The organism is Mycobacterium sp. NGS41 (assembly GCF_059812725.1).
In genome coordinates this window covers 113,419-227,128 of the sequence record NZ_JCALDF010000004.1, presented here as the reverse complement: position 1 = coordinate 227,128, position 113,710 = coordinate 113,419, and the positions used below count along the sequence as shown (strand labels likewise).

Genomic DNA, 113,710 nt, shown 5'->3' with positions numbered 1-113,710 from the left:
CGCCACGATCCCGCAGCCCGAAGGTTCATTGGCGCTGTCTGCCTGGTGGCCAATGCCTTTCGCCCACACAGCCCGCGTCACCCTAGTCAATACCACCGGCGATCCCGTCTCCGGGATCGAGACCGATGTGGTGACCACACCGGAACCCCAATGGGCGCCGGCGCTGGCCAGCGGACAGGCCGGCTACTTCACCGCACGTTCGCACGCCGGGCCAACCGTCGCCGGACAGGACTGGTTGTTCGCTGATGAGCAAGGCCACGGCAAGTTCGTCGGCGTCAGCCACACCATCAGGGGTTCGCGCATCAAGACGCGGTTCAGTGACGACGCCGCTTACTTTCTCGAGGGCGCCGAACGCGTCTACACCGACGGTTCGGAGTCGCCGCAGTGGTACGGCACCGGCACCGAGGACTTTTACGAGGGCGGCTGGTATTTCAACGGCGGCAAGCACTTTAGCGATCCGCTCACCGGTCAGCCAGATCAACGTACGGCAACCGGCGGATGCGCGGACTACTGCGTGGCTATGTATCGACTCATGCTCGCCGACGCCATCGGCTATCACTCCGCAATCCGGTTCGGCATTGAGCATGGCAAACGCAACATGGTCCAACCCGACTACAGCTCAACGGCTTTCCTCTACACACAACCAAACGAAACCATCACAGCGGGCGACGAAGTCGGCTCCGCCGACCCGGTGAGTCGGCTCATCCACGGCTATACAGACGCCGACGCCACGGACCAATTGCTGGTCAGCTCGTACGAGGGTAGCGACGACACGCGTCCCGTCGTCGGGCCGGTCCGCAGCACCCACGCTGCGATCACCTTCCATGTCCAGATCCCTGCTGACAACCACGGTGTCCTGTTGCGCCGCACCTCAGACCAGGAAACCGGCTATCAGACAGCTGACGTTGCGGTTGACGGCGTGCCCGTCGGCAACTGGATACAACCGCGCAGCAACACCTTTCACCGCTGGCTTGACGACACTTATCTGGTGCCGGTGTCTCTCACAGCCGGCAAGTCGTCCGTAACGTTCACGCTGACGCCTGTCGCCACCGCGCCTCCCTGGACCGCGAGCCGCTACCGAGCAGACGCCCTGACGGAGCCGTAGAGCGGTTAACCACGACGCGATCCCATCACACGCAGCACCCCAGCTAAGACCACAATCAGCCACGCCGCCAACGCGTCCCAGAAGAAGACCAGCGCGACAGTGACAAGCGAACGCCGGTCGATCTCGACCGACATGGCGTAGCTGGCCGCGGAGTACATGCCCAGCGGAAACACGAACGCCCACCACACGCCGGCGAAGTGCAACATCTCCGGTCGCCGGCTGATGCGGTGCAGGCCAAAGTAAACCAGCGGCGGTATCCATAACGTGGCCACCACCCAAGTCACTACGGTAACGACGCGGACCGTCGGAGCCAGCCAGGTAGGAGCCAGACCGTGGATGGTGTCACCGGCCAGCGTCGCGATCGCCAGGCCGCCCATCAAAATCCATGTGTCGGGCTCGAATCCATCGAGGTCCTGTCGCTCGGCACCGGCGCGCCACAGGATCAGCCACGTCATAAGGGCGTAGATGCAAAGAGCCAGCACCCAAACCGGGACCGCCATCCACAGCCACCAATGCACATGCCGGGCGACCGTCGCGGCCACGATCGAAAGTCCCGACGTACCAACGCTGGCCAGTTCCCACGCGCCATGTGCACCATCCCGTAACGCAGTCCACGACCGTGCCGACATATTGCGCACCGTAAGCACGGTCAGCACCAGCCAAGACGACAGCGCCACCACACCGAGAACCTCTAATACCGTGCGGTGCGATGCCAGCCTGCTGTCCAGCACTGCACATGCGGCGACGAAGGTGAACATGCGAATTATCACGTCGGGATCGCTGAGATCCCAGAAAGTGCGCTTGACGACTCCGACGAGGATTACCAGAACCACCAAGAGCACCAGACCGACGGTGGCCAAGGCACCCAGCGTGTCACTGATCGCCAAATAGTGATGCTGGCGTGCGCTAATCGACAAGATTCCCGTCGCCATCACCGCGGCGAACACGTCGGGCGAAGGTTCGACATCGGCGAGTCGGATAGCGGCCACTCGCCGTTACATCGCCGAGAACGTCACATCGAGAATCTGCCTGGCGCCGCTGGTGACATGGACGCCCGAGTCGTTCACGCTGATTGAGTCGGCCGTGAACGAGATTTTCACCGGGTCGACCGCGTGGTCGCTGTTGGGATCCACAGTGACGTTGGTAATCGGTGGCGCGCCCGTGAACTTGTACACGGGCCCGTTAAACGTCCCCACGCCCAAGCCCGATGTCGTCAGGAGCGTCTCGGTCACTGTGGTATCCGTGACGTCGAAGCTGGCCAGGACTTGCACCATTTGGTTCCGTGTGGAATGCAGCGTTCCCTTGGGCCAACTGACCGGAACCGTTCCGGTGACGGTGTTGGTGAAGATGTCATTGACCGTGGGGTAGTTGGCGGACAGCGTGACCGTCGCTCCGTTCAGGGTGCGGGGTGCCGAGGGTGCGGAGCTCGGTGGCTGAGACGCTGCGCTTACCGTCGCGGTACTGGTGCTCGAGCTGGGGGCCGACTGGTTATGGCTTGCGCACCCGGCGACGAGCACCGCAGCCGTTAAGACCGACGCGAGTTTACTCATGGAGAATTCTCCTTTCGAGCCTGCCCGATGTCCGGATTGAAGCTTAAGCCTCGAGTAGCTCCACCACCAGATGCCGAATGCCGGTGTGCCGGTTGCTGCGTGTCCATTCGACCGGCGCGACGACCCGCACCGAAACGAACCGCGACAGCAGTTCCTCGTAAAGCACCCGCAACTCCAGCCGGGCCAGGTTGGTACCCAGACAGTAGTGCACGCCCTGACCAAAGCCCAAGTGTGGATTAGGCTTTCGGGCGATGTCGAACTCGTCTGCGCGGTCGAACGCATCGGCATCGCGGTTGGCAGAGCCTTCCCAGATCTGCACTTTCTGTCCCGCTTCGATCGACTGCCCACCGAGTGCGACGTCGCGGGTGGCGGTGCGCCGCTTCGACGGTGACGGCGACGTCCACCGAACGATCTCTTCGATCGCCGTCGGCAACAACTCGAGATCGCCACGCAGAACGCCCAATTGCTCCGGATGCTGGGCCAGCGCCAACAACCCTCCCGCGACCGCATTGCGCGTCGTCTCCGCACCTGCGCTGAACAGCAGGCTGAAAAACAGGTACACCTCGAGATCCGAAAGCGCCGGCTCATCCGCGTCGTCGACCATCGCGTTCGCGACCACCGACAGCATGTCGTCGGTCGGCTCCGCACGCTTCGCCGCGATCAGCTCCTGACCGTAGGCGTACATTCGCGACCCGGCCTCCTCGACCGACAATTGCGATAATGCGGCCTTCCGCGAGCCGCCGAAGTCGAATTGCGGCTCGATGGCCTCGAACAGCCAATGCCGTTCGGACTCAGGCACTCCCAACAAGATGCAGATCATCTGCATCGGCAGTTCGGCGGCGACGTCAACCACGAAGTCAAACGGTTCGCCCGGCGCCACCGCATCCAGCAGCCGTCGCGCCCGTCCCCGCAGATCGTCCTCGACGCGACGGATCATCCGCGGCGTCAGCCCGGAGCTGACCAGCCGACGAATCTGTGCATGCCGCGGGTCGTCCATCATGTTGAGCACCTGGCCGGCGATGGCCAGGTCCTGTAACAGCGTGCCGCCGAACGGCCGTGACCCTCCGGACACCGACGAGTACGTCACCGGATCCTTCAGCACCTCAAGGGTTTCCGCGTACGTAGCGACAGACCAGAAGCCCTCTGCATCGGGGGTGTTGTCGGTCGGCTCGTGCCAGTACACCGGCGCCTCGCGGCGATGGATGGCGAACAACTCGTGCGGAAATCCGTTGGCGAAGTTGTCCAGATCGGTGAAATCGATTCCCGCGAGGGCGCCGGCGAGCGTCACAGGATCGCGCCCGGCGTGTACTTGGCCGCGTCCGGGTAGCGGCCGACCAGGGTGTCCACCATCGCGGCCACCTCGTCGACCTGATCGCCGGCGGCACCGGTGAATGCCTTCTTGTCGGCCAGCGCGGCGTCCAGCGCATCGCGGCCCAGCGGCAGCCGCGGGTCGGCGGCCAGCCGGTCCAGCAGGTTCGGCTCGGCACCTTGTTCTCGCATGGCCAGCGCGGTCGCCACCGCGTGTTCGCGAATCACGTGGTGCGCTGACTCACGTCCCATGCCCGCGCGCACCGCCGCCATTAGCACCTTTGTGGTGGCCAGGAACGGCAGATACCGATCCAGCTCGCGCTGGATCACCGCGGGGTAAGCGCCGAACTCGTCGAGCACCGTCAGGAATGTCTCGATCTGGCCGTCGATCGCAAAGAAGCTGTCCGGCAACGCAACCCGGCGCACCACCGAGCAGAACACGTCGCCTTCATTCCATTGCGCGCCGGCCAGCTCAGCGGCCATCGAGGCATAGCCGCGGAGCACCACCTGCAGCCCGTTGACGCGTTCGCAGCTGCGAGTGTTCATCTTGTGCGGCATTGCCGACGAGCCGACCTGGCCCGCTGCGAAACCCTCGGTGACCAGCTCGTGCCCCGCCATCAACCGGATGGTGTGCGCCAGCGACGACGGGCCCGCGCCCAGCTGCACCAGTGCCGAGAGCACGTCATGGTCCAGCGAACGCGGATACACCTGCCCAACGCTGCTCAAAACCGCTGAGAAACCTAAGAAGTCGGCAACACGCTGTTCGAGCAACGTCAGCTTCGCGGCCCCGTCATCTTGACCGCCCAGCAGGTCGAGCATGTCCTGGGCGGTGCCCATCGGACCCTTGATGCCGCGCAGCGGGTAGCGGTCGATCAACTCCCGCAGCCTGGTCAACGCGAGCAGTGTCTCCTGCGCCGCGGATGCAAAGCGCTTGCCCAAAGTGGTTGCCTGCGCGGCGACATTATGGCTGCGCCCGGTCATCACCAGATCGCGATAGGACACCGCTCGCTCGGCAAGCCGCGCCACCACCGCCACCGCATGGGAGAAGACCAATTCCAGCGACCGCCGGATCTGCAGTTGCTCTACGTTCTCGGTCAGGTCGCGGCTGGTCATCCCCTTGTGCACGTGCTCGTGGCCGGCGAGGGCGTTGAATTCCTCAATGCGGGCCTTGACGTCGTGGCGCAGCACCCGTTCCCGTGCGGCGATCGAGTCCAGGTCGACGTCTTCGAGCACCCGCTCGTAGTCGGCGATCGCTCCCTCCGGCACGGGGACGCCGAGTTCGGCTTGCGCCTGCAGCACGGCAAGCCACAGCCGCCGCTCGGCAGCAACCTTGGTCTCCGGCGACCAGATCGCGACCATCTCTGCGCTCGCGTACCGGCTGGCCAGCACATTCGGAATGCTCACAGACAGACAGCTTACGGTCGGCGCCTCGGCTAGGGCCGCGAAAGTGCGACTGGCAACCGATTCCCCGAACAGCGCCGTCGGTGATTGCACCCTCGCGGCCATACTGTTAGCCGATGTACTTCGCCGGCGTGGACCTCGCCTGGGGCGTCCGCAATCCGACCGGTGTCGCCGTGGTCGACGCCGCCGGCCGGTTGGTCGAAGCCGTCGCTGTCCGCGCCGACGCCGACGTGCTGGCCGCCTTGCAGCCGTACGTCCAGGGTGCGTGCGTCGTAGGCTTCGACGCGCCGCTGGTGGTGACCAACCCAACGGGCCAGCGGCCGGCCGAGACGGCGCTCAACCTTGACTTCCGCAGGTTCGAAGCAGGCGCCCACCCAGCCAACACCGGCAAAGCGGAGTTCGCCGACGGCCCGCGGGCGGCACGGTTGGCGCGGGCGCTCGAGCTCGACATAGACCCCCGATCGCCACACACACGGCGCGCCATCGAGGTCTACCCGCACGCCGCGACGGTGGCCCTGTTCCGGCGGTCCCGCACATTCAAATACAAGGCCAAACCCGGCCGCGATCTCGACCAGCTCAAGTCGGAGCTGCTACTGCTCATGGATGGCCTGGAAGGCCTCGCACAGGCTGCTGTGCCGTTGCATGTCGCCGCTCACCAGGGTTGGGTCGAGCTACGCCGACAAGTCAAAGCTGCGCAGCGGAAGAGCGAGTTGCGCCGCGCCGAAGACCCGATCGACGCGGTTGTCTGCGCCTATGTCGCGTTGTACACCGAGCGCTGCCCAACCGGAATCACCCTCTACGGGGACCTCGCGACCGGCTACATCGTGACGCCGTCGCTGCCGCCGGACCTGGTTCCGGCGCCACGCCGTAAAAGGATCAGATCCGCACCGGTCGCTGATCGACGGGCGCCAGCACGTCGATGAGGTCAACCACCGTCGAAAGTGCCGCATCCCGTGGGTCTCGCCCCTCGACCAGCGCGGAGACCACCGAACCGTCGACCGCGCAGATCAGTGTGCACACCAGCTCGATGCGAACGGAGCGACCCGAGCGCTCGATTGCCTCGGCCACCGCCTCAGCGCGCTGCCGCAGGCTGCGACGCATGCTTTCCTGCAGCGCGGGCAGGCGGGTACAGGCGATATGGCGCTCATATCGCGATATCAGCTGATCGGCGAGGCCAGGACCGGACACGTCTCCGACGAGCAGTTCAACCAGCACTTCAGCGGTGGTCTCCGGTCCCCGACGCCGCCGCGACAACGCATTGACCCGAGCGCGTAACTGCGCCACCTCGAGCATTCCGACATGTTCGACCGCGCGGGCGATCAAATCGTCCAGGGAGGAGAAGTAATAAGTGGTCGACGCCAACGGCAGACCGGCCCGCCGGGCAACCGCCCGGTGGCGTACCGCTTCGAACCCACCTTCGCCAAGCAGCTCGGCGGCCGCGCTCACGAGTGCGTACCGCCGACGTTCTCCTTTCGGAGTAACTGCTGCAGTCACGCCTAGTCAGTGTGCCAGTGAAAATGGTACCGCATTGCCATTTCGGCCAAACGCACATGGCATGATGTGCGGCATGCCCGACTTGAGCCGCCGCGCGGTGCTCGGTCTCGGCGCCAGCGCCGCCGTCGGCGCGGTGAGTGCGTATGCGCTGAACGTACTGGTCCAGCCACGGCCGTCACACGCCGCGCCGGTGTCGTGGACCGCACCCCAAGTACCGTTGGCGCCGCCTCCACCGCCACTCGAGCCGGCTCCGGCGACTCAGGCCGCGCCGACCATGACGACGGGCTCGTTCGTGTCCGCCGCGCGTGGCGGGGTTTCGACCAACTGGGCGATCGCGCGTCCGCCGGGCCAGACCAAGCCGTTGCGACCCGTGATCGCGCTGCACGGAAAGGGCAGTGACGCGTCCACCGTGATGGCCGGCGGCGTGGAGCAGGGCTTGGCGCAGGCGGTCAATGCGGGGCTACCGCCGTTCGCGGTGGTAGCCGTCGACGGTGGCGGAAGTTACTGGCACAAGAGGGCTTCTGGCGAGGATTCCGGAGCCATGGTGCTCGACGAGCTCATCCCGATGCTGAGTACGCAGAACCTGGACACGTCACGGGTGGCGTTCTTGGGCTGGTCGATGGGCGGCTACGGCGCGCTGCTGCTGGGCGGCCGGCTGGGCCCGGCCCGCACCGCAGCGATTTGCGCGGTGAGCCCGGCACTATGGCTATCCCCCGGGGCGGCCGCACCGGGCGCGTTTGACGGCGCCGGCGATTGGTCGGCGAACAACGTATTCGGCATGCCCGCGCTGTCGTCCATCCCCATCCGGGTGGATTGCGGCGAAAGCGACCCATTCTACGCCGCGACCAAGCAGTTCGTGGCGCAGCTGCCCAACCCGCCCGCGGGTGGCTTCTCGCCCGGCGGGCACAACCCGGGCTTCTGGAGCTCGCAGCTATCCGCCGAGTTGGACTGGATGGCGCCGCTACTAACGGCCTGAGTCTTATGCCGAGCAGACGCAAAAGCACCGACACACCCGGCGTGTCGGGTGCTTTTGCGTCTGCTCGCGCCACGCCGTTCGACTGGAATCTGCCCTACGCGTGGCCACGCAAACCCGTACTGGCGGGCAACGTTGTGTGCACGTCGCAACCCCTTGCCGCTCAGGCGGGGCTTCGCATGCTCGCCGAGGGTGGCAGCGCCGTGGACGCGGCCATCGCGACCGCCATCACGCTGACGCTCGTCGAACCGGTGTCCAACGGAATCGGCTCCGATGCCTTCGCTATCGTATGGGATGGCCGCCAACTGCACGGTTTGAACGCATCCGGGCGATCCCCCGCCGCCTGGACGCCAGAGTACTTTGGCGGCAACGCTGTTCCCGCGCTCGGCTGGAACTCGGTCACCGTGCCCGGAGCGGTGTCGGCATGGGTGGAAATGCACGCCAGGTTCGGCAGACTTCCATTTGAAAAGCTCTTCGAGCCGGCAATCTCCTATGGCCGCAACGGCTTTCTCGTCTCACTGACCGTCGCGTCGCAGTGGGCGGCTCAGGTGCCGCTGTTCGAGGCACAACCGGGGTTCGCCGAAGCGTTCATGCCGGGTGGACGAGCACCGAAACCCGGTGAGCTGTTCAGGTTTCCCGACCACGCGGCGACGCTGGAGAAGATCGCCGCCACCAACGGCGAGGCGTTCTACCGTGGGGAACTCGCCGCGAAACTCGAATCCCACGCGAGTGCCAACAGCGGCGTCATGCGCGCCAGCGACCTGGCCGCTCATCGCGCCGACTGGGTCGGCACCATCAGCGGAAGCTACCGCGGCTACACCGTCCATCAGATACCGCCCAACGGCCAGGGAATCGTGGCCCTGATCGCCCTCGGACTCCTCGAGCAGTTCGACATGTCTTCGTATCCAGTCGATTCCGCCGACAGCGTGCACCTCCAGATCGAAGCGCTTAAGCTCGGCTTCGCCGATGCGCAGGCATTTGTGGCCGATATCGATCACATGCCGCTGCACCCGGAGCGCTTGCTGGACAAGGACTACCTGAAACGGCGGGCCGCCCTGATCGATCGAAGCCAGGCGAAGCCGGCCGAAGCCGGCACCCCGAACGGGGGGACCGTCTATTTGACCGCCGCCGACGCGTCGGGGGTGATGGTGTCGATGATCCAGTCGAACTACATGGGATTCGGCTCGGGTGTGGTAGTTCCGGGCACCGGCATCGCCCTACAGAACCGAGGAACGGATTTCGCTGCGGCCCAAGGGCATCCGAATCAGGTCGGGCCGAGTAAGCGTCCATACCATACGATCATCCCGGGCTTTGTGACCAAGGACGGCGCACCGGTGATGAGCTTCGGGGTGATGGGCGGACCGATGCAACCCCAGGGTCACGTGCAGGTGCTGACCCGCATCGCCGACTACGGTCAGAACCCACAGGCAGCCTGCGACGGCCCTCGGTTTCGCTGGATACAGGGTTTGCAGGTGAGCTACGAGAAAGGTTTTCCCGACTCAACTCTGGACGAGCTGCGCCGGCGCGGGCACGACCTGGTCGCCGTGGACGACTACAACCAGTTCGGCAGCTGCCAGGCGATCTGGCGGCTCGATGACGGGTACTTCGCCGCGAGTGATCCGCGCCGAGACGGCCAAGCCGCAGCATTTTGAGGCCTGCTAGACGCCGATCGTACCCTCGGTGGCCTTGAGGCCGATATCACTGCGGAAGTGACTGCCCGGCAGCCGGATTGAACCGAGAATGTCGTAAGCCTGTGCGCGCGCCGCGGGCAGATCGGCGCCGGTACCCACCACCGATAGCACCCGGCCACCCGAGGAGACGATCGCGCCGTCGTCGCGTCGCGCCGTTCCCGCGTGCAGCACCCCGTCGGCCTCGGAGCCGGCAACGACGTCTCCGACGCGCGGGCGTCCGGGATAGTTTTCGGCCGCCAACACTACCGTCACGGCCGACCCGTCGCGCCAGCGCAGCTGCTCGAAGTCGGCCAGCGTGGCGCTGGCCGCCGCATGCAGCAGCTGCCCGAGCGGCGTCTCCAGCAAGGCCAACACTGCCTGCGTCTCGGGATCGCCGAAGCGGCAGTTGAATTCGACCACAGCAGGCCCGTCTGCGGTTATCGCGAGACCAATATAGAGCAAGCCGTTGAACGGACTGCCACGCCGAACCATCTCGGCCGCAACGGGTTCGGCGATTCCGGCCACCATCTCGCGGTAGGAGTCGTCGGCAAGCCACGGCAGCGGCGCGTAAGCGCCCATGCCTCCGGTGTTGGGTCCGGTGTCCCCCTCACCAACCCGCTTGAAATCCTGAGCCGGCAACAACGGCACTACGGTTTCGCCGTCGACGACACAGAACAGCGATACCTCCGGGCCGTCGAGGTAGGACTCCAAAAGTACGGGGTGGCCGGCCTCGAGCAGTCCGGCGGCGTGGGCGCGGGCGGCGTCGCGGTCGGGCGTCACCACGACACCCTTGCCCGCGGCCAGATGGTCGTCCTTCACCACCCACGCCTGGTCACCGGCAGCAGGTCCGAACCGATCCAGGGCGGCGTCCAAATGTGCCGGGGTGTCCACTATTTCGCTGGTCGCGGTGCGCACACCGGCGGCCGCCATGACTTCCTTGGCGAACGCCTTGGAACCTTCGATGCGGGCAGCGTCCTTGCTAGGTCCGAAGCAGACGATGCCGGCAGCGCGCACGGCGTCAGCTACCCCGAGCACCAACGGCACCTCGGGGCCGATGACCACCATGTCGGCGCGGACCTTGCGCGCCAACGCGACGACGTCCTCGGCGGAGGTGACGTCGACGTCGTGCTGCTCGGCCACCCGCGCGGTGCCGGCGTTACCCGGCGCGATGACCAGCCCCGTAACCTGCGGATCTTTGGCGAGCGCCAGCAGCAGGGCATGTTCACGGGCACCGGAGCCGATCACCAGAACGCGCACGACACGTCACTCTATCGGGGCTGCCCGCCTTCCTGAACCCGCCAGGCGCTTCGGCGGGCCGCCCCCTCTCGGCCCGCCGGAGCACGACTCGCTAAATCTACCGGCTAGCCGTTCGGTAGCACAGTCCAAGCAGATCGCGCCTGAACGCTCAGTGCGGCTTGGTACCCGAGTGCATTTTCAATGCGTTGCCGACGTTGGCCTTCTTGTCCTCGCCGGCGCCCTTCGCAGCGGCCTTCTTGCGCTTTGCCACGACGGTGTCGACAGCGCCATTGAGGCCCGAACCCCGCGGAAACCCGAGGTAGTGGGTGAGGAAGACGGCCATCTCCTTCAGTTCGGCCTCGCTGAGTTCCCCGTTGAGCAGGGCGGCGTTGATCTGGATCTCGGCCAGGTCGCGATTTCCGGCCGCGGTCACCGCCGTCAGCGTCATGATGCGCTTGTCGCGCATCGACAACCCCGGTCGGGTCCAGATGCTGCCGAACAGGTGATCGACGGTCAGGTCGAAGTACGCGTCGCCCTCGATATTGGGCATCTCCCAGCCGTAGACCTCGTTCATCTTCTCCAGGCCCTTGCGGCGCAGCTCGTCCATCACGTCTCTTTCTCTGTGTGCGGTACCCCAAGAGCGGGTCCCAGCCGCTCGAGCGCCAGCCTAGCCAGCGGCAGGTCGACCGAGACCTCGTCGGCCAACGCCAGCGCCAGGCTGAGGTCCTTCTCGCCCAGGCCCCGGGTGTGCATGAACCCGTCGTAGAGGAAGTGGCCCGGCTCAAGGTCTTTCGTGTCTTCACGGAACATGATCGCGCCGGCGCCACCGGTCAGCTTGTCGGTATGACGCACCACGTTTCCGAGGTCCTGCAGGTTCAGGCCGGCGGCCTCGGCCAGCTTCCACGCCTCTCCCACCGCCGCCCACGTGGTGTAGGTGAGCATGTTGCGCGCCAGCTTCATTCGGGTGCCAGCGCCGGGTGGGCCGGCGTGCACCACCAACTCCGCCCAATGCGAGAAGGGCTCTTTGACACGGGCGAAGATCTCGTCGCTGGCGCCCACCATGGTGGCCAGCTGACCAAAACGCGCGGCCCGCCCGCCACCGCTGATCGGCGCATCGATGACGTGAATGCCCTGCGGTTCCAGCTCGCGCGCGAGCTCCTCGGCGGTGGTGTCGCTGATCGTGGAGTGAATCGCAATGATGGTGCCGGGCTTGGCGTTGCCCGCCAGCTCACCGACCACGTTGCGCACCTGCTCGTCATTGAGCACGGTAACGCTGATGATGTCAGCATTGGCGACATCGGCAACGCTGTCAGCCAGGCTTGCTCCTCGTTCCGCCAACGGCGTCATAGCCTCGGGCCGGATGTCGTAAACCGTTAGACCGCCCGGCCATTCGACCATTTTCTTGGCCATCGGCGTGCCCATATTGCCCAGGCCGATGTAACCCAACTTCAGCTCAGTGCTCATGACCGGATTATCTGTCCGCCGTCAACATTGAAGATCTGCCCGGTGATCCAGGAGGCCTGGTCGCTGAGCAGGAACAAACACATGCCCACCAGATCGTCCGGTGTCCCCATCCGGCTCAGCGGGATCTGCTGCACCATCGTCTTGACCAGCTCGCCCGGAGTGACGGTCCTGGTGGCTTCGGTGTCGATCGGCCCGGGTGCGATGGCGTTGATCCTGATCTTCATTCCGCCCAGCTCCCGAGAGAGCTGCTGGGTCAGCCCATTAACGCCGACTTTGGCCAGACCGTAAAAACCTGAGTATAGCCACGCCGCGGTGGACGACTGGTTGACGATCGCGCCGCCGCCCCGCTTGGCCATGTGCTGGTACACCGCGCGAGTACAGATCAGTACCCCGTCGTGGTTGACGCTCATGAATTTCTTGTAGTAGTCGATCGGCACGGTCATCAGCAGGTCGAGTTTCATGCCGCCGTAGATCGCCGCGTTGTTGACCAGGTAGTCGATCCCGCCGAACTCACTGACCGTGCGATCGGCCATGGCCTTCGCCGACTCCTCGTCGGAAACGTCAACCGGAACATGGATCGCCGTGCCGCCGTCGGCGACGATCTGCTTGGCCGCACTTTCGGCGGCATCGGCGTTGATGTCGGCGACGACCACTGAGGCACCCTCGCGGGCCAGGGCCTGGGCGTATGCCTGCCCGATGCCCTGCGCAGCTCCGGTGACGATGGCCACCTTGTTTTCAAACATGGCTTCCTTCCTGCCCAATATGGGGTTATGGCCTTTGTCCTTGCGTCGAACGTGCACTGGCTGCGATATTTTCGCGAAGTTTTCGCCGTGAGTACACGCTCGGCGAGCAAGACAAAGCGCTAACTCGCAGCGGTCGCGATGAGTTTGGCTTCCAGGTACTCCTCGAAACCAAGCAGTCCCATCTCGCGGCCGTTGCCGGACTGCTTGTAACCGCCGAACGGCGCATCCGCGGAGTACCAGACGCCGCCGTTGACGTTGACGGTACCGACCCGCAGCCGCGCCGCGACCCCTGCGGCACGAGCAGGGTCAGCGCTGAACACGGTGCCCGACAGGCCATATGGCGAGTCGTTGGCAATGCGCACCGCATCGTCGTCGCCGTCATGGGCGATCACCGTGAGCACCGGGCCGAAGATCTCCTCCTGCGCGACCCGCGCGTCGTTGCCCAGGCCTGCGATGACGGTCGGCTCGATGAAGAACCCGACGTCCCGGCCGGCCGGCCGGCCGCCACCGCACGCAAATGTACCGCCCTCGGCGATCGCCGAGTCCAAGTAGCCCTGTACCCGGTCGCGCTGTCGAGCCGAAATCAAAGGCCCACAAACCGTTTTGGAATCATTGGGATCGCCGGGCTTGATCGAGCCCATGGTGCCCGCCGCGATCGCGACAGCCTCGTCATAGCGCGCCCTGGGCACCACCAGCCGCGTCGTGATCGCGCAGCCCTGCCCGGCGTGCATGGATGCGGTGAATGCCGAAACCGCGCACGCCCCGGCCAGATCGGCGTCGTCAAGCACGAGAAATGCCGACTTGCCACCCAGCTCCAGAAACACCTTCTTGATGCCGGCGGCGGCGTCGGCCATCACGCTGCGGCCGGTGGCCGTCGAGCCGGTGAACGAAACCATGTCTACCCGGGGGTCTTTCGCCAACAGCGCTCCTACGCTGTGGTCGCTGGACGTGACGATGTTGACCACCCCCGGCGGAAAGTCGGTGTGCCCGGCGATGAGCTCGCCGAGCACCGCCGCACACCAAGGTGTATCGGGCGCCGGCTTCAGGACGATGGTGTTGCCCGCGGCCAGTGCGGGACCCAGCTTGGCGAGATTGATCTGGTGCGGGAAGTTCCACGGGGTGATCGCGCCGACGACGCCGACGGCTTCCCGGGCGATGGTGCGCCGAGTGGGGATTCCCATCGGCGACGCCTCACCGAGATCCTGATTCCACACATACGATTCGGCCGTGTCCGCTGAGAACGCCAGGTCGTTCACCGGGCCTTCCAACTGGGCTGCGGCGGTAAGCATTCGGGGCGCACCGACTTCTGCGATGGTGATCTCCCGCAACTCTTCCGCGTGTTGCTGCATCGCATCACGCAACTGGCGCACGCACCGCACGCGTAATTCGGTGTTGCGCGACCAGTCAGTCTCGTCGAAGGCACGCCGTGCGGCATCGATGGCGCGGCTCATGTCTTCGGCGTCGGCGTCAGCGGCGACGCCCAGCACCTCCTCGGTGGCCGGGTTGACCGTGGGGAAGGTGCCCGCACTGCCCGGACACGGTTTGCCGCCGATGAACAGTGCACTAACGCCGTCGGCGATCAACGCCATATCTCGCTCCAATCGAATGGACACTTGTCCGATATTGCCCCCTCGAACCATAGCCTTCGGGCTATCTACGGTGCAAGGGCTCATCTCGGCGTCAGTGAGCGGGGCATACCGATATCCATCTGAGCAGGATAATTAGTGGCTGGAGTTGCTTCACTACGTGTCCATCCTCTAGCTTGGACATGTGTCCAGCGACGCACTGGTTACCACTCAACCCGAGGCCGGCGGGGCACCACGCAACCGCCGCCAAGAGGAAACCTTCCGCAAGGTGCTGACCGCAGGCATGGAGACGCTGCGGGAGAACTCCTACGCCGACCTGACCGTGCGCATGGTGGCGGCCCGCGCCAAGGTGGCCCCTGCTACCGCCTACACCTACTTCTCGTCGAAGAACCACCTGATCGCCGAGGTCTACCTCGACCTGGTGCGTCAGGTTCCCTACTTCACCGACGTCAACGACCCCATGCCCACCCGCGTACATCAAGCGCTGCGCCACCTGGCCCTGGTGGTCGCTGACGAACCCGAGGTCGGCGCGGCGTGTACCGCGGCGTTGCTCGGCGGCGGTACTGACCCGGCGGTCCGCGACGCCCGCGATCGGATCGGATCGGAGATCCACCGCCGCATTACGTCTGCCATCGGGCCCGGGGCGGACCCCGGCACCGTGTCGGCGCTGGAGATGGCCTTCTTCGGCGCACTGGTGCAGGCCGGCAGCGGGGAATCCACCTATCACAAGACCGCTGACCGGCTGGCCGACGTAGTCAGGCTCATCCTGGCCGGAGCAGAAACATCAAACGGGAGCGAGCAATGACGATTCATGTTGGCGGTCCCGAGCTGATCCTCGATCCCTACGACTACGACTTCCACGAAGACCCGTATCCGTACTACAAGCGGCTGCGCGACGAGGCCCCGCTGTACCACAACGAGAAGCTGGGATTCTGGGCGTTGTCGCGGCATCACGATGTGCTGCACGGCTTCCGTAACAGCACCACGCTTTCCAACCGCGACGGCGTCTCCCTGGATCCGGTGTCACGCGGACCCCACGCGTCGAAGACGATGTCCTTCCTGGCCATGGACGACCCGGATCATCTGCGGCTGCGCACACTGGTGTCAAAAGGCTTCACACCGCGCCGGATTCGCGAACTCGAGCCGCGGGTGACGGAGCTGGCCCACCAGCACCTAGACACGATGCTGGAGAAGGCCGGCAATTGCGAAACCGTGGACTATGTCGCGGAGTTCGCCGGCAAGCTGCCGATGGACGTGATCTCCGAACTGATGGGCGTGCCGGTGGCAGACCGCGACCGCATCCGTGCCATGGCCGATGGCGTGATGCATCGCGAGGACGGTGTCAACGATGTGCCGGCTTCGGCGATCGAGGCGTCGATCGGCCTGATCGTCTACTACCAGGCGATGATCGCCGAGCGCCGCAAGAAGCCGACCGACGATCTCACCTCGGCACTGCTGGCGGCCGAGATCGACGGCGACCGGCTCACCGACGAGGAAGTTCTCGGGTTCATGTTCTTGATGGTGATCGCCGGCAACGAGACGACGACCAAACTCCTTGCCAATGCCGCGTTCTGGGGTTACAAGAATCCCGATCAGCTGACGCCGATCTACGCCGACCTGGCCAGGGTGCCGCTGTGGGTTGAGGAAACCCTGCGCTATGACACGTCAAGCCAAATCCTGGCCCGCACCGTCTCCGGAGAACTCAACCTCTACGACACGACGATCCCCGACGGGGACGTTCTGCTGCTGCTCCCCGGTTCAGCCCACCGCGACGAGCGGGTGTTCGACAATCCAGACGACTATCTGATCGGGCGCGAAATCGGGTCCAAACTCATGAGTTTCGGCAGCGGCGCGCACTTCTGCCTGGGCGCCCATCTGGCCCGGATGGAAGCCAGGGTCGCGCTCACCGAGCTCTTCAAGCGAATCCGCGGGTACCAGGTCGACGAGGCCAACGCCGTCCGCGTCCACTCCAGCAATGTCCGCGGATTCGCCCACCTACCAATCACCGTGGAGGTTTCCTGAGATGCCGCGCTTCGAACCACATCCGGACCGCCGGCCGGCGATCGTCGCCGGCGCCTCGTCGGGAATCGGAGCGGCCACGGCGGTTGAGCTTGCCGCCCACGGCTTTCCGGTGGCACTGGGCGCTAGGCGGCTGGACAAGTGCCAGGAACTCGCCGAAAAGATTCGCGCGGACGGCGGTGAGGCCGTCGCGTTGCCGCTCGACGTCACCGACCCGGACTCGGTCAAAGGATTCGTGCACCGTGCCACCGAGCAGCTCGGAGACATCGAGGTACTTGTCACCGGCGCCGGCGACACCTACTTCGGCAGACTGCACGAAATCGACACCGAGACTTTCGAATCGCAGGTCCAGATCCACCTCATCGGGGCGAACCGGTTGGCCACCGCCGTGCTTCCGGGCATGATCGAGCGTCGGCGCGGCGACCTCATCTTCGTGGGTTCCGATGTTGCGCTGCGCCAGCGTCCGCACATGGGCGCCTACGGTGCGGCGAAAGCCGCACTGGTCGCGATGGTTACCAATCTGCAGATGGAGCTCGAGGGAACCGGGGTTCGCGCGTCGATCGTGCACCCCGGGCCGACGAAGACCGGGATGGGCTGGAGTCTGCCCCTCGAGTCGATCGGCCCTGCGCTGGAGGACTGGGCCAAGTGGGGTCAGGCCCGCCACAACTACTTCCTGCGGGCCGCTGATCTCGCCCGCGCGATCACGTTCGTCGCGGAGACCCCCCGGGGCGGCTTCGTGGTCAACATGGAACTTCAGCCGGAAGCACCGTTGGCCGAAACCAAAGAACGGCAACAACTCAGGGTCGATGAGAAAGACTTGAACTCATGACTTCGCGAAATGACGATGCGGCGCGAGGCACGAGCGCCGAAAAGGAGTGAGCAAAATGACAACTGCTGTCGTGCCACGGGTTTCGGGTGGCGAGGAAGAGCACGGGCATCTCGAAGAATTCCGCACCGATCCGATCGGCCTGATGAAGCGAACCCGCGAAGAGTGCGGGGACGTGGGCTGGTTCCAGCTGGCGGACAAGCACGTCATCCTGCTTTCCGGCGCCAACGCCAACGAGTTCTTCTTCCGTTCCGCCGACGAGGATCTCGACCAGGCCGAGGCGTATCCCTTCATGACACCCATCTTCGGCAAGGGTGTGGTGTTCGATGCCAGCCCGGAGCGCCGCAAGGAGATGCTGCACAACTCGGCATTGCGTGGTGAGCAGATGAAGGGTCACGCCACCACCATCGAGGGCGAAGTAAAGAAGATGATCGCCGACTGGGGCGACGAAGGCGAGATCGAATTGCTCGACTTCTTCGCCGAGTTGACCATCTACACCTCGACGGCCTGCCTGATCGGGCTGAAATTTCGCAACCAGCTCGACGGCCGGTTCGCGCACTACTACCACGAGCTGGAGCGTGGAACCGATCCCCTGTGTTACGTCGACCCCTACCTACCGATCGAAAGTTTCCGGCGCCGCGACGAAGCGCGAGTAGGGCTGGTGGCACTGGTCCAGGAGATCATGGACCAGCGAATCGCCAACCCGCCCAAGGACAAAGGCGATCGCGACATGCTGGACGTGCTGGTGTCCATCAAGGACGAAGAAGGCAACCTTCGGTTCTCCGCCGACGAGATCACCGGCATGTTCATCTCGCTGATGTTCGCCGGGCATCACACCAGTTCGGGCACATCCGCATGGACGTTGATCGAGCTGATCCGCCACCCCGACGTCTACGTGGAGGTGGCCAAGGAGCTCGACGAGCTCTACGCCGACGGCCAGGAGGTGAGTTTCCATGCACTGCGCCAGATTCCGAAGCTGGAGAACGTACTCAAGGAGACGCTGCGGCTACACCCGCCGCTGATCATCCTGATGCGGGTGGCCAAGGGCGAGTTCGAGGTCGAGGGCTTCCCGATCCACGACGGTGACTACGTGGCCGCATCTCCGGCAATCTCCAATCGGATTCCCGAGGATTTCCCCGACCCCGACTCGTTCGACCCGGACCGGTATGAGAAACCGCGCCAGGAAGATCTGGTGAATCGGTGGACCTGGATCCCGTTCGGGGCGGGCCGGCATCGTTGCGTCGGGGCCGCGTTCGCCCAGATGCAGATCAAAGCCATCTTCTCGGTGCTGTTGCGCGAGTACGAGTTTGAGATGGCCCAGCCCGCCGACAGCTACCACAACGACCACTCCAAGATGGTCGTCCAGCTGGCCAAGCCGGCCAAGGTCCGCTACCGCAAGCGCGGAGCGTAAGGACTACGGCTCATGGGCGCTGAAGTATCCAAAGGCTTCCGGATCAAGGCGGATCTGGATCTGTGCCAAGGCCACGCCATGTGCGAGCTGGAGGCACCGGACTTCTTCCGCGTACCCAAGCGGGGCAAGGTCGAGATCATCGACCCCGAGCCGCCGGACGACGCCCGCGACGAGGTCGAGCGGGCGGTCGAATCATGCCCTACCCAAGCACTATTCATCCAAGACATCAGGAAGGCTGACTAATGTCATCTCAAGCGTCACACTCACGCGAGGCACTCGAGGACTGGGTCGAACGCTGGCTTGAGGCCAACCGGGCGGCGGAGCGGGCAGGCGACTGGACGCCGCTGGCGGATTTCTACGCCCCCGACGCCACCTACGGATGGAACATCGGCCCGAAGGAAGACGTGATGTGCGTCGGCATCGACGAGATCCGCGACGTCGCGTTAGGCCTTGAGATGGAGGGCCTGGAGAACTGGCAGTACCCGTATCAGAGGGTCATCATCGACGAGAAGCAGGGCGAGATCGTCGGCTTCTGGAAGCAGGTCGCCACCGACTCCGACGGCTCTCAGTCCGAGATCTACGGCATCGGCGGCAGCTGGTTTCGGCTCAACGCCGACGGCAAGATCGAATGGCAACGAGACTTCTTCGACTTTGGCCACGTCCAGGCTCTGTATTTGGAACTGATGAAGGCGGGGAAGCTCTCCAAGGGCATGCAGAAGCGGATCGAGCGCAGCCTGGCGGGTGAAAAACTGCCTGGCTACTACCCGCTCGGCCGGGCCCCGGTGCCCATCTGGTAGCTCCCGGCGGACTGATTTGGCAACTAACCTACACTCAACCAAGCGGTTGCTTCGACGGAGCTTCAGGCCGTGCGTAACCGACGTTCAACGATGAAAGCAGGTTTACGGTGAAGACCAAGGGCGCACTGATCTGGGAGTTCAACCAGCCGTGGTCCATCGAGGAAATCGAGATCGGTGACCCCGTCAAAGACGAGGTAAAGATCCAGATGGAAGCCGCGGGCATGTGCCACTCCGACCACCATCTGGTCACCGGCGGCATCCCGATGGCGGGCTTCCCGGTGCTCGGCGGACACGAGGGCGCCGGCATCGTCACCGAGGTTGGACCCGGCGTCGAGGACCTGGCACCTGGCGACCACGTGGTCCTCTCATTCATCCCCTCCTGTGGGAGCTGTCCGACGTGTCAGTCGGGTATGCGCAACCTGTGTGATCTCGGTGCTGGGCTGCTGGCCGGCGCGGCGGTCAGCGACGGCACGTTCCGCATCCAGGCCCGCGGCCAGAACGTATTCCCCATGACGCTGCTGGGGACGTTCTCCCCGTACATGGTCGTGCACCGCAGCTCGGTGGTGAAGATCGATCCGTCCATCCCGTTCGAGGTGGCCGCGCTGGTCGGCTGCGGTGTCACCACCGGCTACGGTTCGGCGGTCCGCACGGCCGACATCCGCCCGGGCCAGGACGTCGCCATCGTAGGCGTCGGTGGGGTCGGCATGGCAGCGCTGCAGGGTGCCGTCGCCGCCGGTGCCCGCTATATCTTTGCGATCGACCCGGTGGAATGGAAGCGCGATCAGGCGCTGAAGTTCGGCGCCACCCACGTCTACCCCGACATCAACGCCGCGCTGATGGGCATGGCTGAGGTCACCTACGGCCTGATGGCTCACAAGGTGATCGTGACCGTCGGTGAACTGCATGGCGCCGACATCGACAACTACCTCAACATCACCGCCAAGGGCGGCACGTGTGTGGCGACCGCAATCGGCAGCCTGCTGGACACCAGCGTGACCCTGAACCTGGCGATGTTGACGCTGATGCAGAAGAACCTGCAGGGCACGATCTTCGGCGGCGGCAACCCGCAGTACGACATCCCCCAACTGTTGGCGATGTATAAGGCCGGCAAGCTGAACCTGGACGACATGGTCACCACCCAGTACCGGCTGGAGCAGATCAACGAGGGTTACCAGGACATGCTGGACGGCAAGAACATTCGCGGTGTCATCCGGTACACGGACGCCGACCGGTAGCCTCACCGGCGCCAAGGGAGGCACCATGACCCAAACCGCCCAGTCCCCGGCGCTGACCGCATCGCAGTCCTCGTGGCGGTGCGTGCAGACCCACGATCGGGAGGGCTGGCTGGCGCTGATGGCCGACGACGTCGTCATCGAGGACCCGATCGGCAAGTCCGTCACCAATCCCGATGGCAGCGGTGTCCGCGGGAAAGAGGCCGTCGCCGGCTTCTACGACAACAACATCGCCGCCAACCAGCTCACGATCACCTGCGAAGAGACGTTCCCGTCGAGTTCGCCCGACGAGATCGCCCATATCCTGGTGCTGCACAGCAAGTTTGACGGCGGCTTCACCAGCGAGGTGCGTGGGGTATTCACCTACCGCGTCAACGACGCCGGGCTGATCGCCAACATGCGCGGGTACTGGAACCTCGAGATGATGAAGTTCGGCAAGGACGAATCACCGGCCTGAGACGGCGCACCTATGCTTGAGCGCATGCCGTCGATCTTCACCAAGATCATCAACCGTGAACTGCCCGGCCGCTTCGTGTACGAGGTCGACGACATCGTCGCCTTCTTGACGATTGAACCCATGACGCAGGGGCACACGCTGGTGGTGCCCCGCGCCGAGATCGATCAGTGGCAAGACGTCGACGGCGCAGCCTTTAGCCGCGTCATGGAGGTGAGCCAACTGATCGGGAAGGCCGTGTGCCGGGCATTCGGAGCTCAGCGCGCCGGCGTGATCATCGCCGGGCTCGAGGTGCCTCATCTGCATGTTCACGTGTTTCCGACCCGCAGCCTGAGCGACTTCGGTTTCGCCAACGTCGACCGCAATCCGTCGCCGGAATCGCTGGACGAGGCGCAGGCCAAGATCAAGGCGGCGCTGGCTCAACTGAGCTAAACAAGCTCGGAGTGGGCGGCGACATCGCTGACGCGCGGCAGGCTGACGCGGAAGCAGCAACCTTCCCCCACCGCGGTCTTCACGGTGACGACGCCGCCGTGTGCGCGCACCAACGAGTCGACTATCGACAGGCCCAGCCCGGTGCCGCCGCTGGTCCGTGCCCGTGACGAGTCGGTGCGGTAGAACCTCTCGAACACCCGGCCCGCATCCTCTTCGCTCATGCCGGGACCTTTGTCGGCGACCTCGAGCACGGCGTCGTCGCCATCGGTGCCCACCCGCACGGTGATGTCGGCAGTGTCCGGCGTGTGTTGTATGGCGTTGGCAATGAGGTTGCTCAGCACCTGGCGCAACCGCGGCTCGTCGCCGAGTACTTCGGGTGTCCCCGGGCCATCCAGGACCTGCATGGTGATACGGCGCTTGGGGTCCATCGCCTCCGCGTCGTGCACGGCGTCGCTGGCCAGCGCCAGCAGATCCACCCGATGGTGTTCGAGCGGCCGCTGCACATCCAGCCGGGCCAGCAGCAGTAAGTCGTCGACCAGCAGGCCCATCCGGCTGGCTTCGCTTTCGATGCGCGACAGCAGCATGGCCACGTCGCGGGCGGCGCCCTGCCGGTATAGCTCCGCGAACCCGCGAATGGTCGTCAGCGGGGTGCGAAGCTCGTGGCTGGCGTCGGTGATGAACCGTCGCATCCGCTCCTCGGAGCCGCGGGCCGTTTCCGCCGATGACTCTGAGGACGCCAGCGCTTGCTGAATCTGAGCGAGCATCCCGTTGAGCGCCAACGAAAGCCGGCCCACCTCGGTCCGGGGATCACGTTCCGGAACCCGGCGATCCAACTGGCCAGCCGCGATCGCCGCCGCGGTTTTCTCGACTTCGGCCAGCGGCCGCAGACTTCGGTACACCACCGCGTAGCCGGCCAGCCCCACGACGATCAGCACCGCCACCCCAATGCCGAATTGCAGGTAGACCAATGACCGGACGGTGTGCTGGACATCGGACAGATCGATCGCCACCGTGGTCAGGCCGTGTGGACCACGCACCGACACCGCGCGCCACTGGATGTCCGAGCCGTTGACCGACGGCAGCGTCGTCGGAGAGGGGCCGACGTCATTACTGGGCGGCAGGGCCGGTTCGGCGTTGCGATCGTTGATGGCCGTGAAGGTGGTGCCGTCGACGCTGATGCCGCGCACGTAGAACTTCGACGGCGGCCGGCCGGGGTCGGGACCCTCATAGGGCGGCGCTGCCTGCCGCCGCGGGGCCTGCGCCCAGCTCCGGGAAGCCTCGAGCAATGTCGAGTCGATCCTGCTGACCAGGCTGTGACGCAGTATCGAGGTGACTGCGATCCCCGAGGCCGCCAGCCCGCAGGCCACCAAGACCAGGGTGCCGGCCACCAAGCCCACCCGCAGCGGCAATCCGCGTCGACGCTGTTTGGCCATTTCCATCTATCTCGCCGGGTGAGTGTTCGGTTGTTCAGCGCGGCTCGCGCAGTACATAACCGACCCCGCGCAGCGTATGCAGCAGCCGTTTCTCGCCGGTATCGATCTTGCGGCGCAGGTATGAGACGTAGGACTCCACGACGTTGACGTCACCTCCGAAGTCGTAACGCCACACATGGTCGAGGATTTTGGGTTTGCTCAGGACGGTGCCCGCATTGATCACGAAGTAACGCAGCAACGTGAACTCGGTGGGTGACAACGAGACGGGTTCGCCGGCCTTCCATACCTCGTGGGTCTCCTCGTCGAGTTCGATATCGGCGAACGTCAGCCGGGCATTGTGCGGTTCTGAGTTGCCCTTGCCGGACCGTCGAAGGATGACTCGCAGCCGAGCTACGACCTCCTCCAGGCTGAACGGCTTGGTGACATAGTCGTCGCCGCCCAGGGTCAGTCCGGCGATCTTGTCCTGCAAGGAGTCGCGGGCTGTCAGGAACAACGCCGGGGCGTCGATACCGTCGGCACGCATTCGGCGCAGCACCCCGAACCCGTCCATTCCGGGCATCATCACGTCGAGAATCACCGCGTCGGGGCGGGCCTCGCGAGCCCGATCCAGGGCCTGGGCTCCGTTGGACGCCGTGTAGACCTCGAACCCCTGGAACTTGAGGCTCACAGAGAGGAGCTCGACGATGTTGGCCTCGTCGTCGACGACGAGGACACGAGCCTCCGGTGTCGATTCGCGTTGGGTTGCTGCTGTCATGAGGTCAGTTCTCTCGCACTTAGTTGAACGGTACCTTGACAATCATTGTGTAATTCCTGGCAACTCGGTACCAATGGTCTGAAAGTATTCTGCCAGCGCTCATTGTGTCTGTTCGTCGTGCCCGGCGTTAGTCAGGGCACACCGCGAATACACTCGTTGGATGAATCTCGGCAAAAGCATCGTCGCTATTGCGACCGCTCCCGCGCGAATCGGGCTCGCTGCCACAGACGCGAGCTTGAAGCTCGCGGCCACAGGCCTGAGCCTGGCGAAACAGGTGCTCGGCGATGACGGCGGCAGCGGCTCTAACGCCATGACCAACATGCTGGGGATCGACGACGCGCTGGCGCGTGCCAATCGGCTGGCCAGACTGCTGGACGACGATATGCCGCTAGGACGCGCGATAGCGCCCGACGGGCCGATGGACCGCCTGCTGCGGCCGGGCGGGTTGGTCGACCTGGTGACGTCGCCCGGTGGTCTGCTCGATCGCCTGACCGCGGAGGGCGGCAGCCTGCAGCGCGCGCTGCAACCCGGCGGGCTGGCCGATCGGCTGCTGGCCGAGGACGGGATGATCGAACGCTTGATGGCCGAGGATGGGGTGGCCGAGCGGCTGCTGGCCGAGGGCGGACTGATCGACCAGATCACGTCGAAAGACGGACCGCTGGAACAGCTCACCGACCTCGCCGACACCCTCGCGCGGCTGGCGCCCGGAATGGAGGCGCTGGAGCCCGCCATCGCCACCCTGCAAGACGCCGTCACAGCACTCACCCTGGTGGTCAACCCGCTGAGCAATATCGCCGAACGCATCCCGCTGCCGCGGCGCACACCCCGGCGTTCTCCGTCGCGGCCGGTGCGCTCGCAACGCATCATCGACAGTGACTAGTGACGACCGGTTAGGCTTGCACCCGGTTTTTGCCTCCTTAGCTCAGTGGTAGAGCACTCGCCTTGTAAGCGAGCGGTCGTCAGTTCAATCCTGACAGGAGGCTCTCATTGTTTGCGTTGGTGCAGTCGCGGTGACCAGTCAGATTAGGGTCGACCCGGGATGCCTTGCAGACCATCCCGGACGCCTTGCAGATCCCCTTGGATGCCTTTCAGATCATTTTCGATCCGTTGCAGATCAGAAAGGGCATTCTGGAGGCCCGGCTGCATCTCGACCTGGGTGCCAGGTCGGTACTGAGGACAGTACGAGAAGACAGCACCGGCGGTGAAGTCGACGCTTTGACTGGCGTCCCAGATCGACGATCCCTGCACGAAACGGACGGCCTCATCGAAGTTGGGTTGATGCGCAAGAAAATCGCAGACCGCATGCCCGTGGCTCGTCACGTATTCCTGGCTGGGAACTGGCACGCCAACGTGTTTCAGCGTGTCGACCAACGCCCTGTCGGCAATGTCGAGCTGCGGAGCGGCGGGTTTCGGGGGCACGAAGGTTTTGGACGGCGCGGCCGACGGCGGGTCTTCGGCGGGCTGCGCCGTCTGCTGTGGGTGGCGGGCCACGAACATCACCACTAACACGGCGGCGACGGCTATCAATGACAGCGGCAACGCCGCAAGGGGAACGACGCGGCGCAGCAGACTCTTACGCCGGCGAGGCTTGCGTTCGCTTTTGGCAAACTGCTCCCAGATGTCGTCGACACCCTCGGTCTCAGACGCTTCAGCAGCCTCGGATTGTGACGCCTCCGGGTGGTGTCCTAGGCGCTCGTCGAGCAGTTCGTCAAGCTGTCGGCTCGAAAGCTGACCGCCCTGCTCACGACTCGACAGGCGGGCAAGAGCGATGCGCCGCAATTCTGAGTCGATCGTCTCGCGGTCGCGCATATCAGTGATTCTGAGCGTGTCACGACATTGTTACAAGTCCCTGTAAAACACCGGGCACTCCAGCGAGCGCTCCCGAACTCGCCTCTTCCGTCAAATAGCACGCGCTGCGTTATGGCTCGGCGTAGCCTCCGCGGCAGGGGCACACTCCTCTGCGCCCAGAAGGAACACATGATCATGGGCAACAAGCTGACCCCGCACTTCGCCGATGTGCAGGCACACTACGACCTGTCGGACGACTTCTTCCGCCTATTTCTGGACCCGACCCAGACCTACAGCTGCGCGTACTTCGAGCGCGAAGACATGACGCTCGAAGAGGCGCAGATCGCCAAGATCGACCTGGCGCTGGGCAAGCTGGGTCTGCAGCCGGGCATGACGCTGCTCGACGTCGGCTGCGGCTGGGGCGCCACCATGCGGCGAGCCATCGAGAAGTACGACGTGAACGTCGTGGGCCTGACGTTGTCGAAAAATCAGGCGGTCCACGTGCAGAAGTCGTTCGATGAGATGGACAGTCCGCGCAGTAGACGAGTGCTGCTGAACGGCTGGGAAGAGTTCGCCGAGCCCGTCGACCGCATTGTGTCGATCGGCGCGTTCGAGCACTTCGGCCCTGACCGCTACGACGACTTCTTCAACATGGCCCACAACATCCTGCCGCCTAACGGTGTGCTGCTGCTGCACACCATCACCAGCTTGACGAAACAGCAAATCATCGACCGCGACTTGCCGATTACCGAAGAGCTCGTCCAATTCTTCAAGTTCATCCTTACCGAGATCTTCCCAGGAGGCTGGACGCCGACGATCGAGATGGTGGGAGAACACTCGGCGAAAGCGGGTTTCACGCTGACCCGCCGCCAGCCGCTGCAACGCCACTACGCCAGGACGCTTGACCTGTGGGCAGAGAACCTGGAGAAACATGAAAGTGAAGCCATAGAAATTCAGTCCCGAGAGGTCTACGAGCGCTATGCGAAGTACCTGACCGGTTGCGCGAGGCTGTTCCGGGTCGGCTACATCAACGTCAACCAGTTCACCCTGGTGAAGTAGTGATCGAGTCCCCCGCCGGAAAAGAGGTCATCCATAGCGGCAACCAACAGGTGAGTGAAATCCAATGACTGACTTGCGTGTTGGCGTGATCGGCCTAGGCGAAATCGGCGGCGGTGTCGCGGTCAGCATGGCTCGACGCGGAAGGCTACCGTGTGTGTTCGACGTGCGTCCAGACGCCGCCGCAAGCCTGGAAGGGGTTCCCGCACAGCTCGATTCGATCGCCAGCGTGACGACTAACTCGGATGTCGTGCTGATCACGGTGGTCAATGCGGAGCAGGCGCGCGACGTCCTGGTCGGCTCGGGTGGACTTCTGGCCGCCGCGAAGCCGGGTTTGATCGTTGTGTTGCTGTCCACGGTGTCGATTACAGAGTTGCACGAACTCGCGGCCCTCTGTGGTGATGCAGGCGTCACGCTGCTCGACTGCGGAGTCACCAACGGCGACAAGGCCGCCAAGCACGGAATCGTCGCAATGATCGGCGGCCCCGAGGAGGAAGTCGCAAGAGCACGCCCAGTGCTCGACGACTTTGCCAAAGCAGTCCTGCATTGCGGGCCTGTTGGATCCGGCATGACGACGAAGATCGCGCGCAACCTTATTCAGTACGGCTGTTGGGCCGTGGTTGACGAGGCCGCGAATCTGGCTGCGGCAAATGGCGTTTCGCTACAGACCCTGCTATCGGTGATGCGAGAAGCCGACTCCGACGGTAAACAGACTTTGCGCCTACTAGATGTCCGCGCAGCCGGCTTCACGGTGCCCCCCGAATACGCCGACCGGTCGGCGGCATTGGCCGATAAAGATCTCGACGCCGCAGCCGACCTGGGCACGACGCTGGGTGTCTCCACACCGCTGGCACAGGCGGCCAAGCCGATGATGCGTGATGTGTACACCGGCCACCGCGGCTGACCTAGTCACACCTGCTGGAAGCGCTTGTCACGGAGCGCATTAACTCACCGAGATGTCTGAGCGCGGTGGTGTACTCATGGTCCAGTGGTGTCCCGTAGCCGATTACGATCCCTTCTGCACCGAGACGTGTTCCGTGCCAGAAGAGGCTTAGACCGGTAAGGGCAACTTTGCGCTGCCGCGCGGCGGTCAGCACATCGGGCTCCGCCACGTCATCGGGAAGCGAGACCACCGCATGGAGCCCGGCAGCGATTCCATGGACCGACACTGTCGGCGCGGAACGGTCCAGGGTCGCGACGAGCGCATCGCGGCGATTTCGGTAACGACGCCGCATCCGCCGGATGTGCCGATCGAGAATTCCCGACTCGATCAACTCTGCAAATGCCAACTGCGCCAAGACATCAGTGCCGCGATCCGCGCGCCGCTTGGCTTCGATCACCGGCTCGACCAGTTCGGTCGGTAACGCCAGCCAGCCCAGGCGGAGACCCGGAGCCAGGCTCTTGCTGGCGCTGCCGGCATAGATGACATGCTCGGGCGCGAGTCCCTGCAGCGCACCGACGGGATGGCGGTCGTAGCGGAATTCCCCGTCGTAGTCGTCTTCGATCAGATAAACCCCACGTGTGGCCGCAATCCGGGTGAACTCGGTACGCCTCTCTGCGTCGAGCGTCGCACCCAACGGCGCCTGGTGCGCTGGCGTGAGGACCGCGGCGGCAGCAGATTTGGTGAATCCTTCTGGCCGTGCACCGCCGTCGTCGACATCCAGCGGGACGGCGGCCAATCCGCTGGCCTCTGCGATTGCCCGGTGGTCGGGAAGACAGGGGTTTTCCAGGGCGATCCATCGGGCGCCGTCAGCGGCTAGTGCGTCGCAGACCAATCGCAACCCCTGCGTGAAACCGCTGCAGATCACGACGTGCTCGCTGGTGGTGAGCACACCGCGCACCCGGCCCAGGTAGTTTGCCAAGACGGCACGCAAGCGCGGCGATCCGCGCGGATCTGCCGGCCCGAGTTCGGCATGCGCGGTGACCTGAAAAGCACGCCGCAGCGCGCGCAGCCATTCCGCGCGGGGAAACATGCTCAAATCGGGTCGGCCCAGGCGGAAATCGGCGACCAGCCGCGTCGTAGCAGGTTCTGGGCGGACCCGCGTCTGGACATGCGGACCATGAGCCACTTCGGTCGCCGCGCCGGGCCGACTACGCAGGTAACCTTCGGCCGCCAGTTGTGAATAGACCTCGACGACGGTTCCGCGCGCGAGCCCGAGTTGCGCAGCCAGCGCACGAGACGACGGCAACGATTCGCCGGCGGCGAGCCGCCCGTCCCGGATGGCTTGTCGCAGAGCATCTTCGAGCGCCGAGCGTCGACCCCGGCCAGGTGGTAAGTCGAGGTGCAGATCGATACCGCCGGCCGCACTGGTCCACGAATACACCATGAAATTGGACCTTACCGATGAACCGGTCTTCCCGTAGCGTCGACGGCATGGTTGATCTAGCCGACCGACGTCTTGACCGCACGGCGAGTTTGACCGCCCAGATCAACGCGGCCCAACGCGCCGCGGAGACGATGCGACCACCCGAGCGTCGCCTCATTGAGGACCCGCAGTCACGGCATTTCGTGCAACACCCGCTGTTGCAGGCCGTCCTGAGCCATCCGCGTTCAGCTGATGCCGCACTTCGCGTGTTCGACCGCGTGTGGGGTGGACTGCACGCCCATGTCACGCTGCGGGTGCGTTATGCCGACGATGCCTGCGAGGCGGCCATCGGAGATGGCATCGATCAACTCGTGCTGCTCGGTGCCGGCTTCGACACCACCAGCCTGCGACGGGCCGATGCGCCGATAAGGATCTTCGAAGTCGACGCACCAACCACCCAAGCCCGCAAACGCCCCGTGATCGAGCCACTCTTACCATCCGATCACCAAACAGTCTGGGTGCCATGTGATTTCGAAAAAGATGCATTGCGCGACCGGCTAGTCGCGGGCGGGTTAGACTCCACACGCGCCAGCCTGGTCATCTGGCTGGGGGTCACGCCGTACCTCACCCACCGCGCCATCGACGCAACGCTTGGCGACCTAGCTGAGATCTGCGCGCCGGGCAGCCGTCTGATCGTCGACTACATATGCGACGGTGTCGTAGCCGCACGCACACCGTGGCGAAGCGCGGACCGCATTGCCCGCTTGGTGGCCCGCCGCGGCGAACCGTACCGCAGCGACTTCACCGAGGCCGCACTGAACGCGATGCTCATCGCCCACGATTTCGAGCCTCGCGAACACCTGGTTGTCTCAGCACTGCTGAAGCGCCACGACCCGGCGAACAAGAGTCGATTGGCCGCCGAGGACTGGCTCGCAGTCGCCACCGCCCAACGCAGGTGAGTCCGACTAACGTACGCATACGTGACGACCGCGCCCTACGGATCTTGGCCCACGCCGTTCACTTCCGCATTGGTGGTGGCGGACGCCGCGCGGCTGGGCGAGCTGGTCGTCGACGGCTCCGATGTCCTCTGGGCCGAGGGACGGCCCGCGGAGGGCGGCCGCACCCAGCTCGTGCGGCGCGGCCAAGACGGCAGCTGCACCGATCTGCTCCCTGAGGGCTACAACGCGCGCACGGCCGTCCACGAGTACGGCGGCGGCGCGTGGTGGGCCCGCGGCGGGGTCGTCTGGTTCGCCAACTGGGCCGACCAGCGGCTGTACCGGCTCGCACCCGGCGTCGACCCGGTGCCGCTCACCCCTGAGCCGGCCACCCCCCGGACCGACCGGTTCGCCGACGGTGGCCTCGCCCCGGACGGCGGCTCGATCGTCTGCGTGCGCGAGCGTCACCGAGGGCCGTCGGCCACCGACGTCGACAATGAGATCGTCAGGCTCGACGCGCACGCTCCTGCTGAGCCGGAGGTGCTGGTCACCGGTTCCGACTTCGTTGCGGAGCCGCGTCTTTCGCCGGACGGCACCATGTTGGCGTGGCTGCGCTGGAACCACCCGTCGATGCCGTGGGATTCGACCGAGCTCGTCATCCGCAATCTGGAAAGCGGTGCGGAAGCGGTGATCGCCGGCGGGCCTCACGAGTCGGTGCTGGAGCCGCGATGGGGCGCCGACAATGCACTGTGGTTCGTGTCCGACCGCACCAACTGGTGGAACTTGTACCGCTACACGCCCGGTGCCGATGTCGCGACCGTCGTGCGTATCGATGCCGAAATCGGCGTTCCGCCATGGCAGTTCGGCTCGGCGCGCTACGCCATGCTCGCCGATGGGTCGGTTGTTTTCGCGCGGACGCACCACGGGTACGACGGCTTAGCTCGCTGCGCACCCGACGGCACGGTAATTGAATTGGACACGCCGTTCTCGCGGTTCACGACGCTGCACGTGGCCGCCGATGACACGCTGCTCGTCGTCGCGGGGTCGCCGACCCAGGAGGCAGGCGTGTATCGGGTCAACGCCGATGGCGGCGTGGTCGAGACGCTGCGGGCACCCCGCGACCTTGGCGTCGACCCGAGGTTCGTCTCGGTGCCCGAACACATCTCGTTCCCCACCGACGACGGCCGCACCGCGCACGCGCTGTTTTACCCGCCCGCGCATCCGGAGCTCGCCGGACCAGACGGCGAGCTGCCGCCGCTGATAGTGGCGATTCACGGTGGTCCGACGGGCTCGGCGGCGCCGGTGTTCTCGACCTCCGTGCAGTATTGGACGAGCCGCGGTTTCGCCCTCGTCGACGTCAACTACCGCGGCTCCACGGGGTATGGTCGCGCCTTCCGCAAGGAGCTCGCCGGGCAGTGGGGGATCGCGGACGTCGCCGACTGCCTTGCCGCGTCCCGGTACCTTGCTCGCACGCGGCGCGTCGACGCGAAACGGCTGACCATCCGTGGCGGCTCGGCGGGCGGATTCACCACCCTCGCGGCGCTGGCCCGTGAGGATACGCCGTTCGCGGCGGGCGCCGACCATTTCGGCGTCGCGGACCTAGAGGCGCTAGCTCGAGACAGCCATAAGTTCGAAAGCCGGTACCTCGACGGGCTCGTCGGTCCCTACCCCGCGGCCCGCGAACGCTACGTCGAGCGGTCACCGATCCACCATGTCGACCGGCTCACCCGCCCGCTGATCGTGTTGCAGGGCAGCGAGGACGCGGTTGTGCCCCCCGCGCAGAGCGAGGCGATCGTCGACGCCCTGCGCAACCGGAAGGTCCCCGTCGCCTACCTGCTCTTCGACGGCGAACAGCACGGCTTCCGGCGCGCGGAGAACATCCGCAGGGCGCTCGACGCCGAGCTTTCCTTCTATGCCCAGGTGCTGGGCTTCGCCCTGCCTGACGGCGAGGACATCGAGCCGGTGCCGGTCGAGAACCTCGCACGTCCCACCGGCTCAGCCGGTGAAGACCGGTAACCGCGCCCACCCGCGCACGCTCGAGGTATGCGCCCGTTCGGCATTGGCGTAGTCGACTTCCCATTCAGGCCAGCGTTTGAGGACCTCTTCGAAGGCCACCCGAGCTTCCATCCGGGCCAGCGCCGAGCCGAGGCAGAAATGCAGACCCTGCCCGAAGCTGAGGTGGCTGCCTTCACGATGGATGTCGAAGCGATCGGGATCGGGGAACCGGCGATGGTCTCGATTGGCGGAACCGTTGAGCAGCAACATAAAAGAACCTTCCGGAACGACGCGCCCGTAGTGCTCGGCGTCGTGGGCGACGTAGCGTGCCTGCACCGGTGAGGGCGGCTCGTAGCGCAACGTTTCCTCGACCGCGCCCGGAATCAGGGATGCGTCGGCGACGAGTTCACGCCGTTGATCCGGATGATCCGACAGCAGCTGCCCCATGAAACCGATCAGGCGGGCGGTGGTCTCGTTCCCGGCGCCGGCGATCATCGCGGTGTAGGCCAGCACCTCGGTACGGGAGAGGGCTCGTCGCGTACCGTCAGGCTCCTCGATCTCAGCCTGGAGCAGATCGGTCATCAGATCATCGGAAGGATGATTGGCCCGCCATTCGATGTATTCGGCGAACATAACAATGCTGTCCTGGAACGCATTTGGGTTGACCTCACCGGGCTTGCGGTTCTTGTCCATCTCGATGAAGGCGCCACCGCGGTCTCGGATGCTCGCTTGATCCGCTTCAGGGATCCCCAGCAGGTAGCCGATGGTGCGCATCGGCATCATCGCCCCCAGATCCGCGATGAAATCGAAACCCCCGGCACCGATCAACGGATCCAATTCCCGGACACAGAATCCGCGCACCAAAGACTCGACGGCTAGCATGCGCCGCGGTGTGAAGACACGGGACAGCAGGCGGCGGTGCAGGTCGTGCAGCGGGGGGTCCTCGAACAGCAGAATGCCCGGTGGCACTTCCATGTTGTTGAACAAGATGTCGGCCGTGGTCCCACGACCGGATCGGTAGGTCTCCCAGTTCGGCAGTTCGCGCGCCACGTCCTCGTACCGGCTCAGCGCATAGAAGTTGAACTTCTCGTTGTAGTACAGCGGCGCTTCTTCGCGCATTCGCTTCCACACCGGGTACGGGTTGTCGTCGATGTCGAAATCGAATGGGTCGTAATACAACTCGACTGCGCTGATGCCTGTCATGTCATATCTCCATCACTCATTGCGGTGCAGGAAGCCGTGCAGGGTTGCCTGGATGAGTTCATCGACAATCACCTCTCTCGCCGGTTGCCTGGGCCCGAAGAAGGTGGAGCGCAATGCGGCCATGCCGGCGATCATCGCCACGGTGGAGTGGGCCGGCAGGTCGGGATGACCCGACTGCATCCCGCGTAACTGCATACCTTCTACGCTGATCTGGCCGAGCACGGTCAGCGCGCGCCCGATGTCGGCAATGCCGGCCTCAGCCTTTTCCTCCTCGCTCAGTGCATCCGAGGCCAAGAGGGTCAGCAGCAGTCCTTGGTGTTCCACAAACAGGTCGTAAAGCTGTCCGACGAAGTGCCCTGTCAGCTCCTCCTCGCCGGTTTCTTCGGGGACGACCGACTGCCACGTCCGGCCGAATTCGTCGACGAAGGTGGTGAACGGTTGGACGAGGGCCTCGCGGAACAGCGCCGCCTTCGAGCCGAAGTGGCGGAACAGCAGATGTTCGGTGACGCCTGCGGCCTGGGCGATTTCACGCGTCGTAGTGCTGCGGTAGTCCTGGCGGGCGAACAGCCTTCGGGCGGCGTCGAGCAGAAGTCTGCGCGGCGCGCCACGGGGCCGTCGCGCGGCAGGCAGCTCGGCCGTGCTGTGCGTTCGTGCGGAAGTTCGCTGGGGCACCGTTGCTAACTCCTCGAACCGCGCTCGCCGGTTGACGGTCTTTAAGATAGTATGCACTATCCTAAACTAAAGCCCGTACCGGAAGGGGTGCGACTGTGGGCGCTGTCATCATGCTTGGCACGCTGTTCGGACTGATCGCCCTGGTTTGCGGCCTCGTCCTGCGTTACGACCCCGAGGCACGTCGGGCACCGAGCCAGGAGCACGACGGATGACGCCCTTGCTGATAGCGGGCGTTGCCTTCGCCTACGTCGGCGGCATTTCGTTCGTCGTAATCGGTGTGTACCTGAGCTATCGGCAGCGCCGCCTACACCCGTTGCTACTTCTCTGCATCTCCGCGATCTCGTTCTCGTGGATCGAAGCGCCGTACGACTGGGCGATGTACGCGCAGTTCCCGCCCGCGCTGCCGCGCATGCCGTCGTGGTGGCCGTTGAACATGACGTGGGGCGGGCTGCCCTCGTCCGTGCCCATCGGCTACATCTCCTACTTCGTGTTGCCCGCCATCATCGGCGCCGCTCTTGGGCGATGGCTGACCGCGAAGTTCCACTGGCGCAGGCCGATCACCCTGCTCAGCGTCGGGCTGGTGGTGGGTTTCTGCTGGGCCCTGTTCTTCAACGCGGTCCTGGGGGCACGGCTCGGAATTTTCCACTACGGCTACGTGATCCCCGGCCTTGCGATATTCGAGGGGACGCCGCATCAATATCCCCTCTACGACTCGCTCGCGATGGGCGTGCAGATGATGGTCTTCACCTACCTGCTGGGCCGGACGGATTCGCAGGGCCGCAACGTCATCGAGATGTGGGCCGACAAGAGATCAAACAGCCGTCTGCAATCGTCGGTCCTGTCCATCGTCGCTGTCGTCGTCATCGGAAACGTGCTCTATGGCGCGGTTTTCGCGCCGCATCTCGCGACGAAGCTGGGTGGTTGGGTGACCTCAGGCCCCACGACGCAGCACTTCCCAGGCGTACCGAACCAGCCGCTGTAGGTATCAGGCGGCTGTCTATGGCGGTCAGCGCAGCCCTAGTACAGCGGCACCCAGACACCGAAGAACCAGTAGCCCCAGCCTCCGTACTGCCAGTTGAAGACCGGAAGGACGGTAAAGTCGTTGTAGTTGAACGGCGTGAAATAGCGTCTGCCGTAATCCACCTCGCGCGGCGGCCCGGTCCATGGGCGGTTCCAGCCACCGGGAGGCGGCGGACCGTTCCACCCACCTTGAGGCGGAGGGCCTTCCCAATTGCGCGGCGGATGGCCGGGCGCCTGACCGTCGTTCCAGCCGAAGCCCCGCTGCGGCGGTGGAGGCGGTGCTCCCCTGCCAACGATGTTGAAGGTGACGTTCAGCGGTCCGCCGACTTGCGTACTGGCCGTTAGCGTTCCGCGCGGAATGAAGGGTTGGTGGGGAGGTTGGGTGCTCGGCGGATTGAGGACCACGGTTACGCCGGGCCGGGTGGATGTTGACGTGCCCGCCGGCGTGGTTTGTCCGCTGGACGGCGTAGTGCTTGGGCTGCTGCCCGCGGGCGTGGTTCCGGACGACGGCGACGAGGATGGTGTGCTCGAGGGTGTCGAAGCCGGCGTGCTCGACGGCGACGAGGCCGGGGTGGACGACGGCGACGACGACGCCGGCTTACTCGATGGCGAGGAAGCCGGTGTAGAGGCCGGCGCGCTCGACGGCGAGGAGGCCGGCTGGCTTGACGGTGTCGACGCCGGTGCCTGCGAGGGTGTGGAGGCGGGCCCTTGCGACGGCGTTGGCCGGTGGGGTTGGGGCCTCGTTGGTTGTTGCGGAGTCGGCGTCGGCGTCGGGTCGGAATAGGCCAACCCGGCGTCGAGCATCACGGCGGAGAAACCGAGGCCCACCGCCACCGCCGCCGCACCAACGACACGTTTCCTTGACATGAGCTGCGTCTCCTCTGGTTGGCCCGCGCTACGGGCAGGTCACGGTCAATTCGAATGGCTTGGATACCGGCTTCGGCTGCTGCGGATCAGTCATGTCGCTACCGCTCGCGGTGCCCTTGATCGCGTATGTCTTGCCCTTGTGTTCGGCTCCGGCATTGCTCTCCTGACCGGGTGCGGCGTCCGAGTAACCGAGCGTGACGCCGCCGACACTGCCCAGCCCGACGGCATGGACAATCGGCGGATCGGCGTTGCTGACCACGGCGCCGATTCCGTTGGCCGCATCACCGATACCAATTTTGATGTTGTTGCCGTCCGGGGTGCAGGTGATCGCACCGGAGATGTCCTGGCGCTGACCGTCGATCGTGAGCTGCGGGCCGGCCGGCGGCGCCGCCGAGCTCGTTTGACTTCCCGTTTCCGACTTCTTGCTCGAACAGCCGACGCAACCCGCAACTACGACGGCCGCGGCGGTTACCCCGACGACAATGCCACGCTTCACCATTGCTCTCCTCCGTGTCGCTGGTGTCGTTACTCTATTTGGTTATCGGCTCCAGCAAAATAGGCGGATTCTCAACCTACCGCGCGCGGCCAGTGTGGATGTAGCTGCCATCGAGGCAACCAGCTGCGCTGCAAGGATCGCATCCGGTTTGCGAACGGCCTATAGTCAGCAAATCTAGTGCTGGTTGCAGGAGGCAAAACGATGACGTTAGCCACTGATCATCAGGTACCGCTACGGCGTACCGACCGTTTCTTCATCAACGGCGACTGGGTCAAACCGAGTTCGGCCGCCGCGATTCAAGTCTTCGACTCAAGCACCGAGGAACTGTACTTCCGGGTCCCCGAAGCTCAGCCCGCCGATATGGATGCGGCCATCGCGGCCGCCCGACACGCCTTCGATCGCGGGCCATGGCCACGGATGACTCACGCGGAGCGCGCCGAGTACCTGCGTTCGATCGCGGCGCAGCTCGAAGCCCGCACGGCCGACCACGGCCAGATGTGGCCACGGGAATCCGGCACCCTGTTTTCGCTCGCGCAGTATTCTGCCGTGGGCGACGCCGGGGTGTTCCGCTTCTACGCCGATCTCGCCGAGGACTATCCGTTCGAAGAGCCGTACCAGCCGAGTCCAATGGGTCTGGCGCGCGGCGGATTCGGTCTGCTGGTCCGTGAGGCCGTCGGAGTCGTGGGTGCGATCGTTCCGTGGAACGCGCCGCTGACACTCATCGTCAACAAAGCCGCCCCCGCACTGTTGGCCGGATGCACCCTGATCGTCAAGGTCTCTCCCGAAGCGCCCGGCGCGGGCTACCTGATGGCCGAAATCGCCGACGACATAGGCCTACCTCCCGGAGTGCTGAATGTCGTGACCGCCGACCGCGAAGTTTCCGAGCTGCTGGTTCGCGACCCACGGGTCGACAAGATCGCCTTCACCGGATCGACGGCAGCGGGACGCCGGATCGGTTCAATCTGCGGCGAGCGCGTCGCGCGGTGCACCCTTGAGCTCGGTGGCAAGTCAGCGGCCGTGATCCTCGACGACGCTGACATCACCGCTGCGGCAGCGACGCTCGCACGCGCGGAGTGCCTGATGTCCGGTCAGGTGTGCTCGTCGCTGACCAGGATTGTGGTGCCCCGCAGCCGGCACGACGAATTCGCCGACGCACTGGCCGCCTCATTCTCGGCGGTCCAAGTGGGCGACCCATTTGACGCCGCAACCCAAATGGGTCCGCTCGCGATGGAACGTCAGCGTGACCGGGTCGAGGGCTACATCGCCAAGGGCATCCAGGAGGGTGCCACCCTTGTCACCGGCGGTGGCCGGCCCAAGCATCTGAAGCGCGGCTATTACATTGAGCCGACGGTGTTCTCGAACGTCGACAACAAACAAGTCATCGCGCAAGAGGAGATATTCGGCCCGGTGCTGAGTGTGATCCCGGCTGACAGCGATGAACACGCGGTCGATATCGCCAATGACACCGTCTACGGGCTCAACGCCGCGGTGTTCACTCCCGATGTCTCACGGGCCCGCGAGATCGCCGGGCAACTGCGGTCAGGCACCGTAGGCCACAACAACATGCGCATGGACATGGGCACTGCGTTCGGCGGGTTCAAGCAGTCGGGAATCGGACGTGAGGGCGGCCGCGAGGGACTGCTGCCGTATCTCGAAACCAAAACCCTGCTGCTTGACGAAGCCCCCGCGCCATATCAGGGGTGACTCGCTCAGTCTCCGGTGCGGTTGAAGGCCTGCTCGAAATCGCTTGTCGTGCAGGGGCTTCCGGATTGCTCTTTATGACCGTGCCCGGATAGCTGCATGATCGGGTCTTGGGGTGGGCTCGGAAGCGGGTACACGCCACTGATCTTGACGTGGGACATGCCTCCTGCTGGGCACTCGGTGTCGAACTCCGAGTTTCGGGTCCACGCGCCGTTCGCGAATATGAACAGCTCAAAGCGGCCACTGCCGTCGGCTCGCAAGAAGCGGCTGAGGCACCGGTCCCCGGCGCGTAGGCAGATCGTTTCGACGGTGTTGTCACTCTCCTGCGGCTTATACCGGGTAACGCCACCGGTATAGGTAATCTTCGCGTGATACGCACCCCGTAGCCCCAGTGCCGGCGACGCCACTCTGGCCGCCTGGCTTGCCGGGTCGACCAAGCGAGCGATGTCGGTGTCGCCGGTTCGGGTGAAAGTCACAGCGCGCTTGCTATAGCAGTCAATGGCATCCGATATCCATTCGCCTTCCATGGCGCCGTCCGCACGCGGCTTCAGCCACACGAAGTTCCACTCTTCGGTGTCTTTGTCGTTGCACTTGGTAGTTCCCAGGGCGACGCCTATCCAGCGTCCGCCGAAGTCGTCGAGGACCACCTTCGTCGCGTGGCCGAACGGGCCGCTGATTCTGGATGCGGTGGCCACGCATCCGCGAGATCCGCACGCCGAGCGCAAATCCCAACTCTCCGTGGCGGGCGGCTTCGAGCCCGTCACCGCCTGGCCGGTCAAATTGAGACGTGGACCGAAGGCCGCGTTGTAGGTGCCGGTGAATGGTCCGGTGTTGGGCTGTGCCGTGGTCGTCTGGCCGGCGGCGGGGCGGCGGGAGTCATCCGCGCCGTGGTGGTTCAAAGCGATGGCGGCGACGATGCCGGTGACCACCACCAGCACCCCCAGGCTGGCCAGGGCGATACGACGGCTTTTCCGATTCGATTCGGGGCGGGTATTCATTGGCGGTGCCGGCGGCCCGACATCGGCCGCGTAATTGCCTGCCGGCCGGTATCGCGTTGGGTCGGTGGCTGATACGCCTGCGCCGGCAGTCGGTGGATAGTAGTTCTGTGGCACCGGTGGCCGGACCGCCCATTGGGTCTCGGGTTGGGGTGGCGCGGTTCTTTGGACGGGACCCGGCAGCGTCGGGGGCGTGGAGATTGCCGCCCGCGCCGCCGCAGCCATCGCCGTCACAGGCGAATAGCGCTGGTCGGGCCTCTTCGCCATCCCGGTCGCGATGACCGTGTCGAGCTGGGCGGGCAGGCCACTGCGAAGAGTCGACGGCCGCGGCGGCGGCATGCTCAGGTGGCCTCCAATTTGTCGTTCGAGGCTGTCCCCCGGGAACGGCTGCCTGCCGGTCAGGCACTCGTGCAACACGCACGTGAGGGCGTATGTGTCGGCGCGAGGGTCGGCTTCGTTGGTGCTCAACCGTTCCGGCGCCATGTAGGCCCAGGTCCCGATCACATTGCCGGTGCTTGTCATCCGGCTTTCCCCAGCCGTCCGGGCGATACCGAAATCGATCAGGTAGGCGAAGTCGTTTTCGGTGACCAGAATGTTCGACGGCTTGACGTCGCGGTGCACCAACCCGATCCGATGCGCGTCGTTGAGCGCCGAGGCGACCTGCTCGATGATCTTCACCGCTCGTTCGGGCGCCAAGGGCCCCGCCGCGAGGATGGCTTGCAGGTCGTTGCCCTGGATGAGCCGCATGTCGACGTAAAGTCGGCCCTCGATTTCGCCGAAGTTGTGGATCGGTACCACATGCGGGTCCGTCAGGCCGGCCGCTGCCAAGGCCTCCCGGCGGAATCGCTGTTCGAACATCGGATCGCTGGCCAGGTTCTCCGGCAGCACCTTCACGGCGACGACGCGTTGCGTTTCGGTGTCGAAGGCGCGCCACACCTCACCCATGCCGCCACGGCCCAGCAACGCGATCAGCCGGTAGCGGCCGAACGGCGTCCCCTCCACTTAGCCCCCTTGCTGATTGGCCATCCTCAACAAGCACAGTAGTGCCGCGCGCGACGAGTTGCGCGAGCCAACCCCAGCCCAGCGCCCTAAGACTGGCCGGGCAACCAGACACCGCGGCGGCGCCAACGAGGTGCTCTCCGCGGATTGCGCGGTGCCGTCTGCGGCGTTTCAACGTGGACCTAGCCGGGATCGTGGCAATCTAGGCCGAGGGCCCGGCCCCGGGCGGCGGACCCCGTTACATCAAGGGAGCGCAATGGCATTCGAGCCGCTACCGGTGACGGAGTTGACGCAGGAACTTCGTCTGGCGACGACGATGACGGGCGGCGTCAGCCTGGCGATCTGGATGGCCGGCGTTGCGCGTGAGATCAACCTGCTGGCGCAGGCGTCCCAATGGCGCAGGCAGCGGGGAACATTCCCGGCCGACAGCCAACTCCCCGAAAACGCGGCCGAGTCGTTGCGGCTCTACGCCGAACTCATCGACCTGCTGGACACGGTCGTGGACGTCGACGTCTTGTCGGGTACGAGTGCGGGCGGCATCGGTGCGGCTCTGCTCGCTTCGTCCCGAGTCACGGGCGCCGACCTGGGCGGGCTCCGTGACCTGTGGCTCGATCTCGGAGCTTTGACCGACCTGCTGCGCGACCCGACAGAAAAGAACACGCCATCCCTCTTGTACGGCGACGAGCGCATGTTCGCCGAACTCGCGACGGAGATTCCAGAGCTCGCGACCGGGCCGTTCCCGCCGCTGGCGGGTGCACTGCCCTCGACGACCCTGTACGTCACCACGACACTGCTGACCGGAGAGACGAGCAGGTTCACCGACTCCTACGGCACGCTGGTCCAGGACGTGGACCGGCGAGGGGTATTCACCTTCACCGAAGGTGATCTCGCGAAGAACGGCAGCGCAACCGCGCTGGCGCTGGCGGCACGTAGCTCGGCGTCGTTCCCGCTGGCGTTCGAGCCGTCCTTTCTTCCCTTCACGAAAGGCACCCCGGGGAAAGGGGCCGTGCCGGCTCGGCCACCGATGGCGCCCTACGCCAACATCACCCGCCCGCACTGGGCCGCCGACGGCGGCCTGCTCGACAACCAGCCCATCGACGTGCTGCTCAAGCGCATCTTCGACCGTCCCGCCCAACGGGCGGTTCGCCGGGTGCTGCTGTTCGTCGTTCCGTCCGCCGGACCGGCTCCCGACCTGGTGCAACAGGCTCCGCCGGATGACGTCAACGAGCCACTCGGGCTCCTCGACGGGCTGCTCAAGGACCTGTCCGCGGTCACGACACAGTCAATCGCGTCGGACCTGCGGGCAATCCGAACTCATCAGGACCGGATGGACGCACGGACAGACACCAAACTGCGTCTTGCAGAGCTGGCGGCGACCAGAGGGTCTCGGCTACTGAACACGTCGCTGCTGGCCGACTACGGGAAGCGGGAGGCGGACAGGCATGCTCACGCCCTCACCGGCGCGCTGCTGCGTCAGCTGAGCACCTGGCCACCCACGTCGGGCGGGTCGAGCGAAGGCATTCCGAAGCACTGGCAATCCGAACTGGCCATCGGGGGCGATGCCGAGCGGGTGTGCCGTCGACGGATCACGGCGTCGATCCTGCGTCGCTGGCCGCAACGACCACTTCCGGAGAGTACGGCTCAGCTTGCTCAATATGGCCAACCCGCGTACGACCTGGCGAAGGGATGCGCGATCGCCGTCGCCCGGGCGGCATATCAGCTCGCCACGTCCGCAGATGACATCAGGGCATTGGCGAAACTCACCGAAGATATCCATGGCGCTTGTGCGCCGTCCGTACCAGTCGATCCGGCCGCGCTGGTCTACCAGGCATGCACCGAGGATGAGGTAAGGAGCGGGTCACTCGAGGATGCTGCCGACACGCTGGCTGAACGCTATCTCGCCAAGTCCGCGGTACAAGAGAACGCATGGGAAGGACTTGGCAGGGCCCTGGTGAGCTGTGGCGAGACGTTGACGACGCTGGCCGGCAAGGAGCCGTGTCCGCTGTTGACGTATCTCAATTACCTTGCTCCGCTTGGCGATTCGCTGGCCGTAGCCCGAAAATTGTTCGACCTGGCCACTACACAGCGGGCAATGCTTCCGGCCGAGGCAGACATCGAACAGTCGCTGGAGCTCGTCCAGGTCAGCGCCGATACACGAAGCGCGCTTGCCCCGGACTGGCAGACGGCACAGGACAAGCTCACCGGCATGCAGTTCCACCACTTCGGCGCCTTCTACAAGCGATCGTGGCGAGCCAACGACTGGATGTGGGGCCGGCTCGATGGAGCAGGCTGGCTGGTCCATCTGGTGTTGGACCCGCGTCGCGTGCAGTGGATCGTCCGGGCGCGCGCCGCCGAATACGAGAAGGACGCCAACGGAACCCAGCCCGCGGCGCGGTGGCTCCTCGGCAAGCTCAAAGCTCTCGGAAAGCTTGATCTTCCGAGCCCGGGCAGCGATCTGACCGAAGAAGTGCTGCTGAATGAGCTTGGTTTCCTGGATGATTCGGCACCGGTGGTACCACCCAGCATTCCGCTGACAGCGCTGTGGCTGGCGCAGGCATGGCAGCGACGCGTCCTCGACGACGAACTGGACGAACTGGCCAAGGCGGTCATCGATCCCCAGCCGGGAAAGAAGCCCGACTGGAGTCCGACGAAATCTCGAAGCTGGGCCGAGCAGGTGTTGGCCACACCCCCGGGAGCTGCGAAGTACAAGCTGTTGAACTCCAATCCCGTCGCGCGGGAAACATTTGCGAGCGACAAGGGCTCGCCGTTGATGGCGCGCACCGTCACAAAAACCGCCGCGTCCGCATCGGCGGCGGCCGGCTCCATCCGGCAGCTGCCCGGCGTCCTCAAGCCCCCACTGCTTACCTTGCGGACACTGACGCTCGGCGGATATCGCGTGGTGTCGTTGACCAAGGGCCTGGCCAGGTCGACGATCATCGCCGGCGCGGTGCTCCTGGTCCTGGGCACGGCGGCCGCGATTCAATCCTCAACACAGATCGGGGCGGGCGGCCTGATCGCAGCCGGAATCGGTGGCTATCTGATCGTCCTGGGAACCTGGCAACGTTCCAGCAGAACGCTTTTCGCACTGCTGTGTTTCACCCTTGTCGGCGCGATACTCGCGCTCGCGACATACTGCGTACGACACTGGCTGTTCGGCACCGACAAAGATCATCCCGGTCTGGTCGGCACCCATATCTATTGGCTGGGCACTCAGTGGTGGCATCCGCTGGTGGTCGTGGGTGTGATCGCGCTGGCGGTGGCTTTGACCGCGGCCGCCAATCCACGCCGAAAGTGAACCGCACCAACGGTCACAAGGGCCAGCCGCTTTCGGGCGGCGCATAACGGAAAGCGGCGGCCGGGGGCAGCGGACGCCGTTCGCGGGTCACAATCGCGTCAAGGATAAGGGCCACGTACCGTCGCCACCCGTCGCTACCCGGATCCATCGTCCAGAGCACGTTATGAAGCATCGCGATCAGGCGCGGCAGGTCGTCACCGACCAGGTCGGGACGGATTAAGCCGGCTTGCTGACCTCGGCCGGCAAGCTCGTCTAGCGCCTCATTCAGCGAGGACGAGATGTCGGGGGTCAGCGAGCCCGCCCGATAGGCGGCGGTCAGCAGATTATGCTCGCGGGCACCGAGCGATATTGCGGCTTCGAACAATTGGGTCAGGCCGTGCAACGGATCCGCACTGCGCAGCGCCTCGTCGATTGCCGGGGTGAGATCCTCGGCGACGCTCTGATCCAGGGCAGCGCGAACCAGGTCGCCCTTCGTCGGGAACCGGCGGTACAGCGTTCGTTCCCCAACGCCGGCGCGGCGGGCGACGGCCTCGAGGGGTGCCTCCGCCCCCAACTCGGCGTAGACGTCGCGCGCCGCGCGCAGAATGCGCTGCACGTTGCGCGCCGCATCGGCCCGCAACGTCCGATCGGCAACTGCTGACACCGTGCCAGGGTAACTGACCGTTGACTGCGGGTCAGGTGAGCTCTAGGCTCCTTTAATTGACAGCTAACTGCCACTTAAATGGGAAACACCGCTGATGTCAACGATTTCCGATACCCATTCCGCCTCTGCCTGTCCCGGGGAGCTTCCCGTCATACCCATCCCGCGCGATGCGCAGTGTCCCCTCAAACCGCCGGCCGCATTCGCGGATTGGCGCCAACAGCCGGGGCTGCGACGGGTGATGTACCACGGCAAGCCGACCTGGATGGTGAGCCGCTACCAGGACATCAGAGCGGCGCTGGTCGATCCGCGCCTGTCCGCTGACACGATTCCCGCCGCCATCATGCCAGCCGGGTCCGGTGAGACCGCGCCGGTGATGTTCGCGCGTGTGGACGATCCCGAGCATCATCGGTTGCGGCGCATGGTGACCGGCAGCTTCACCTTCCGGCGGGCCGAGTCGATGCGGCCGCAGATCCAGAAATTGGTCGACCACTATCTCGACGAGATGATCGGCACCGGACCGCCCGCCGACCTGGTGCGGCACTTCGGCTTGCCGGTCCCGTCGATGGTGATCGCGCTGCTATTGGGCGTACCGCCGGAGGACCTTGAACTCTTCCAACACCAGACCACGGTCGGTTTGGACGTCAGGTCCAGCGACGAGGAGAAGGCCGCGGCCTTCGGCGCGATGTATGCCTACATCCAGGAGTTGGTGCGCCGCAAAGAGCGCGAACCCGGTGACGACTTGATCAGCCGCTTGGCTACGGAGTACATCGCGACGGGCCAACTCGACCATGAGACCGCGGCGATGACAAGTGTGATCATGATGCAGGCCGGCCACGAGACGACGGCCAACATGATTTCATTGGGAACCGTTGCGCTGCTGCAACATTCCGACGTGTACGAGCGGCTCGGCCAGACTGACGATCACACCGTGATCGCCAACATCGTCGAAGAGCTGATGCGCTACCTCACCATCGTGCACAGCCAGGTCGACCGGGTGGCGACCGAAGATCTCACCCTGGGCGGTCAGCTGATCCGAGCCGGGGACTGGGTCTTGATGAATCTGCCCGCAGGCAACTGGGACGCCGAGTTCGTCGACGATCCCGAAAGCTTCGAGGCCGACCGAAATCCGCGCGGACACTTGGGGTTCGGCTACGGCGTGCACCAATGCATCGGACAAAACCTCGCACGAGTCGAAATGCAGGTCGCGTTCGCCACGCTGGCACGCCGGCTGCCCGCACTGAAGTTGGCGGTGCCACCGGATCAGCTGCGGTTCAAGGAATCCGACATCTACGGAATGAAGGAACTGCCGGTCAGCTGGTGACCGCGTATCGAGAGTATCCCGTGACATCGTCCGACAACCTGCGGTTCGACGGGCAGGTCGCCGTGATAACCGGTGCCGGTGGTGGTTTGGGCAAGCAATACGCGCTGCTGCTCGCATCGCGGGGCGCGCGCGTGGTGGTAAACGACGTCGGCGGATCGGTGACCGGGCATGGCTCCAACGTCGAAGCCGCGACTGCCGCCGCAGCGGAGATTCGCCAACTCGGCGGCGAGGCCGTTGCCGACGCCAACAGCGTGACCAGCCCGGAAGGCGGAAAGGCGATCGTCGACACCGCCCTTCGTACCTGGGGTCGAGTGGACATCGTCATCAACAATGCGGGGATTGTCCGCGATGCGCCGTTTGGGGACATGACCGCCGATAAGGTTGAGCCGCTATTGGATGTGCACCTGCGGGGTGCATTCCATGTGACAAGGCCGGCGTGGAACGTGATGCGTGAGCAGCGCTATGGCCGGATACTCAACACCTGCTCGGCCGCTGGAATCCTTGGCGCCGAAGGCATGAGCAACTACGGCGCGGCCAAGACCGGGTTGATCGGCTTCACACGCGTGCTGGGCGCCGAGGGAGCCGAGCAGGGCATCAAGGTCAATGCGATCGCGCCGATCGCCTACACCCGGATGCTGATGCACTCGATCGAGGGAACCGGCCGGCAGGACGATGCGTCGACGCAGGCCGTTTTGGACGAGCTGGTGGGCCAGTACCTTCAGCAGTTGGACCCCGCTCTGGTAGCGCCCGTGGTGGCATTTCTGACGCACCGCGACTGCCCCGTTTCCGGGGAGATCTACACGGTCGGCGCCGGACACGTCGCGCGTTTCTTCATCGGTAGGACACAAGGTTTCTACAGTCCGGCGCTGTCCGTCGAAGACGTGCGCGACCATTTTGAGGAGATCCGCGACGAGGCCGGCTACACCGTGCCGGGCGGACCAGCCGACGAGATGGGCGAACTATTCGCCACCATCATGGCCAACCGTTCCTGGTAATGGCGCGCAGACGCAAAAGCGCCCAATTCGGGCCGGAATTGGGTGCTTTTGTGTCTGCTCGCCCTAGTTGTGCTGCTGTGACGCATTCGTGACCGGCGGCTTCCCACCCGTTGGAATGGCCGAATGTCGGCAAGAACGCGCTGGTAGCGGCAAAAAAGCGGCCGCAGAATTCGACGCGGCCCGCCTGCTGAGCCGGCCGTGATTCGGAATTGTGATTGGGGGGTTCACAGCAAGCTACCGCATACTTGACGGCATGCATCTAGCGACATCACCGCAAACCGCGGACGCGGTATTCGGTGATGCGCGCCGCGAGCAGACGCAAAAGGCCCCGATTTGGGGCCAAATCGGGGGCTTTTCCGTCTTCTCGCGCGGAGTTGGCCGAGGTTTGTGATGGCGCGCCCCGCCCGTCGGCACCGCCATCGTGCCGTTCGTCAGCCATCGCGGATCCGCACCGGGGTTACCCGCGGCTTCCTGACCCTGGTGTCGCTGGTGGCGGTGCTGCTCACCGGCGCCGGCTACTGGGTGGCCCACGGCGCGCTGGGTGGCATCACGATCTCGGACGCGCTGCGCCCAGACGACCCCCGATCCAGCGGAAACCAGATGAACATCCTGCTGATCGGGCTGGACTCCCGCAAAGACCAGGACGGCAACGACCTCCCGTCGTCGATCCTGCGGCAGTTGCATGCGGGCGATTCCGATGATGGCGGCTACAACACCAACACGCTGATACTGGTGCACGTCGGCGCCGACGGCAAAGTTGTCGCCTTCTCGATTCCCCGAGACGACTGGGTGCCGTTCAACGGCGTCCCAGGCTACAACCACATCAAGATCAAAGAGGCCTACGGGCTGACCAAGCAATATGTCGCGCAAAAGCTCGCCAACCAGGGAGCGAGCAGCCAAAAGGAACTCGAGAGCAAGGGCCGCGAGGCCGGCCGGGCCGCGACCTTGCGCGCGGTGCGCAGCCTGACCGGCGTTCCGATCGACTATTTCGCCGAAATCAACCTGGCCGGTTTCTACGATCTGGCCCAGACGTTGGGCGGCGTAGACGTGTGCCTGAACCACGCGGTCTACGACTCCTACTCCGGCGCCAACTTTCCGGCCGGACGTCAGCGGTTGAACGCTTCCCAGGCGCTGGCGTTTGTGCGGCAGCGTCATGGCCTGGAGAACGGCGACCTGGACCGCACTCACCGGCAGCAGGCGTTCCTCTCCTCCGTCATGCGGGAACTGCAGGATGCGGGCACCTTCTCCAACCTGGACAAGCTCAACAGCCTCATGTCCGTGGCGCGCAAAGATGTGGTGCTGTCGGCCGGTTGGGACGAGAACCTGTTCCGCCGGATGGGCGACCTCGCGGGCGGCCCCGGAAACAGCCGGGTGGAATTCCGGACGCTGCCCGTGGTCCGGTACGACAACATCGACGGCCAGGACGTAAACATCGTCGACCCGGCTGCGATCAAGGCGGAGGTTGCCGCGGCGATCGGTGCCGCGCCGACGGTGGCCCCCACCACAACTACGGTCAGCAAGCCCGACCCGTCCACCGTCGTCGACGTGATCAACTCCGGCAGCCTCACCGGACTGGCCAGCGAGGTGTCGCGCGCGCTCAAGAAGCAGGGCTACGCCACGGGTCAGGTCCGCGATCGCAACTCTGGCGAACCGACGGCCACGACGGTCGCGTATGGCGCCGGCGCGGACACCGATGCGCGCAATGTGGCGACGCTGCTCGGCATCGATGCCCCCAAGCAGGCCGATCCCACCCTCGCGGCCGGACACGTCCGGGTCATTGTGGACACCAACTTCTCGCTGCCCGCACTCGACGAGACCACGACCACAACGACTACTACGACCACGACCACCAAGACTCACAGCTACGGGTCGTACGGCTATACCACCAGCACCTATCCCACGCCCGATCGAGGAAAGCCCATCGACGGCGGCGGCGTGCCGTGCGTCAACTAGTTGTGCCGAGCAGACGCAAAAGCCCCCATTTCGTGCCGAAGTGAGGGGCTATTGCGTCTGCTCGCCAAACTCAGGCGTGGGTTCCGCCGTCGATGCGGATCTCTGTTCCGGTGATGAAGGCGCCGTCCTCGGAAACCAGCATGGCGATCACGCCGGCGACGACTGACGGGTCGGCCATTCCAGCGCCGCTGGATTCGACCGTCGTCGGCAGGATCGGCAACAGTTTGGCCAACAGCGACCAATCGGTGTCCGACGGGAGGTATCCGCCTGTGGCATCGGTGATTCCGGACTTGATGCTGCCCGGCGCCACACATACCGCGCGCAGCCCGGCCCGCGCATACTCCAGCGCCAGCGAATGGGTGAAGGCCTGGACTCCGCCTTTACTTGCGGCGTAGGCCGCCATGTACGGGTGCGCGAACGAGGCCGACGTGGAGCTGAAGTTGACGATCGTGCTGCGCTGATTCTCGAGCAGTGCCGGCAGTGCTTCGCGCACCACCAGAAAGGTGCCGGTCAGATTGACGGCGATGATCTGACTCCACAACTCGGTGCTGGTCTGGTGAGTATGTGCGGCCCGCAGGATGCCGGCGGCGTTGACCAATGAATCCAGGCCACCGAGTGTTTCGACGGCTGAGCGAACCCCGCCGCGCACCGAATCCTCGTCACCGATGTTCAGCTGCGACGTAGTGAGCCGGTCGCCGGTCGCGGCCTCGTCTGCCCGGGCCCGAGTTTTATCCAGACCTTCCGCGGAGATGTCCGCGGCCACCACCACCGCGCCCTCGTCCAGCAAACGTAGCGTGGTGGCTTGTCCGATCCCCGACGCGGCGCCGGTGACCAGGATCCGGTTACCCTCCAGTCGCTTCATCTGCACTCCTGTCTGAATCACTGTCCCATAACGTATTTCACAGTGGGACCGGCAGTCCATCCGCCGTCGACCGCGATCTCCGCGCCGGTCACATATGCGGCTTCATCGGATAGCAGGTAGCCGACGGCACCGGTCATCTCCTCGGCCGTCCCAACGCGTCCCATCGGCGTGTTGGGGTAATTGCCTTCGCCGACCTGGATGCCCACCTGCGCCGTCATCGGCGTGTAGGTCATGCCCGGGTGCACCGAATTGACCCGGATGCGATCGGTTCCCAGCTCAACGGCCGCGATCTTCGACAGTCCCCGCACTCCCCATTTCGAGGCGCCGTAGCCCGCGGTGAGCGCCAGCCCGAACAGCCCGGCCGCCGAGGAGATGTTGACGATCGAACCGCCACCGGCAGCGCGCATCGGCCCGATAACCGCCTGCATCCCGTTGAACACTCCGACCAAATTGACTTCCAGCACCATGCGGAAGTGTTCCACGGGTTCTTGCTCGATGAACTGGCCCGTCGACACCCCGGCGTTGTTCACCAACCCGTTCAGGCCGCCGAACCCAGCCAGCGTGAACTCGACTGCCGCCGACCACTGCGCGGGGTCGGTCACGTCGAGGTGCGCGTAGCGCGCGGATGCGCCCAGTTCGTCCGCAAGCTGCTTGCCGTCGTCGTCGAGCAGATCGGCGATCACCACCTTGCCGCCGCGTGCGACGATGTGGCGCGCGAATGCCGCGCCAAGCCCGCGGGCGCCTCCGGTGACAAAGACGACCTTGCCGGAGAGCTGTCTTGTATTAGGTTCCATCTCAAAGCCTTTCAATCATGTGGCTGCCGGACCGCCCGGGCATCGTTCACAGCACGTGGTGTCGCTGCCAACGCTTGCGCACTGTCCGCATCCATTCGCGGCTTCGCTCGGCGGCGCCCACACTGGTGCTCACCAGAGGGGGAATCAGCGGCAGGAAGATGATGCCGAAGAACACGACAATCGCAACGTAGGGCATGGTTTTCGTTCACATTTCTCCGTCGAGACGACGGTGATGCTTGGCAATTCCAGATATAGGTTCACCCAGGCAGACCCGGTGAGGAGGGCCCGTTCCCGATGAGCGGGAGTTCGCGACGCCGAATCGTGTGGCGTCAGTCGGCAGGAGATGCGGCAGCCGCGGGTGTAGTCATCGGGATCCGGCCGACGCTGGCGCCGCCGTCGACCGCGAAGTCGGCGCCGGTGACGTACGACGAGGCGTCAGACGCCAGAAAGGCGACCACCGCGGCGACTTCTTCGGGCACGCCGACACGGGTCAACGGAGCGGCGGGGTGACCCCCGGGTCCGAGACGGACGTCGAGATGACTGATCATCGGCGTATCGATCATCCCCGGATATACCGCGTTCACCCGGATTCCCAAAGGGCCCAGCTCAATTGCCGCCACTTTGGTCAAGCCGCGGAGTCCCCATTTGGACGACCCGTAGGCACCGTAGCCGGCGAGTCCTTGCAGAGCCGCCTGCGACGTGATGTTGACGATCGAGCCCCCGCCGGCCGCCTTCATGGGTCCGACAACGGCCTTGATGCCCAGGAAGGGTCCGACCAGGTTGACGCGCAGCTGTCGCTCGAACCCGTCGAGGGACTGATCCAGAATCGGCGTGGCGGAACAGACCGCCGCATTGTTCACCAGCACATCAAGTCCACCGAATTCGGTTGTGACGACGTCGATCACAGAATCCCAATCGTCTGCACTACTGACGTCGTGGCGAACGAATCGTGCCGCATCACCGATGGAGTCCGCGACGGCTTGACCCTCGTTCTCCAGGATGTCGGTGACAACGACCCGCGCGCCCAGCGATGCGAACAGCCGCGCTTCCGCCGCACCCTGGCCTCGACCGCCCCCGGTGATGATCGCGACTTTTCCCGACAGGTCCATTAGCTGGTTAGCGATCGTCATCAATCAGCCCTCATGTCAATGCCTTTGAGCAGAACCTCACTCATTCGGCGCGGGAACTCGACGAGCATGGACGTCGGTGCGATTGACCGCGGAAGCCTGACGTGGCGTCGCCGATGCTCGATCGCGTCAACTATCGCTTTGGCGACGGCGGCCGGTTCCAGGTCTTCGGAGGGCAGTAGATGCAACCGGCCGAAACGCTCCATGGCCCGCCGGGACGGTCCGAAGCCTTGGATGTTGTCGATCATGTCGGTTTTCACCGCACCGACCTGAACCAGAGTCGTACCAATCGGCGTGCCGGCCAACTCCTGCCGGATTCCAGCGGTGAAATGGCTCAGGCCCGCCTTCGAGGTGCCATAGAGAGTGACACCTGGACTGATGCTCACCGCGCCCATCGACGACACGTTGACGATGTGTCCCCGCGCCCGCGCCAGCATTCGCGGCATCAGCTGACGACACAGCTCCAATGGTGCGCCAAGGTTGACCTGCAGCAGATCGCGTACTTGTTGCGCAGAGGTGTCGGGAAACAGACCGACGTGGTCCAAGGCCGCGTTGTTGACCAGCACGTCGATCGGCCCGTCGGCCTCCACCCGATCGACCAGGGCGGCCACGGCCGCTGGATCGGTGAGGTCGGTCGGGTAGGCCTTGCCGTTGAGCTCCTTGGCCAGCAGCTCGAGCGCGTCGGCGCTGCGCGCGACCACCGCGACCTCGGCACCGCGCTGCGCCAGCGATTCGGCGATGCTGCGTCCCAGGCCACGGCTGGCGCCGGTGACCAGGGCACGGGCGTTCTGCAACTTCACAGCTGTTCCCTTCTACGAAGGCCACCAGACGCGAAATCGCACGAATCGCACGGCGAAAGTGCGATTTTGCGTCTGCTCGTCATGATCTCAGCTCCGCCAGTGCGTCTCGCACCACCGCGCAGACGTCGGTATTGGCCTGCTCAGCTAATGGAATGTCGTCCGGCAAGTTGAAGAACCCGTGGAACATCCCGGGGTAGCGCTCGACCGTCGCTGAAACTCCCGCCGCCCGTAGCCGCTCGGCGTACTCCTCGCCGTCGTCACACAGCGGGTCGAATTCGCCGGTGACGATGTGTGCCGGCGGCAATCCGGCCAAGTCTGCCAGTATCGGTGAGGCGAGCACGTTCTGATGGTCACCATCGGGTCCAAGGTATTGCTGAGTAAACCACCGCTGGTGCTCCAGCGTCAGCGCGCCCCGCGACAACGGGTCGCGCACCACCTTTGGCTTGCGGCGCTGGTCGACCACCGGATAGATCAGCAGCTGAAACGCAATGGGCGGGCCGCCGCGATCGCGGGCAATCAAGCACGTGACGGTCGCCAGGTTTCCGCCAGCGCTGTCTCCGGCAAGCACGAGACGGCTTGGGTCACCGCCGAGTTCCCGTCCGTGTCTGGCCACCCACTGGGTGACTTGCCAGGTGTCTTCCACGGCTGCCGGGAAGCGGTGCTCAGGGGCGAGCCGGTAGTCGACCGAGATGACAACCGCGCCAGCGCCGTTGGCGAGCCGGCGACAACATGCGTCGTGTGAATCCAAGTCGCACAACACAAAACCCCCACCGTGTAGGTACACGATGAGCGGAACCCCACCGAGAGACTCCTCCGGCGTCAGCGGATGGTAGATGCGCACTCCGATGTCGTGAGTCCCGTCCGAGGTGGGGACGGTGCGGTTCTGAACCCGCGCGACGGGAATGTGCCGGCGCGGTTTACGGCTCGCCTGCAGGCTGGCCCGCACTTCGGTCGCATCGGCGGTGCCGTCTTGCATCGACGCGAATGCCGCCGACATACGCTGGGCAACTTCCCGTTTCGCAGCCTCGACGTCGGTGGGCTGCGTCATCGGATGGCACCCTGCTCGAGCTGACTTCGCACCACTTTGCCGGTAGAATTGCGCGGCAGGGCATCGAGAAACACGACCTCCCGCGGGACTTTGAAGCGGGCCAGGTTTTTGCGCACATGGTCCTTGATCGCCTCGGCCTGCAGCGAAACACCATCCACAGGAACAACATACGCCTTGAGGCGTTGCCCGAAGTCAGGATCATCCACACCGACCACGGCGGCTTCGTCCACGTCCCGGTGGCCGCAGATGAGGTGTTCGACCTCCAACGGGTAAACGTTCTCGCCGCCGCTGATGATCATGTCGTCGTCGCGGCCGTCGACGTAGAGGCGTCCAGTCTCGTCCAGGTGGCCGATGTCGCCGCTGCTGAGCAGGCCGTCGATCACTTCCTTTTTCTGACCACCGGTGTAGCCGCCGAAGCTCAACATGCTACCGGCGAAGATACGGCCGATGGCGCCGGGCGTGGTGATCGGATTGCCGTTGTCGTCGTACAGCGCGACCCGGCACCCGACCGGCGGCCGGCCCGCGGTTGACGGATTGTGAGCCAGGTCCTCGGGCATCGCGACGCTGATCACCGCGAGTTCCGTTGAGCCGTAGCTGTTGTAGAGGACCGGGCCGAACCGGTCCAGCGCGCGAGTGACCAAGTCGGCCGGCATCGCTGACCCGGAGGCGAAAATGATCCGCAGCGACGAAGTGTCGTAGGAGTTCAAGACCTCGGCGGGCAGTGCGAGCATCCGCTGCAACATCGTTGGGACAACGGCAAGTACGTTGCATCGGTAGTCGGCGATTGCCCGAAGGGTGGCTTCGGGATCGAACTTGCGCCGCAGCACCAGGCGGTTACCGAGGCTCAACGACAACACCGCCTGCCCCAGCCCGGTGCCGTGAAAGATCGGCGCCGCCATCATGCAGATCTCATTCCTGCGGCGCGGTACGCGGTCCAGTAGCTGTGCGGAGAACAATGGCGACGACTTTCCTCGGGGTGCGCCTTTCGGCGTACCGGAGGTGCCGCTGGTAAGCAAGGTGAGACCACCCGGCTTTGCCGGCGGCAGCACCGCCGCGTCCGACGTCGACTCGATCAGATGCTCCAGCGAAACGACATCCACGTCCGTCAGCGGCCAGGGGTCGGAGAGGAACCGGCGTACGGACGGCTCGACCGCATCGAGCAGACCGGTGAACTCGTGGTCATGCACGAGCACCGAAACACCTTCGCGGCGAGCAACATCGGCGAGCTGCGGCTTGGCGAAGCCAGTGTTCATCAGCACCAGCTGTGCCCCGACCTTCCCCGCCGCGGCGAGCACGGTGATCAGGTTGCGGTGGTCGCGGCACAACGCGGCGATCACCGTGCCCGGGCCGAGCCCCAGCTGGGACCATGCCCGGGTGAGCGCGTTTACCCGGCTGTTGAGCTCTGCGAAGGAGACGTCGCCCGCATCGTCGGTGATCGCTATCGCGTTTCCGCCCCGCCGCGCGGCGCCTTCAATGACCGCCGCGAATGGGCCGTATTTCTTGACGAACATGGCCGATCGGATGCCATCCACGGGACTCCCGGTAAGGCCGGATTCGCGCAACACCCTAACGCTGTGTGCGGTCACCGCGATCCGCTGCATTCGCCGGCGCACATTGGTGCGGCCCTCAGCCCGTTTCCTCACAAGCGATACCGTATTCGCCAGGCGAAGGCCGGCGGACAGCCAGTTCCACTGATCGGGAGACAATGACTTCGGTGGCGGCGATAGCGGGTTGAATGTCGGCCATCGCAGATGAATTGGAGAGTGGCTCTATGCGACGGCTTACCGGTGTCGACAACATGTTTCTCAAGCAAGAGAACCGCGACCAACCGCAGCACACGATCAAGGCTGTCGTGCTCGACCCCGCCGCGGCGCATCGACCGCTCACGTTCGACGTGGTTCGAGCGACCGTCCCGGCATTGGTGGAGAGGGTCGAGCCGCTGCGCTGGCAGCTGTTGGAGCCGCGAGTCGGCAGACCTTGGTGGATCGAGCGGCCGCGGATCGATCTCGACTACCACGTCAAGTACGCGACCGCCGTGTCGCCCGGTGGTGATCGTGAGCTGGCCGAGGCGATCAGCGAGATCATCTCGGTCGGCCTCGACCGCAGCCGTCCCGCCTGGCAGCTGTGGTACGTCGACGGACTGGCGGACGGTCGAATCGCCTTGGTGCTCAAAATCCATCACGCCGTCGCCGACGGGTTGGCGTCACTGCGGCTGCTGGAAAGCATCTTCAGCGCTGACCGGAGTGAACCGTTGCCCACGCCGGGACAGACACCGGTGGATGAGCAACGGCCAAATACCCTCGCGTGGCTTCGTACGCTCGCTGTCCATCAAAGCGCGGCGGCAGTGCGGTTTCCCCGTATCTTGGCGCGCTCGGCCCGCACCATCAAGACGATCCGCAACCGCCGCAAGGCCGGCCGGCCCGGTTTCGCCGAAACGTTCGCCGCGCCGGCAACCCGCTTCAACGAGCCGTTTACCGCCAATCGTCGGTTCACCTATGTCAGGTGCGACTTGGCCGCCATCAAGGAGATCAAGAGCGCGTTCGGCGTGACATTGAACGATGTCTTTCTCGCGGCGTGCAGCGGTGCCCTCCGCTCCTATCTGGAAGGTCACCGCGAGCTGCCCGCCGAGTCGCTGACCGCCGTTGTCCCGGTGGCGATTCGGCCGCCCGGTGTCGAAGTGGACTGGGGCAATCAGGTGACCACCTGGTTCGTTTCGCTGGCCACCGACGTCGCCGATCCGATCGATCGGCTCGAGCGTATTTCCGCCAACACCAGCGCGGCCCGCGCCGTGCACGCCGAGCGGGACCTCTGGCTGTTCGGCGACTGGATGGAATACTGGCCACTGTTCTGGTTTTACGCGCGCGCGCTGCCGCTGCTCGGTGCGCGGACAAAGAGACGCCCCACCTACAGCCTGATCGCGTCGAATGTGCCGGGGCCGAAAACGCAGCAGTACTGGGGCGGTGCGCCGATCGAGAAGCTCATCTCGGTGGGCCACATGATCTACCCGTACGGCCTGAATATCACCGGCTGGAGTTACCTCGGCACCATGACCATTGCAATGCAAGGCGATAGGGACCGGGTGGCGGATATCCAGGAAATCGCCGACGGCCTCCCGAAGGCGCTGGCCGAACTCGCCGCATTGGCGGCCGAGCGGGGGCGCGGTGGACGCGACAAGAGCTTGCGGACCGCATCGAGTGTGAATCGTGGGAGTTGACTGTGTGTGCAGGGCGCTAAAATGACGAAATCTACACTGTCAGTTCACATTCGAATCCGTCAGTTCACACTGAAAGCCGCCTGATCACACTCAACGCACGAGCCGATTTAGTGCGCAAACTTTTAGTACGGCAATTTGAGCCGCGGCGGACGACTTACAGAAAGCGTTGCCGGCCGTGCCGGACGAACTCCGCGGCCAGCGCAGCTTTATCTTCGGCGCTCATTTTCCGGTATACGGGCTCCCCGCGCCCGGTCCACCGATAGACCGGCTCATCGGTGTGCCATCGCTGCGCCTGCAGATCGCGCTTCAGCACCTTGTTGGAGCCAGTGACGGGGAGGTTGGTCGAGAGCCGCAGGAATCGCGGAATCCCTTTGCTGCCAAGGTTGTCCCGAGACCATAGATAGGCAGCGAATTCCTCGGTGTCGAACGCCTCGGGGTCGGCGACCTCGATCGCGGCCATCACCTGATCTCCGGACCGTGGATCGGGCACGGCATAGACTCCGGCGGCGATGACGCTGGGGTGGCGCCGCAGGACACGTTCGATCGTCAACGCGGAGGTGTTCTCCCCGTCGACCCGGATCCAGTCGCCCCGCCGGCCGGCGAAGTACAGGAATCCCGCTTCATCGAGGTAGCCGAGGTCGCCGGTCCAGTACCAGCCGTTGCGGAGGCGGTCGGCGTCGGCGTGGTCGTTTTTGTAGTAGCCCTCGAAGGTGCGGGTGCCAAACTTGTCGACGATCTCGCCGACGGCCTCGTCCGGATTGAGTACGCGACCGTGCTGGTCGAAAACCGCAGGGGCACAGTCGGCCAATGTCTGCGGATCGACGATCGCGACGCCGGCGTGTGCGGGGCGGCCGAGCGCGCCCGTCGGCGCGTGTGGGTCCCGAGTGACGGCCGCGCCGCCCTCGCTGGAGCCGTAGCCCTCGAACAGCTCAGCGCCGAAGCGACGGCGGAACTCGGCCTGGTCCTCGGGCGACGCCTCGGTGCCGAACCCGCGGACCAAGCGGTTGTCGGCGTCGTCAGCCTGTTCGGGGGTAGCCATCAGGTAGCCGAGGGCTTTGCCGACATAGGTGAAAAACGTCGCGCCGAAGTAGCGCACGTCTGGCAAGAATCCCGACGCCGAAAACGACGGTGTCAGGCAGACTGTGGCGCCGTTGGCGAGCGCCGGAGCCCACAGCGCCATGATCGCGTTGCCGTGAAACAGCGGCATACAGCAGTAGTCCACGTCGTCGCGGACATGGCCGAATTTTTCCGTTGCAGCGTAAGCGATTCCGGCCAGCCGGCCCTGACTGCACCTGACCGCTTTCGACGTGCCGGTGGTGCCCGAGGTGAACAACAACAAGAACAGCGAATCCGCGCCCACTCCGGCGGCGATGGCGGGCGGGACCCGCTGCGCGTCGACAAGCCCGTCGTAGCCCGGGTCGTCGATCGCGAGCAGTTGCATATCGAGCTCCAGCGGCCCCAGCCGCTCCAGCCCGGCGGTGTCGGTGATGATCAATTGGCAGTCCGCGTGCCGGATTTCGGCGGCGAGCTCGGCGGCACCGCGGGTGGGGTTGATACCGACGATCGTCGCGCCCACCAACGCGGCACCACCGAGCCAGAACAGAAAATCCGGCACGTTGTCCAGCAGCACCCCGATATGAAATGGCCCGTCGCGTCGCAGCGACTGGGCGAGTGCGCCTCGCGCGGCGGATTCCCGGACGACCTCCTCCCAAGTCCAGTCCCGTTCGCGGGTACGCAGCCCGAGATGCTCGTCGCCGAGGCGGTCGAGCAACATCGTGGCGATATCGGACCGCATCTCAGGCGGGCGCGTGCACGAGATCGATGTAGGCCTGGGGCAGCTCGTCGCGGGTCAGCCTGGTCACGCTCACCACGCCCGGGTTGTAGGAGTCCTCACCCAATATCAAGCCGTTCTCGTCGATCGGCCACAGCAGCAGCTGCCGGAACACCACCAGGTAGTCACCGGTCTCGTCGTCGACGGGGATGCCGATCTTGATCGCCTCGGAACCGGGGTAGATCTGCTTGAGGTAGCCCTCGGTGACCAGGCAATGGTCATCGACGATGAGCCGCTGGACCTCGAATTCCAGTATGTTCGTCCGGCTTTCGACAAAAGCGGTGTAGTAGGCCTGCACCCCGTCCGTGGTCTTCGGGCCGAAGTCCTGTTCGCCGCCTCCCCAGAAGTGATAGTCCGGCTGGGGCGCCAGAGTGGCCATCAGCCGGTCCAGATCCGGCACGGCTTCGGCCTTCATGTGTTCGATCACCGTGCTGAGCACCAGGCGGTGTCGCTCGTTGGTGGTTTCGGCCAGCCTTCGCTCCAGCGGCGCCCAGGTTCGGGTGGGGTCAATTACGGCCATGCGTGGCAGCTCCTTCTTTGTGTTTCTTGATATTGTCGGCGACTTCTTGCTGCCAGAGCTGATTCGCGTGGCTGGTATCGACCTCGTACTCGAACCGCGCGATCATCTCCGGGGTGATGTCGGCGACGTCGACGTAGAACTGCTCGTACCATCGCCGTTGCTGGTAGACGGGACCGTCTTCCTCGGTCAGCAACGGATTGTCGATGCGCGTCTTGGTTTTCCAGATTTCGACGTCTTGCAGAAAGCCCAGCCCGTAGCTCTTGGCGAACTTGCTCGCCAGCATGGCGGACTTCTCGGCGGGCATGCCCGGTATGCGCTGCACGCTGACTCCCCATTGCAGAACGAAAGAGTCGTGGCTCACCGGGTAGTGACAGTTGATCAGCACGACCTCGACGGTCTGCTCCCGAAAATCGTTGTGCAGGTAGTTGATCATGTAGGACGGCCCGTAATAGGAAGCTTCCGATCGCAGCAACCCGTCTTCGGCCGACGAGCTCGCGCCGACATCCGGCCGCGCCTTGGAATGCAGGTACTGACTGGCGACGTGGCCTTCAAAGACGTTCTTGAAGTAGACCGGATACGAGTAATGGATGTAGAAGAAGTGCGCCATGTCGACGTTGTTGTCGACGATTTCGCGGCAGTGTGCGCCCTCGATAAGGATCGAGTCCCAGCTCCAGTCACTCCAGTCGCCGGTGTCGATGCCGTCGATGTGTGGGATGGCCAGTTCCGATGGCGGAGGATTGTTTTCCGGGTCGTGCCAGACAAACAACTGGAGGTTCTCCTCCATGGTGGTCCAGGACCGGGTTCTCGCGAGTCGTGGTACCCGCTTCGCGTATGGCACTGCGACGCAACGGCCGTCGCTGCCCCAGCGCCAGTCGTGGAACGGGCAGGCGATGGCGTCGCCCTTGACCGTGCCCATCGTCAGGTCGCCGCCCATGTGGCGGCAATACCCGTCGAGCACATGCAGCGCACCGCCGCTGTCTGCCCACACCACCAACTTGGTACCGAACGCATGCACGGCGTGCGGCTTGCCGTCGCGAAAACTGTCGGCCAGTCCGAGACAGTGCCAGCCGCGCGCGAATCGGGTAAATGGCCGGCCCACGTCAATCTGGCGGATACCCGCGCCGCCGCTCGTCGAGCCCACGGTCGTCATGCCGGATCCTTCCTGGGCCACTTCGCTCTCATGATCCCTTCCACCATATGGCCGCCGGGGCCGCACTTAGCCCGGCTTCCCGGCCAGTGGGATTGCCGTCGGTTTGCCCCACGCCATCACAGCCTGTCCAGGACCCGTTCCCGGTAATGGTGCACCTGATCGGCCAGCGCCGCGATGCCGCGCGGGCCGAACATCGCGGGGATGTCCGGAGCGAACACCAGCCGCGTGGCTCCGGCGTCGACGTACTTGCGTACCCAGTCCACGTCGAGTTCGCGGGTCGGGTCGCACGAGCCGGGCCATGCCGTGAGCTCGATGCACGCGGGATCCCGACCCGCCTCCGCCGCCGCGGCGTGCAGTCGATCGGCACCGTCGGCGAAGTCCTCGGCGGAGACGGTGTAGGGGAACCAGCCATCGCCGATCCGGCCGGCACGGCGTATCGCGGATGCGCTGTTGCCGCCCAACACGATTGGGACCGCGTCGCGAGTCGGTCGGGGCAGGCAGTGCAGGTTGTCGAACGACACGTACTTGCCGTGAAAGCTCGCCGGCTCCGATGGCCACAGCGCCCGCATCGCGCCGATGCAGTCATCCAACCTACCGCCGCGGTCACGGTAGGGTACTCCGACTGCCGCGTATTCTTCTTTCTGCCAACCGATTCCAAGACCCAACAGCAACCTGCCGTCGGAGTGGCGGTCGATGGTGGCCGCGCGTTTGGCCAACACCACCGGACTGTGCAGCGGTGCCACCACCATCGCGGTGCCGAACTTCAGGGTCGACGATGCGGCCGCCATGAAGGCGATCGTCTCCAATGGGTCGGGCATCGGCACGGGATCGGCCGGGCCGGGCATATGGCCATCCGCGGAGTATGGGTGCAGCGGTTCGTACTGCTCGGCGACCACCACGTGTTCGACCGTCCACACCGATTCCACGCCGGTTTCCTCCGCGATTGACGCAACCTGCCGCAGCGCGTCGCCGGAGGTGATCAGACCGTCGACGAACGGCGCCAGCATTCCAAGTTTCACCATGGCTTTCCTTTTGTCGAGTGGTCGGGTCTTGTCCGGTTCCCTTCTGCTATACGAACTTCATCGACGCCCGGAGCCTGCCCGCCCACCTCGTCGTTTGGAGCGGGAAGCGGCCACCAGCTGGTCGAGCTCGTGGGCCGCAGCCGACGTCAATTCCCACGCATCTTCGACAAGAGCCGGGTCCACCTGCACGCCGACGTCCACGTGATCGCCGTAGCTCATCACGGTGACGTTCATCCCCATGCCCACCGTCAACGGGCCGACGGGGAAGATGTTCTCGATGCGTGCGCCCGCCAGGTAGAGAGGCACCGGCGGACCGGGCACTTTGGACACAATCAGGTTGGTCGCCAGCGGCAATCGCTCCTCGAGGCGCGCAGACCTAAATGCCCTGAACGCCAACGTCAACAGAATCGGCGGGGCGACTTCGCTGAAGCCGATCTTGTGCTTCTTTTGCATATCCTCGGCAAGTGCTTTCGCGCTGTTCATCCCGCGATGGATCGCGGCGAGCCGCTCGACCGGATCCTCGATGTCGGTGGCCAGCGACGCGGCCATCGGATGCACCATGTTGCCGAGTTCGATATCCTCGGCCGCGCGCGTCGACTTCGGGACGGTCGCCAAGATGGGCTGATCGGGTAGGGCGTCCCGTTTGACCAGATACGTGCGGACCGCGCCGGCGACCACGTCAAGGATCACGTCGTTCACCTTGACCCCGAACCGATTCTTCACCCGTTTGATGTCTGCCAACGGCAGAGAGCAGTAGGCGAATTCGCGCCGCGGGCTGATCACGCCGTTGGCCGCTGTTTTCGGCGCGCTCAACGGCCGTGGCGGAGCTTCGTCTCGACGTAGGTGGCTGATGGTGGTCACCGCGCCCGCCAGCGTCTGCCGCAGGTAGCGCACCAACTTCGGCGGAACCAGCGCCGTCGAAAGAGCCCCGCGGGCGAGAAGCTCGACATCGGAATGCCGCAGCTCTGGTTGCACCGCAGGAACATCAGCTCGTGCCGGTAAGGGCTCGGGTTCGAGATCGCACAGCACATCAGACAATCCCGCTCCGGAAACACCGTCGACGAGGCAGTGATGCGTCTTGGCGATGAAGGCGACCCGGCCCCCCGCCAGGCCTTCCAGATACCAACTCTCCCACAAGGGTTGGTTCCGGTTGAGCGGACGAGCCAATACTTCGCCGACGAACTCTGCCAGTTCCCGCCGACCACCGGGAGACGGCAGCGCCGCCCGATGCACGTGCGCGTCAAGCCAGAAGCCCGGGTCGTCAATCCACACCGGCCGGTCAAGTTGCAGCGGTACCTCCTGGATCCGCCGCCGAAACTGCGGCATATACGGCAACCGGTTTTGCAGGTGCGACCGTAATGCGTCGTACCCGAACCCGGGCGCCGTGCTGGGATCCAGGATCATCAGTCCGACGGTGTGCTGGGGCCATGCGCTGCCTTCCATCGACAGGAACATGGCGTCCATGCCCGACAGTCGTTTCACTAACCTCAACTCCGTTCACCGTCAAAGACCCTGTGGTGCGGTGAAACCTACATCGATTCCCGATTCGGCACCCGCCGCCATCCCGATGAGTGAGACTTCGGTTCCCCGTCGTCGGTGCGGCGTTCTAGCCTGCGATGGGTGAATACCGTCTCGCGGTCGAGCCGTACCGAAAAGATCTCGCTGGCTTGCCAAGTGGCGCTCGACGACGGGGCTCTGGCCATCGTTCGTGCCCGGCAGCCAAAAGTACTGCCGCACTTGACCGAACGAATCAGATGGGAGATCGCAGCGGCTTCGGCGCTGTTCGACACGCACGGGTGGTCTTCCGAGCCGGTGACTTACCATCGCCGCCCACCCGAGCTGCATGACAGCGAGGTGCGGACGCTGGGCACCTCCTCGCCGCCGCAACGCCACGAATTGGTCTCGTTCGCTTCCGAATTCCGTCCGCGCAGCATCGAGCCGGGCGCCGACCGGTGGCCGCGCAGCAGCCGCAACGACACCGTCTTCGTGCGACTGCTCCGCCATCGTCAGCTCGACCGACCTTGGGTGGTCTGTCTTCACGGCTTCGGCATGGGCACATCTCGTTTCGACCTGAAGCTGCTCTGGGCAAACTACCTGCACGCAACGCTCGGTTTCAACGTGGCCGTGCCCGTATTGCCGTTTCACGGGCCCCGACGGTCACCCGGGTTCGGCGAGTTGCTATCGCTGGATCTGGCCATGACACTGCACGCAATCAGCCAGGCAGTCTGGGATATTCGGCGGCTGGTTCAGTGGATCCGACGTGGGTCGCCGGTCGGCGTGTTCGGCGTTTCACTCGGGGGCTACCTCGCCGCGCTGCTGGCCGGCATCGAGCAACTGGACTGCGTTGTCGCGGGCATTCCTTTCGCCGACGTCCTAGGACTGATGACGCATCACCCTCCGCCACAGGAATATTCATCCATTTTGGGTTCCGATTCTGCCCAGAACGCATTTCGAGTCGTGTCTCCGCTTGCGATGACACCCGCGTCGAAACCTGATCGACGAGCATTGTTCGCCGCGGACGGGGACCGGTTCATACCCGCCGACCAATCGGTGGCACTGCGCCAGGCGTGGCAGCAATCGCCGGTTTACTGCTACAGCGGAGGTCATATCGGCTGCCTGTGGTCAGGAAGGACGAAAGCCTTCGTGGGCAACGCGTTACACGACGCGCTGTTTCCAACCCGCCTGCCGTGAGCGGGCCGACTGCCGTCATGCCGGTTCGCGGCAGCGAAACTCTTGTTCCGCTGAGCGGTCCCGCATCGGCTCCCGTTGCCCGTCGTATTGATACCTTGTCGCAATGGGACCATCCGACTCGCCACCCGACAGCGGGTTACCCAATCTTCCGGCCACCAATTGGGCGGTTCTCGGCATGCTCGCCTTCGGTGAGGAGGTCTCCGGCTACGACATCAAGAAGTGGGCCGACTGGAGCGTCGGCCACTTCTACTGGAGTCCGTCGTTCAGCCAGATCTACTCGGAGCTCAAGCGGCTGGAAGCCCACGGCTATGCCACATCACGGGTGGAGCATGACAACGGTCCGCGCGAGCGACGGATCTACCAGATCACCGAAACAGGCAGGGCCGCCGCCGGTCGCTGGGTCGACGAAGCGCCGGTCGATGCGCCGATGCTCAAACACGGGGTGCTGCTGCGTGTTTGGCTTGGACACCTCAGCGAGCCGGACCGGCTGAAGGAGATCCTCGAGGAGCACATCGCGCACATGGACAGGATGCGGCATCGGGTCGCGATCGATTCCAGAGCCGCCAATCTCGAGGCCGCTTGGGCATACCCGCGGATCGCCATGCGGTGGTCGGCGCGTTACTACGCGGCGGAGCGAGAACTTGCTTTGCAGTTGATCAAAGACATCGACGAGGCCGACGCGGCGCTGGGCCGGGCGCGCCGCGATGCGCACGGCGACGATTTTCCGGCGCTGTCGCCAGGCCGCTGGCGCGAGGTCGAAAAGCGCGCGCAGGCAACGGGTCCCACTGCGGACTGACCGTCTACGCAGCCGCCCGAGCTCATACCACGCCGCGTAGCCCGTCGGCGCCGAACGCGGGTTCCAGCATGGCCGAGAAGTCCGGGCCGCGTCGCAGGATGTGCCCGCCGTCTACATTGATGCATTGTCCGGTGATCCAGCTGGCGGCGTCGCTGAGCAGGAACATCGCCAGGTTGGCGACGTCCTCCACCTCCCCCGGCCGCGGCAGCGGTGTGCAGGTTGCGTAGTCGGAGCTGAGCTCCGCCGATTCGGTGATGGGTGCGACGAGTTCGGTGCGGATCAGCCCCGGACGGATACTGTTCACCCGCACCCACGAGGCGCCGAGCTCGTCGGCGGCCAACTTCATCATGTGGTCGACAGCCGACTTCGTGACCCCATAGGCGCCGAACCATCGGTGGGTGTTGCTGGCCGCGATCGACGAAATACCGACAAACGAACCGCCGCCGCCGCGCACCAATTCACGTGCGGCGTGCTTGAGCACGTACATGGTGCCGTTGACGTTGAGGTCCACGGTGCGCCGCCACGCCTGCGAGTCGATCTGGGTGATCGGCCCAATGGTCTCCGATCCGCCCGCGCAATGCACCACGCCGTGTAGCCGGCCATGCCATGCCGTCACGGCGTCGACCGCGCGAGCGGCCTCGTCCTCGTTGGTGATGTCGGCGGGCTCATAGCGAATGGCACCCGTCGGCTGCAGCGCTTCGATGTATTTGACCGCGTCAGCCAGACGGTCCGGGTTGCGCCCGACGATCATGACGGAGGCACCGGCCGCGACCAGCCCGGCGGCTACCCCTTTGCCTATTCCACTACCACCGCCGGTGACGAGATAGGTCTGGTCTTCAAATGAAAGCTGCATTGTGAGCCCCTTCTCTCCCGCGAGCAGACGCAGAATCGCCTAATTCAGGCCTGAATTACGCGATTTTGCGTCTGCTCGGCATACCAAACTAGGGCGTATCGCGCCGGGCTACCTTGGTCGGCTTGGCTGTGCGCCAGTCCTCGACATCCGGCGGCAGGCCAACCGGGAACCGGTTCTCGTTGTGAGCTGCCCAGTGGGCGTGCCCGAGCTGGTGCACGTGGAAAGCGTGCCGCAGCGCCTCGGTAAACCCCATCGCGTCGGAGGCGGCGTTGACCGAGTCCTTGACCAACAGTGCCGCCATTGTCGGCCGGCCGGCGATTCGCCGAGCGAACTCCAGAGTCTTTTCTTCCAGCTCGTCGAGCGGAAAGACTTTGGACACCATGCCAAGCCGATATGCCTCGTCAGCGTCAAGCGAATCACCGGTCAGTAGTAGCTCTTTGGCTTTGCGAGGTCCGAATTCCCAAGGGTGAGCGTAGTATTCGACGCCCGGCATACCTAAGCGCACCCCGACCACGTCGCTGAATTTCGCATTGTCGGCGGCGACAATCAGATCGCACGCCCAGATCAACATCAGCCCTGCCGAAATGGCGTTGCCCTGCACCTGCGCGATGGTGATCTTGCGTAGATCGCGCCAGCGGCAGGTGTTTTGGAAGAAGAAGTGCCATTCCTGGTGATACAGCTTCTCGACGATCGGGTCCAGGGTGGCGCCGTGCGACCGGAAGGTCGGATGCTGGGTGGGTCCGGGTTTGCGCTCCAGCAATGCCGCATCCGAGCCGAGGTCGTGGCCGGCGGAGAAATTCTTACCGCGCGCCGCGAGGATGACCACGCGCACGGTGTCGTCGGCTTCGGCGCGGTTGAACGCCTCGTCAAGCTGGACGAGCAGAGTCCGATTCTGGGCGTTGTGCTCGTCGGGCCGGTTGAGCCAGATCCGGGCGATGCGGCCCTCGTCAAGAGTTTCATAGACCACCGGCCCGTCAGCGTTGTCGCTGGCTGCCGCGGTGCTGGCCTGGTCGGAGACTGTCATTCTGCCCACATTACGGCCAGCATTACGCCCACTCGCCGGTGGGTTGATTTGCCAGACGAGAGGCAGCTGATGCTCCCTCGGACGGGTTGCCGGTCGGTGACCGGCCCGGATCCTGAGCGGGGATCGTGGGACGGCTGTGACGCGATATGTAGCGTCGCTTAAAGTTGTGTCATGCCTACCAAATCTGATCATGGCGATATCGGTGATGTGGAGCCGCTGGCCGACAGCACCGCGAGCCAGGCCAGGCGGGTCGTCGCCGCATACGCGAACGATGCCGATGAGTGTCGAATCTTCTTGTCCATGCTTGGTATTGGACCGGCGAAAATAGAGACCTAAGTGGCTCCGCGGGGAGGCCAGAACTCGAAGACTCCAACTCCGGAGCACTTCGGGGATTCCGATTTCGTGGTAGTCGCCAATCGCCTACCCGTCGATCAGGAACGGCTTCCCGACGGCACCACCACCTGGAAACGCAGCCCCGGCGGGTTGGTCACGGCCTTGGAGCCGTTGCTGCGCCGCCGCCGCGGGGCATGGGTCGGCTGGCCAGGCGTTGTCGACGGTGACGAGGAACCCATCGATCAGGACGAACTGCGGCTTCAACCGGTGCAGCTGAGCGCCGAAGACGTCGCCGAGTACTACGAAGGGTTCTCCAACGCCACCCTGTGGCCGCTGTATCACGACGTCATCGTCAAGCCCATCTACCATCGCGAATGGTGGGAACGCTACGTTGACGTCAACCGCCGCTTTGCCGAGGCCGCGTCACGAGCCGCGGCCTCCGGCGCGACCGTGTGGGTTCAGGACTACCAGCTGCAGCTGGTGCCCAAAATGCTGCGCGCGCTGCGGCCCGACTTGACCATCGGTTTCTTTCTGCACATACCGTTTCCGCCGATCGAGCTGTTCATGCAGCTGCCCTGGCGGACCGAAATCATCGAAGGTCTGCTCGGTGCCGATCTGGTGGGTTTCCATCTGGCCGGCGGCGCCCAGAATTTCCTGTTTCTGGCCCGACGACTGGTGGGCGCCAACACATCACGAGGATCGGTCGGCGTGCGATCGCGGTTCGGGGAGGTACAGCTGGGGTCGCGCACCGTTCAGGTGGGTGCGTTCCCTATCTCCATCGACTCCAGGGCGCTCGACCAGGCGGCGCGCGATCGCGACGTCCGGCGCAGAGCGCGCGAACTCCGTACCGAGCTCGGCAATCCGCGCAAGATCCTGCTCGGCGTCGACCGGCTGGACTACACCAAAGGCATCAATGTGCGGCTGAAGGCGTTCGCCGAGCTGCTCGCGGAGGGTCGCGCGAAACGCGACGACACGGTGCTGGTCCAGCTGGCGACACCCAGCCGCGAACGCGTGGAGAGTTACCAGGTGCTGCGCAACGACATCGAACGCCAGGTCGGCCACATTAACGGCGAATACGGCGAGGTCGGCCACGCGGTCGTGCACTACCTACACCGTCCGGTTCCGCGCGACGAACTCATCGCGTTCTTCGTAGCCAGCGACGTCATGCTGGTCACCCCGCTGCGCGATGGGATGAACCTGGTGGCCAAGGAGTACGTCGCCTGCCGCAACGATCTTGGCGGCGCGCTGGTCCTGAGTGAATTCACCGGTGCCGCAGCCGAACTCCGACAGGCCTATCTGGTCAACCCGCACGACCTCGAAGGGGTCAAGGATGCCATCGACGCCGCACTCAACCAGCCGGCCGAGGAGGGGCGGCGCCGGATGCGGTCAATGCGACGCCAGGTCCTCTCCCATGACGTGGACCGCTGGGCGCGGTCATTTCTCGACGCCCTCGCCGAGGCGCATCCACACAACTCCAAATAACCGCGTTCGGCGAACCCATGGTGTTGCCGTCCAATCGCTGTGATCTCAGATGCAGCGCTGAACTTAGGGACGTCACGGACGTAAAGGAGACGACGTGAAAATCCGTCGTGCGCTGGCCGCTGGTGCCGGCATCGTCTCGGCCGTTGCGATTGGGATTGCGCTGGAGTCGGGTGGCCCGGCACGCGCCGTCGCACCACCGGCGGATGGCACGTATACGTTCAACCAGGCGGGGGTGTCCGGGTTACCTGGACGATCACGGCGCTGTGCGACCAGCCCTCCGGAACCCGCAACATGAACGACTATTCCGACCCGATCGTCCAGGCCTTCAACTGTGCGCTGAACATCGTGAGCGCAACCAACGAAAAAATCACCCGTGCGGACAAGTTGCAGAACTTCAGCGGCAGGGCCCGGCTGTCGAGCATGCTGTGGACCTTCACGATCAATCAGTCAGATGGCGTGTCGTGCCCGGACGGCAGCACCGCGCCGTCCACCGAAACGTATGCCTTCGATGACGGCGCGATGGCCGGCACGCATACCAGCTTGCACGGCGCCGTCTGTGGCCAGCAGCCGTCGATGACCAAGACACCGTTCTCGCTGCAAATGGCCGGTCCCCCGCCGTCCCCGGTCGAGCGTTATCCGCTGTACTGCAACGGCATTGCGATGTGCTACTGAGAGCTTATAGAGCTACCGAACCGAACGCTCAGATCGGCGTGATGAAGGCGATCAACCACTTGTCGCCGACCTTCTTGTAGTCCACCCATAACCGGCTGCCGTCGTAAAGCGGCTGTCGTGACTTATCGGTGACGGTCCGGTTCATATAGACCATCACCGATGCCGACTCGCGTTTGGCGGACATGACTCCCAAGCCGACGACATTGGCCTGGACGACGACTTCCCGCTTCTTGGCCTCCGGCATGATCTGCGCGTTGACTTCTTTTTGGAATTGTTGGCGATAGTCCGGCGTCAGCAACGGGTAGGCGGCGGAAAGGCTGCGCTCGACGGTCTGGTAGTCGTAGGCAAACACCTGAGGTATGTCCGTGGCGGCCTGATGCGGCAACACCGCACGCGCCGTCTGCTCGCCGCGGGTCTCCACCCGGTTCCAGTAGAACCAGCCGCCCGCCGCGGACAACCCGACGAAGGCGGCAGCCAGCGTCGAGCCGGCGATGGCGACCAGCCATCGCCGCAGCCGCATCAGTTCCCCCCGTCCGGATACTTCAGGTCGTAGCCGGTCATCCGTCCAGCGTCGTCCTCATGCACGATGACCCGCAGCCGGTAAGGCATCGACGGCTTGTTGACTCCGTCCACATCGGCGACCGTGACGCGTACCGACACCAGCACCGAAGCGTTGTCGGTGACCGGGTCGATGGCTTCCAAAGCAGCTCTGTTGATGACGGCTTCCGATGTCGCGTTGGTGGAGCGGAAGATGTGCTTGAGGTTCTCGATGTTGTTGTTGGCGCCGAGCATTCCGCGCAGCGGGCCGCTGGTGCCGTTGTAAAGCCGATTCATGCTCTCGTCGATGTTGTCCTGCTTGTAGCTGAACATGTTGACTACGGTCTGCGTGCCGGTGTCGACGAAACGCTGCGCGCGCGCTTGGTCGGCCTCGGCGTGCCGTTGCTGGATCACCAGGACGGTCAGGCACGCGGCCAGCGCGCCGACCAACAACAGCGCGGCGGCAAACGAGACGCATTCCACCAGGAGGCGGTGAGACCGACGTCGCGGCGGTGGCTTGACCGCCGTCGGCTTCTTGGCCGCCGACGGCTTCTTGACCGGTTCAGCGTCAACTTCACGGCGGCATAGAAGCTTTCGTCGGACCGCTGCTCGGCGGTGATTCCGCGCACGCTTCCGACGGTGACGTCATCGAGCATCACCGGCGAGTTCTGCGGCAGCGTCGCGATGTCAGCCATTTCGACGATGATCTTGTACGCGCCACTGCCGTGACCTTCGGTGCCGGGCATCGGCAGCGAGTTCAGGCCGCCGAACTGACAACCCGCCAGCAGCGCGGTACTCGCCGCCAATATGCCGCCGCGCGCCAGCTTTGTGATCATCCACCGCCGGTTCATCCGCCGGCCCCCTGCTCGGCGGGGGCAGTGGCGCTCCGGGAGCGGGGCCCGGTGCCGGCCTGACACCGGCCGGCGCTGGGCCCGGTGCCGGGCCGTAGCCGGGAGGACTCGCTGCTGGGGGCGGCGCCCCTGCCGCTGGCGGTGGGGCCCCCGGGGCGGGGGGGACGAGCAGGCTCTGCAGATCGGCTGGATTCTGCACGGGATGCGTTCCGGGAGCGGGGATACAGGTGAGTTGCGGAATCGGGGTCTGCGCCTTGGCCTGGGTGGCCGGGGTGTCGTAGATGATCTGACCCTTGTATGCGGTGATCGTGTTGAGCGGGTGGAACATGATCGGCGGGTAGTTCGCCGAGAGTCGGCGCAGCACCGGCCCCAGCCGCTCGCGGCAGATCTCGGCGCGCCTGAAGAACTCGGGCGCCCTTGGGCCGGCGGTCGTTTCGAAGGACCCACCGCAGATGAACTGGACCGGATTGGCGAACTCCGGAATCGACAAGAGACCGTTGAGCGTGCCTTGCGCGGGGTCATAGATGTTGTAGAAGTTCGCGATACCGGGCCCCGCCACGTGCAGCACCTGCTCGATGTTGTCGCTCTGGTCGCTCAAGGTCTGGGTGAGGTCGCTTAGCTTGCTGACCGTATCGATCAGCGTCGAATTGTTCTGACCCAGGAACCCCCGGATGTCCGACAGCGCTTGGTTGAGTGTGCCCAGGGTGTTGTCCAGATGACGCGAGCTGTCCGCGAGCACTTGCGACACCGACGCGACGTGTCCGGCGAACTGCACGATCTGTTCGTTACTCGACGACAGCACGTCGACCAAGATCTGCAGGTTCTTGACCGTGCCGAAGATGTCGCTGCGCGAATCTCTCAGCCGCCCGGCGACTTGGGAGAGCTCGCGCAGCGCGTTGTGGAACGACTCACCCTTGCCGTCGAGCGTGTTGGCGGCCTGGTTGATTGCCTCGCCCAGGGGGCCTTGCATCTGTCCCGCCGCTGGACTCAGCTGAACCGCGAGCTCGGTCAGCGACTCCTTGACCTCGTCCCACTCCACCGGTACCCCGGTGCGCTTCAGATCGATGCTCGCGCCGTCGGGCAGCACCGCCCCGCCGGTGTATGCCGGGGTGAGCTGAATGAACCGGGCCGACACCAGGTTTGGGGAGATGATCAGGGCCTGGGCGTCCCTGGGCACCTTGACGTTCTTGGACACCGTCAGGGTGACTTTGACGTCGGACCGGCCGGGCTCGATCGACTCGATCTTGCCGACCGGAACCCCGAGGATGCGGACCTGATCTCCGGGATAGAGGCCGACGGCAGAAATGAAGTGCGCGTGAATCTTTCGTGCGCGTAAATCTTTCGTCCGTTATCGCCCGCGGAGAACACCACATACGCGCCTCCCACCAGCACCGCGACCAGCGCGATGATGGTGAGCGTACGCAGCCCGCGGCTGCCGAAACGTTGCTTGGTCGTCATGGCGATTTCGGCCTGATCACCCAGCGTTCCTGGATCAGCCCGCGCAGATAGTCGGCGAGGCTGGCCGGTACTTTGCCCGGCTGGTAGACAAAGTCGAACATCGTGGCCAGCAGCGGCGCCGGTATCACGCCGTAGACGTTGACGTTGAAGCCCGGTCCGGAACCGACGACCTCGCCCAGCTCGGTGGCGTAGGTGGGCAGCCGCTTGAGCGCCTCGGTGATGTAGTCGTGACGTTCGTTGAGAACGTCGAGCACCTGCTTGAGCTTGTTGAGTGCCTAAGTGAGGTCGTAGCTCATCGCATGCTCACTTCGCCGTCACCCGCACGCCGATGGCGGTCATCACCACGTTGATGACGAACAGGCAGATGAACGCGTAGACCACGGTTTCGTTGACCGCGTTGCCCACACCCTTGGGCCCACCCTTGACGGTCAGGCCGCGGTCGCACCCGACCAGGCCGGCCATCACCCCGAATAGCAGCGCTTTGACCTCGGCGAGAATCAGCTCTTTGAGGCCGGTGAGCACGGTCAGCCCGTTGATGAATGCACCGGGGTTGACGCCCTGCAGAAGGACGGAGAATACGTAGCCACCGGACAAGCCGATGGCACATACCAGGCCGTTGAGCAACAACGCGACCAACGTAGACGCCAGAACCCTGGGCACGACGAGGCGCTGGATGGGGTCGATGCCCAGCACCCGCATTGCGTCGATCTCTTCGCGGATGGTGCGGGCGCCTAGGTCGGCGCAGATCGCGGTGGCACCGGCACCGGCCACCACGAGCACCGTCACCACCGGGCCCAACTGGATGATGGCGCCGAATGCCGTTCCGGCGCCGGACAGATCCGCGGCGCCGATTTCGCGCAACAGAATATTGAGGGTGAACGCCACCAGAACTGTGAACGGGATCGACACCAGCAGCGTCGGGACCAGCGATACCCGCGCGATCATCCAGTTTTGGTCCAAAAACTCGCGGAATTGGAACGGCCGACGGAAACATGCCCGAAGGGTTTCCATCGACATTTCGAAGAACCCGCCGACCGCCCGGGCGGGGACCGCAAGCTTTTGCATCAGCAGTCCCCCTCTGCTGCTCGCGGCGAAGTCTCGGTGTCCTTCGGGCACGGCCAGGGTTTGCCCGCGACTCAGTGTGAGCCGGCTCATATTAACTCAGAACGACTTCGCCATGTCAACGTATGACAGGTACCAGTATCTCTTATCGGCATACCGCATTTGGGCTGGTCAGGACCATAGCGGTAAAGCCAATCTGAAACAAGTTCTAGCTAACGACTGGCCGGCACTTAGGCTGCCCACGCCCTCACTGATCCATCAGGCCAGTAGCGGAAAAGTTCAGGTCCGGATCCCGCCCAGCAAAGTAATCGCGCAACGTGGCGCTGAGCTGCCCGGGCTCCCAGGCCGAGCCGTCCGCGCTGAACTGACGCTCCACGCTCGGCGCCGAGACCAGAGTGACGCGCGGACCGTACACGATGAACACCTGGCCATTGACTTCCGCGGCGGCCGGCGACGACAAAAACTGGACCAGGCTCACCACGTGCTCCGGTGACAGCGGGTCGATCTGGCCCGCTGCTAAGTCAGGCGGCGTGCCGAAGACGTCGGCCGTCATCGCGGTGCGCGCCCGCGGACAGATCGCGTTGGCGCATACCCCGTAGCGGCCCAGCGCGCGCGAGGCTGTCAGGGTGAGCGCGAGGACGCCGGCCTTGGCGGCGCCGTAGTTGGCCTGCCCTACCGGACCCACCAGCCCCGCCTCAGACGAGGTGTTGACCAGCCGGCCGTATATGGAGCCGTCCTTGGCTTCTTTCGCCTTGCTCCGCCAGTAGGTGGCCGCGTTGCGGGTGAGCAGAAAATGCCCACGCAGGTGAACGGCGATGACGAGATCCCATTCCTCGTCGGACATGTTGAACAGCATCCGGTCCCGGGTGATCCCGGCATTGTTGACCACGATGTGCAGCCCGCCCAGCCCGTCGGCAGCGGAGATGAGTTCGTCGGCCGTCGCGCGCTGGCTGATGTCGCCGGCGACCGCGACCGCCTTGGATCCCGCGGCGGCGATCTCGTCGACGACGTCGGAGGCATCCAGGGCGGCGGCCAGGTCGTTGACGACGACCGTGGCGCCGAGCCGTGCCAAGCCGAGCGCCTCGGCACGGCCTAGTCCCGCGGCCGCGCCGGTAACCACCGCGACCTTTCCGGATAGATCGGTCGCGTTCGTGCTGCTACTCAATTTATGAATACCTCTAGTTTTGGGGACGTCCGGCTATTCACCGCGCAGAAGCGCGGCGCGAGGGCATTCAGCGATTGCCTGTTCGGCCAGATGCTCCCGGTTGGGCGGAATGGGATCGGTCTTGACGACGGCGTAGTCCTCGTCGTCCAGGTCGAAGATATCCGGTGCGATTCCCATGCACACCGCGTTACCTTCACACCGGTCACGGTCCACTATCACCCGCACGACACCCTCCTTGAACCTGGCCACGCGCCCCGTCAGGACCCGATCAGTTGGTAGCTCCACCATAAGGCTCTGCTTCGTCTGACGAAACGGTCGCTGGATTCCCAGACTAGAACGTGTTACAACCGGGAAGACGAATGGGTAGCCGTTGGTCAGTTCACGGGGCCAAGGCGATGGCCGGCGAGATGGACCTCAACCCTCAACCGAAGGACGGCTGGAATGCGCATCAGTTACACCCCTGAACAGGAGGAGCTGCGTCGCGAACTGCGGTCGTACTTCACCACGCTGATGACACCGGAACGCCGCGAGGCGCTCACCTCGACGCAGGGCGAGGTCGGGACCGGCACCGCGTATCGCGACACCGTCGCGCAGATGGGCAAGGACGGGTGGCTGACACTGAACTGGCCCAAGGAGTACGGCGGCCAGGACCGCTCCCCGATGGACTCGCTGATCTTCACCGACGAGGCCGCAATCGCCGGTGTGCCGGTGCCGTTCCTGACGATCAACAGCGTGGCGCCGACGATCATGGCTTTCGGCACCGATGAGCAGAAGAAGTTCTTCCTGCCCAAGATCGCGGCGGGCGAACTGCACTTCTCGATCGGCTACTCCGAGCCCGGCGCCGGGACCGACCTGGCCAACCTGCGCACCACCGCCGTCCGCGACGGCGACGACTACGTGATCAACGGCCAGAAGATGTGGACCAGCCTGATCGCCTACGCGGACTGGGTCTGGCTGGCGGTACGCACCAACCCCGAGGCCAAGAAGCACCGCGGCATCTCGATGCTGACCGTGCCGACGACCGCCGAGGGCTTCTCCTGGACACCGGTGCACACCATGGCCGGTGTGGACACCAGCGCCACCTATTACTCCGACGTACGAGTCCCGGTGACCAACCTGATCGGCGAGGAGAACGGCGGCTGGAAGCTGGTGACCAACCAGCTCAACCACGAGCGCGTCGCTTTGGTGTCGCCGCAACCGATCTTTCTGGCCCTGCGTGAGGTTCGCGAATGGGCGCAGAACACCAAAGGCGACGGTGGCGTCTGGCTCATCGATTCGGAATGGGTGCAGCTCAACCTGGCCCGGGTGCACGCCAAGGCCGAGGTTCTCAAGCTGATCAACTGGGAGCTGGCGTCGTCGGACAGCGAGGCGTTATCGCCAGCCGACGCTTCGGCGGCGAAGGTCTTCGGCACCGAACTGGCCACCGAGGCCTACCGGCTGCTGATGGAGGTGCTAGGAACTGCAGCTACATTGCGTCAGGACTCCCCCGGCGCGTTACTGCGCGGCCGGGTAGAGCGGATGCACCGAGCCTGCCTGATCCTGACGTTCGGCGGCGGCACCAACGAAGTCCAGCGCGACATCATCGGCATGGTCGCCCTGGGACTGCCCCGAGCCAACCGCTGACTTTTCTTGTAGAGGACGGACCCCCTATGGATTTCACGACAACCGAAGCCGCAACCGACCTCGGTGGTCTGGTCGACACCATCGTCGATGCGGTGTGCACGCCGGAGCATCAACGCGAGCTGGACGGGCTGGAGCAGCGGTTCGACCGTCAGCTGTGGAGCAAGCTAATCGACAGCGACATCCTGACCAGCGCCGCCCCGTCGGCGCTGGGCGGCGATGGATTCGGGGTGCTCGAGCAGACAGCGGTGCTGGTTGCATTGGGCCATCAGCTGGCGGCAGTGCCCTACCTGGATTCGGTGGTGCTCGCCGCGGGCGCGCTGGCCCGGTTCGGGTCCGAGGAACTGCAGCAGAGCTGGGGTGTGCCGGCGGTCAAAGGCGAGAAGATTCTGACCGTGGCACTTGACGGCGAGATGGGTGAGGGTCCGGTGCAGGCAGCACGCGCCGGAGACGGCTTCCGTCTCACCGGTACCCGGACCCTGGTCGGCTACGGCCCGGTGGCGGACGCATTCCTGGTCCCAGCCGAGACCGATTCCGGCACGGCTGTTTTCGTTGTCGCTTCGGACGATCCGGGAGTTTCGGTGACCGCGTTGCAGACCACCGGCCTGGTCTGCGTCGGACACTTGGCGCTGGACGGCGTTGCGGTAGACGCCGGCCGACAGGTCGGCGGAGGCGATGTGGTGAGCTGGCTGCGCACGATCTCCACCCTGGGTCGCAGCGCGTTCCAGCTTGGAGTCCTCGAACGGGGACTACAGATGACGGCCGAATATGCCCGGACCCGTGAGCAATTCGACCGCCCGATCGGCAGCTTCCAGGCGGTGGGGCAGCGGATGGCCGACGGGTATATCGACGTCAAAGGGTTGCGGTTGACGCTCACCCAGGCGGCGTGGAAGGTGGCCGAGGATATCGCCGCTGAGATCGACGTGGCCTCTGCGGCTTTTTGGGCCGCCGACGCCGGGCATCGGGTCGCACACACCATCGTGCACGTGCACGGCGGCGTCGGCGTCGACACCGATCACCCGGTGCACCGGTATTTCCTGGCCGCCAAGGAGACGGAGTTCGCGCTCGGCGGTGCGACCGGGCAGTTGCGTCGTATCGGTCGTGAATTGGCGGAAACCCCTGCTTAGCTCTCTCGTGGCGGCGAACGTGACGCTGGCGTCACGCTGGCCTTCGAGCGTGACGCCAGCGTCACGCTCGGGTCGTGGTGCAGGCCCGTGACGGACCTGACGGTCACCGAACTACTGGTGCCGCTGGCCGAGATCGACGACCGCGGCGTCTATTTCGAGGACTCGTTCACCAGCTGGCGTGATCACATCCAGCGTGGTGCCGCAATTGCGGCGACGTTGCGCGACCGCCTCGACCCTGACCGGCCGGCGCACGTCGGTGTGCTGCTGGAGAACACGCCGTTCTTCTCGGCGATGCTGGTGGCGGCCGGGCTGTCCGGCATCGTGCCGGTGGGCCTCAACCCGGTGCGCCGCGGAGAGGCACTCGCCCGCGACATCAGCAGGGCTGACTGCCAATTCGTGCTGGCCGACTCGAAATCGGCTGTGACACTGGGCAATGTCGAGCACGTCAACGTCGACACCGCGGAGTGGGCTGACGAGCTGGCCGCACACCGCGGCGCCGAGGTGCATTATCAGTCCGCCGCTCCCGCCGACCTGTTCATGCTGATCTTCACGTCCGGCACCAGTGGCGAACCGAAGGCGGTGAAGTGCAGCCACGGTAAGGTCGCGATCGCTGGGGTGACGATGACTCAGCGGTTCGGCCTGAGCCGCGACGACGTCTGCTATGTGTCCATGCCGTTGTTCCACTCCAATGCTGTGCTGGTCGGCTGGGCGGTTGCAGCAGCATGCCACGGCTCGATGGCGTTGCGGCGCAAGTTCTCTGCATCTGGGTTCTTGCCGGACGTGCGTCGTTACGGCGCCACCTACGCCAACTACGTCGGTAAGCCGTTGTCGTATGTACTTGCCACGCCCGAGCGGCCCGACGACGCGGACAACCCGTTACGGGCGGTATACGGCAACGAGGGCGTGCCCGACGACATCGAACGCTTTGGCCGCCGGTTCGGATGCGTCGTGCAGGATGGGTTCGGTTCGACCGAGGGCGGGGTGGCGATCGCGCGTACCCCAGACACTCCGGCGGGCTCGCTGGGCCCGCTACCTGAGGGCATCGAGATCGTCGACTCGGACACCGGCAAGCCGTGCCCGCCGGGAGTAATCGGCGAACTGGTGAACAGCGCAGGCGCCGGCCGTTTCGAGGGCTATTACAACGACGAGGCAGCCGAAGCCGAGCGGATGGCCGGCGGCGTCTACCACAGCGGTGACCTTGCCTATCGCGACGCTGACGGCTATGCGTACTTCACTGGTCGCCTTGGCGATTGGATGCGGGTTGACGGCGAGAATCTGGGTGCGGCGCCCATCGAGCGGGTCCTGCTGAGATACCCCGACGCCATTGAGGTTGCGGTGTATCCGGTGCCCGACCCTGTGGTCGGCGACCAGGTGATGGCCGCGCTGGTGATGGCGCCCGGTACGGAATTCGATGCCGAGAAATTTCGGGCCTTTCTGGCCGAACAACCCGATTTGGGACCGAAGCAGTGGCCGGCGTACGTCCGGATCAGCCCCGAACTGCCGCGCACCGTGACCTTCAAGGTGCTCAAGCGGCAGTTGTCCGCCGAGGGTGTCGACTGCGGTGAACCGGTGTGGCCGATTCGCCGGTAGCATCGTGACCAACGCACTCAAGACAAGCTTCGAAGAGCTTTGCGCTACCGTGCCGGCCAGAGTCGGTATCGCCATTGCCCATGCGGCCGAGGTCTATTCGTTCGGGCCGTGGTCGTCGGGCGTCGCCTGGTCGACGATCAAAGTCCCGTTGGCAATCGCCGCATTGCGCAGCGATCCAGCAAGCGCCGACTTGGTGATCAAGGCGATTACCAAGTCCGATAACCGCGCGTCGGAGAAGTTGTGGTCCCAGCTGGGTGACCCCGTCGACGCCGCGCGACAGGTGCGGGCCATCATCGAGGAATCCGGGGACATCGCCACTGTGGTCGAGTCGCAGCGAGTTCGGCCTGGCTTCACCGCATTTGGCCAAACACAGTGGCCGCTCGATCGGCAGGCGCAGTTTGCCGCACAGCTACCGGACATTCCCGGGGCCGCGCAGGTCATCGATCTGATGCGCCATCTCACCACTGGGCAGCGCTGGGGGCTTGCCGCCAAAGACATTGCCGCGAAAGGCGGTTGGGGCCCTGGCAGCAAAGGGCGTGACTATCTGGTGCGACAGTTCGGTTTTCTGGCAACAGGATCGGGGAACGTGGGTGTGGCGCTGGCGGCCGAGGCGCGGACGTTCAAGACCGGAGTCGACGTGGTGAACAGGCTGACGGACTGGCTGGTCGACAGCCTTCCGCAACTAGCCGACGATTGACGGCACAACCGCGTCGATCAGGTGGGGTCCGGGCTCGGCGAAAGCCGCACGCAATGCGTCGGCGAACTCCTCAGCGGTGCTCACTCGCCGTGCCGGAACCCCCATACCTTCGGCAATTTTGACGAAATCCATTGCCGGCCTCGACAAATTCAGCAAGTCCAGCGCTTTCGGGCCGGGAGCCGAGCCGGCGCCGACGCGTTGCAGCTCGATTCGCAGGATGTCGTAGGCACTGTTGTCGTAGATCACGGTGGTCACGTTGAGGTTCTCCCGGGCCTGGGTCCACAACCCCGAAATCGTGTACATAGCCGACCCGTCGGATTCCAGACACAGCACCGGACGGTCGGGGGCGGCCACGGCGGCGCCGACCGCGGCGGGAATGCCGAAACCGATCGCTCCGCCGGTGAGCGTCAGCCAGTCGTGGGCCGGTGCGCCGGCGGTGGCCTGCGGAAGAAACACCCCAGAGGTGTTCGACTCGTCGATGACGACCGACCGTTCGGGCAGCAGCGCGCCGACCACGTCGGCCACCGACGCCGAAGTCAGGGCACCGGTGGGCAACTGCGGGCGCGACGCGGGGGCCACCGGCGCCGCCGTACCGGGGGCCACCTCGTCGGCCAATGCCGCTAAAGCGTCTGCGGCACCGCTGTATTCGGCCAAAACATGCACCTCGCAACCGGCCGGTACCAGATCACTGGGCATGTTCGGGTAGGCGAAGAAGGACACCGGCGACTTGGCGCCCGCCAGCACCAGGTGCTTGGCGCCGTTCAGCTGGGCCGCGGCGGCTTCGGCGAAGTAGGCGAGCCGGTCGACGGCGGGAACACCGGCGCCGCGTTCCAGCCGCGTCGGGAAAGTCTCGCAGAGCCAACGGGCCCCGGTGGCGTCGGCGATCCGTGCGGCCACGGCCAGCCCAGGCGCGCGGGTGGCGTCCCCGCCGATCAGCATCATCGTGGGTTCGCCCGAACGCAGCACCTCGGCCACCGCTGCCACATCTACCGGCGTGTCTGCGGAATATGTTGGCAACGTCGCGGTTTCGCCGCCGTCGGACCACGATGCGTCGGCCGGCAGGATCAGCGTCGAGATTTGCGAGCCCGCCCGGCTTACCGCGATCGCCTCCGCCGCGTCGGCTGCGACGTCGCCGACGTCAATGCTGCGGCGCATCCACCCCGAGACGGTGCCGGCGAGCGCGTCGATGTCGGATTCCAATGGGGCGTCGTACTTCTTGTGATAGGTGGCGTGGTCGCCGACGACAACCACCATCGGCACCCGAGCCCGCCGCGCGTTGTGCAGGTTGGCCAGGCCGTTGCCGAGCCCGGGACCAAGATGCAACAGCACGGCTGCCGGCCGGTCTGCCATCCGCGCGTAGCCATCGGCCGCGCCGGTGGCCACGCCCTCGAAAAGAGTCAACACGCCGCGCATCCGTGGGACGGTGTCCAGCGCCGCGACGAAATGCATCTCTGAGGTGCCGGGGTTGGCGAAGCACACGTCGACGCCGCCGTCGACCAAGGTGTTGATCAGAGCCTGGGCGCCGTTCACCTGTGTACCTCCTGTTCCGTGAGCCCGAAGACCCGCTCTGCATTGCCGCGCAGAAAGTCGCGGCGCGCCTCGTCGCTGAGCCCGAGTTGGTCGAGCCCCGCCAGGGCGTGTTGGTGGGCAATCATCGGGTAGTTGGTGCCGAACAAGACTTTGCGTTGTCCGGTATGGGTTTTCATGAAGCGAACGAGCTCGTCCGGGAACCGTCGCACGGTGTAGGCGGAGGTATCGATGTAGACGTTCTCGTGTTTGCGGGCCACGGCGACCATCTCCTCGGTCCACGGATAGCCGACATGGCCGCACACGATGACCAGCTCCGGAAAGTCCAGGGCCACCTGGTCGATGTAGGGAATCGGGCGTCCGGTCTCCGACGGCCGCAGCGGGCCGGTGTGACCGACCTGCGTGCAGAACGGGACACCCAATTGCACACATTCTGCGAACAGCGGATAGTAGCGGCGGTCGGTGGGCGGTGCGTTCCACAGCCAGGGCACCACCCGCAGGCCTACGAAGCCGTCGTCACGAACCCGGCGCCGCAGCTCGCGGATGGCTGCCATCGGCTGATCGAGGTCGACGGTCGCCAGGCCGGCGAACCTGTTGGGGTGCAACCGGATCCATTCGGCGACCTCGTCATTGGAGACCAGGTCCTGGCCATTGGGACCACGCCAGGCGCTGAGCAGGCCGAGGCCGACGCCGGCGCTGTCCATCGACGCGACGGTGGCCTCGATCGGGACGTCGGTCGTCGGCATGGCCCCACCGGTCCAGCGCCGCAGCGACGCCAACATGTCGCTGCGCAGGAAGCGCAGACTCGGGTGCTGCATCCATACGTCGATCGTCATCGCGATTCGACACTAGCCCGCCGGCCGTGGACGCACCCGCCCGCCTGTCAGCCGGGCCGATCAGGCGCCGGTAGTTGCGTGGCTGGCGTGCACCTCGTCGGCGGGCCGCGCCTCGGTCTGGTCCTTGGCCCACCGGTAGTCGGGCTTGCCCGCCGGCGACCGCTTCACCTCATCGACCAGCCAAAGGCTGCGCGGCACTTTGTATCCAGCGATCTCCGAGCGCACGAAGCTGTCTAGCTCGGCCAGCGATGGCCGGCACCCCGGTCGAGCGTGCACCACGGCGGCCACATGCTGGCCGTACCGGGGGTCGGGCACCCCGACCACCAGCGCGTCGAACACGTCGGGATGACCCTTGAGAACGGCCTCGACTTCCTCGGGGTAGATCTTTTCGCCGCCGCTGTTAATCGACACCGAGCCGCGGCCGAGCATGGTCACGGTGCCGTCTTCCTCGACTTGCGCGTAGTCGCCGGGGATCGCGTAGCGCACCCCGTTGATGGTGCGGAACGTTTCGGCGGTCTTCTTCTCGTCCTTGTAGTAGCCGACGGGGATGTTGCCTTTCTTGGCGATGAAGCCGCGCACACCGGAGCCGGGCTGCACTTCGTTGCCGTCTTCGTCGAGCACGACGGTGCGGTGGTCGATGGTCACCCGCGGGCCGCCGCTGTGCGGCGCGTCCTTGGCGACGATGCTGGTGCCACCAAAGCCGGTCTCCGACGAGCCAATTGAGTCGGTGATCACCCGGTTGGGCAGCAGTTCGAGCAGCTTGTCCTTGATGCTCGGGGAGAACAGCGCCGCCGTGCTCGCCAGCAGGAATAGCGACGACAGATCGTATTCGTTGTCCTTCAACAGCGCGTCCAGCAGTGGCCGGGCCATCGCGTCGCCGGTGAAGAACAACAGGTTCACTTTGTGGTCGTGAATCGTGCGCCACACCTCGTCGGCGTTGAATTCCGGTGCCAGCACGGTTGTTTGGCCCGAGAAGATGGACATCCAGGTAGCCGACTGGGTGGCGCCGTGGATCATCGGCGGGATCGGGTAACGGATCATCGGCGGATTGGCGGCGGCTGCCTTGGCCAGATCGTACTCGTCCTTGACGAATTCGCCTGTCGCGAAGTCGGTTCCGCCGAACAGCACGCGGTAGATGTCCTCGTGGCGCCACATCACGCCCTTCGGAAAGCCGGTGGTGCCGCCGGTGTACAGCAGGTAGATCGCGTCGGCGCTGCGTTCACCGAAGTCCCGCTCGGGTGAGCCCTGCGCGATCGCTTCGTAGAACTCGACGCCGCCGTATCGCGTGTAGTCGCTATCTGAGCCGTCCTCGACCACCAGGATCGTCTTGACGTTGGGGGTGTCGGGTAGCACGTTGGCGACCCGGTCGGCGTACTGCCGCTCGTGGACCAGCGCGACCATGTCGGAGTTTTCGAAGAGGTAGCGCAGTTCGCCCTCGACGTAGCGGTAGTTGACATTGACCAGGATGGCGCCGGCCTTGATGATGCCCAGCATCGCGATGACGATCTCGTTGCGATTGCGGCAGTAGAGTCCGACCTTGTCGTCCTTCTGCACACCTTGGTCCATCAGGTAGTGCGCGAGGCGATTGCCCTTCTCTTCCAGCTGGGCGTAGGTCAGCTTCTCATCGCCGCAGATGAAGGCTACACGGTCGGGCACGGCGTCGATGGCGTGCTCTGCGAGGTCGGCAATATTCAGGGCCACGGCCACCAAATTAGAACGTGTTACATTTCTTGACAAGTTCGTGCTCATTGTCGAGGGAAAGGCGGCAGCGGTGGCCCAGGATCATGCCGGAGCGCCAGCAAACGAATCGGGACCGGACGCGCTGGTCGAGCAGCGCGGTCACACGCTGATCGTGACGATGAACAGGCCGCACCGGCGCAACGCGTTGAGCACGGAAATGATGGAAATCATGGTCGAGGCGTGGGACCGCGTCGACAACGATCCCGACATCCGCTGCTGCGTCCTGACCGGGGCCGGTGGCTACTTTTGTGCAGGCATGGACCTCAAGACAGCCACCCAGAAGCCTCCGGGTGACTCTTTCAAGGACGGCAGCTACGACCCGTCGCGCATCGATGCCCTGCTGAAGGGCCGCCGGCTGACCAAACCGCTGATCGCCGCGGTGGAAGGGCCCGCGATCGCCGGGGGCACCGAGATCCTGCAGGGCACCGACATCCGGGTCGCCGGTGAGAGTGCCAAGTTCGGCATCTCCGAGGCCAAGTGGAGCCTGTATCCGATGGGCGGATCGGCGGTGCGGTTGGTACGGCAGATTCCTTACACGGTCGCGTGCGACCTGCTGCTGACCGGACGCCACATCACCGCCGCCGAGGCCAAGGAGATGGGCCTGATCGGCTACGTCGTCCCCGACGGACAGGCGCTGACCAAGGCGCTGGAGATTGCCGAGGTCATATCGAATAACGGCCCGCTGGCCGTGCAGGCGATCCTGCGGACAATCCGCGAGACCGAGGGAATGCACGAGAACGAGGCGTTCAAGCCGGATACCCAGATCGGTATTCAGGTGTTCTTGTCCGAGGACTCCAAGGAAGGCCCGCGGGCGTTCGCCGAGAAGCGCAAGCCCGAGTTCAAAAACCGCTAGCCTGCAACCCTTCGGGTCCCCTCCGCGAGCGTGAAGCTGTCGCGACTTTTCCGCGCGGTCGTCACAACAGCTTCACTGTCGGCGAGATGTCAGCCGCGTCGGGCACACTCCCGCGCATGGAAGAGCCCTTCATCGGCAGCGAAGCCGTCGCATCCGGCCGCGTGACGCCTTATGCACTGCGTAGCCGGTACGTCGCGATTCATCGAGACGTCTTCATGCGACGCGACACCGAGCTCACCCCTGTGGTCCGCGCCAAGGCGGCGTGGTTGTGGTCGAGACGACGGGGCGTTGCCGCTGGACTGTCCGCCTCGGCGCTGCACGGCGCCAAATGGATCGACGCTGGTCGACCGGCGCAGATTGTCCATGACAACCGTCATCCCCCGCCGGGAATCCGCAGCTGGGCCGATCGTATCGAGGACGACGAGATCGTAATCGTCCAAGGGATGGCCGTGACGACGCCGGAGCGCACCGCTCTGGACCTGGCCTGCCGGTATCCCGTTGACGAGGCGGTCGCAATGATCGATTCGCTCGCCAGGGCGACCCGCCTCAAGCTGGCCGACGTCGAGCTCCTCGCCGAGCGCTACCAGGGACGCCGGGGCATCCGGCGGGCGCGTAGCGCACTGGATCTCGTCGATGCCGGTGCGGAGTCGCCCCGCGAGACCTGGCTGCGACTCTTACTCATCCGGGCGGGCTTTCCACGGCCGAGCACCCAGATTCCCGTGTACGACGAATATGGCCAGCTGGTCGCGGTCGTCGACGTGGGCTGGGAGGACATGAAGATAGCCGCGGACTACGAGGGCGAACACCACCGCATCGACCGACGGCGGTTCAACCAAGACATTCGACGTGCCGAAGCGCTCGCAGCGCTGAGCTGGATCAACATCCGGGTCACGGCCGAAGACACTCCGGGTGGGGTCATCGCCCGGGTTTCAGCGGCGTGGGGTCGCCGAAAGTGAAGCTGTCACGAGTTCCACGCCGTTTTTTCGCGACAGTTTCACGCTCGGCGCAAGGAAGCGCAAAGGGGGCGCAAATGGAGTCAGGAAAGGGGCGCGCTCGGGGTGAAGGTCACCGGCATTTTCTCCAGACCGGACACGAAGTTCGCCGGCCGCAGTGGCAATGCGCCATCCGAAGCCAGCCGCATATCCGGAAGGCGCTGCAGCAAGCGGGTTTGCATAATGGACAGCTCTAACCGGGCTAGCTGGTTGCCCAGGCAGAAGTGTGTCCCGAAGCCGAATGCGAGGTGGTTGTTCGGGTAGCGCTCGATGTCGAAGCTCTCCGGGTTCTCGAATACCTTCTCATCGAAGTTCGCCGACTCGAACAGCAGGATGATCTTTTCGCCCTGGTGCAGCGGGGTGCCGTGGAAGTCGGTGTCGGCGGTGACCGTACGTGCCATGTTCTTCACCGGCGCGGTCCAGCGCAGCATCTCTTCGATGGCGTTGGGCAGCATTCCCAGGTCACCGGCCAGGCGCCGATGCTGATCGGGGTGCAGCAGCAACTGCCTCGTTCCGCCGGACAGCGTGTGACGGGTGGTCTCGTCGCCGCCGATCAGCAGCAGCAGCACTTCGGTGACGATCTGGTGGTCCTCGAGGCGTGACCCTTCGACCTCCGCATGCACCAGAACGCTGACCAGATCATCGGTCGGCTCCTCCTTGCGGGCCGTGATCATCCCCATCATGTATTCGCTGTAGGCGGCGAAGGCATCCATCGTGATCTGGAAATCCTCTTGCGCCGCAGTGCTGCTCAAGAAACTGACGAGATCGTCGGACCACTTGAGGAACATCTTGCGTTCCTCCGGACGCACACCCAGCATGTCGCCGATGACCGCCATCGGCAGGGGCGCGGCGAGGTCCCAAACGAAGTCGCATTCCCCGCGCTCGCACACCGCGTCAATCAACGTGTCACACAGTGACATGATCTTGGCCTCTTGGTCTTTCACGCGCTTGCGGGTGAAGCCGGAGTTAACGAGCTTGCGCCGCAACAGATGTTGCGGATCGTCCATCTCGATCATCATCTCGACGCCGTCCTGGTCGGGTCGAATGCCACCGGCGTTCGAGAACAGCTCGGGGGTGCGCTCGGCCTCGATGACGGCCTGATACGTCGAGGCGGCGGCCAACCCGTTGCGGTCTCGAAAGACCGGCTCGTTCTCCCGCATCCAGCGGTAGACGGATCGGGAGTCGCCTGCGTAGAAAGCGCCGTCGGTCAGGTCCACAGAGGGTCTGGTCGTCGAAGTGACTGTCATGAAATCTCCTGCGCGTCGCCGAATGTCATTTGTACATGGTCAGCAGAACTCGACAGCATGGCGCGCTTCGGAAGGCCCAGCGACGCCAGCTCTTTCGCATAGGGGTGATCGCCCAACCAGATGCGTGCGCCGCCAAAGCGGGTGCGCACACCGTCGAGCGTGTGCTCGAACCCGGTCTCGCGGGTGACGCCGTCGCGGTGCGAATAGCTGCGCTGCGCCTGCGTGCGCGGCGTCAACCGAAAAGGCAGGCCGCGGCGAAACTCCATGCCGACCACTGGCTGCCCGTCGATGCTCATGTCGAAACCGAACTGACGTCCCTCCCGAATGGTGAAGTCCGCCATCACCTTCGGGTAGCCCCAGATCTTGGTTCCGGCTTCTAGCGTGAATTCCTGGTCGACGGGCAGGTGGTGGATGAATGCGCCAGCCGACTGCAGCGCGCGTGGCCCAGCTGCGTTCGATCCCGGCGGGTTGACCATCACGCTGGTACCGAATTCGTAGTACTGCCCGAGGTCGCCGTCGACGTAGTGCATCAACATCAGCACCACGACCGCGCGCCCAGGTAGGTAGCGGCAGACCTGCAGGCCGCTGTAGTCGATCATCTGCTGGGCGGCGTCGGCGTCAACCGAGAACATCGCCATGTGCTGCTGGGCCTTACGGATCTGTACCGGCATGGTGAGTACCGTGCCCGCGATGGTGTGCTGCGAGGCTGTCATCCGGTCAATCTAGAACGCGTTCTAATGAGCTGGCAAGGATCGGCTAGACCAACGAGGCGAGTTCGTTGATCTGCGCGGTGTTGCGTCCGTTCACAACCATCATCGTGACGCCCGCCCCTTCCCAGACCTTGATCTGCTTACGCACGTAGTCCACGTCGCCCACGATCGCGGCGTCGTCGACGACCTCATCTGGGATGATTTCGGCGGCCTTGTCCTTCTGGTTGCTGCGGAACAGCTTCGTCACGTCGTCGACGACCTCCGGGTAACCCATCCGCCGGTACACATCGGCGTGAAAGTTGGTGTCCTCCGCGCCCATGCCGCCCATGTAGAGAGCCAGATACGGCTTCATCGCCGCGAAGGCCGCGGCGCGGTCATCGGTGATGACGATGTTCGCGGTCGCGCAGATCTCGAAGTCCTCGCGGCTACGGCGCGCGCCCGGCCGGGCGAAGCCCTCGGCGAGCCATTCGTTGTAGGTGTCAGCCATCCGCGGGGTGTAGAAGATGGGCAGCCAGCCGTCGCAGACCTCACCCGCCAGTGCGACGTTCTTCGGACCCTCGGCGCCCAGCATGATCGGGATATCGGCGCGCAGGGGATGCGTGATGGGCTTGAGCGGCTTACCCAGACCGGTCGTCCCAGAACCCGTCAGCGGCAATGGGTAGTGGGGGCCCTCGCTGGTCACCGGCTTCTCCCGAGCCCACACCTGCCGGATGATGTCGATGTATTCACGGGTGCGCGCCAGCGGCTTGGGAAACCGCTGCCCGTACCAGCCTTCAACCACTTGGGGTCCGGATACGCCTAGGCCGAGGATGTGCCGGCCGCCGGACAGATGGTCCAGGGTCAGCGCGGCCATCGCGCAGGCCGTCGGGGTACGCGCGGACAGCTGGACCACCGACGTGCCCAGACGGACTCGCTGCGTCGACGAACCCCACCAAGCCAACGGTGTGTAAGCGTCGGAGCCCCACGCCTCGGCGGTGAACACGGCGTCGAAACCGGCGGCCTCGGCCGCGGCGACGAGCTCCGCGTGGTTCTCGGGCGGATTGGCACCCCAATAACCCAGCTGCAGTCCGAGCTTCATACATGCCTCTCCGAAACTAATGTTGAAACGATTCTTAGAACCTGTTCTACTCGAAGGCGTGACAGCCAGTTCGAGCGGCCCGACCCTGATCGATCACCCTGAGCCGCCCCTCTCCGCGCCACTTACCTTGTCCTTCGACTACACCCGTTCGGTCGGTCCCACGCTAAGCAACTTCTTCACTGCACTGCGTGAGCGCCGCGTTCTGGGCGTACGCGGCTCCGATGGCCGGGTACACGTACCGCCGCCGGAATACGACCCGGTCAGCTACGAACCGCTGGGCGAGATGGTACCGGTGTCCAGCGTCGGAACGGTCGTGTCCTGGACCTGGCAGCCCGAACCGCTCGGCGGGGAACCGCTCGACCGGCCCTTCGCCTGGGCACTGATCAAGCTCGACGGCGCCGACACCCCTCTGCTGCACGCGGTGGATGCCGGCTCACCCGACGCGATCAGCAGCGGCACCCGGGTGCACGTGCACTGGGCCGACGAGACCGTCGGCGCGATCACCGACATCGCCTACTTCAAGCTGGGCGAAGACGCGGAACCAGAGGCGCCGGCCAACGATCAAGACCCGGTCACCATGATCGTCACGCCGGTTTCGCTGACGATTCAGCACACCGCGTCGCACGAGGAGAGCGCCTACCTGCGCGCCATCGCCGAGGGCAAACTTCTGGGCGCAAAAACGGGCGAATCCGGCAAGGTCTACTTCCCGCCGCACGGCGCCGACCCCGCCACCGGGCTGCCGACCACCGACTTCGTCGAGTTGCCGGACAAGGGCACGGTGACGACGTTCGCGATCATCAACATCCCGTTCCAGGGCCAGCGCATCAAACCGCCTTACGTTGCGGCCTACGTCTTGCTCGACGGCGCCGACATTCCGTTCCTGCACCTGGTCGCCGACATCGACGCGCACGAAGTCCGGATGGGCATGCGTGTCGAGGCGGTGTGGAAGCCGCGTGAGGAGTGGGGATTCGGAATCGACAACATCGAGTACTTCCGACCTACCGGCGAACCAGATGCTGACTACGACACCTATAAGCACCACCTGTAAAGGGTTTACCTACACATGAGCACTCGCAATGTCGCGGTGGTGGGCTTCGCGCACGCACCGCATGTCCGCCGCACCGACGGCACCACCAACGGCGTCGAAATGCTGATGCCGTGTTTCGCGCAGCTGTATGAGGACTTGGGCATCACCAAGGCCGACATCGGCTTCTGGTGCTCCGGGTCCTCGGATTACCTTGCCGGAAGGGCGTTTTCTTTCATCTCGGCGATCGACTCGATCGGGGCGGTGCCGCCGATCAACGAGTCGCACGTCGAGATGGACGCCGCCTGGGCGCTGTACGAGGCATACATCAAGATCCTCACCGGGGAGGTGGACACCGCGCTGGTGTACGGGTTTGGGAAGTCGTCCGCCGGAATCCTGCGCCAGATTCTCTCCCGGCAAACCGACCCCTACACCGTCGCGCCGCTGTGGCCGGACTCGGTTTCAATGGCGGGTCTGCAGGCCCGCATCGGGTTGGACTCCGGCAAGTGGACACCCGAGCAGATGGCGCAGGTTGCCCTCGACTCGTTCGCCCAATCCGAACGCAACGACTCCGAGAAGCCGGCCAAAAGCATCGACGAACTCCTGGCGCGGCCGTTCTTCAACGATCCACTGCGACGCCACGACATTGCACCAATCACCGACGGTGCCGCCGCCATCGTGCTCGCCGCCGGCGATCGCGCCCGTGAGCTACGCGAAAAGCCAGCCTGGATAACGGGAATCGAGCACCGCATCGAGACGCCGACACTGGGTCTGCGCGACCTCACCGTGTCGTCGTCCACCGCGGCATCGGCCAAGGCTGCCACGGGCGGTGACACTGGTATCGACGTCGCGGAAATACACGCGCCCTTTACCCATCAGCACCTGATCCTCACCGAAGCGATCGGACTACGCGGATCGACGAAGGTGAACCCGTCCGGCGGAGCGCTGGCGGCCAACCCGATGTTCGTCGCCGGCCTCGAGCGGATCGGTTTTGCCGCACAACACATCTGGAACGGCTCGGCAGGACGGGTGCTGGCGCACGCTACCAGCGGTCCTGCGCTGCAACAGAATCTGGTCGCAGTCATGGAAGGACAGAACTGATGGCCGGTGCAGGGGCAAATCTCGCCGCGGTACTCGGTACCGGGCAGACCAAATATGTCGCTAAACGCAAAGACGTTTCGATGAACGGGCTGGTGCGCGAGGCCATCGACCGCGCGCTGCAAGATTCTGGTTCCGCTTTCGACGACATCGACGCTGTCGTCGTAGGCAAGGCCCCTGACTTTTTCGAGGGCGTCATGATGCCGGAGCTGTTCATGGTCGACGCCATGGGCGCCACCGGCAAGCCGCTGATCCGGGTACACACTGCCGGTTCGGTTGGCGGGTCCACCGGCGTGGTGGCGGCCAGCCTGGTGCAGTCCGGTAAGTACCGCCGAGTGCTGGCGATGGCATGGGAAAAGCAGTCGGAGTCCAATGCCATGTGGGCGTTGTCGATTCCGATCCCCTTCATCAAGCCCGTCGGCGCGGGCGCGGGTGGCTATTTCGCTCCGCACGTGCGGTCGTACATCCGCCGCTCCGGGGCCCCGACGAACATCGGTGCGATGGTCGCGGTCAAGGACCGGCTGAACGGCGCCCGCAACCCGTTGGCGCATCTGCACCAGCCCGACATCACCCTCGAGAAGGTGATGGAATCGCCAATGCTGTGGGACCCGATCCGCTACGACGAGACCTGCCCCTCGTCTGACGGTGCCGCCGCCGTCGTGATCGGCAACGAGGAGGCCGCCGAAGCCAGCTTGGCGCAAGGAAATCCGGTGGCATGGATCCATGCGACCGCGCTGCGCACCGAGCCGCTGCAGTTTTCCGGACGCGACCAGGTCAGCCCGCAGGCCAGCCGGGATGCGGCCGCGGCGTTGTGGAAGGCGGCCGGCATCACCAGCCCCATCGACGAGATCGACGCCGCCGAAATCTACGTGCCGTTTTCCTGGTTCGAGCCGATGTGGTTGGAAAGCCTTGGTTTCGCCCCTGAGGGCGAAGGCTGGAAACTCACCGAGGCCGGCGAGACCGCGATCGGGGGACGGCTTCCGGTGAACCCGTCCGGCGGGGTACTGTCGTCGAACCCGATCGGCGCCTCGGGCCTGATCCGCTTCGCTGAGGCGGCGATCCAAGTGATGGGCAAGGCCGGGGACCACCAGGTGCCGGGTGCGCGAAAAGCTTTGGGACATGCCTATGGTGGCGGCTCGCAGTACTACTCGATGTGGGTGGTTAGCAGCGACAAACCGGCGCAGGCGGCTAAATGAGCCAGCAGCAGGCCAAAGTCAAGCACCCCGCGCACGAGGCAGGACGTCGGTCCCGCGAGGCGGTGCAAGCCAAAAACAAAGAAGCCTGGCTAGCGGTGTTTACCGACGACGCTATTGTCGAAGACCCCATCGGGCCATCGGCTTTCGACCCGGAAAGCACGGGGCATCGCGGTCGCGACGCGATATCGGCCTTCTGGGACAAGGCGATCGCGCCCACCACCAAGATCGAGTTCTTCTTCCGCGACACCTACCAATGCGGCAACGAGGAAGCCAACGTCGGGCACATCCTGATTACGACGGGCGACTACCAGATCACCGCGGAAGGCGTGTTCACCTATAAGGCGAACGACGAGGGCCAGGTGGTCGCCCTGCGCGCGTATTGGGAGATGGAACGCGCGGCCGCAACCGCGCGAAAGGCGTAATCGGCTCGCCGACAGTGTAACTGCCGACGCCACTCACCGATCCGGCGTCGCGTCAGGTGCCCGCTCCGCCGGTCATCGGTCAGAGTCGGTCCATCTCGCGCCCCATGAGCGCGTCTTCCAGGAACGTGTAGCGCCGAGGATGGTGGCGTCGCTCCGGACGCTGCGCTTCCGGCGAGGCGGCGAACATGCGCCGCATGGCCGCGACGACCCGGGCACCGCGTGTCCGCTGCCGGGTCGGAGGTGCGAGCGCCACTGCGGTGCTGAACCGGACCTCTTGCTCGGTGATCAGCGTCGGTGTCCGCAGCTCAACTTCGTTGAGCTCTAAGGTGTCGTCATTTCGTGGCAGTGTCGCCGGTAAGTTGGACATGGTCGTGAACCTCGTTCTCTTGTTCGACTGGTGTCGAATGTTTTGGTGTCGCAACTATCCGGCGCGGAACTTGGCGGATCCTTGATGGATTCTTGGAACCCGTAGCAAGCGGCGATAGCGAGGATCTGAGTCAGCTTGACGGCGGCGCCAAGGAATTGCCTTGAGCCGCATCGCGCTGCCTGACGCGCGCCGTCGCGAACAACACCAGCAACGCAAGCGCGGTGAGCGCCCATACGCTGCCGAGCAGGTGTTGCATCGGAGTCCACACCCGCTCTCGCTCGTCGCTGTTGGGAAGGTGTGCCCAGGGCGCGGCCCGAATAACCACCGCTACGACAAGTCCCGCGACCAGGTTCCGTGCGCCGCCGACCGCTGCCCAGCGCACCAGGAAGTACACCGCCGCTGCCGACAACCACACCCAGTGATGACCCCACGACACCGGCGAGCAGAGCACGTCGATGCACGCCGCAGACAGCACGGCGGCGACGACATCTTCGGAGCGCCGGCTGACCTTGATCGCGACCACGGCCAGGGCCAGCACCAAAACAATTGCCACCAGCCAAATCACACCACGCGCGGCATCCAGTGCGGGGATGCGCTCGATGATGCCCCGCAGCGACTGGTTCGACGAATAGGCCAGTCCGCCGATTCGCGCGGGCTGGAAAGCTGTGGAGGTCAAATACCGGACGGTATCCGACGGTTCAACGAGCCAGCCCAATGCCATCGCCAGCACGGTCGTGGCCACCGATACGGCCAGGGCACGCCACTGTCGGGTCACCAGGAAGTAGCCGACGAAGACCGCGGGCGTTAGCTTGATCGCTACCCCGAGGCCAACCAGCAGTCCGCGTGGCCACGGTACGGAGGGCGGGAACACATCGAGCGCAACCATCGCGACCAGAATCAAATTCACCTGCCCGTAGTCCATGTTGTGCTGGACCGGCACGCTGAAGACGAAGACTGCGGCCGCGGCGACGACGACCAATCCGGTCTTGACCGAGAGTGGCGAGGTCAGCGACCGCCAGCCCCTGAGGCGATCCCATTTGCCCAGCGCCGCAACAACTATGACGACGAAAATGACAAGACTTGCGACGGCGTTGAGGGTAACCATCAACCCCTTCGCGGCGATCGCCGGCAAAAGCGCCAGCGGGACCAGGACAAGGGCGGAGAACGGCGGATAGGCGAAGGCCAGGCCATTCGGAGAATTGTCGACCGCGGCGAAGTCAGCCGCATAAAGCGAGTGGCCGGTGAGGACTGCGTGGCCACCAGCGCGGTACACCAGCAAATCGATCAAGCTGCCGTCGTCGGGCACGTGCATCAGGTGGTCGAGATAGAACCATCCGAACAGGGCGATGGTCGCCGCCAGCGCGGCGAGCGCCACCCAGCGACCGCTGCGCCTGCCACCTGAGCGTGGTAGCTCAGTGGTGCCCTCCCCGGTGATGTTCAAGGTTTCTGACTCGGCACGTCTAGACCGGCTCGAGTCCGGCCAGATGCCGCTGAGCCAGCTCGCGGTAGGCCTGCGGGTTGAGGTTGATCCACATCTCGGCGCCCGTTCCGGCAATCGGGCCTTTCACCTGGGCCGGCGCACCCATCGCCAGCACGCCGCCCGGAATATGGGTTCCGGCCACCACCAGCGAATGAGCCGCGATCATGCTGCGGGCGCCGATCACCGCGCCGTCGAGCACTGTGGCGTGGTTGGCGATCAGCGCTTCGGACCCGACGTGCACCCCGTGAATGACACACATGTGCGCCACCGTCGCTCCGGGACCGATGTCGACCGGGATGCCGGGCGGCGCGTGCAACACCGATCCGTCCTGCACATTGGCGCCTTCGCGGATCACGATGGGCCCGTAGTCGCCGCGCAGCACGGCGTTGAACCAGACCGACGCCCCCGCCTCGACCGTCACGTCGCCGATCAGAGTCGCGGTCGGGGCCACGAAGGCGGTGGGATCGATCCGGGGCGCCCGACCCTCGAAAGCAAATAGCGGCATCGTTTAGATATACAGCAGGCGTAAATACGCCCCTTAGCTAACACAGCCAGACCCACCGTCGTTGCGCATACCAGTGCCAAAACTGTAACGTGTTCTAGTTAGAGCCAGTGACTTGGAGGTGACCAGGTGAGTACCGACACAAGTGCCGTCGGCATCCGGGAGATCGATTCCGGCGCTTTGCCGACCCGGTACGCCCGGGGCTGGCACTGCCTGGGCGTCGCGAAGGACTTCCTGGACGGGGAACCACACGCGGTTCAGGCGTTCGGCACCAAACTGGTGGTTTTCGCCGACTCGCAGGGAGAGGTGAAGGTCCTCGACGCCTACTGCCGGCACATGGGCGGCGACCTGTCCGAGGGGACCATCAAGGGCGACGAGATCGCCTGCCCCTTCCACGACTGGCGCTGGGGCGGTGACGGCCGCTGCAAGCTGGTGCCGTACGCCAAGCGCACACCCCGAATGGCGCGTACCCGCGCATGGACCACCGATGTGCGCAGCGGCCTGCTGTTCGTCTGGCACGACCACGAAGGCAATCCGCCGGATCCGGCAGTCAGAATTCCAGAGATTCCCGAGGCGGCCAGCGACGAGTGGACCGAATGGCGGTGGAACAGCATCCTCATCGAGGGTTCCAACTGCCGCGACATCATCGACAACGTCACCGATATGGCGCACTTCTTCTACATCCACTTCGGGTTGCCCACGTACTTCAAAAACGTCTTCGAGGGCCACGTCGCCTCGCAGTACCTGCACAACGTGGGCCGGCCCGACGTGAACGACCTGGGCACTTCTTACGGTGAGGCACACCTGGATTCGGAAGCGTCTTACTTCGGTCCGTCGTTCATGATCAACTGGCTGCACAACAAATACGGCGACTATAAGGCCGAATCGATCCTGATCAACTGCCACTACCCGGTCACCCAGAACTCGTTCGTTCTGCAGTGGGGTGTCATAGTCGAAAAGCCAAAAGGCATGGACGAGAAGATGACTGACAAGCTGTCGCGGGTCTTCACCGACGGGGTCAGCAAAGGCTTCTTGCAGGATGTCGAGATCTGGAAACACAAGACCCGGATCGACAACCCGTTGCTGGTCGAAGAGGACGGCGCGGTGTATCAGTTGCGACGCTGGTATGAGCAGTTCTACGTCGACGTCGCCGACATCAAACCGGAAATGGTGGAGCGCTTCGAGATTGAGGTCGACACCACGCGCGCCAACGAGTTCTGGAACGCCGAGGTCGCGGCGAACCTGAAGGCGAGGGACGCCGAACCGGCCTCCGACGAAGTGCCCGCCGAGCAACACTGACCGATATGCCTGACGATCAGCCGGCGGTTCCCGACGTCGATCGGCTGGCCCGGTCGATGTTACTGCTGCACGGGGACCATGGCGATCACGGTGAACGACCCTCCCGCTCCGGCGGCAACGGCGAGTCGTGGTCCAAGTCCAGGGATTTCGCCGACGATCCACAACGCGCCGCCGCGGTTCGCGACGCCAGCCTCGCGGACCGTGAGCGGTACCTCACGTCCGGACTGCGACCCGTGGACTGCCGGTTCTGCCACGTCACGGTCACCGTCAAGCGGCTGGGGCCGGGTCACACCGCGGTGCAGTGGGACAGCGAAGCATCGCAGCGTTGCGCACATTTCGCCGAAGTACGCGCCTCCGGCGGAGACACCGCTCGCACCAGGTCCTGCCCGAGGCTGAGCGACAGCATCGAACATGCCGTGGCGGAGGGCTACCTGGACCACCCCGCCGAAGATTAGAGCGTGTCAGCTTTCAGTGTGAACTGACGGCCTTGATTGTGAAGTTAGGGCGTTCAGTGTGAACTGACGGCTTTCATTGTGGACTGACGGCTTTCCAGGTGAATATAGGGCGGGGATCGGCGCGAATTTGCGCCCACGTTTCACCCGCGAAGCCCAGGATTCACCCGCGAAGCACAGGATTCACACTCAAAGCCCGCGACAACCACTGTCGCTGCGCGCACCCTGACATGAAGCAATTCGCTGATGACTTTCTGTCCGCCCCAGCGACAAATCGGTTGGCGTCCAATGGTTGTCGCTCGGAGCCGGAAAGACACGTCGCTTCCCGCTGGTGGCTGGGGTGACAGACGGGGCGAACCTGCCGCATGCCACGGCACGGCCGATTACAGGCCCGCGAACCGCTCCTTAACCGTCTCGACCGAAAGCCCGTAGTCAGCCAGCGAATACGTGTGCTTCGGCGCACGCTCCCCGGCTTGACTCTGAGCGTGGATATCCGTCATCGCTTGGCGCGCTTCGTCGGTCAGCGTCAGACCAAATTTCCGGTAGATGTCGGCTACCGTACCGAGCGGATCGGAGATCAAATCGCGATAGTCGACGTCATAGAACTGCGCCGAATCATATTTGGCACGAGCGGTATTGAACCGCTCCAAACCACGCGACCAGGTATCCATTGCGTCAGCCCCGATCTGGGCGCCGACGAACGTCGTGGACCAACCGTCGGCGGTGTGCTGCGCCAGCGAACACATGGAAGCCATGATCGTCTCGACCGGTCGATGGGTCTGTATTACCAACGCGTCGGGATAGGCTGCCATCAAAGCGTCCAGCGCAAAGAGATGACTGGGATTTTTAAGCACCCAACGCTTTTCGGCGTCGTTGAGTCCGATCAGCTGAAGGTTTTTCCGGTGTCGTCGATAGGACGGCGTCCAGTCTCGGTTGGAAAGCCACTCCGCATAACTGGGTAAGTGGGCAAGTGTCTCGTAGGACACAGAATGCAGTGACTGCCGCAACAGCTGCCAGCATTCCTCCAGCTCGTATGCGGCCATGAAGTGCAGGCCGGTGTATCCGGGGTTTTCGGCGTGATGCTGATTAAATTGCGCGTCGAGTTGGCGATACAGCGGGTTGGATTCCCAGGTTTCGCGCGGTGGTCGCGGCTGCGGGAACTCGGCCAGCCACATGTGCAGACCCTGATGCGCGGGGTCGGCGCCAAGTAGCCGGTGCAGCGCCGTGGTGCCGGTGCGCACCAGGCCGGTGACAAAGATCGGCCGTTCGATGACGACATCGGCGTATTGCGGATACTGCTTCCACGCGTTTTCCGACAGCAGCCTGGCCACCAGCGCGCCGCGCAGAAAGAACCGATTCATCTTGCTGCCCAACACGGTCAGGCTCGCTTCCCGCCGGTATGAGTCGAGCAACACCGCCAGCGCTTCGCGGTAGTTGTCGTCGTCGGCGCCGAAATCGTCGAGCCCGGTCAGCTTGGTGGCCGATGCGTGCAGTTCGTCGACGGAGCCGACGTCGGTGCGATCGGTCATCAGTTGTGATACTCCCCGCAGTTCACATCGAGAGTCTGCCCGCTGATCCCGCTGGACAAGTCGCTTGCCATGAAGAGAATCGCCGACGCCACCTCGTCCTCGGTGGGCAGGCGTTTGAGGTCGGAGTTGGCGGCGGTGGCCTGGTAGATCTGGTCCGCCGTGGTGCCGTACTTTCCGGCTTGATGATTGAAGTAGCTCTGCAGCGTCTCACCCCAGATATAGCCGGGCGCAACCGAATTGACGCGGATACCCTTTTCACCGAGTTCGGTGGCCAGTGACTGTGACATGGCCAGTAGCGCGGACTTGGCCATCTTGTAGGCGCCGTACTTGGCCTGCGAGTGCCGCAGCACCATGGAGTTGACGTTGACGATCGACCCGTGTGACTCCGCGAGGGCGGGCGTGAAGCCCTGGATGAGGCGTAGCGCCCCCAGGGCGCTGAGTTCGATCGCGTCCCTGATGTGCTGAAATGTGGTGCCCGCCAACGGCTTCATCGAGGGTACCCGAAATGCGTTGTTGATCAGCACATCGACTCTGCCGTATGCCTCCAGGGTCGCGTCGACGAGGTTGCTGACCTGGTCGTCGTTGGTGATGTCGGTGGGCACCGCCACCGCCCGCCGTCCGGTGTCGAGGATCTGCTTGGCGACGTCATCTAGACGCTCGGCGCTGCGGGCCGCCAGCACCAGGTCGGCGCCGTCACGCGCGCACCGGTGCGCCAGCGTGGTTCCCAGCCCAGGGCCGACACCACTGATGACCACCACTTTCCGATCGAGCATTCCTGTCATCCTCACCCCAACATCCTGGCCGCAATTTGCTGCTGGCGCAGTGCTATTCGCGCGCGCCAATCGTCCTCGGAAATCTTGTTGTGCTCCAGATACGGCAGTGCGGCCGGTATCGCGTCGAAGTCGACCAGCTCGACGGTCGGCCCGTCGGCTTCGGTGAGCTGACGTGAGACCCGCTGCCAGCGGAACTGCAGGAAGCCGCGACGATGGCCGAGCGTTTCCACCCAGTTGGTCACACCCGGGTTCTGGTCTGCCACGACGATGCGAACCTTGCCGTCCGGATCCGCTTGGGCCTGAGTGTTATTCAGCGAGGTCTGGTGGTTGATGTAGTCCAGCGAGATGTACCACAAGCTGCCCAGCTGGAAGCCCAGGTAAGGGGCGTCGCTCACCGGAACCGTGATCACCAGCGCCTGATCTGGCCGCAACTCGAAATGCCCGACCGACGAGTACTGGGTCGCCAGCCCACCGGGCGTCAGCCGCGGCGGCACCATGGTGTTGACCGGGATCTTGAGATAGAACCACTGCGGGAATTGCAGCCATGTCTTCACCCGATTGACGAGTTGCTTTCCCGCTGTAGCGTAACGCTTTTCAATCGCCTCGCGGGTCAGCGGCGGTGGCGCGGTACCGGCGGTGTCCAGCCGGGAAATCGTCAGGGTGCCGCGCTGCGCGGACCAGTCGCCGTATACCTCACGCATCACCAGTTGCCCGGCGCTGGTGGGGCGCAACCGCCATTCGAAGCTACCGTCTTCGGCGATTTCGAGTTCCCGGTCGTCGAACGCGGCCTGGCTGGCGGGCACGTTGTCGTCGGTGTACTCGCCACCAAGCAATTGGAAACTCAGGTCGGTAGTGGTGCCGCGCTTACCGGTGACCACGTAGTCGCGCTCGGCGTGGACCCGGGTCCCGAAGTAGAGGGTGTCGGGGTTGTCCAGGCCCATCTTGGTGAAGGGTCCGGTGCCGGACTGCAAAAAAGGGTGGTCACGTTCGTAGTCGAATGCCAGATGCAGACACCCCGCGACGCAGCCCGCCAGGTACTGCAGTCCTTCGAGTAAGTCGGCTTCGGTCTCGATGTGGGGGGCGGCGGCGACCAATTCCTCGGCCTCCGCGATCGCCGAACTGAGCGGGCCTGAAACGGGGGAAGCGAACACGTCCTCGACGCTAGAACGTGTTCCTGTTTTGAGTCAACCGCGAACATTCGCGCGCGTCGCCCGTGGGGTTCAGAGACGACGCCGACTCACTAAGATGTGCACTGCTGAGACAGGTCGATCAGATGCTGCCGCACATCCGGATGCCGATTCAGGTAGTCGATGACGTTGCCGTTGCCACCTTCCGCCCGCGAGCTGTTTTCCAGCTGCTGGTGGACGTCGGGATGCCGCTTCAGGTACGAGTCGATGGATTGCCCCACGGTCTGATTGCATGGCGGATCAGCGTTGGCCACTGGCAGCGCGATCAGCGTCGCGCCAGCAGCGGTTAGCAGCCCCCCGGCGAGCCTGCCGTACAGCCCGCGGCGACGGAAACCGCGTGTGTTGGATGTCTTGCTCATGCGCGCGAGGCTACCCGCGGTTCCTTTGCGTAACCTGTGCACGCACCGGCCTAAGGCGCTGCACTACGGCGAGACTGCAGCCCCGCTTTCCTGCTCCCGCTTGATCTCCAGCGCGATATCGATGAGCTGATCCTCCTGGCCGCCGATGAGCTTGCGCTGACCGGCCCGGTGCAACAACTGGTGGGCGGGCACCCCGTAACGTTCAGATTGGCGCACCGCGTGCTTGAGGAAGCTGGAATAAACCCCGGAATACCCCATGATCAGCGCGTTGCGGTCAAGCAGGCATTCGGCCGGCATGGCCGGCCGCACCACGTCTTCGGCGGCGTCGGCGATGTCGAAGAAGTCGATGCCGGTCTTGACGCCGATCTTGTCGAACACACCAATCAGCGCCTCCACCGGCGCGTTGCCCGCACCGGCGCCGAACCGACGGCAGGAGCCGTCGATCTGCTTGGCGCCCGCGCGGACGGCCTCGACCGAGTTCGCTACCCCCAACCCCAGGTTTTCGTGGCCGTGGAAGCCGACCTGGGCGTCGTCGCCGAGTTCGGCGACCAGCGCCGCGACCCTATCGCGCACCCCTTCCAGAACCAGCGCTCCGGCGGAGTCGACGACATAGACGCATTGGCAGCCCGCATCAGCCATGATGCGGGCTTGGGCGGCCAATTTCTCCGGCGGAATGGTGTGAGCCATCATCAGGAACCCGACGGTTTCCAGGCCCAGCTCGCGGGCCAACCCGAAGTGCTGGATCGACACGTCAGCTTCGGTGCAGTGCGTGGCGATTCGGCAGATCGACCCGCCGTTATCCTGGGCCTCCTTGATGTCCTCCTTGGTGCCCACGCCGGGCAGCATCAAAAAGGCGATCTTGGCCTCTTTGGCGGTTTCGGCGGCAAGCTTGATGAGCTCCTGTTCGGGGGTCTTGGAGAACCCGTAGTTGAAGCTCGAGCCGCCGAGGCCGTCACCGTGTGTGACCTCGATGACGGGCACGCCCGCGGTGTCCAGGGCAGCCACGATGGCGCCCACCTCGTCCTTGGTGAACTGGTGGCGCTTGTGGTGCGATCCGTCCCGCAGAGACGTGTCGGTCATCCGGACGTCCCAAATCGGGTTGAAAAAGACGTCGGTGCTCATTGGTGCCACTCTCCTACCCCGGCTACGCCCGCATCATCGTCATCGGCGCGACTCATACCTGCACCCCCGTCACCGACAAGGTTTCTTTGGCGATCTCTTCGCCCACTTTCGTGGCCGCGGCGGTCATGATGTCGAGGTTGCCCGCGTACGGCGGCAGGTAGTCGCCAGCGCCCTCGACCTCGACGAACGTGGTGACCACCGCCTGACCACCGGAGTTGATCGACGGCTCGTCGAACTGAGGCTCGTTGAGCAGCCGATAACCCGGCACGTAGGTCTGCACCTCCGCCACCACCTCGTGGATGGAGGCGGCGATCGCGTCCCGGTCGGCGTCCTCAGGGATGGCGCAGAAGATGGTGTCGCGCATGATCATCGGCGGGTCGGCGGGGTTCAAGATGATGATCGCCTTACCTCGAGCCGCTCCGCCGATAGTTGCGACGCCCTTGCTCGTCGTCTTGGTGAACTCGTCGATGTTGGCCCTGGTGCCCGGCCCGGCCGAGACCGACGCCACCGACGCGACGATCTCGGCGTACGGCACCTCGACGACGCGAGACACCGCATACACGATCGGAATGGTCGCCTGGCCCCCGCAGGTGATCATGTTCACGTTCGGCGCGTCCAGATGCTCGCGCAGGTTGGCCGGCGGGATCACCGCCGGGCCCACCGCGGCCGGTGTCAGATCGATGGCCCGGATGCCCGCGGCCGCATACTTCGGCGCCGCGTCCCGGTGCACGTAAGCGCTGGTGGCCTCGAATACCAGGTCAGGTTTGTCAGGCTGGGCCAGCAGCCAGTCGACCCCTTCGTGTGTCGTCTCCAGACCCAGCTTGCGGGCGCGTGCCAGGCCTTCACTTTCCGGGTCGATGCCCACCATCCAGCGCGGTTCCAGCCAGTCCGACCGCAGCAGCTTGTAGAGCAGGTCGGTGCTGATGTTTCCTGACCCGACGATGGCTACTTTTAAGGCCCCATTTGCCTTTGACGGCATGTTGCTCCCTTATTCAATGGTCGCGACCCGCTGCGCCCGGCTACGCCGCGCTTGCGATCGCTCGTTATTCAATTGGTCGCGACCCGCTGCGCCCGGCTACGCCGCGCTTGCGATCGCTCCTATTCAAACGACAACCGAACTGAGCCCAGTCCGGCGAAGTCAGCGACAAACTTGTCGCCGGCGCGCGCGTCGATCGCGCGGGTGCACGATCCGGGTAACACAATGTCACCTTTTCGCAGGCGTACCCCGAAGCTTTCCACCTTGCGGGACAACCACGCCACCGCGGTGACCGGATTCCCCAGCACCGCGTCGCTGCGGCCCTCCGCGACCACCTCTCCGTTGCGGGTCAGCGTCGCATCGACGGTCTTGACGTCGATGTCGGCCGGCGACACCCGCTCCGTACCCAGCACGAAACCCGCCGACGACGCATTGTCCGCGATGGTGTCGCAGAGCGCGATCTTCCAGTCCGTGATCCTCGTGTCGATCAACTCGATCGACGGGACCAAGGCCTCGGTCGCTGCCAGCACGTCCTCCTCGGAACACCCGGCTCCCGGCAGGTCTGCGGCCAATACGAAACCGACCTCAACCTCGACCCGCGGATACAGGTACCGTGCCGTCTTGACCGGGACGTCTTGGAAGACCTCCATCTCGTCGAGCAGATGCCCGTAATCCGGCTCGTCAACGCCCATCATCTGCTGCATCGCCTTCGACGACAGACCAACCTTGTGGCCCACCACCCGGGCCCCCTCCGCCACCCGCTGACGGATATTTATCAGTTGGATCTCGTAAGCGTCGACGACGTCGATATCAGGGTGGCCGGCCGTCAGCGGGGCGATCGGCTCACGGCTGCGCTCAGCCTGGGCCAAGTCGGCGGCCAGCTCGTCGCGAGTCGCAACAGAGAGCATTTGCCGAAGTCCCCTCGTCGTACCGGATTCGTGGTGACCGGGCCAGTAGCGCCCGACCCGGGCAATTCTATAACGTGTTCTACATGACAGCACAGGAGTACGACGTCGTCGTGGTCGGAAGCGGCGGCGCCGGCATGGTGGCTGCCCTCACTGCCGCCCATCGGGGCTTCTCGACGGTAGTCATCGAGAAGGCCCCGCATTACGGCGGCTCGACCGCGCGCTCGGGCGGCGGCGTCTGGATTCCCAACAACGAGGTTCTCCGGCGCGACGGGATCAAGGACACCCCCGAGGCGGCCCGCACCTACTTGCACGGCATCATCGGCGACATCGTCGAACCGGAACGCATCGACACCTACCTGCAGCGCGGACCCGAGATGCTGTCGTTCGTGCTCAAGCACACACCGCTGAAGATGTGCTGGGTGCCGGGCTATTCGGACTACTACCCCGAGGCGCCGGGCGGGCGCGCGGGTGGTCGTTCGATCGAGCCGAAGCCGTTCAACGCACGCAAGCTCGGCGTCGATGAGGCCGGACTCGAACCTGCCTACGGCAAGGTGCCGCTCAATGTGGTTGTGATGCAGCAGGATTACATGCGACTCAACCAACTGAAGCGGCACCCACGCGGAGTATTGCGCAGTCTGAAGGTCGGCGCCCGCACCATGTGGGCGAAGGCGACGGGCAAGAACCTGGTCGGGATGGGCCGAGCGCTGATCGGGCCGCTGCGGATCGGGTTGCAGCAAGCCGGTGTTCCGGTAGAGCTCAACACCGCGCTGACCGACCTCTACGTCGAGCACGGTGTGGTGCGCGGCGTCTATGTACGGGATACCTCCGGGTCGGAATCGGCTGAGCCACGGCTGATCCGGGCCCGGCGCGGTGTGATCCTCGGCTCAGGCGGCTTCGAGCACAACGAACAGATGCGGGTGAAGTACCAGCGTGCCCCGATCACCACCGAATGGACGGTCGGCGCGAAGGCCAACACCGGTGACGGCATTATCGCCGGCGAAAAGCTCGGTGCCGCGCTGGATCTGATGGAGGACGCGTGGTGGGGGCCGACGGTGCCGCTGGTGGGTGCACCGTGGTTCGCGTTGTCGGAGCGCAACTCGCCGGGATCGGTCATCGTCAACATGTCGGGCAAGCGATTCATGAACGAATCCATGCCTTACGTCGAAGCCTGCCACCACATGTACGGCGGGGAATACGGCCAGGGGTCCGGCCCGGGTGAGAACATTCCCGCGTGGCTGGTGTTCGACCAGCGGTATCGGGACCGTTACATCTTCGCGGGACTACAAGCCGGACAACGCATTCCGCGTAAGTGGATGGAGTCCGGCGTGATCGTACAGGCCGACACGCTTGAAGCGCTGGCCGGCAAGGCCGGCCTGCCGGTCGCTGAACTGGCCGCGACTGTGCAGCGTTTCAACGGCTTTGCGCGGTCAGGCGTCGACGAGGACTTCCACCGCGGCGAAAGTGCCTACGACAGGTACTACGGCGACCCGACCAACAAGCCCAATCCCAACCTCGGCGAGCTCAGCCATGCTCCCTATTATGCCGCCAAGATGGTGCCCGGGGATCTCGGTACCAAAGGCGGCATTCGCACCGATGTCCACGCGCGCGCACTCCGCGACGACGGCAGCATCATCGAAGGTCTCTATGCCGCAGGCAATGTCAGCGCTCCGGTGATGGGGCACACCTATCCCGGCCCCGGCGGAACCATTGGCCCGGCAATGACATTCGGCTACCTGGCGGCGCTGCACATCGCCGGTGTTGAGGCCGGAGGACGCTGAAATGCCAATCGATGTAGCGACCGCACTGGCCGCTGAGCTAGAGCCGATTGAATTCGCGTGGACCAGCAGCGACATCCAGCTCTACCACTTGGGACTAGGCGCCGGTTCGGATCCGATGAACCCACGCGAGCTGCGCTACCTGGTCGACAAGACGCCTCAGGTGCTGCCGACCTTCGGCAACGTCGCCGCCTCGTTCCACATGACCGAGCCCCCGACCGTCCAGTTTCCTGGCATCGACATCGAGCTGGCCAGGGTGTTGCATGCCAGCGAACGAGTGGAAGTGCCTGCGCCGCTGCCGCCTTCAGGGTCAGCGAAAGCCGTCACCCGGTTCACGGACATCTGGGACAAGGGTAAGGCCGCGGTGATCTGGAGTGAGACGAGGGTGACCGCACCCGATGGCACACTGTTGTGGACACAGAAGCGATCGATCTTCGCGCGCGGCGAGGGCGGCTTCGGCGGTGAGCGTGGGCCGTCATCATCCGACGCGGCGCCCGACCGGGCACCCGATGTCGAGTTGGCGATGCCGATTCTGCCGCAGCAGGCGCTGCTATACCGGCTGTGCGGCGACCGTAACCCGCTGCACTCCGACCCCGAATTCGCCGCTGCCGCAGGCTTTCCCCAGCCCATTCTGCATGGTCTGTGCACCTACGGCATGACCTGCAAGGCCATCACCGATGCTCTGCTGGACGGTGATGCCGGAGCCGTAGGCGCCTACGGGGCGCGTTTTTCTGGAGTCGCGTATCCAGGCGAGACGTTGCAAGTCAACGTCTGGAAGGACGAAGGCCGTTTCGCGGCAAGCGTTGTCGCGCCTTCGCGCGACAACGCCGTCGTGCTCTCCGGCGTCGAGCTGGTCCCCGCCTAACCCTCTCCCTTTGCGCCGAGCGTGACGCTGCAGTCACGTTCGAGCTCGAGCGTGACTGCAACGTCACAGTCGACGAGCACGGGCAGCGCGAACGCGGCAAAGGATTTCGGCGGGCCGATCCCCGGCGACAACCCGCACCAAGATCCAACCACGACGTTCGACCTTTTCCAGTCGCCGAACATCCCAGGTGTATTGCTGCCGAACATTACGGTGTTGCTCGCCGTCATACTCGATCGCGACCTTGAGGTCATCCCAACCCATATCGAGGTAAGCAAAGACATCACCAAACTCGTCGTAAACAGGAATTTGCGTCTGCGGCCTAGGTAAACCCGCCTGCACCAGGATTAACCGGAGCCAGGTCTCCTTCGGCGATTGTGAACCGGCGTCGACGAGATCGAGTGAAGCGCGAGCACGCTCAAGTCCGCGACGTCCTCGATGTCGGGCCGCCAGCAACTCCACATCCGCCTGCTTGAAGTCAGCAGCGCGGGCAAGGGCATCGAGAGCGGCTACCGCCGTTGTCAATGGATACCAGCAAGCAAGGTCAAGCGCAGTACGAGCTGGAGTCGTAACTGGAATACCGTCGATCATTTCGATCTCGTCGCTCGCGAGCCGGCCGCCCCAGATCTGCAGACCCGGCGTTGGGTGCCGGTTGTCATGAATGATGTCCACAGGCCGGCTCGGGTCCACCCAATCGCTGCCGTGCAATGCTGCGGCTGCGAACCCGGCGATGACCCCGCGGCGTCGCGACCACAGCCACGCCGCCTGAGCCCGCAGTGGGGCAGTCAGTTCTGTGCCTTCGCTGACGTACACGTCGCGGAACACACGCGTGTAGCGGCGCCGTAACTGGCTATCGGTCGCTATCCCAGCGGCGACTGCTTCGCTGCCGATGAACGGTTCCGCCATGGCGGCAGCGTGCCATGGAGAGTGCAACGCGTCACTTCACCGTGACGCTGCAGGCGCGTTCGGGCTCCACCGTGACTGCAACGTCACGCTCGGCGGGAAAACGAGACAGAGGAGCCTTAGCCCAAGATCAGGCCAGATGTCGGCACACCCGTGCCGGCGGTGACGAGCACATGCTCAACATCAGGCACCGGATTCACGGACGTGCCACGCAGCTGCCGGACGCCCTCTGCGATGCCGTTCATGCCGTGAATGTAGGCCTCGCCGAGCTGACCGCCGTGTGTGTTGATGGGAAGCCGTCCGCCCACCTCGATGGCGCCGTCGGCGATGAAATCCTTAGCTTCCCCTGGCCCGCAGAATCCCAACTCCTCCAACTGAATCAGCGTAAACGGCGTGAAGTGGTCGTAGAGCACCGCTGTCTGGATGTCGGTCGGCGAAAGGCCCGACTGCTCCCACAGCTGCCGGCCCACCAGACCCATCTCCGGCAGACCAAGCTCGGGCCGGTAGTAGCTGACCATCGTGTACTGGTCGGGGCTGGAGCCCTGCGCCGCGGCCTCGATGACGGCCGGACGTTGCTTGAGGTCGCGGGCACGCTCAGCAGATGTCACCACGATGGCGACCGCGCCGTCCGTCTCCTGGCAGCAGTCCAGCAGCCGCAACGGCTCAGCGATCCACCGCGAATTCTGGTGTTCCTCGATGGTTATCGGCTTTTCGTAGAAGTAGGCCTTCGGGTTGTGGGCGGCGTGTTTGCGGTCGGCCACCGAGATCGCGCCGAAATCCCGGCTCGTCGCGCCGGATAGGTGCATGTACCGCTGGGCGATCATGGCCACCTGTGCCGCCGGCGTCGAAAGGCCGTGCGGATAGGAGAATGCATTGTCCGCGGTAGTCGAATCGGCCTGTGCGCCAGCATCTCCCACCAGCCGGGTCTGTACCTGGCCGAATCGCATGCCGGACCGCTCGTTGAATGCCCGGTAAGCCACCACCACATCGGCCACTCCGGTGGCAACGGCCATCGCCGCGTGCTGGACGGTTGCGCACGCGGCACCGCCGCCATAGTGAATCTTGGAGAAGAACTTCAGCTCACCGATGCCGGTCGCACGCGCGACGGCGATTTCGGTGTTGGTGTCCATCGTGAAGGTGGTCAGCCCGTCGACGTCGGCCGGACTCAGGCCGGCGTCGTCCAGGGCGTCAAGCACCGCCTCCGCCGCCAGCCGCAGCTCGCTACGACCGGAGTTCTTGGAGAAGTCGGTGGCACCGATCCCCACGATGGCAGCTCGACCACTAAGTAAATCCGATGACATCAGGCGCCCCCGATCGTCAGGGTCACTGTCGCAACCACATGACTACCAAGGCTATTGGAGCCCAGCACCTTTACCGTGATCAGTCCGTCGTCGACGGCGGTCACCTCGCCGGAGAAGGTCACCGTGTCGTAGGCGTACCACGGCACCCCCAGCCGCAGGCCGATCGACTTGATCAACGCCGACGGGCCGGCCCAGTCGGTGATGTAACGCTGCACCAGCCCGGTGTCGGTGAGGATGTTGACGAATATATCTTTGGAGCCCTTCGCGACGGCTTTGTCGCGGTCGTGATGGACGTCCTGAAAATCGCGAGTTGCCAACGCGGTTGAAATGATGAACGTCGGGTCCCCATACAGTTTCAACTCGGGAAGCGTGGTACCCACTTCAACAACCGGCGCGCTCATGCGTCAGGCTCCCACGCGTACAGGCTCCATTCCGGGCCGGTGGCGCTGGCCGGGAAATCGATATAGGTTGCGCGAACGGGCATTCCGATCTTCACCTCGGCGTGCTCGACGTTGCGCAGCTCACCCAGCATCCGTACGCCCTCCTCCAGTTCCACCAGCGCGATGACGAACGGCAGAGTGCGACCCGGAACCTTCGGCGCATGGTGCACCACGAAGCTGAACACTGTGCCGCGCCCGCTGGACACCACGTAGTCGATCGCTGCCGATTTGTCCTGCCAAACCGCGGGCACCGGCGGGTGCTGCAGGCTGCCGTCCTCAGTCCGCTGGATCCGCAACTCGTGTGCCCTGACCCCTTGCCAGAAGAATTCGGTGTCGCGCGACGACGACGGGCGCATCATGGCATCGGCATCGAGGTCCTCCGGCACCGAGCTGGGTGCAGCGTCCGAGACGGGCTTGAATTTGAGGATGCGCCAGTTCATCTCGGCGACGTCCTCGTCGCCGACCCGCCAGATGATGTGCTGGTTGATGAAATAGCCCTCGCCAAGCGCGGTCTGCTTGGGCCCGACCACGTCACCCATCTCGGACGTGATGCTCACTTGGTCACCGGGCTGCAGATAACGGTGATAGGTCTGTTCGCAGTTGGTGGCGACCACACCGATGTACCCAGCGTCGTCGAACAGCTTCATCATGGGGCCCATGGCGTCGTCATCCGGACGCTGGCCGCCAAGTCCGAACATGGTCCACACCTGAATCATGGCCGGCGGAGCCACAATTCCGGGGTGGCCTTCGGCGCGAGCCGCAGCCTCATCCACATAAATCGGATTGCGGTCGCCGATGGCCTCGACCCAGTTGTTGATCATCGGCTGATTCACCGGATCGCGGGCTGCGCGTGGCTTGGCGTCGTCGGACGCCTTGATCTCGGCGACGGCCTCTTCGATAGACCGTGTCATCGAGGCACTCTCGGGACCTTGAGGCCCGACGCGGCGATCATCTCCCGCATCACTTCGTTGACTCCTCCGCCGAAGGTGATCACCAGATTGCGCTTGGTCTGAGAGTCCAGCCAGTTGAGCAGCTCCGCGGTGTCCGACTCGGCAGGGTTACCGTACTTGCCGACGATCTCCTCGGCGAGCCGACCGATGTACTGAATACGCTCCGTGCCAAACACTTTCGTCGACGCGGCGTCCGCCACATTGATGTCCTCGCCGGCGGCGGCCACCTGCCAATTGAGCAGCTCGTTGATCCGCCACATCGCGTAAATCTCCCCGAGCGCCCGCTTGACGTCATGGTGGTCGATCGGCGTGACACCGTCGCCACCGGGCTTGGACGCCCAGGCGTGCAGCCGGTCGTAGATGCCCGCAACCCGGCCGGCCGGGCCCAGCATCACCCGTTCGTTGTTGAGCTGCGTGGTGATCAGCCGCCAGCCGCCGTTCTCCTCGCCGACGAGCATGTCGGCCGGCACCCGCACGTCGTTGTAGTACGTGGCATTGGTGTGGTGGGCGCCGTCGGACAAGATGATCGGCGTCCAGGAGTAGCCCGGATCCTTGGTGTCGACGATCAGAATCGAAATGCCTTTGTGTTTGACGGCTTCCGGATCGGTGCGGCAGGCCAGCCAGATGTAGTCGGCATCATGGGCACCGGTGGTGAAGATCTTTTGGCCGTTGACGATGTAATGGTCGCCGTCGCGAACAGCGGTGGTACGCAACGACGCCAGGTCAGTGCCCGCCTCCGGCTCGGTGTAGCCAATCGCGAAGTGTACCTCACCGGCGAGAATGGCCGGTAGAAACTTCTCCTTCTGCATTTCGCTGCCGAACTGCTGCAGAGTCGGCCCGACCGTTTGTAGCGTCACCGCCGGCAACGGCACATCGGCCCGATGTGCCTCGTTGACGAAGATCGACTGCTCAATCGGCCCAAAACCCAGGCCGCCAAACTCCTTCGGCCACCCGACGCCGAGTTTGCCGTCCTTACCCATCCGGCGGATCACCGCGCGGTACGCCGCGTTGTGCCGGTCCTGCTCCATCGCCTTCATCTCGTCGGACGAGATCAGATTTGAAAAGTATTGCCGCAGCTCGGCTTGCAGCTGCCGCTGCTCCGGCGTCAGATCGATGAACATTGCGCTCCCACCCGGTCGTCTGCGTGGCGACCCGCAGCGCCCGGCTTCGCCGCGCTTGCGATCGCCACGAGATCTAGACGATACGAAGGCCCGCCCAGCAACCGGGCCAGGTCTTTGATCGTGGAGTAGTACCGATGCATCGGGTAGGTGATGTCCATGCCCATACCGCCATGTAGGTGGTGGCAGATCTGCATCACGGGCGGGGCCTGTGAAGCCAGCCAATACCCGAGCACGTCGAGGTCAGAATCGGCATCACGTCCCTCGGACAGCCGCCAGATCACCGCTTTGGCCGCCAAATCGATGGTGCGCGAAGCGATATAGACCTCGGCCAGCTGGGCCGCCACTGTCTGGAATGTCGACAGCGGCTTGCCGAACTGCTTGCGGTTGGCCACATAGTCGGCGGTCAACCGCAGCGCACCAGCCACCAGCCCGTCGGCATAGGCGCCGATCATCGCCAGCGCCAACTGGTTTACCCGCGTCGGCGATGCACCCGACAACACTTCGGAGTCAGCGACCGCCACGTCACTGAAGGTCACCGTGTACTCGTCGGAATCATTCGACGTCGGTGTCCGAACCAGCTGCACCCCATCGGCTTTCGACGACACCACCACGACCGCGCTGTCGGCCGTCACAAGCATCCATCCGGCTTGTTCGGCATATCCCACACCGACTTTGGTGCCCGACAACCGACCGCCGGCAAACGTAGCGGCGGGCCGGTCAGGCAGCGCCGCGCCCGGTTCGTTGAGTGCGGCCGTCAGCACCCCGCCTTTGACGACTCCGGCCAGGAACCGGTCCTGTTGCTCATCGGAGGCCAGGTCGAGCAGCGGCACCACACCGAGGCCCAGGGTTGCGAGCGCCGGCGTGATGGCGCCGAAGCGCCCCACTTCGGTCAGCACCGTGCCCACCTCGGACAGGCCGACGCCGTCGCCGCCGAGACGTTCCGGCACCGGTAGCGCGGTGACGCCGCCGTCGATAAGCGCCTTCCACGAGATGTCCCGGTCCAATACCGACGTGACTACGTCGGCGACGGCCTGCTGTGTCGCCGTGAGGTCGAAATCCATTAGTGATCCACCGGGCACTTTCCGGTGTAGTCGACCTGCCAGTGCTTGATGCCGTTGAGCCAGCCCGACCGCAGCCGCTCGGGCTTGGAGATCGGCTTCAGGTCCGGCATGTTGTCGGCGATGGCGTTGAAGATCAGGTTGATCGTCATCCGGGCCAGGTTGGCACCGATGCAGTAGTGCGCGCCGGTGCCGCCGAACCCGACGTGCGGGTTGGGGTCGCGCAAGATGTTGAACGAGTAGGGGTCCTCGAAGACCTCTTCGTCGAAGTTGGCCGACCGGTAGAACATCAGCACCCGCTGGCCCTTCTTGATCTGCACGCCGGACAGCTCGTAGTCCTCCAGCGCGGTGCGCTGGAAGGTGGTGACCGGGGTGGCCCAGCGGACGATCTCGTCGGCCGCGGTCGTCGGGCGCTCCTTCTTGTAGAGCTCCCACTGGTCGGGGAAGTCAGCGAACGCCATCATGCCCTGCGTGATGGAGTTGCGGGTGGTCTCGTTGCCGGCCACCGCGAGCATCACCACGAAGAAGCCGAATTCGTCGTCGGAGAGCTTCTCGCCGTCGATGTCGGCCTCGATCAGCTGGGTCACGATGTCTTCGCCGGGGTTCTTGGCCTTGTCTTCGGCCATCTTCATCGCGTACATGATCAATTCGGCGGACGACATCTTGGGGTCGATGTGGGCGAACTCCGGGTCGTCAGCGCCCGTCATCTCGTTGGACCAGTCGAAAAGCTTGCCGCGGTCTTCCTGCGGCACGCCGAGCAAACCCGCGATGGCCTGCAACGGCAGCTCACACGACACCTGCTCGACGAAGTCGCCGGAACCGGCCGCCGCCGCGTCCTTCGCGATCTTCTGGGCACGCTCCCTGAGCTCGTCCTCCAGGCGCCCGACGGCTCGCGGCGTGAACCCGCGCGAGATGATCTTGCGCAGCCGGGTGTGATGCGGCGCGTCCATGTTGAGCATGACGAACCGCTGAACCTCGATGTCCTCCCGAGCGATGTCGTTGCTGAACCGCGGGATCACCCCGTTTTCGTAGCTGGAGAACACGTCGCTGCGGCGGGACACCTCTTTGACATCGTTGAGCTTCGTGATCGCCCAGAAACCCCCGTCGTGGAAGCCTCCGCCCTCACCGGGAGCCTGCTCGTTCCACCAAATCGGGGCCGAGGAGCGCACCTCGGCGAACTCTTCGGCCGGAATCCGCTCGGTCCAGATGTCGGGGTCGGTGAAATCGAACCCGGGAGGAAGGTTGGGGGTAGCCACGCTGCTTCTCCTTACTACAGTTCTAGCTGACTAGCTGGGTGTCTGGTGGGGCCAGGACACTAGTTGTACTAGTGATGCTCTGTTGCCAGTAAAACATGCCTTCACCGCAGACAAAAGGCGTCGGAGCATCCTCGCTTGTCAGAGTAATGAAACGTGTTCTAGCCTGGCCCCATGGGTAACCCGGTAATTGTTGAAGCCACCCGCAGCCCGATCGGCAAGCGCAATGGCTGGTTGTCAGGACTGCACGCCACCGAGCTACTTGGGGCGACCCAAAAGGCGCTGGTCGACAAGGCGGGCATCGACGCGGGCGACGTCGAACAGATCGTCGGGGGCTGCGTCACTCAGTTCGGCGAGCAGTCCAACAACATCACCCGGGTGAGCTGGCTCGTCGCCGGGCTGCCGGAGCACGTCGGCGCCATGACCGTCGACTGCCAGTGCGGCAGCGGCCAGCAGGCCAACGGCCTGGTCGCCGGGCTGATCGCGGCGGGTGCCATCGACATCGGTATCGCGTGCGGAATCGAGGCCATGAGCCGCGTCGGCCTCGGTGCCAACGCGGGTCCCGACCGCAGCATCCTGCGGCCCGCATCGTGGGATATTGACCTGCCCGACCAGTTCACCGCCGCCGAGCGGATCGCCAAACGCCGCGGTATCACGCGCGAAGACATCGACGCGTTCGGCCTGGCCTCTCAGCAACACGCCAAGCGGGCGTGGGATGAGGGCCGCTTCGACCGGGAAATCTCGCCGATCGAGGCGCCGGTGCTCGACGAGCAGATGCAGCCGACCAGCGAACGCCACATGGTGTCCCGTGACCAGGGCCTGCGCGACACCACTCTGGAGGGCCTGAGCCAGCTCAAGCCGGTGCTCGAGGGCGGCATCCACACGGCGGGCACCTCGTCACAGATTTCCGACGGCGCGGCCGCGGTGTTGTGGATGGACGAGGACAAGGCCAAGGCACTCGGCCTGCGCCCGCGCGCCCGGATCATCAGCCAGGCCCTGGTCGGCGCGGAGCCCTACTACCACCTGGACGGCCCGGTGCAGTCGACGGCGAAGGTGCTGGAGAAGGCCGGAATGAAGATCGGCGACATCGACATCGTCGAGATCAACGAGGCGTTCGCATCCGTGGTGCTGTCCTGGGCACGGGTTCACGAGCCTGACATGGAACGGGTCAACGTCAACGGCGGCGCCATCGCGTTGGGCCACCCCGTCGGCTCTACCGGCAGCCGCCTGATCACCACCGCATTGCACGAGCTTGAGCGCAGCGACAAGAGCACCGCGCTGATCACCATGTGCGCTGGCGGTGCACTGTCCACCGGCACCATCATCGAACGGATCTAGCCCGGAGCTGGTCTTCGAACACAGCCGCCTACATCGACGCGCTGGTCAGTACTGAGCGGATGGTCAAATGGATAAGCCGAAACGACTGAATGATCCTCGCACCACCTTTTTCATCAAGTGGATGTCCCGGATCAATGCGTGGATGTACCGCAGCACCAACGGAAAGTTGGGCGGCACATTCCAGAAGAGTCCCGTCGCATTGTTGACGACGACCGGCCGCAAGACAGGTGAAAAGCGGGTGAGCCCGTTGATCTACCTGCGCGACGGTTCCCGCGTGATTGTGGTGGCTTCCCGAGCCGGCAGCGACAAGCACCCGCTGTGGTACCTCAACCTCAAGGCCGATCCAAAAGTTCAGGTGCAGATCAAGAATGAGGTGCTTGACCTGACCGCGCGGGACGCCACCGCCGAGGAACGCACCGAGTATTGGCCGCGATTGGTGGAAATGTACCCGAACTACGAGGATTACCAGTCCTGGACTGACCGGACGATCCCCGTCGTCATTTGCGAGCCCTGACGTTGTTGGCGCAGCGTCAACGGCGTGGCCCGCTCGCAAGAAGTTACGCCCCGTAGACGGGAAC

General features: G+C 64.7%; 107 protein-coding genes, 1 tRNA gene and 5 pseudogenes (2 of these 113 running past the window's edge). 47 read left to right on the top strand and 66 right to left on the bottom strand.

Translation table 11 applies throughout. The features are described from left to right. A protein-coding gene (locus tag AC5Y21_RS06510) for a glycoside hydrolase family 172 protein (protein WP_499910634.1) crosses the window boundary here: on the top strand, nt 1-1,105 show its 3' portion. Its footprint begins 833 nt before the window's first position; 1,105 of the gene's 1,938 nt are visible here — the last part of the coding sequence; the start codon falls outside the window, past its left edge; its stop codon occupies nt 1,103-1,105. Nucleotides 1,106-1,110: 5 nt separating this feature from the next. On the opposite strand, the gene AC5Y21_RS06505 is transcribed toward AC5Y21_RS06510, so the two are convergent. From AC5Y21_RS06505 to purB, 4 genes are read right to left on the bottom strand one after another with little or no spacing between them, the layout of a single operon-like run. Further along, complete coding sequence (locus tag AC5Y21_RS06505; RefSeq protein WP_499910540.1) at nt 1,111-2,094, bottom strand: tellurite resistance/C4-dicarboxylate transporter family protein; 984 nt, start codon at nt 2,092-2,094, stop codon at nt 1,111-1,113. A gap of 6 nt (nt 2,095-2,100) precedes the next feature. Continuing rightward, nucleotides 2,101-2,655 (bottom strand): hypothetical protein, encoded by a 555-nt coding sequence (locus AC5Y21_RS06500; protein ID WP_499910539.1) that lies wholly within the window; start codon nt 2,653-2,655, stop codon nt 2,101-2,103. A gap of 43 nt (nt 2,656-2,698) precedes the next feature. Beyond that, nucleotides 2,699-3,943 (bottom strand): cytochrome P450, encoded by a 1,245-nt coding sequence (locus AC5Y21_RS06495; RefSeq protein ID WP_499910537.1) that lies wholly within the window; start codon nt 3,941-3,943, stop codon nt 2,699-2,701. Then, nucleotides 3,940-5,367: an adenylosuccinate lyase gene (gene purB, locus AC5Y21_RS06490; RefSeq protein WP_499910536.1), complete on the bottom strand. Its 1,428-nt coding sequence runs from the start codon at nt 5,365-5,367 to the stop codon at nt 3,940-3,942. Before purB ends, AC5Y21_RS06495 begins: the two co-directional genes overlap by 4 nt. A gap of 113 nt (nt 5,368-5,480) precedes the next feature. Here purB and AC5Y21_RS06485 point away from each other — a divergent pair, with 113 nt between their 5' ends. After that, nucleotides 5,481-6,287, top strand: coding sequence for a DUF429 domain-containing protein (locus tag AC5Y21_RS06485; protein ID WP_499910534.1), 807 nt, complete (start codon nt 5,481-5,483; stop codon nt 6,285-6,287). On the opposite strand, the gene AC5Y21_RS06480 is transcribed toward AC5Y21_RS06485, so the two are convergent. After that, nucleotides 6,241-6,858 (bottom strand): TetR/AcrR family transcriptional regulator, encoded by a 618-nt coding sequence (locus AC5Y21_RS06480; protein ID WP_499910532.1) that lies wholly within the window; start codon nt 6,856-6,858, stop codon nt 6,241-6,243. The two genes, AC5Y21_RS06485 and AC5Y21_RS06480, sit on opposite strands and share 47 nt — an antisense overlap. Nucleotides 6,859-6,919: 61 nt before the next feature. Between AC5Y21_RS06480 and AC5Y21_RS06475 the strand changes: the two genes are divergently transcribed. Then, entirely contained in the window at nt 6,920-7,834 is a 915-nt protein-coding gene (locus AC5Y21_RS06475; protein ID WP_499910632.1) for an alpha/beta hydrolase-fold protein, read from the top strand. Between the two features lie 41 nt (nt 7,835-7,875). Further along, nucleotides 7,876-9,483 carry a gamma-glutamyltransferase gene (ggt, locus tag AC5Y21_RS06470; RefSeq protein WP_499910530.1) on the top strand — a complete coding sequence of 536 codons (1,608 nt, stop codon included), beginning with the start codon at nt 7,876-7,878 and terminating at the stop codon, nt 9,481-9,483. Nucleotides 9,484-9,489: 6 nt separating this feature from the next. Here the strand turns inward: ggt and purD are convergent, their stop codons facing one another. From purD to AC5Y21_RS06445, 5 genes are all read right to left on the bottom strand, one after another. After that, on the bottom strand, nt 9,490-10,758 hold the full coding sequence (gene purD, locus AC5Y21_RS06465; RefSeq protein ID WP_499910528.1) for a phosphoribosylamine--glycine ligase: 1,269 nt from the start codon (nt 10,756-10,758) through the stop codon (nt 9,490-9,492). A 148-nt stretch (nt 10,759-10,906) separates the two neighbouring features. Continuing rightward, the gene (locus AC5Y21_RS06460) at nt 10,907-11,344 is read right to left on the bottom strand and encodes a carboxymuconolactone decarboxylase family protein (RefSeq protein WP_499910526.1); all 438 of its coding nucleotides are present in this window, start codon (nt 11,342-11,344) and stop codon (nt 10,907-10,909) included. After that, nucleotides 11,344-12,201 (bottom strand): NAD(P)-dependent oxidoreductase, encoded by an 858-nt coding sequence (locus tag AC5Y21_RS06455; protein WP_499910524.1) that lies wholly within the window; start codon nt 12,199-12,201, stop codon nt 11,344-11,346. Before AC5Y21_RS06455 ends, AC5Y21_RS06460 begins: the two co-directional genes overlap by 1 nt. Continuing rightward, a complete protein-coding gene (locus AC5Y21_RS06450; RefSeq protein WP_499910522.1) occupies nt 12,198-12,944 on the bottom strand; it encodes an SDR family oxidoreductase in 747 nt (248 codons plus the stop codon). The genes AC5Y21_RS06455 and AC5Y21_RS06450 overlap by 4 nt, the downstream gene beginning before the upstream one ends. Before the next feature lie 119 nt (nt 12,945-13,063). Further along, complete coding sequence (locus AC5Y21_RS06445; protein WP_499910631.1) at nt 13,064-14,533, bottom strand: aldehyde dehydrogenase; 1,470 nt, start codon at nt 14,531-14,533, stop codon at nt 13,064-13,066. Nucleotides 14,534-14,714: 181 nt separating this feature from the next. Here AC5Y21_RS06445 and AC5Y21_RS06440 point away from each other — a divergent pair, with 181 nt between their 5' ends. The 9 genes from AC5Y21_RS06440 to AC5Y21_RS06400 all read left to right on the top strand — a co-directional run bounded on the left by AC5Y21_RS06440 (nt 14,715) and on the right by AC5Y21_RS06400 (nt 21,701). Beyond that, the gene (locus AC5Y21_RS06440; RefSeq protein ID WP_499910520.1) at nt 14,715-15,335 is read left to right on the top strand and encodes a TetR/AcrR family transcriptional regulator; all 621 of its coding nucleotides are present in this window, start codon (nt 14,715-14,717) and stop codon (nt 15,333-15,335) included. Beyond that, nucleotides 15,332-16,552, top strand: coding sequence for a cytochrome P450 (locus tag AC5Y21_RS06435; RefSeq protein WP_499910518.1), 1,221 nt, complete (start codon nt 15,332-15,334; stop codon nt 16,550-16,552). Before AC5Y21_RS06440 ends, AC5Y21_RS06435 begins: the two co-directional genes overlap by 4 nt. 1 nt (nt 16,553) lies before the next feature. Beyond that, complete coding sequence (locus AC5Y21_RS06430; protein ID WP_499910516.1) at nt 16,554-17,378, top strand: SDR family oxidoreductase; 825 nt, start codon at nt 16,554-16,556, stop codon at nt 17,376-17,378. A 55-nt stretch (nt 17,379-17,433) separates the two neighbouring features. Then, nucleotides 17,434-18,786, top strand: coding sequence for a lanosterol 14-alpha demethylase (gene cyp51, locus AC5Y21_RS06425; RefSeq protein ID WP_499910514.1), 1,353 nt, complete (start codon nt 17,434-17,436; stop codon nt 18,784-18,786). Between the two features lie 12 nt (nt 18,787-18,798). Next, nucleotides 18,799-19,029 (top strand): ferredoxin, encoded by a 231-nt coding sequence (locus tag AC5Y21_RS06420; RefSeq protein WP_499910513.1) that lies wholly within the window; start codon nt 18,799-18,801, stop codon nt 19,027-19,029. Then, nucleotides 19,029-19,583 (top strand): nuclear transport factor 2 family protein, encoded by a 555-nt coding sequence (locus tag AC5Y21_RS06415; protein WP_499910511.1) that lies wholly within the window; start codon nt 19,029-19,031, stop codon nt 19,581-19,583. Before AC5Y21_RS06420 ends, AC5Y21_RS06415 begins: the two co-directional genes overlap by 1 nt. 107 nt (nt 19,584-19,690) lie before the next feature. Next, nucleotides 19,691-20,818 carry an NDMA-dependent alcohol dehydrogenase gene (locus tag AC5Y21_RS06410; RefSeq protein WP_499910509.1) on the top strand — a complete coding sequence of 376 codons (1,128 nt, stop codon included), beginning with the start codon at nt 19,691-19,693 and terminating at the stop codon, nt 20,816-20,818. A gap of 25 nt (nt 20,819-20,843) precedes the next feature. Further along, nucleotides 20,844-21,272, top strand: coding sequence for a ketosteroid isomerase family protein (locus AC5Y21_RS06405; protein ID WP_499910507.1), 429 nt, complete (start codon nt 20,844-20,846; stop codon nt 21,270-21,272). A 24-nt stretch (nt 21,273-21,296) separates the two neighbouring features. Then, nucleotides 21,297-21,701 (top strand): HIT family protein, encoded by a 405-nt coding sequence (locus AC5Y21_RS06400; RefSeq protein ID WP_499910505.1) that lies wholly within the window; start codon nt 21,297-21,299, stop codon nt 21,699-21,701. Here the strand turns inward: AC5Y21_RS06400 and AC5Y21_RS06395 are convergent. Together AC5Y21_RS06395 and phoP are read right to left on the bottom strand one after the other, a co-directional pair. After that, nucleotides 21,698-23,134: a sensor histidine kinase gene (locus AC5Y21_RS06395; protein WP_499910503.1), complete on the bottom strand. Its 1,437-nt coding sequence runs from the start codon at nt 23,132-23,134 to the stop codon at nt 21,698-21,700. The two genes, AC5Y21_RS06400 and AC5Y21_RS06395, sit on opposite strands and share 4 nt — an antisense overlap. Nucleotides 23,135-23,168: 34 nt before the next feature. Beyond that, a complete protein-coding gene (phoP, locus tag AC5Y21_RS06390) occupies nt 23,169-23,888 on the bottom strand; it encodes a two-component system response regulator PhoP (RefSeq protein ID WP_499910501.1) in 720 nt (239 codons plus the stop codon). A gap of 160 nt (nt 23,889-24,048) precedes the next feature. Between phoP and AC5Y21_RS06385 the strand changes: the two genes are divergently transcribed. Continuing rightward, nucleotides 24,049-24,768 carry a hypothetical protein gene (locus AC5Y21_RS06385; protein ID WP_499910499.1) on the top strand — a complete coding sequence of 240 codons (720 nt, stop codon included), beginning with the start codon at nt 24,049-24,051 and terminating at the stop codon, nt 24,766-24,768. Nucleotides 24,769-24,799: 31 nt separating this feature from the next. Beyond that, a tRNA-Thr gene (locus tag AC5Y21_RS06380) sits at nt 24,800-24,871 on the top strand. A 40-nt stretch (nt 24,872-24,911) separates the two neighbouring features. Here the strand turns inward: AC5Y21_RS06380 and AC5Y21_RS06375 are convergent. After that, on the bottom strand, nt 24,912-25,697 hold the full coding sequence (locus AC5Y21_RS06375; protein WP_499910497.1) for a DUF732 domain-containing protein: 786 nt from the start codon (nt 25,695-25,697) through the stop codon (nt 24,912-24,914). 174 nt (nt 25,698-25,871) lie between these two features. Here AC5Y21_RS06375 and mmaA2 point away from each other — a divergent pair, with 174 nt between their 5' ends. Continuing rightward, nucleotides 25,872-26,735, top strand: a complete 864-nt coding sequence (gene mmaA2, locus AC5Y21_RS06370) for a cyclopropane mycolic acid synthase MmaA2 (RefSeq protein WP_499910495.1) — start codon at nt 25,872-25,874, stop codon at nt 26,733-26,735. Between the two features lie 64 nt (nt 26,736-26,799). Beyond that, the gene (locus AC5Y21_RS06365) at nt 26,800-27,636 is read left to right on the top strand and encodes an NAD(P)-dependent oxidoreductase (protein ID WP_499910493.1); all 837 of its coding nucleotides are present in this window, start codon (nt 26,800-26,802) and stop codon (nt 27,634-27,636) included. A gap of 1 nt (nt 27,637) precedes the next feature. Here the strand turns inward: AC5Y21_RS06365 and pdxR are convergent, their stop codons facing one another. Then, the gene (gene pdxR / locus AC5Y21_RS06360; protein WP_499910629.1) at nt 27,638-29,026 is read right to left on the bottom strand and encodes a MocR-like pyridoxine biosynthesis transcription factor PdxR; all 1,389 of its coding nucleotides are present in this window, start codon (nt 29,024-29,026) and stop codon (nt 27,638-27,640) included. Between the two features lie 80 nt (nt 29,027-29,106). Between pdxR and AC5Y21_RS06355 the strand changes: the two genes are divergently transcribed. Both AC5Y21_RS06355 and AC5Y21_RS06350 read left to right on the top strand, forming a co-directional pair. After that, entirely contained in the window at nt 29,107-29,997 is an 891-nt protein-coding gene (locus AC5Y21_RS06355; protein ID WP_499910492.1) for a class I SAM-dependent methyltransferase, read from the top strand. A 21-nt stretch (nt 29,998-30,018) separates the two neighbouring features. Beyond that, nucleotides 30,019-31,989, top strand: a complete 1,971-nt coding sequence (locus tag AC5Y21_RS06350) for a prolyl oligopeptidase family serine peptidase (protein WP_499910491.1) — start codon at nt 30,019-30,021, stop codon at nt 31,987-31,989. Here AC5Y21_RS06350 and AC5Y21_RS06345 read toward each other — a convergent pair. Beyond that, the gene (locus tag AC5Y21_RS06345) at nt 31,969-33,171 is read right to left on the bottom strand and encodes a cytochrome P450 (protein WP_499910489.1); all 1,203 of its coding nucleotides are present in this window, start codon (nt 33,169-33,171) and stop codon (nt 31,969-31,971) included. The genes AC5Y21_RS06350 and AC5Y21_RS06345 overlap by 21 nt on opposite strands. A 12-nt stretch (nt 33,172-33,183) precedes the next feature. Beyond that, on the bottom strand, nt 33,184-33,843 hold the full coding sequence (locus AC5Y21_RS06340) for a TetR/AcrR family transcriptional regulator (RefSeq protein WP_499910628.1): 660 nt from the start codon (nt 33,841-33,843) through the stop codon (nt 33,184-33,186). A gap of 208 nt (nt 33,844-34,051) precedes the next feature. Between AC5Y21_RS06340 and AC5Y21_RS06335 the strand changes: the two genes are divergently transcribed. Continuing rightward, nucleotides 34,052-34,825: a spirocyclase AveC family protein gene (locus tag AC5Y21_RS06335; RefSeq protein ID WP_499910488.1), complete on the top strand. Its 774-nt coding sequence runs from the start codon at nt 34,052-34,054 to the stop codon at nt 34,823-34,825. 35 nt (nt 34,826-34,860) lie between these two features. Here AC5Y21_RS06335 and AC5Y21_RS06330 read toward each other — a convergent pair whose 3' ends face one another. Both AC5Y21_RS06330 and AC5Y21_RS06325 read right to left on the bottom strand, forming a co-directional pair. Further along, the gene (locus AC5Y21_RS06330; protein ID WP_499910626.1) at nt 34,861-35,667 is read right to left on the bottom strand and encodes an MAP_0585 family protein; all 807 of its coding nucleotides are present in this window, start codon (nt 35,665-35,667) and stop codon (nt 34,861-34,863) included. A 91-nt stretch (nt 35,668-35,758) separates the two neighbouring features. Then, a complete protein-coding gene (locus AC5Y21_RS06325) occupies nt 35,759-36,229 on the bottom strand; it encodes a lipoprotein LpqH (protein WP_499910486.1) in 471 nt (156 codons plus the stop codon). Nucleotides 36,230-36,427: 198 nt separating this feature from the next. On the opposite strand from AC5Y21_RS06325, the gene AC5Y21_RS06320 reads away from it, so the two are divergent. Beyond that, nucleotides 36,428-37,930, top strand: a complete 1,503-nt coding sequence (locus AC5Y21_RS06320) for an aldehyde dehydrogenase (protein WP_499910485.1) — start codon at nt 36,428-36,430, stop codon at nt 37,928-37,930. Between the two features lie 5 nt (nt 37,931-37,935). Here the strand turns inward: AC5Y21_RS06320 and AC5Y21_RS06315 are convergent, their stop codons facing one another. Next, nucleotides 37,936-39,924 (bottom strand): serine/threonine-protein kinase, encoded by a 1,989-nt coding sequence (locus AC5Y21_RS06315; RefSeq protein ID WP_499910484.1) that lies wholly within the window; start codon nt 39,922-39,924, stop codon nt 37,936-37,938. Between the two features lie 253 nt (nt 39,925-40,177). On the opposite strand from AC5Y21_RS06315, the gene AC5Y21_RS06310 reads away from it, so the two are divergent. After that, nucleotides 40,178-43,216, top strand: a complete 3,039-nt coding sequence (locus tag AC5Y21_RS06310; protein WP_499910482.1) for a patatin-like protein — start codon at nt 40,178-40,180, stop codon at nt 43,214-43,216. Nucleotides 43,217-43,229: 13 nt separating this feature from the next. Here the strand turns inward: AC5Y21_RS06310 and AC5Y21_RS06305 are convergent, their stop codons facing one another. Then, on the bottom strand, nt 43,230-43,859 hold the full coding sequence (locus AC5Y21_RS06305; RefSeq protein ID WP_499910481.1) for a TetR/AcrR family transcriptional regulator: 630 nt from the start codon (nt 43,857-43,859) through the stop codon (nt 43,230-43,232). 94 nt (nt 43,860-43,953) lie between these two features. On the opposite strand from AC5Y21_RS06305, the gene AC5Y21_RS06300 reads away from it, so the two are divergent. The 3 genes from AC5Y21_RS06300 to AC5Y21_RS06290 all read left to right on the top strand — a co-directional run bounded on the left by AC5Y21_RS06300 (nt 43,954) and on the right by AC5Y21_RS06290 (nt 48,128). Beyond that, nucleotides 43,954-45,180 carry a cytochrome P450 gene (locus tag AC5Y21_RS06300; RefSeq protein ID WP_499910480.1) on the top strand — a complete coding sequence of 409 codons (1,227 nt, stop codon included), beginning with the start codon at nt 43,954-43,956 and terminating at the stop codon, nt 45,178-45,180. 20 nt (nt 45,181-45,200) lie between these two features. Further along, nucleotides 45,201-46,175: an SDR family NAD(P)-dependent oxidoreductase gene (locus tag AC5Y21_RS06295; RefSeq protein WP_499910478.1), complete on the top strand. Its 975-nt coding sequence runs from the start codon at nt 45,201-45,203 to the stop codon at nt 46,173-46,175. A gap of 390 nt (nt 46,176-46,565) precedes the next feature. Further along, on the top strand, nt 46,566-48,128 hold the full coding sequence (locus AC5Y21_RS06290; RefSeq protein WP_499910477.1) for an LCP family protein: 1,563 nt from the start codon (nt 46,566-46,568) through the stop codon (nt 48,126-48,128). A gap of 70 nt (nt 48,129-48,198) precedes the next feature. Here the strand turns inward: AC5Y21_RS06290 and AC5Y21_RS06285 are convergent, their stop codons facing one another. From AC5Y21_RS06285 to AC5Y21_RS06255, 7 genes are all read right to left on the bottom strand, one after another. Further along, complete coding sequence (locus tag AC5Y21_RS06285; protein ID WP_499910475.1) at nt 48,199-48,990, bottom strand: SDR family NAD(P)-dependent oxidoreductase; 792 nt, start codon at nt 48,988-48,990, stop codon at nt 48,199-48,201. A gap of 17 nt (nt 48,991-49,007) precedes the next feature. Next, a complete protein-coding gene (locus tag AC5Y21_RS06280; protein WP_499910474.1) occupies nt 49,008-49,784 on the bottom strand; it encodes an SDR family oxidoreductase in 777 nt (258 codons plus the stop codon). A 46-nt stretch (nt 49,785-49,830) separates the two neighbouring features. Then, nucleotides 49,831-49,980, bottom strand: a complete 150-nt coding sequence (locus AC5Y21_RS06275) for a hypothetical protein (protein WP_499910472.1) — start codon at nt 49,978-49,980, stop codon at nt 49,831-49,833. Nucleotides 49,981-50,113: 133 nt separating this feature from the next. Then, nucleotides 50,114-50,914, bottom strand: a complete 801-nt coding sequence (locus AC5Y21_RS06270; RefSeq protein ID WP_499910471.1) for a glucose 1-dehydrogenase — start codon at nt 50,912-50,914, stop codon at nt 50,114-50,116. Continuing rightward, nucleotides 50,914-51,711 carry an SDR family NAD(P)-dependent oxidoreductase gene (locus AC5Y21_RS06265; RefSeq protein WP_499910469.1) on the bottom strand — a complete coding sequence of 266 codons (798 nt, stop codon included), beginning with the start codon at nt 51,709-51,711 and terminating at the stop codon, nt 50,914-50,916. Before AC5Y21_RS06265 ends, AC5Y21_RS06270 begins: the two co-directional genes overlap by 1 nt. 79 nt (nt 51,712-51,790) lie before the next feature. Beyond that, complete coding sequence (locus tag AC5Y21_RS06260; protein WP_499910467.1) at nt 51,791-52,759, bottom strand: alpha/beta hydrolase; 969 nt, start codon at nt 52,757-52,759, stop codon at nt 51,791-51,793. Beyond that, nucleotides 52,756-54,360, bottom strand: a complete 1,605-nt coding sequence (locus tag AC5Y21_RS06255; RefSeq protein WP_499910625.1) for an acyl-CoA synthetase — start codon at nt 54,358-54,360, stop codon at nt 52,756-52,758. The genes AC5Y21_RS06260 and AC5Y21_RS06255 overlap by 4 nt, the downstream gene beginning before the upstream one ends. 170 nt (nt 54,361-54,530) lie before the next feature. On the opposite strand from AC5Y21_RS06255, the gene AC5Y21_RS06250 reads away from it, so the two are divergent. Then, nucleotides 54,531-55,973 (top strand): wax ester/triacylglycerol synthase family O-acyltransferase, encoded by a 1,443-nt coding sequence (locus AC5Y21_RS06250; protein WP_499910465.1) that lies wholly within the window; start codon nt 54,531-54,533, stop codon nt 55,971-55,973. A gap of 154 nt (nt 55,974-56,127) precedes the next feature. Here the strand turns inward: AC5Y21_RS06250 and casI are convergent, their stop codons facing one another. From casI to AC5Y21_RS06225, 5 genes are all read right to left on the bottom strand, one after another. Further along, nucleotides 56,128-57,768: a steroid-22-oyl-CoA synthetase gene (gene casI, locus AC5Y21_RS06245; protein ID WP_499910463.1), complete on the bottom strand. Its 1,641-nt coding sequence runs from the start codon at nt 57,766-57,768 to the stop codon at nt 56,128-56,130. 1 nt (nt 57,769) lies between these two features. Continuing rightward, nucleotides 57,770-58,324: a nuclear transport factor 2 family protein gene (locus AC5Y21_RS06240; RefSeq protein ID WP_499910461.1), complete on the bottom strand. Its 555-nt coding sequence runs from the start codon at nt 58,322-58,324 to the stop codon at nt 57,770-57,772. Further along, nucleotides 58,311-59,474: a 3-ketosteroid-9-alpha-monooxygenase, oxygenase component gene (locus AC5Y21_RS06235; RefSeq protein WP_499910459.1), complete on the bottom strand. Its 1,164-nt coding sequence runs from the start codon at nt 59,472-59,474 to the stop codon at nt 58,311-58,313. Before AC5Y21_RS06235 ends, AC5Y21_RS06240 begins: the two co-directional genes overlap by 14 nt. A 116-nt stretch (nt 59,475-59,590) precedes the next feature. Continuing rightward, the gene (locus AC5Y21_RS06230) at nt 59,591-60,496 is read right to left on the bottom strand and encodes a TIGR03619 family F420-dependent LLM class oxidoreductase (RefSeq protein ID WP_499910458.1); all 906 of its coding nucleotides are present in this window, start codon (nt 60,494-60,496) and stop codon (nt 59,591-59,593) included. A 57-nt stretch (nt 60,497-60,553) separates the two neighbouring features. Continuing rightward, nucleotides 60,554-61,978, bottom strand: a complete 1,425-nt coding sequence (locus AC5Y21_RS06225) for a WS/DGAT/MGAT family O-acyltransferase (RefSeq protein WP_499910457.1) — start codon at nt 61,976-61,978, stop codon at nt 60,554-60,556. A gap of 138 nt (nt 61,979-62,116) precedes the next feature. Here AC5Y21_RS06225 and AC5Y21_RS06220 point away from each other — a divergent pair, with 138 nt between their 5' ends. Both AC5Y21_RS06220 and AC5Y21_RS06215 read left to right on the top strand, forming a co-directional pair. Then, nucleotides 62,117-63,187, top strand: coding sequence for an alpha/beta hydrolase family protein (locus tag AC5Y21_RS06220; protein ID WP_499910455.1), 1,071 nt, complete (start codon nt 62,117-62,119; stop codon nt 63,185-63,187). Between the two features lie 103 nt (nt 63,188-63,290). After that, on the top strand, nt 63,291-63,983 hold the full coding sequence (locus AC5Y21_RS06215) for a PadR family transcriptional regulator (RefSeq protein WP_499910454.1): 693 nt from the start codon (nt 63,291-63,293) through the stop codon (nt 63,981-63,983). Nucleotides 63,984-64,005: 22 nt separating this feature from the next. On the opposite strand, the gene AC5Y21_RS06210 is transcribed toward AC5Y21_RS06215, so the two are convergent. Together AC5Y21_RS06210 and AC5Y21_RS06205 are read right to left on the bottom strand one after the other, a co-directional pair. Beyond that, a complete protein-coding gene (locus AC5Y21_RS06210) occupies nt 64,006-64,836 on the bottom strand; it encodes an SDR family oxidoreductase (RefSeq protein WP_499910452.1) in 831 nt (276 codons plus the stop codon). 88 nt (nt 64,837-64,924) lie between these two features. Further along, nucleotides 64,925-65,860 carry an enoyl-CoA hydratase gene (locus tag AC5Y21_RS06205; protein WP_499910451.1) on the bottom strand — a complete coding sequence of 312 codons (936 nt, stop codon included), beginning with the start codon at nt 65,858-65,860 and terminating at the stop codon, nt 64,925-64,927. Nucleotides 65,861-66,031: 171 nt separating this feature from the next. On the opposite strand from AC5Y21_RS06205, the gene AC5Y21_RS06200 reads away from it, so the two are divergent. The 3 genes and pseudogenes from AC5Y21_RS06200 (at nt 66,032) to AC5Y21_RS06190 (ending at nt 68,347) form a co-directional block, all read left to right on the top strand. Next, complete coding sequence (locus AC5Y21_RS06200; RefSeq protein ID WP_499910449.1) at nt 66,032-66,196, top strand: hypothetical protein; 165 nt, start codon at nt 66,032-66,034, stop codon at nt 66,194-66,196. Beyond that, nucleotides 66,197-67,675: an alpha,alpha-trehalose-phosphate synthase (UDP-forming) gene (locus AC5Y21_RS06195; RefSeq protein ID WP_499910447.1), complete on the top strand. Its 1,479-nt coding sequence runs from the start codon at nt 66,197-66,199 to the stop codon at nt 67,673-67,675. It begins immediately after the preceding gene. Nucleotides 67,676-67,769: 94 nt separating this feature from the next. Next, nucleotides 67,770-68,347: pseudogene (locus tag AC5Y21_RS06190) on the top strand (hypothetical protein). Between the two features lie 28 nt (nt 68,348-68,375). Here the strand turns inward: AC5Y21_RS06190 and AC5Y21_RS06185 are convergent. The 8 genes and pseudogenes from AC5Y21_RS06185 to AC5Y21_RS06150 form a co-directional block, all read right to left on the bottom strand. Further along, nucleotides 68,376-68,867: a mammalian cell entry protein gene (locus AC5Y21_RS06185; RefSeq protein WP_499910445.1), complete on the bottom strand. Its 492-nt coding sequence runs from the start codon at nt 68,865-68,867 to the stop codon at nt 68,376-68,378. Further along, nucleotides 68,867-69,451, bottom strand: a pseudogene (locus tag AC5Y21_RS06180) (Rv1363c family protein); the annotation flags it as partial. The gene AC5Y21_RS06185 and the pseudogene AC5Y21_RS06180, both read right to left, overlap by 1 nt. After that, nucleotides 69,439-69,735: pseudogene (locus tag AC5Y21_RS06175) on the bottom strand (MlaD family protein); the annotation flags it as partial. The pseudogenes AC5Y21_RS06180 and AC5Y21_RS06175, both read right to left, overlap by 13 nt. 91 nt (nt 69,736-69,826) lie before the next feature. Continuing rightward, nucleotides 69,827-71,193 (bottom strand): annotated as a pseudogene (locus tag AC5Y21_RS06170) (virulence factor Mce family protein); the annotation flags it as partial. Continuing rightward, nucleotides 71,190-71,468: pseudogene (locus AC5Y21_RS06165) on the bottom strand (mammalian cell entry protein); the annotation flags it as partial. The pseudogenes AC5Y21_RS06165 and AC5Y21_RS06170, both read right to left, overlap by 4 nt. A gap of 28 nt (nt 71,469-71,496) precedes the next feature. After that, entirely contained in the window at nt 71,497-72,261 is a 765-nt protein-coding gene (locus AC5Y21_RS06160; RefSeq protein WP_499910623.1) for an MlaE family ABC transporter permease, read from the bottom strand. 241 nt (nt 72,262-72,502) lie between these two features. Then, nucleotides 72,503-73,420 carry a 3-oxoacyl-ACP reductase gene (locus AC5Y21_RS06155; RefSeq protein ID WP_499910443.1) on the bottom strand — a complete coding sequence of 306 codons (918 nt, stop codon included), beginning with the start codon at nt 73,418-73,420 and terminating at the stop codon, nt 72,503-72,505. Nucleotides 73,421-73,453: 33 nt separating this feature from the next. Beyond that, nucleotides 73,454-73,645, bottom strand: coding sequence for a ferredoxin (locus AC5Y21_RS06150; RefSeq protein ID WP_499910442.1), 192 nt, complete (start codon nt 73,643-73,645; stop codon nt 73,454-73,456). A 216-nt stretch (nt 73,646-73,861) separates the two neighbouring features. On the opposite strand from AC5Y21_RS06150, the gene AC5Y21_RS06145 reads away from it, so the two are divergent. The 4 genes from AC5Y21_RS06145 to AC5Y21_RS06130 all read left to right on the top strand — a co-directional run bounded on the left by AC5Y21_RS06145 (nt 73,862) and on the right by AC5Y21_RS06130 (nt 78,454). Continuing rightward, a complete protein-coding gene (locus tag AC5Y21_RS06145; protein ID WP_499910440.1) occupies nt 73,862-75,043 on the top strand; it encodes an acyl-CoA dehydrogenase in 1,182 nt (393 codons plus the stop codon). A 26-nt stretch (nt 75,044-75,069) separates the two neighbouring features. Then, nucleotides 75,070-76,167: an acyl-CoA dehydrogenase family protein gene (locus AC5Y21_RS06140; protein ID WP_499910438.1), complete on the top strand. Its 1,098-nt coding sequence runs from the start codon at nt 75,070-75,072 to the stop codon at nt 76,165-76,167. Nucleotides 76,168-76,254: 87 nt separating this feature from the next. Further along, nucleotides 76,255-77,757 carry a long-chain-fatty-acid--CoA ligase FadD17 gene (fadD17, locus tag AC5Y21_RS06135; RefSeq protein WP_499910437.1) on the top strand — a complete coding sequence of 501 codons (1,503 nt, stop codon included), beginning with the start codon at nt 76,255-76,257 and terminating at the stop codon, nt 77,755-77,757. Between the two features lie 4 nt (nt 77,758-77,761). After that, complete coding sequence (locus AC5Y21_RS06130; RefSeq protein ID WP_499910435.1) at nt 77,762-78,454, top strand: serine hydrolase; 693 nt, start codon at nt 77,762-77,764, stop codon at nt 78,452-78,454. Here the strand turns inward: AC5Y21_RS06130 and AC5Y21_RS06125 are convergent. The 3 genes from AC5Y21_RS06125 to AC5Y21_RS06115 are packed head-to-tail and all read right to left on the bottom strand — an operon-like array spanning nt 78,440 to nt 82,524. After that, nucleotides 78,440-79,984 (bottom strand): acetolactate synthase large subunit, encoded by a 1,545-nt coding sequence (locus tag AC5Y21_RS06125; protein ID WP_499910433.1) that lies wholly within the window; start codon nt 79,982-79,984, stop codon nt 78,440-78,442. The two genes, AC5Y21_RS06130 and AC5Y21_RS06125, sit on opposite strands and share 15 nt — an antisense overlap. Next, entirely contained in the window at nt 79,981-80,817 is an 837-nt protein-coding gene (locus AC5Y21_RS06120) for an amidohydrolase family protein (protein ID WP_499910432.1), read from the bottom strand. The genes AC5Y21_RS06125 and AC5Y21_RS06120 overlap by 4 nt, the downstream gene beginning before the upstream one ends. Nucleotides 80,818-80,877: 60 nt before the next feature. After that, on the bottom strand, nt 80,878-82,524 hold the full coding sequence (locus AC5Y21_RS06115) for an acyl-CoA synthetase (protein WP_499910430.1): 1,647 nt from the start codon (nt 82,522-82,524) through the stop codon (nt 80,878-80,880). Between the two features lie 64 nt (nt 82,525-82,588). On the opposite strand from AC5Y21_RS06115, the gene AC5Y21_RS06110 reads away from it, so the two are divergent. Then, entirely contained in the window at nt 82,589-83,410 is an 822-nt protein-coding gene (locus tag AC5Y21_RS06110; protein ID WP_499910621.1) for a crotonase/enoyl-CoA hydratase family protein, read from the top strand. Between the two features lie 116 nt (nt 83,411-83,526). Next, nucleotides 83,527-84,366 (top strand): type IV toxin-antitoxin system AbiEi family antitoxin, encoded by an 840-nt coding sequence (locus tag AC5Y21_RS06105; RefSeq protein ID WP_499910429.1) that lies wholly within the window; start codon nt 83,527-83,529, stop codon nt 84,364-84,366. Between the two features lie 80 nt (nt 84,367-84,446). On the opposite strand, the gene AC5Y21_RS06100 is transcribed toward AC5Y21_RS06105, so the two are convergent. From AC5Y21_RS06100 to AC5Y21_RS06090, 3 genes are read right to left on the bottom strand one after another with little or no spacing between them, the layout of a single operon-like run. Next, a complete protein-coding gene (locus AC5Y21_RS06100) occupies nt 84,447-85,649 on the bottom strand; it encodes a cytochrome P450 (RefSeq protein ID WP_499910427.1) in 1,203 nt (400 codons plus the stop codon). Beyond that, nucleotides 85,646-86,362 carry an acetoacetate decarboxylase family protein gene (locus AC5Y21_RS06095; RefSeq protein ID WP_499910426.1) on the bottom strand — a complete coding sequence of 239 codons (717 nt, stop codon included), beginning with the start codon at nt 86,360-86,362 and terminating at the stop codon, nt 85,646-85,648. Before AC5Y21_RS06095 ends, AC5Y21_RS06100 begins: the two co-directional genes overlap by 4 nt. Nucleotides 86,363-86,405: 43 nt before the next feature. After that, nucleotides 86,406-87,437 carry an LLM class F420-dependent oxidoreductase gene (locus tag AC5Y21_RS06090; protein WP_499910424.1) on the bottom strand — a complete coding sequence of 344 codons (1,032 nt, stop codon included), beginning with the start codon at nt 87,435-87,437 and terminating at the stop codon, nt 86,406-86,408. Nucleotides 87,438-87,495: 58 nt separating this feature from the next. Between AC5Y21_RS06090 and AC5Y21_RS06085 the strand changes: the two genes are divergently transcribed. From AC5Y21_RS06085 to AC5Y21_RS06070, 4 genes are read left to right on the top strand one after another with little or no spacing between them, the layout of a single operon-like run. After that, nucleotides 87,496-88,485, top strand: a complete 990-nt coding sequence (locus tag AC5Y21_RS06085; RefSeq protein WP_499910422.1) for a Zn-ribbon domain-containing OB-fold protein — start codon at nt 87,496-87,498, stop codon at nt 88,483-88,485. 15 nt (nt 88,486-88,500) lie between these two features. Then, nucleotides 88,501-89,562, top strand: a complete 1,062-nt coding sequence (locus AC5Y21_RS06080) for a thiolase family protein (RefSeq protein WP_499910420.1) — start codon at nt 88,501-88,503, stop codon at nt 89,560-89,562. Next, nucleotides 89,562-90,755, top strand: coding sequence for a thiolase family protein (locus AC5Y21_RS06075; protein WP_499910418.1), 1,194 nt, complete (start codon nt 89,562-89,564; stop codon nt 90,753-90,755). The genes AC5Y21_RS06080 and AC5Y21_RS06075 overlap by 1 nt, the downstream gene beginning before the upstream one ends. Further along, nucleotides 90,752-91,177, top strand: coding sequence for a nuclear transport factor 2 family protein (locus AC5Y21_RS06070; protein WP_499910416.1), 426 nt, complete (start codon nt 90,752-90,754; stop codon nt 91,175-91,177). Before AC5Y21_RS06075 ends, AC5Y21_RS06070 begins: the two co-directional genes overlap by 4 nt. A 79-nt stretch (nt 91,178-91,256) precedes the next feature. On the opposite strand, the gene AC5Y21_RS06065 is transcribed toward AC5Y21_RS06070, so the two are convergent. The 3 genes from AC5Y21_RS06065 to AC5Y21_RS06055 form a co-directional block, all read right to left on the bottom strand. Next, on the bottom strand, nt 91,257-91,544 hold the full coding sequence (locus AC5Y21_RS06065) for a hypothetical protein (RefSeq protein WP_499910415.1): 288 nt from the start codon (nt 91,542-91,544) through the stop codon (nt 91,257-91,259). 130 nt (nt 91,545-91,674) lie between these two features. Beyond that, nucleotides 91,675-92,985: a glycosyltransferase 87 family protein gene (locus AC5Y21_RS06060; protein WP_499910413.1), complete on the bottom strand. Its 1,311-nt coding sequence runs from the start codon at nt 92,983-92,985 to the stop codon at nt 91,675-91,677. Between the two features lie 19 nt (nt 92,986-93,004). Next, nucleotides 93,005-93,529, bottom strand: coding sequence for a gamma carbonic anhydrase family protein (locus tag AC5Y21_RS06055; RefSeq protein ID WP_499910411.1), 525 nt, complete (start codon nt 93,527-93,529; stop codon nt 93,005-93,007). Between the two features lie 126 nt (nt 93,530-93,655). On the opposite strand from AC5Y21_RS06055, the gene AC5Y21_RS06050 reads away from it, so the two are divergent. Both AC5Y21_RS06050 and AC5Y21_RS06045 read left to right on the top strand, forming a co-directional pair. Next, nucleotides 93,656-94,825 carry a 3-ketosteroid-9-alpha-monooxygenase, oxygenase component gene (locus AC5Y21_RS06050; RefSeq protein ID WP_499910410.1) on the top strand — a complete coding sequence of 390 codons (1,170 nt, stop codon included), beginning with the start codon at nt 93,656-93,658 and terminating at the stop codon, nt 94,823-94,825. Nucleotides 94,826-94,830: 5 nt separating this feature from the next. Further along, the gene (locus AC5Y21_RS06045; RefSeq protein ID WP_499910409.1) at nt 94,831-95,280 is read left to right on the top strand and encodes a hypothetical protein; all 450 of its coding nucleotides are present in this window, start codon (nt 94,831-94,833) and stop codon (nt 95,278-95,280) included. Nucleotides 95,281-95,660: 380 nt separating this feature from the next. Here AC5Y21_RS06045 and AC5Y21_RS06040 read toward each other — a convergent pair whose 3' ends face one another. The 7 genes from AC5Y21_RS06040 to AC5Y21_RS06010 all read right to left on the bottom strand — a co-directional run bounded on the left by AC5Y21_RS06040 (nt 95,661) and on the right by AC5Y21_RS06010 (nt 102,131). Next, on the bottom strand, nt 95,661-96,806 hold the full coding sequence (locus AC5Y21_RS06040; protein WP_499910408.1) for a sulfotransferase family protein: 1,146 nt from the start codon (nt 96,804-96,806) through the stop codon (nt 95,661-95,663). After that, nucleotides 96,806-97,588, bottom strand: coding sequence for an SDR family oxidoreductase (locus tag AC5Y21_RS06035; RefSeq protein ID WP_499910619.1), 783 nt, complete (start codon nt 97,586-97,588; stop codon nt 96,806-96,808). The genes AC5Y21_RS06040 and AC5Y21_RS06035 overlap by 1 nt, the downstream gene beginning before the upstream one ends. Before the next feature lie 2 nt (nt 97,589-97,590). Then, a complete protein-coding gene (locus AC5Y21_RS06030; RefSeq protein WP_499910406.1) occupies nt 97,591-98,730 on the bottom strand; it encodes a hypothetical protein in 1,140 nt (379 codons plus the stop codon). A gap of 89 nt (nt 98,731-98,819) precedes the next feature. Next, nucleotides 98,820-99,125: a hypothetical protein gene (locus tag AC5Y21_RS06025; RefSeq protein WP_499910404.1), complete on the bottom strand. Its 306-nt coding sequence runs from the start codon at nt 99,123-99,125 to the stop codon at nt 98,820-98,822. 63 nt (nt 99,126-99,188) lie between these two features. Continuing rightward, on the bottom strand, nt 99,189-100,247 hold the full coding sequence (gene dmpG / locus AC5Y21_RS06020; protein ID WP_499910402.1) for a 4-hydroxy-2-oxovalerate aldolase: 1,059 nt from the start codon (nt 100,245-100,247) through the stop codon (nt 99,189-99,191). 52 nt (nt 100,248-100,299) lie between these two features. Beyond that, complete coding sequence (locus AC5Y21_RS06015) at nt 100,300-101,226, bottom strand: acetaldehyde dehydrogenase (acetylating) (RefSeq protein WP_499910400.1); 927 nt, start codon at nt 101,224-101,226, stop codon at nt 100,300-100,302. Between the two features lie 119 nt (nt 101,227-101,345). Beyond that, nucleotides 101,346-102,131, bottom strand: a complete 786-nt coding sequence (locus AC5Y21_RS06010; RefSeq protein WP_499910398.1) for a 2-keto-4-pentenoate hydratase — start codon at nt 102,129-102,131, stop codon at nt 101,346-101,348. A gap of 83 nt (nt 102,132-102,214) precedes the next feature. Here AC5Y21_RS06010 and kstD point away from each other — a divergent pair, with 83 nt between their 5' ends. Further along, on the top strand, nt 102,215-103,909 hold the full coding sequence (kstD, locus tag AC5Y21_RS06005) for a 3-oxosteroid 1-dehydrogenase (RefSeq protein ID WP_499910396.1): 1,695 nt from the start codon (nt 102,215-102,217) through the stop codon (nt 103,907-103,909). 1 nt (nt 103,910) lies between these two features. Further along, complete coding sequence (gene chsH3 / locus AC5Y21_RS06000; RefSeq protein ID WP_499910394.1) at nt 103,911-104,771, top strand: enoyl-CoA hydratase ChsH3; 861 nt, start codon at nt 103,911-103,913, stop codon at nt 104,769-104,771. 63 nt (nt 104,772-104,834) lie between these two features. Here chsH3 and AC5Y21_RS05995 read toward each other — a convergent pair whose 3' ends face one another. The 7 genes from AC5Y21_RS05995 to AC5Y21_RS05965 form a co-directional block, all read right to left on the bottom strand. After that, entirely contained in the window at nt 104,835-105,674 is an 840-nt protein-coding gene (locus AC5Y21_RS05995) for a type IV toxin-antitoxin system AbiEi family antitoxin (protein ID WP_499910392.1), read from the bottom strand. 116 nt (nt 105,675-105,790) lie between these two features. Beyond that, nucleotides 105,791-106,972, bottom strand: coding sequence for a 17-hydroxy-3-oxo-4-pregnene-20-carboxyl-CoA lyase (gene ltp2, locus AC5Y21_RS05990; protein ID WP_499910390.1), 1,182 nt, complete (start codon nt 106,970-106,972; stop codon nt 105,791-105,793). Beyond that, entirely contained in the window at nt 106,972-107,373 is a 402-nt protein-coding gene (locus tag AC5Y21_RS05985) for a MaoC family dehydratase (protein WP_499910388.1), read from the bottom strand. Before AC5Y21_RS05985 ends, ltp2 begins: the two co-directional genes overlap by 1 nt. Next, nucleotides 107,370-108,323, bottom strand: coding sequence for a bifunctional MaoC family dehydratase N-terminal/OB-fold nucleic acid binding domain-containing protein (locus AC5Y21_RS05980; RefSeq protein WP_499910387.1), 954 nt, complete (start codon nt 108,321-108,323; stop codon nt 107,370-107,372). Before AC5Y21_RS05980 ends, AC5Y21_RS05985 begins: the two co-directional genes overlap by 4 nt. Continuing rightward, a complete protein-coding gene (gene fadE29 / locus AC5Y21_RS05975; RefSeq protein WP_499910385.1) occupies nt 108,320-109,483 on the bottom strand; it encodes an acyl-CoA dehydrogenase FadE29 in 1,164 nt (387 codons plus the stop codon). The genes AC5Y21_RS05980 and fadE29 overlap by 4 nt, the downstream gene beginning before the upstream one ends. Beyond that, nucleotides 109,468-110,544, bottom strand: a complete 1,077-nt coding sequence (locus tag AC5Y21_RS05970) for an acyl-CoA dehydrogenase family protein (RefSeq protein ID WP_499910383.1) — start codon at nt 110,542-110,544, stop codon at nt 109,468-109,470. The genes fadE29 and AC5Y21_RS05970 overlap by 16 nt, the downstream gene beginning before the upstream one ends. Next, a complete protein-coding gene (locus tag AC5Y21_RS05965) occupies nt 110,544-111,797 on the bottom strand; it encodes a cytochrome P450 (RefSeq protein WP_499910381.1) in 1,254 nt (417 codons plus the stop codon). The genes AC5Y21_RS05970 and AC5Y21_RS05965 overlap by 1 nt, the downstream gene beginning before the upstream one ends. A gap of 171 nt (nt 111,798-111,968) precedes the next feature. Between AC5Y21_RS05965 and AC5Y21_RS05960 the strand changes: the two genes are divergently transcribed. Both AC5Y21_RS05960 and AC5Y21_RS05955 read left to right on the top strand, forming a co-directional pair. Continuing rightward, nucleotides 111,969-113,132 (top strand): steroid 3-ketoacyl-CoA thiolase, encoded by a 1,164-nt coding sequence (locus AC5Y21_RS05960; protein ID WP_499910379.1) that lies wholly within the window; start codon nt 111,969-111,971, stop codon nt 113,130-113,132. 67 nt (nt 113,133-113,199) lie between these two features. Continuing rightward, complete coding sequence (locus AC5Y21_RS05955; RefSeq protein ID WP_499910377.1) at nt 113,200-113,646, top strand: nitroreductase family deazaflavin-dependent oxidoreductase; 447 nt, start codon at nt 113,200-113,202, stop codon at nt 113,644-113,646. Between the two features lie 43 nt (nt 113,647-113,689). Here the strand turns inward: AC5Y21_RS05955 and AC5Y21_RS05950 are convergent, their stop codons facing one another. Then, on the bottom strand, nt 113,690-113,710 hold the 3' portion of the coding sequence (locus tag AC5Y21_RS05950; RefSeq protein ID WP_499910375.1) for an SDR family oxidoreductase. It continues 885 nt past the right edge of the window; 21 of the gene's 906 nt are visible here — the last part of the coding sequence; its start codon lies beyond the right edge, outside the window; its stop codon occupies nt 113,690-113,692.

Bases quoted from the DNA above. Each gene is read 5' to 3' on its own strand.
- AC5Y21_RS06500 (WP_499910539.1), bottom strand. From the start codon at position 2,655: ATGAGTAAACTCGCGTCGGTCTTAACGGCTGCGGTGCTCGTCGCCGGG.
- AC5Y21_RS06485 (WP_499910534.1), top strand. From the start codon at position 5,481: ATGTACTTCGCCGGCGTGGACCTCGCCTGGGGCGTCCGCAATCCGACC.
- AC5Y21_RS06475 (WP_499910632.1), top strand. From the start codon at position 6,920: ATGATGTGCGGCATGCCCGACTTGAGCCGCCGCGCGGTGCTCGGTCTC.
- AC5Y21_RS06460 (WP_499910526.1), bottom strand. From the start codon at position 11,344: ATGGACGAGCTGCGCCGCAAGGGCCTGGAGAAGATGAACGAGGTCTAC.
- AC5Y21_RS06455 (WP_499910524.1), bottom strand. From the start codon at position 12,201: ATGAGCACTGAGCTGAAGTTGGGTTACATCGGCCTGGGCAATATGGGC.
- AC5Y21_RS06450 (WP_499910522.1), bottom strand. From the start codon at position 12,944: ATGTTTGAAAACAAGGTGGCCATCGTCACCGGAGCTGCGCAGGGCATC.
- AC5Y21_RS06445 (WP_499910631.1), bottom strand. From the start codon at position 14,533: ATGGCGTTGATCGCCGACGGCGTTAGTGCACTGTTCATCGGCGGCAAA.
- AC5Y21_RS06435 (WP_499910518.1), top strand. From the start codon at position 15,332: ATGACGATTCATGTTGGCGGTCCCGAGCTGATCCTCGATCCCTACGAC.
- AC5Y21_RS06430 (WP_499910516.1), top strand. From the start codon at position 16,554: ATGCCGCGCTTCGAACCACATCCGGACCGCCGGCCGGCGATCGTCGCC.
- cyp51 (WP_499910514.1), top strand. From the start codon at position 17,434: ATGACAACTGCTGTCGTGCCACGGGTTTCGGGTGGCGAGGAAGAGCAC.
- AC5Y21_RS06420 (WP_499910513.1), top strand. From the start codon at position 18,799: ATGGGCGCTGAAGTATCCAAAGGCTTCCGGATCAAGGCGGATCTGGAT.
- AC5Y21_RS06415 (WP_499910511.1), top strand. From the start codon at position 19,029: ATGTCATCTCAAGCGTCACACTCACGCGAGGCACTCGAGGACTGGGTC.
- AC5Y21_RS06405 (WP_499910507.1), top strand. From the start codon at position 20,844: ATGACCCAAACCGCCCAGTCCCCGGCGCTGACCGCATCGCAGTCCTCG.
- AC5Y21_RS06400 (WP_499910505.1), top strand. From the start codon at position 21,297: ATGCCGTCGATCTTCACCAAGATCATCAACCGTGAACTGCCCGGCCGC.
- AC5Y21_RS06395 (WP_499910503.1), bottom strand. From the start codon at position 23,134: ATGGCCAAACAGCGTCGACGCGGATTGCCGCTGCGGGTGGGCTTGGTG.
- phoP (WP_499910501.1), bottom strand. From the start codon at position 23,888: ATGACAGCAGCAACCCAACGCGAATCGACACCGGAGGCTCGTGTCCTC.
- AC5Y21_RS06385 (WP_499910499.1), top strand. From the start codon at position 24,049: ATGAATCTCGGCAAAAGCATCGTCGCTATTGCGACCGCTCCCGCGCGA.
- AC5Y21_RS06375 (WP_499910497.1), bottom strand. From the start codon at position 25,697: ATGCGCGACCGCGAGACGATCGACTCAGAATTGCGGCGCATCGCTCTT.
- mmaA2 (WP_499910495.1), top strand. From the start codon at position 25,872: ATGGGCAACAAGCTGACCCCGCACTTCGCCGATGTGCAGGCACACTAC.
- AC5Y21_RS06365 (WP_499910493.1), top strand. From the start codon at position 26,800: ATGACTGACTTGCGTGTTGGCGTGATCGGCCTAGGCGAAATCGGCGGC.
- AC5Y21_RS06355 (WP_499910492.1), top strand. From the start codon at position 29,107: ATGGTTGATCTAGCCGACCGACGTCTTGACCGCACGGCGAGTTTGACC.
- AC5Y21_RS06345 (WP_499910489.1), bottom strand. From the start codon at position 33,171: ATGACAGGCATCAGCGCAGTCGAGTTGTATTACGACCCATTCGATTTC.
- AC5Y21_RS06335 (WP_499910488.1), top strand. From the start codon at position 34,052: ATGACGCCCTTGCTGATAGCGGGCGTTGCCTTCGCCTACGTCGGCGGC.
- AC5Y21_RS06330 (WP_499910626.1), bottom strand. From the start codon at position 35,667: ATGCTCGACGCCGGGTTGGCCTATTCCGACCCGACGCCGACGCCGACT.
- AC5Y21_RS06325 (WP_499910486.1), bottom strand. From the start codon at position 36,229: ATGGTGAAGCGTGGCATTGTCGTCGGGGTAACCGCCGCGGCCGTCGTA.
- AC5Y21_RS06320 (WP_499910485.1), top strand. From the start codon at position 36,428: ATGACGTTAGCCACTGATCATCAGGTACCGCTACGGCGTACCGACCGT.
- AC5Y21_RS06310 (WP_499910482.1), top strand. From the start codon at position 40,178: ATGGCATTCGAGCCGCTACCGGTGACGGAGTTGACGCAGGAACTTCGT.
- AC5Y21_RS06300 (WP_499910480.1), top strand. From the start codon at position 43,954: ATGTCAACGATTTCCGATACCCATTCCGCCTCTGCCTGTCCCGGGGAG.
- AC5Y21_RS06290 (WP_499910477.1), top strand. From the start codon at position 46,566: ATGGCGCGCCCCGCCCGTCGGCACCGCCATCGTGCCGTTCGTCAGCCA.
- AC5Y21_RS06285 (WP_499910475.1), bottom strand. From the start codon at position 48,990: ATGAAGCGACTGGAGGGTAACCGGATCCTGGTCACCGGCGCCGCGTCG.
- AC5Y21_RS06280 (WP_499910474.1), bottom strand. From the start codon at position 49,784: ATGGAACCTAATACAAGACAGCTCTCCGGCAAGGTCGTCTTTGTCACC.
- AC5Y21_RS06275 (WP_499910472.1), bottom strand. From the start codon at position 49,980: ATGCCCTACGTTGCGATTGTCGTGTTCTTCGGCATCATCTTCCTGCCG.
- AC5Y21_RS06270 (WP_499910471.1), bottom strand. From the start codon at position 50,914: ATGACGATCGCTAACCAGCTAATGGACCTGTCGGGAAAAGTCGCGATC.
- AC5Y21_RS06260 (WP_499910467.1), bottom strand. From the start codon at position 52,759: ATGACGCAGCCCACCGACGTCGAGGCTGCGAAACGGGAAGTTGCCCAG.
- AC5Y21_RS06255 (WP_499910625.1), bottom strand. From the start codon at position 54,360: ATGCAGCGGATCGCGGTGACCGCACACAGCGTTAGGGTGTTGCGCGAA.
- AC5Y21_RS06250 (WP_499910465.1), top strand. From the start codon at position 54,531: ATGCGACGGCTTACCGGTGTCGACAACATGTTTCTCAAGCAAGAGAAC.
- casI (WP_499910463.1), bottom strand. From the start codon at position 57,768: ATGCGGTCCGATATCGCCACGATGTTGCTCGACCGCCTCGGCGACGAG.
- AC5Y21_RS06240 (WP_499910461.1), bottom strand. From the start codon at position 58,324: ATGGCCGTAATTGACCCCACCCGAACCTGGGCGCCGCTGGAGCGAAGG.
- AC5Y21_RS06235 (WP_499910459.1), bottom strand. From the start codon at position 59,474: ATGACGACCGTGGGCTCGACGAGCGGCGGCGCGGGTATCCGCCAGATT.
- AC5Y21_RS06230 (WP_499910458.1), bottom strand. From the start codon at position 60,496: ATGGTGAAACTTGGAATGCTGGCGCCGTTCGTCGACGGTCTGATCACC.
- AC5Y21_RS06215 (WP_499910454.1), top strand. From the start codon at position 63,291: ATGGGACCATCCGACTCGCCACCCGACAGCGGGTTACCCAATCTTCCG.
- AC5Y21_RS06210 (WP_499910452.1), bottom strand. From the start codon at position 64,836: ATGCAGCTTTCATTTGAAGACCAGACCTATCTCGTCACCGGCGGTGGT.
- AC5Y21_RS06205 (WP_499910451.1), bottom strand. From the start codon at position 65,860: ATGACAGTCTCCGACCAGGCCAGCACCGCGGCAGCCAGCGACAACGCT.
- AC5Y21_RS06200 (WP_499910449.1), top strand. From the start codon at position 66,032: ATGCCTACCAAATCTGATCATGGCGATATCGGTGATGTGGAGCCGCTG.
- AC5Y21_RS06185 (WP_499910445.1), bottom strand. From the start codon at position 68,867: ATGCGGCTGCGGCGATGGCTGGTCGCCATCGCCGGCTCGACGCTGGCT.
- AC5Y21_RS06145 (WP_499910440.1), top strand. From the start codon at position 73,862: ATGCGCATCAGTTACACCCCTGAACAGGAGGAGCTGCGTCGCGAACTG.
- AC5Y21_RS06140 (WP_499910438.1), top strand. From the start codon at position 75,070: ATGGATTTCACGACAACCGAAGCCGCAACCGACCTCGGTGGTCTGGTC.
- AC5Y21_RS06120 (WP_499910432.1), bottom strand. From the start codon at position 80,817: ATGACGATCGACGTATGGATGCAGCACCCGAGTCTGCGCTTCCTGCGC.
- AC5Y21_RS06105 (WP_499910429.1), top strand. From the start codon at position 83,527: ATGGAAGAGCCCTTCATCGGCAGCGAAGCCGTCGCATCCGGCCGCGTG.
- AC5Y21_RS06100 (WP_499910427.1), bottom strand. From the start codon at position 85,649: ATGACAGTCACTTCGACGACCAGACCCTCTGTGGACCTGACCGACGGC.
- AC5Y21_RS06095 (WP_499910426.1), bottom strand. From the start codon at position 86,362: ATGACAGCCTCGCAGCACACCATCGCGGGCACGGTACTCACCATGCCG.
- AC5Y21_RS06090 (WP_499910424.1), bottom strand. From the start codon at position 87,437: ATGAAGCTCGGACTGCAGCTGGGTTATTGGGGTGCCAATCCGCCCGAG.
- AC5Y21_RS06080 (WP_499910420.1), top strand. From the start codon at position 88,501: ATGAGCACTCGCAATGTCGCGGTGGTGGGCTTCGCGCACGCACCGCAT.
- AC5Y21_RS06075 (WP_499910418.1), top strand. From the start codon at position 89,562: ATGGCCGGTGCAGGGGCAAATCTCGCCGCGGTACTCGGTACCGGGCAG.
- AC5Y21_RS06070 (WP_499910416.1), top strand. From the start codon at position 90,752: ATGAGCCAGCAGCAGGCCAAAGTCAAGCACCCCGCGCACGAGGCAGGA.
- AC5Y21_RS06065 (WP_499910415.1), bottom strand. From the start codon at position 91,544: ATGTCCAACTTACCGGCGACACTGCCACGAAATGACGACACCTTAGAG.
- AC5Y21_RS06055 (WP_499910411.1), bottom strand. From the start codon at position 93,529: ATGCCGCTATTTGCTTTCGAGGGTCGGGCGCCCCGGATCGATCCCACC.
- AC5Y21_RS06045 (WP_499910409.1), top strand. From the start codon at position 94,831: ATGCCTGACGATCAGCCGGCGGTTCCCGACGTCGATCGGCTGGCCCGG.
- AC5Y21_RS06040 (WP_499910408.1), bottom strand. From the start codon at position 96,806: ATGACCGATCGCACCGACGTCGGCTCCGTCGACGAACTGCACGCATCG.
- AC5Y21_RS06035 (WP_499910619.1), bottom strand. From the start codon at position 97,588: ATGACAGGAATGCTCGATCGGAAAGTGGTGGTCATCAGTGGTGTCGGC.
- AC5Y21_RS06025 (WP_499910404.1), bottom strand. From the start codon at position 99,125: ATGAGCAAGACATCCAACACACGCGGTTTCCGTCGCCGCGGGCTGTAC.
- dmpG (WP_499910402.1), bottom strand. From the start codon at position 100,247: ATGAGCACCGACGTCTTTTTCAACCCGATTTGGGACGTCCGGATGACC.
- AC5Y21_RS06015 (WP_499910400.1), bottom strand. From the start codon at position 101,226: ATGCCGTCAAAGGCAAATGGGGCCTTAAAAGTAGCCATCGTCGGGTCA.
- AC5Y21_RS06010 (WP_499910398.1), bottom strand. From the start codon at position 102,131: ATGCTCTCTGTTGCGACTCGCGACGAGCTGGCCGCCGACTTGGCCCAG.
- kstD (WP_499910396.1), top strand. From the start codon at position 102,215: ATGACAGCACAGGAGTACGACGTCGTCGTGGTCGGAAGCGGCGGCGCC.
- chsH3 (WP_499910394.1), top strand. From the start codon at position 103,911: ATGCCAATCGATGTAGCGACCGCACTGGCCGCTGAGCTAGAGCCGATT.
- AC5Y21_RS05995 (WP_499910392.1), bottom strand. From the start codon at position 105,674: ATGGCGGAACCGTTCATCGGCAGCGAAGCAGTCGCCGCTGGGATAGCG.
- ltp2 (WP_499910390.1), bottom strand. From the start codon at position 106,972: ATGTCATCGGATTTACTTAGTGGTCGAGCTGCCATCGTGGGGATCGGT.
- AC5Y21_RS05985 (WP_499910388.1), bottom strand. From the start codon at position 107,373: ATGAGCGCGCCGGTTGTTGAAGTGGGTACCACGCTTCCCGAGTTGAAA.
- AC5Y21_RS05980 (WP_499910387.1), bottom strand. From the start codon at position 108,323: ATGACACGGTCTATCGAAGAGGCCGTCGCCGAGATCAAGGCGTCCGAC.
- fadE29 (WP_499910385.1), bottom strand. From the start codon at position 109,483: ATGTTCATCGATCTGACGCCGGAGCAGCGGCAGCTGCAAGCCGAGCTG.
- AC5Y21_RS05970 (WP_499910383.1), bottom strand. From the start codon at position 110,544: ATGGATTTCGACCTCACGGCGACACAGCAGGCCGTCGCCGACGTAGTC.
- AC5Y21_RS05960 (WP_499910379.1), top strand. From the start codon at position 111,969: ATGGGTAACCCGGTAATTGTTGAAGCCACCCGCAGCCCGATCGGCAAG.
- AC5Y21_RS05955 (WP_499910377.1), top strand. From the start codon at position 113,200: ATGGATAAGCCGAAACGACTGAATGATCCTCGCACCACCTTTTTCATC.